A 104450-nucleotide genomic window follows, 5' to 3' on the forward strand; every position below is an offset into this window, starting at 1 on the left:
TCCGTGCCGTCCACGGCGGTGAGCCGCACCCCTCCCGCGAGGTCGCGCATCCGCTCCAGGTCCAGCGGGTAGTTCTCGACGACGACCGCCGTGTCGAACAGGGTGCCGAGCCCGGCCGCGTGCTGGATGTCCGCGAGTCCCAGGTGCTGGTGGTCCATCAGCGGCGCCTGCTCGTCCTGGAAGCGGGCCAGGGCGTCGAGCAGGGTCTCCTCGTCCCGCACCCGGAAGCGCACCGGCAGCGTGTTGATCAGCAGCCCCACCATGTCCTCGACGCCCGCGACCGGCGCGGTGCGCCCGGAGACCGTGCCGCCGAAGACCACGTCCGTACGGGCGGTCAGGCGGGCCAGCAAGATCGCCCACAGGCCCTGGACGACGCTGTTGAGGGTGATGCCCGCCGAGCGGGCCCGCCCGGTGAGCCGGGCCGTCGCCTCCGCGGACAGCTCCACCGTGGTCCGCTCGGGCAGCGCGCCGAGCTTGTTCGGGTCCGCCGAGCCCAGCAGCGTGGGCTCGTCCAGGCCCGCCAGCGCCTCCCGCCAGGCCGCCGTCGCCGCTTCGCGGTCCTGCCCGGCCAGCCGGGCCAGGTGGTCCCGGTAGGGCACCGCAGGCGCGGCGACCGTGCGGGGCGCGGTACCGGTCGACTCGGCGTAATCGGTGAGGAGTTCGCGCAGCAGAATGGCGGAGGACCAGCCGTCCCACAGGATGTGGTGGTTGGTCATGAGGAGCCGGTGCCGGTCCTCGTCCGTGCGGACCAGGGTGAAGCGCACCAGCGGCGGCCGCTCCAGGTCGAAACGGCGGGCCCGGTCGTCGGCGAGGAGCCGGTCGAAGGCGGCGTCGCGTTCCCCCGCCGGGCGCGCGGTGAGGTCGACCGAGGCCCACGGGACCTCGACGGCTCCGGTGACCACCTGCACGGGCCGGTCGAGCCCCCGGTCGGTGAAGGCCGCCCGCAGGGCCTCGTGCCGGTCCAGGAGGGCGCCGCAGGCCCGCCGCAGGGCGTCCGCGTCGAGCGGACCGTCCAGGGTGAGCACGAGCTGCCCGGTGTACGCGTCCGTGCCCTCGGTGTCGAAGGCCGCGTGGAAGAACAGGCCCTCCTGGAGCGGCGACAGGGGCAGCACGTCGCTCAGCCCCGGGTGGTGGCCGGCGAGGGCGTCCACGTCCGCGCGGGACAGACCAGCCGGCGCGAGGTCCGTCCGGACGGGAGCGGACGCGCGGACCCGGGACGCGGCCAGCAGGCACAGGGCCTCCCGCCAGGCGTCGGCCAGCGCGTCGGCCTCGTCCCGTGCCAGCAGGCCCTCCGGCCAGGTCAGCACGGCGGTGAGCGCCGGACCGGCGGGCCCCTCCACGGCCAGCGCGTCGATCTGGAGGCAGTGGTCGACGGGCATGGCCGGGTCGGCGTGGGCGGCCAGCCCGCCGGCGCCGGGCGCCGGGGACCAGGGCGCGTCGCCCGCCCCGTCGAACCGGCCCAGGTAGTTGAAGAGCACGCGGGGCCGGGGGAGTCCGGCCAGCTCGCCCGCGGTCGCCGGGTTCAGCCGGCTCAGCAGGCCGTACCCGGTGCCGTGGTCGGGGACCGCGGCGAGGCATCCGTGCACCCGCGCCGCGAGGGCGGCCAGCGCGTCCCCGTCGCCCTCCCGGGCCGCGGCCGCGTCGAGGCCGCGCAGGTCGAGGCGTACCGGGTACTGGGTGGTGAACCAGCCCACCGTGCGCGACAGGTCGTGCCGTCCCGTGCGGTCGGCCCGGCCGTGGCCCTCCAGGTCCAGGAGCAGCGAGTCCGGACCGCGGTGCGGGGCGACGCGGGGGTGGTGGACGGCCAGGGCGAGCGCCGTCAGGAGCACCTCGGCGGGCCCGGTGCCCAGGGCCGCCGGCACCGACGTCAGCAACGGCCCGGCCGTCTCCGCCGGAAGGGTCAGCGTGCGGGTGCGGGTGGTGCCGACGGTGTCCCGCACCGGGTCGGGCACCCGGTCCCAGGGCGCGGGCACTCCGGCGCGTTCCGCCCGCGGGGCGTCGTCCCCGGACGCCGTGTCGTCTGCTCCGGGCGCGGCGGACCCGTCCTCCGGGGCCAGGGTCCGGCGCCAGTACGGCAGTTCGGCCAGTACCCCGGGGGAGACGGCCAGCTCCTCCAGGTGGGCGGTCCAGGCGCGGAACGAGGTGCCCGTGCCGTACGGGAGCGGCGCCGGGTCCCGGTCGTCGGCCGCCGCGTCCCAGGCGGTGGCGAGGTCCTCGATCAGGACGCGCCAGGACACGCCGTCCACGGCCAGGTGGTGGACGCACAGCAGCAGGTCCGGCGCCCCGTCGTGTCCCTCCCACCGCACGGCCCGCACCAGCACGCCCCGCGACGGGTCCAGCTCCGCCGCCGCGTCCTCGCCCGCGGTCCGCGCGTCGTAGGGCCCGGCGCCCCGGCGCAGCACCTGCGCGGCGTCGACCGAACCGGGTTCGCCGACCACCAGCGCGGGCCGGCCGTCGGAGCCCTCCACCACCCGCGTCCGCAGCGCCGCGTGGCGGTCGAGGAGCGTCCGCAGGGCGCGGACCAGCCGGGCGTCGTCCGCTCCGGCGGGCAGGGTGAGGGTCATCGACTGGCCGAACCGGCCGATCGGCCCCGGCCCGTCGAGCAGCCACCGCATCACGGGCGTCGCCGCCGACTCCCCGCAGGCCTCGGCCGGCTCCGGCGCGGCGACCGGCGCGCCGGACCCGGTGAGGGGGGCGAGGGCGGCCGGGGTCTTGTGCCGGAAGACGTCGCCCAGGGTGAAGGCGAAACCCTTCCCCCGGGCACGGCTGACCAGGGTGAGGGCGGCGATGCTGTCGCCGCCGAGGGAGAAGAAGTTGTCGTCGGGCGCGACCTCCCGGCCCAGCACCTCGGCGAACAGCCCGCACAGCACCCCTTCGGGGCCGTCGGCCGCCTCCCGCGCCGCTCCCGCCGGTGCCGTCTCCCGCTCCGGGGCCGGCGCGGGCAGCGCCCTGCGGTCGACCTTCCCGCTGGCCGTCAGGGGCAGGGCCTCCAGGGCGACGAAGGTGTGCGGCACCATGTAGGGCGGCAGGAACCGCCCCAGGTGGGCGGTGAGCTCCGCCGGGGCGGCGACCGCGCCGCCGGGCTCCGGCGCGACGAAGGCGACCAGGCGCCGCCCGCCGCCCGGCGCGGGCCGCACGTCGACGGCCGCCTGCCGCACCGAGGGGTGCCGGCCGAGGACGGCCTCGATCTCGCCGAGCTCCACGCGGTAGCCGTTCACCTTGACCTGCCGGTCGATGCGGCCCAGGTACTCCAGGTCGCCCTCCTCCGACCAGCGCACCAGGTCGCCCGTGCGGTACATCCGCGTCCCGGGGACGTCCGAGAACGGGTCGGGCACGAAGCTCCCGGCGGTGAGGCCGGGACGTCCGAAGTACCCGTGCGCCAGACCGGGGCCCGCCACGCACAGCTCGCCCGCCGCGCCGGGCGGCAGCAGCCGCAGCCGGGAGTCCACGACGTAGGCGCGGTGGTTGGCCATCGGCCGCCCGATCGGCGGCACCCGGCCGTCGGAACCGGGCGCGCACCGGTGCATCGTCACCTCGACGGTGGCCTCGGTCGGACCGTAGCCGTTCCACACCTCACGGCCCCCGGCCGCCCACCGCGCCACCGCGTCGGCCGACGGCGCCTCGCCGCCGGTGGACAGGAAGCGCAGCGAGGGCACCGCGCCGGGGTCCAGCAGCGGCAGCAGCGCGGACGGCAGGTCGGCGACGGTCACCCCCCGGTCGGCCATCAGCGACTGCAGCCGGTCCAGGTCCGTCCGCTCCCCGTCGGTGGCGAGCACGAGCGTGCCGCCGCTCAGCAGCGCGCCGAACACGTCGAGCACGGACACGTCGAAGGACAGCGCCGCGAAGCCCAGGAACCGCTCGCCCGCCCCCTGCCCGGCGCGGACGCCGGCCACGGCCAGGTGGGCGTGCACGAAGTCGACCGCGGCCGCGTGCGGCACGACGACGCCCTTCGGCTCGCCGGTGCTGCCCGAGGTGAACAGCAGGTACGCGGCGGAGAGCGCCGGCACCACGGCCCGGCCCGGCCCGTGCGGGGCGTCCACCTCCCGTACCGCCGCCTCGCGCACCGGCACCACGGCGACGTGCTCCGGCAGCGCCCCGGCGGCGTCCGCACCGGCGACGACCGCGCCGATCCCGGCCCTGTCCACCACGTACGCCACGCGCGCCGCGGGCAGCGCCGGGTCCAGGGGCACGTAGCAGCCGCCCGCCTTGAGGACGCCGAGCAGCGCGGCGACCATCGCGGGCGAGCGGTGCGCCCGTACGCCGACCGGGCGGCCCGGCCCCGTCAGCGGGCGCAGCCGCCGCGCCACGTCCTCGGCCCAGGCGTCGAGGGCGCCGTAGGTCACCTCCTCGCCGTCGCAGACGACGGCGACGGCGTCGGGGGTCCGCGCGGCCTGCTCCTCGAACAGCTCGTGCAGACAGCGGTCCGCCGGCACGTCGGCGGTCCCGCCGTCCGCGAAGGCGGCGAGGCGCCGCTCGTCGTCGGGGGTGAGGAGCTCCAGGGAGTCGACGCGGGCCTCCGGCCCGGCCGCGGCCAGGGCGGCGAGGAACCGCGTGAACCGGGCCCGGTGGCGGTGGGCCTCCGCCTCGTCCACCTCGGCCGCGGCCCCCTCGACCTGCACGGTCAGCGGGCCGTCGCCGCCCCGGTCGTAGACGTTGACGGTGAGGTGGTCCACCGGGCCGACCGACAGGTTGTGCGCGGTGGCCGGGGCCCCGGCGAAGTCCAGGCCGTAGTCGAAGGACATCAGGTTGACCGTGGCGCCCCACAGCGGCGCCCCCGCGTGCGCCTCCTCGATGCGGTACCGCTGGTGCCGCAGCACCTCCTTGATGCCGGCCGAGGTGCGGCGCACCAGGTCGCCGAGCGGCGTCGCCCCGGTCACGGACAGGCGCAGCGGCAGGACCCGCGAGAACATGCCGGGCGTGCGGCGGGCCGCGGCCGTGGCCCGCCCGGTCACCGGCAGCCCGAGCACGACGTCCTCCGTGCCGTTCACCCGGTGCAGATAGGCGGCCGCCGCCGCCATGACGAGCGCCGACCAGAGCGTCCCGTACGCCCGGGCCGCCCCGCGCAGCAGCCGCGCGTCGTCGGCGGGCAGGTCGCCCCGCACCCGTACGACCCCGCTCGTCGGCGCGGCGGGACCGCCCTCGGCGGGCCGTCCGGCGAAACCGACGGGTTCGGGCGCGTCCGCGAGCACGTCCCGCCAGAACGCCCGGTCGGCCTCCCGGGTCCCGGAGGCGAGGTACGCCTCCTCCTCCGCCACGACCTCCCGCCACGGCGCCGCGTCCGACGGCGGCGCGGACTCCCCGGCGGCCAGCGCCGAGTAGTGCGCGGCGACCCGGCGGGCGAGGAGGGGACCGCTCACGCCGTCGGCGACGATGTGGTGGTAGCCCTGCATCCAGCAGGAGGACGCGGGCCCGGTGCGCACCAGCAGCTGCCGGTGCACGTCGCCGGCGGCCGGGTCCATCGGCCTGTCCAGCTCGGCCCGCATGCGCGCCTCGGCCGCGGCCGGGGGATCGGCCTCGCCGCTCACGTCGACGGTCTCGAGCACGAACGGCCGCCGCCCGGCCGGCCGCTGCCGCACCGCCCCGTCCGCCTCCTCGAAGCGCATGCCGAGCACCTCGGTCTCCGCCAGCATCCGGCGCAGCGCCTCCTGGAAGAGGCCGGGGTCCACGGCCCCGTGGATCTCCAGGTACTCGCCGATGGCGAAGTCACGGCGCAGGGGGTCCAGCCGCTGGGCGAACCAGACACCGGCCTGCGCCGAGGTCAGGGGCAGCGACCCGTGGTCATCAGTGGACATGGGGCGGGGTCTCCTCGGTTTCGTTCGACGACGACGCGAGGACCACCTTCCGTGAGGATCGACCGCCCTGAAAGTCCCAGGAAACCGCCTCTTGACAGGCCTCCCGAGGGTCGCGTCCGTTCCCGGTCACGCGAATCCGTGACACCGCGTGAACCGCGCCCTGCGTCGGAACCGGCAGGGCGGGTAGCCGTGTCGTCCGGACGGGAGAGAGGACGGACACAGTGGAAACCCATGCCGAAGGCCGTGACGGGAGCCGGGTCGTACCGGACGGACTGCTGATGTGCGCCGGTTACGGACTCGACAGGGACGGCAGTTGCATCGCGGACGCCCGCCGCCGTGCCTCCGTCTTCCTGGAGGAGGCGCGCACCGAGCACCGCGTGCCGGTCTCCGAGCGCGCGAGGGACCTGACCGAGCTGGTGGTCAGCGAACTGGTCACCAACGCCTACAAGTACGCCCCCGGCATGGTCCTGGTGGAGGTGCGCGTCACCCCCGGCAGCGTCGACGTCGTGGTGTGGGACAGCGACCCGGCCGTCCCCACGATCGGGGCCGCCGATCCGGGCCGGATCGGCCACCACGGGGTGGAGATCATCGAGGCCGTCACCCAGGACCTGTTCGTCGAGCGGGGGACGGCCGGCAAGTGCGTCACGGCCCGCGTCCCCCTGGCCGACGGCGTCGGCGCGGTGTAGGAGGAGGGCCCCCGTCCCTCCTCCCGGGGAGGGACGGGGATCAGGCGTTCAGCGCCTGCCGGGTGGTGGGGTGGCAGGGGATGAAGGTGTCGACGCCGACGAGGGTCAGGACCCGCAGGACGGCCTCGTTGGCGGCGGCGATGTGCAGCCGGCCGCCGGCGGCGTCGATCTGCCGGTGGGCGGTGATGAAGACGTTGATGCCGCTGGAGTCCATGAAGCTCACGCCCCCGAGGTCCGCCACGACCCGCGTCACCGCCGCGTCCCCGGGCAGCAGGGCTTCGCCGAGGACGTCCCTGGAGGTGTGGTCGATCTCGCCCCGCAGGCTGACGATCCGCACGCCGTCGACGGTGTGGTGCGTGACGGACAGCCTGCCGGGGCTGGCGGTGTAGTCGTGGTCGCTCATGGTCTCCTCATCGGCACGTGAACCCGTCCCGGGCCGGGACGGGCGGGGACGGCCCCGTCCCCGCACCATCATGCCGGGCCCGCCCGCCCGGCGGTACCGGGCGGCGGTGCGGTGCGCGACCTCCCCGCGCGGGGAGGTGCGGGCGACCTCCCCGTACGGCCGGCTCCCCGCGCCCCGGCTCAGCGCGGCGACGGAACGTCCGGGCCCGTCTCCACCCCGGCCAGGCGCAGGAGCAGTGCCTTCACGTCGGTGGCCTCGACCCGGCCGTCCACGGCGCCGGGGACGGAGCACACCAGGAGCGGACCCTCCTCCTCGCGCGCGGGGAGGAGACCGTGGCTGCCGCGGAGGGGGGAGGGGTCGAGGGGGACGACCGCGAGCCGGTAGCGCATGCCGAGCTTCTTCCGGGCGACCTCCCGGGCCGTCCTGATCCTCACGTACGGGTCGAACGGGTCCATGAGGAGTTCGGCGGGGTCGTAGCCGGGCTTGCGGTGGATCTCGACGAGCCGCGCGAAGTCGGGGGCGCGGGCGTCGTCGAGCCAGTAGTAGTACGTGAACCAGGCGTCGGGCTCGGCGAGGGCGACCAGCTCCCCCGAGCGCGGGTGGTCGAGGCCGTACTCCTTCTTGCCCTCGTCGTCGAGGAGCCGCGCGAGCCCGGGGAGGTCCGCGAGCGCCTCCCGGACCGCCGGGAGGTCGGCGGGGCGCCGGACGTAGACGTGGGCGACTTGGTGGTCGGCCACGGCGAAGGCCCGGGAGGTCATGGGGTCCAGGTACTCCATGCCGTCCTGGGTGTGGACCTCCAGGAGACCGGCCCGGCGCAGGGCGCGGTTGACGTCGACGGGCCGCTCCACCCGGGTGATGCCGTACTCGGAGAGGGCCACGACCGTGCGGCCCTCCGAGCGGGCGTCCGCGAGCAGCGGGCCGAGGACGGCGTCGAGCTCGGCGGCGGCCCGGTGGGACCGCGGGTCGTCGGGGCCGTAGCGCTGGAGGTCGTAGTCGAGGTGCGGCAGGTAGCAGAGGGTCAGGTCGGGACGGCGGGTGCGCATGACGTGCCGGGTGGCCTCGGCGATCCACCGGCTGGAGGTGAGGTCGGCCCCCGGACCCCAGAAGCGGAAGAGGGGGAAGGTGCCGAACCTCTCGGTGAGCTCGTCGTGCAGGGCCGGCGGGCGGGTGTAGCAGTCGGGTTCCTTGCGGCCGTCGGCGTAGTAGACGGGGCGGGGCGTGACGACGACGTCGGTGTCGGCGCCCATGGCGTACCACCAGCAGATGTTGGCGACGGTGTAGCCGGGGTGGACCCGGCGGGCGGCGTCCCAGATCCGGTCGCCCGAGACGAGGCCGTTGTGCTGGCGCCACAGCAGGACCTCGCCGAGGTCCCGGAAGTACCAGCCGTTGCCGACGACGCCGTGCTCCGACGGGAGGGTGCCGGTCAGGAAGGTCGTCTGGGCGGTGCAGGTGACGGCCGGCAGGACGGTGGCGAGCGGCGCCCGGGAACCGGCGGCGGCGAGCGCCCTCAGGTGCGGCATGTGCTCCAGGAGCCGCGGGGTGAGGCCGACGACGTCCAGGACGAGGAGCGGAGTGGGACGCGGGGGGACGGCGGTCGTGTCGGTCATGGCAGTTCCTTGAGGCCGAGGTCGGTCAGGAGGTCGCGTGCCAGGGAGAGTTCGGCGGCGATGCCGTCGGCGAGCCGGGCGCGGGTGACGGGCCGCAGCTCGGGCGGCAGCGCCTGCCAGGTGTACGTCTCCACCTCCAGGTGGCGGGTACGGGGGACGGGGCCGCCCACGAGCAGGGCCAGGGCGTCCTCGACCACCGGAAGCGTGGAGGCCAGCGGCGGCGCGGGCCGCGCGTGCAGGGGGACGTGGAAGTGGGAGCGCCAAGGACCGGTGCGCGGGAGGGTCCCTTCCGCGAGGGCCTCGTCGAGGTCGTCGGTGCCGCGCAGCCCGCCGGCCGTGACGGTGCGGGTCTGGTGGAGGAAGCGGGGCTCGGCGAAGGCGGCCAGCGCCTCGCGCACGGCGGGCAGGTGCGGGCGGTCGGCGTGCAGGGCGGCGGAGAGCTGGGCCTTGGGGACGGTGACGCCCGCCGCGTCCAGGGCGGCCAGAGCCCCGGCCGGGTCCTCGAAGGAGGTCGCGAGGTGGCAGGTGTCGACGCAGACGCCGACGCGGTGCGGCGCGCCGACGGCGGTGAGGGGGCCGATGGCGTCTGCGGTGGTCTCGACGGCGCAGCCGGGCTCGGGTTCGAGGGCCACCCGGATCGACTTGCCCGTCAGCTCCTCCAGGACGTCGAGGCGTTCGGCGAGGACCGCGAGCGCCTCCCGCGCGGCGGAGCTCCCGGACGGACCGAACCCCCGGCGCCACGCGAGCGGCAGGGTGGAGATCGTCCCCTCGCCGACGTCGGCGGGCAGCAGGACGGCGAGGAGCCGGGCGAGGTCGGTCGTGTACGCCAGGCGCTCGGGCTCGGTCCAGTCCGGCCGGTACACCCGGTGCTTGACCTCGTCCCCGCCGAAGCCCTCGTACGGGAAGCCGTTGAGGGTGACGACCTCCAGGCCGCGGCGGTCCAGCTCGGTCCGCAGGCCGCGCAGCGCCGCCGGGTCGTCCGTCAGGGTGCGGGACGCCGCCCTCGCCAGCCACAGGCCGATGCCGAGCCGGTCGCGCCCCAGCCGCCGGCGGACCGGCTCGCAGTGGTCGCGGAGCTGGGCGAGGACGCCGTCGAGGGTCTCGGCGGGGTGGACGTTGGTGCAGTAGGACAGATGGACGACGGACCCGTCGGGGTGGCGGAAGCGCATCGGGCCCCCTCACTCCCCGCCGCGGAGCACGGAGTTCCCCTCGTGCAGCCCCCGTGGCACCGGGACGTCGAGCCGGAGGCGGCCGCCGATCCCGTAGAAGGCGACCGGATTGCGCCACAGCACCCGGTCGACGTCGTCCTCGCCGAACCCGGCGGCGAGCATCGCCTCGCCGACCCGGCGGGTCTTCAGCGGATCGCTCTTCCCCCAGTCCGCCGCCGAGTTGACCAGGACCTTCTCGGTGCCGTGGGCCTTCAGGACCGCGACCGTCCGGTCCTCGTCCATCTTGGTGTCCGGATAGACGGAGAAGCCGAGCCAGCAGCCGCTCTCCCGGGCCTCCCGGACCGTCGTCTCGTTGAGGTGGTCGAGCAGGACGCGTTCGGGAGGGAGGGCGGACTCGCGCACCACGTCGATCGTGCGGCGCAGCCCGGCGAGCTTGTCCCGGTGGGGCGTGTGGACCAGCGCCGGAAGGCCGTGGTCGGCGGCGAGCTGGAGCTGCGCGGCCAGGGCGGTGTCCTCGGCGGGCGTCATCGAGTCGTAGCCGATCTCGCCGACGGCGACGACGCCGTCCTTGGCGAGGTAGCGGGGCAGGAGGTCGAGCACGGGGACGCAGCGGGGATCGTTGGCCTCCTTGGGGTTGAGCGCCAGGGCGCAGTGGTGGGCGATGCCGTACTGGGCGGCCCGGTGGGGCTCCCAGCCCAGGAGGGCGTCGAAGTAGTCGAGGAAGCTCGCCGGGGAGGTCCGCGGCTGGCCGAGCCAGAAGGACGGTTCGACGAGGGCGCGGACGCCGGCGGCGCCCATGGCCTCGTAGTCGTCGGTGGTGCGGGAGGTCATGTGGACGTGCGGGTCGAAGATGCGCATCGGGACTCCTCGGGCTGCGGGGGGCTGGGGCCTGTCCGGCACGATCGACGGGACACCCCCCTAGGGACGCGCCTCGGCCGTCAGGGCGAGGACGCGGCGCAGGTCGTGGGGGACGTCGCGGCCGGCGGCGGTGCGCTCGGCGGCGTGGTCGGCGAGCATGCGGGCGAGCACGGCGTCGCCGCGGGCGCGGTGCCGCAGCCCCGCGACCGCGTCGACGGGGACTCCGGTGAAGAGGCACTTGAGGACGGCGTGCCGCCAGGCCGGCCGGTCGAGGTGGGCGGCCGCGTAGGGGCCGACGGCCGCGGCGACGAGCGTGGTGTCGTGGGTGCGCAGCGCGTCGGCGACGAGGGGGAGCGCCTCGGGGCCGCCGACCAGGTGGGGCAGGGCGTGGAGCACGGCGCGGCGCTCGGCGGCGCTGCCCCGGTGGTAGAGGAGGGCGAGGGTCTCCGGGCCGGGGCGGGCCGCGGTGAGGAGCAGGACCCGGACGGCGTCGGCGTGCTCGTGGCCGCAGTGACGGCCCGCGGCGGCGAAGCGCGGCTCCCAGACGGGGTCGGTGTCGGCAGAGGCGGTGTCCGGGGCCGTACGGGCGGCTTCGGCCAGCGCGTCGTCCAGCCACGCGCGGGCGGTGGCGGTGAGGCGCGCGTCGAGGGCTGCGCGCGAGACGGCCGGGGCGCCGGGGGAGGGGGTGGTGGTCACGCGGTCGGGTCTCCTTCCGGGGTCGGGGATCCTTCCGGGGTCCGGGAGCGGAGGAAGGCGAGGGAGGCGCGGGCAAGTTCGGGGCCCGCGTGGGAGTGGCGCGGAAGCTCGACCACGGTGAGCCCCCGGTAGCCGGTGGCGGCGAGGGCGTCGAGGACCGGCGGGAAGTCGATCTCGCCGTCCCCGAACGGCAGGTGCTCGTGGACGCCGCGCCGCATGTCCTCGATCTGGACGTGGCGCAGCCAGGGCGCGGCGGCGCGGACGCAGGCCGCGGGCGGCAGCGGTTCCAGGCACTGGCAGTGGCCGATGTCGAGGGTGAGGCCGAGGGGCGCGGGGTCCCCCGTGGCGGCCCGCAGGCGGTGGAAGTCGTCGAGCGTGGCGAGGAGGTGGCCCGGCTCGGGTTCGATCGCCAGGGGGACCCCCGCGGCCCCGGCGGCCTCGACGACCGGCCCGAGCGCTTCCGCGAGGCGCTTCCAGGCCGTGTCCGGGTCGGTGCCGGGCGGAGCGGCGCCGCTGAAGCAGTGCACGGCGTGGGCGCCGAGGTCCGCGGCGACGCGCACCGCGGTGACGAGCAGCCGGACGCGGACGGCACGGTCGTCCGGGTCGGGGTCGAGCAGGGAGGGGCCGTGTTTGCGGCCCGGGTCGAGGACGTAGCGGGCGCCGGTCTCGACGGTGACGGCGAGGCCGAGCGCACCGAGCCGGCGCGCCACGCGCGCGGTGCGGGCGGCCAGGCCGGGGGCGAGGGGGTCGAGGTGCATGTGGTCGAGGGTGAGCCCGACGCCGTCGTAGCCGAGGTCGGCGAGGAGCGCGAGGGCGTCGTCGAGCCGGAGGTCGGTCAGCCCGTTGGTCCCGTATCCGTAGCGGAGGGGGGCCGGGACGGGGGCCGTGGGGAGTCCGTTCACGTGGGGCTGACCTTTCGCGCGAGACGGCGGGCCGAGGGGACGAGGCCCAGGAGGGCGAGACCGCCGACGGGCGCCCCGGAGCGGGCCATGAGGGCGGCCTGCAGGGGGACCATCGCCCGGATGCCGCCCCCCACGGCGTGCCGGGTGAGGTGCGGGGACGGGTTCAGGGCCGCGTGGAGGAGGGGGCGGGCGGCGGTGCGGACGTAGACGGCGGCCAGGACCGGGGCGACGCGCTCGGCCGTGGAACGGCCCGGGAGACGGCGCGGTGCGGCCGGCGGCCTCCCCCGCGCGCCGGAACGGTACGGCGCCGGGCGGGGCGAGGCGGTGAGGGCGCCGAGGACCGCGGCGGCGGCGAGCGCGCCCAGGGGCGCGGTCGTGGAACCGCCGTGGACCTCGTGCCGGGACACCGCGGTGACGGCGTAGGTGTGCGCGGCGAGCACCGCTGCCGAGGGGAGGGCGGGCAGCGGGAAGACGGTGGGCGACGGGACGGCCTGATGGCGGAGCCCTGCCCCTCCCCGGGCGGCCGACACCGTGGCCGTGGCGCCGAGGAGGAGGTCGAGGCCGCGGGCCGCGCCCATGACGGCCGGACCGGCGGCCGTGTGCTTGAGACGCAGGTCGTACGCCCAGACCGTCGCGGCCAGGACCGTGGCGACCGCCAGAGGGGGCCGCCCCGCGCGGGCCGCGAGGATGAGACCGGCGGCGGTGAGCGCACCGGCCGCGCCCAGGGCCGCCCCGGGGCTCACCCGGCCGGAGGGGACGGGGCGGTGGGGGCGCTCGGCGGCGTCCTCGTACCGGTCCGCCCAGTCGTTGAGCGCCATGCCCGCCTCGTAGAGGCACAGCGAGGAGCCGACGGCCCAGGCGGTGCCCCTGCCGGGCCGCGTCCCCGCGGCCGCGGCCCCGGCGAGGGCGTCGCCGGGAACGCTGGGCAGGGCCGAGACGCGCAGCAGCTCGCTCCACGCCCGCAGCCCCTCCCGGGCGGACGCGCCCCCGCGCGGGGAGGCGCCCGCGTCCGAGGGGGTGGGCCGGAGGAACGGGGGGCGGATCATCCGGCTTCCCGGAGCCGGTCGGCGAAGGAGAGGAGCGCGCCGAACTGCTCGGACAGGCCCGCCGGGCCGCCGTCGGGATCCTTGAAGTAGAAGCCGAGTTCGGGGCGGGGCCCGGCGAGGCCCGCCTCGTGGGCTCGGGCGACGAGCCGCGCCAGGTCCAGGACCAGGGGAGCGGCGAGCGCCGAGTCGCACCCCTGCCAGATCGTCTGGAGGACCGTCTGGGAGCCGAGGAAGCCGTCGAAGGCGACGTGGTCCCAGGCGGTCTTCCACTCGCCGAGCGCGGGGACGTCGTCGATGTGGACGCCGCCCTCGACGCCGGGGCCGAGCGTCTCGGCGAGGACGCGTTCCTTCCCGGCGTTCTTGGCCGCGGCCGCCGCCGGATCGGCCAGGGCCGCCCCGTCCCCGCCCCCCAGCAGGTTGGTGCCGGACCACGCCCGCACGGTCAGGGCCCGCTGGACGAACATCGGGGCGAGGACGGACCGCAGGAGCGTCTGGCCGGTCTTGCCGTCGCGGCCCGCGTGGGGGAGGCCGCTCGCCTCGGCGGCGGCCGCGAGCGCGGGGGCGCGCAGTCCGGTCGAGGGCGTGAAGTTGACGTACGGGCAGCCGGCGCGCAGTGCGGCGGCGGCGTACAGGGAGCTGGGCGGCAGGCGCGTGGCGTCCGGCTCCGGCAGCGGCTCGGTGGAGGAGACGTTGACGACGACGACCCGCGCCGGCGCGTGACGCGCGCGGAAGGCGGTCAGGTCGTCGGCGAAACCGGCGATCAGCTCCTCGTCGGTGCGGGCGTCCCCAGGGAGCGGGCCGCCCGGCCGTATCTCCCTGTCGGCCGCGGCCAGTTCGGCGTGGACGGCCCGGGCGAGACCGACGGGCAGCACACCGGCCCCGGTGAGGTCCTCGGCGCGTTTCGGCAGGGGACAGTCGGCGACGTCGTGACCGCCGAAGACCAGCGAGGCCAGCGGAGGCAGCCCCGCCCCCGCGAACGGCGGCGTCTCGGTGACCATGCCGGTCGGCGGGTACAGCCCCGCGGCGACGGCCGCGCACCCGGCGACGGCGGTGGTCGCCACCGATCCGCGCGCCCCCACGAACCAGACCCCGGTGCGCGCCCCCGGTTCGCGGGCCCCTCTCCTCCTCGCGTTCCCGTGCTGCACTGGCTGCCTCCCCGTCGCGTTCCCGTGGCGCACTGACTGCCTCCCTGCCGTGTCGGTGGTGCGGGTGTCGGTGTGGGTGGGGAAGACGGCGGGCGGGGGGTACGACGCCTCCCCGCCCGCCGCCGGCTCATGGGCGGCCCCTCCGTGCGGGCGCGTCCCTGGGGGGTGTCTCGTCGATCGGGCCGGAGAAGGCGGCGTCGAAGGAGGCGGCCGGGGGGTCGAAGTCGTACCGCCTGAGGAAGGAGAGCGCCTCGGGGGCGCCGGTGAGCCGGTCCATGCCCGCGTCCTCCCACTCCACGGAGACCGGTCCGGCGTAGCCGATCGAGCGGAGCATCCGGAAGACGTCCTCCCAGGGGACGTCGCCGTGCCCGGCGGAGACGAAGTCCCAGCCGCGCCGGGGATCGCCCCAGGGAAGGTGGGAGCCGAGCCGCCCGTTGCGCCCGTCGAGCCGCTTGCGGGCCTCCTTGCAGTCCACGTGGTAGATCCGGTCGCGGAAGTCCCACAGGAAGCCGACCGGGTCGAGGTCCTGCCACACGAAGTGGCTCGGGTCGAAGTTCAGGCCGAAGGCGGGACGCCGGCCGATCGCCTCCAGGGCCCGCTGGGTGGTCCAGTAGTCGTAGGCGATCTCGCTGGGATGCACCTCGTGGGCGAATCGCACGCCCTCGGCGTCGAAGACGTCGAGGATCGGGTTCCAGCGCTCCGCGAAGTCCTCGAAGCCGCGCTCGACCATGCGCTCGGGGACCGGCGGGAACATCGCCACCAGGTGCCAGATGGAGGAGCCGGTGAAGCCGACGACGGTGTCGACGCCGAGCGCCGCCGCGGCCCGCGCGGTGTCCGCGAGCTCGCGGGCCGCCCGCCGCCGCACCCCTTCGGCGTCGCCGTCGCCCCAGATCCGGGCGGGCACGATCGCCCGGTGGCGCTCGTCGATGGGGTCGTCGCAGACGGCCTGCCCCACCAGGTGGTTGGAGACCGCCCAGCACTTCAGGCCGTACGCGTCGAGCAGCTCGCGCCTGCCCTTGACGTACGCGGGGTCGGCGAGGGCCCGGTCCACCTCGAAGTGGTCGCCCCAGCAGGCGAGTTCGAGGCCGTCGTAGCCGAAGTCGCGGGCGAGCCGGCAGACCTCCTCCAGGGGCAGGTCGGCCCACTGGCCGGTGAAGAGCGTGAAGGGTCGTGGCACGGTCCGGGCCTCCTAGCGGGACACGCGGGATGCGGGCGATGCGGGTGATGAGGGCGATGCGGGAGATGCGGGAGATGCGGGGAGGGGGAGTACGGGGGTGTAGACGGCGGCGTTCCGGGCGCTCTCCTCCACCGCGGCCAGGACCCGCTGGACCTGGAGGCCGTCGGCGAAGGAGGGCGCGGGGGCGGTGCCGGTCGCGACGGCGTGGACCAGGTCGCGGGCCTGGTGGGCGAAGGTGTGCTCGTAGCCGAGCGTGTGGCCGGGCGGCCACCAGCCCTCCAGGTAGGGGTGGCCGGGCTCGGTGACGAGGATGCGGCGGAAGCCGGCCGTGACGGCGGGCTCGGTGTGGTCGTGGAAGGACAGTTCGTTGAGCCGCTCCAGGTCGAAGGCGAGGGAGCCGTGCTCCCCGTCGATCTCCAGGCGCAGCGCGTTCTTGCGGCCGGGCGCCATCCGGCTCGCCTCGAACGTCGCGAGCGCCCCGGAGGCGAGCCGCCCGGTGAAGACGGCCGCGTCGTCGACCGTGACGGCCCCGTGCCCCGGGCCGCCGGACGCGCGAAGCCCGGCCGACGCCCCGGCGAGGAGGGGACGCTCCCTGACGAACGTCTCCAGCTGCGCCGAGACGCCGACCAGCGGCTCTCCCGCCAGGTACTGGGCGAGGTCCACGATGTGCGCCCCCAGGTCCCCGAGCGCCCCCGACCCGGCGCGCTCGCGCTCCAGGCGCCAGGTCAGCGGGAAGCCGGGGTCGACGAGCCAGTCCTGGAGGTACGTGACGCGCACGTGCCGCAGGGCGCCGAGCCGGCCCTCCGCGACGAGCCGGCGGGCGTGCGCGAGCGCCGGAACCCGGCGGTAGTTGAAGCCGACCATCGCGATCTGACCGCGTTCCGCCGCCCGGTCGGCCGCCGCCGCCATCTCCTCGGCCTCGGCCACCGAGTTGGCGAGCGGCTTCTCGCACAGCACGTGCTTGCCGGCCTCCAGGGCGGCGACGGCGATCTCCGCGTGGCTGTCGCCCGGGGTGCAGACGTCGACGAGCTGCACGTCGTCGCGGGCGATCAGGGCGCGCCAGTCCGTCTCGGCGGCCGCCCACCCGTGCCTCCCGGCCGCCGCGCGCACGGCCCCGGGGTCCCGGCCGGCCACCGCGGCGAGCACCGGCCGCAGCGGCAGGTCGAAGACGCGGCCGACCGTGCGCCAGCCCTGGGAGTGGGCGGCGCCCATGAAGGCGTAACCGATCAGGCCGATGCCGAGCGTCGGCGGGACCCTCTCGCTCTGTTCCATTGGTGTCCTCTCGCAGGCACCGGCCACGGCCGGTGGAGACGTCGGTTCCGCGGCGCGCCGGAAACGGGGCCCCGCCCGGACGGGAGCGAAGGGCCGACGGACCGCCGGGGATCCGCCCGGGCGGCGCCCGTGCCGGTCAGTTGAAGCCGGTGGGCAGGTACTCGTCGACGTTCTCCTTGGTGACGACGGCCGAGTAGAGGGTGATCGAGGCGGGGATCTCCAGCTCGGACATGCCGCCGATGCCCTTCTTCTGGCCGAGGGCACGGGCCAGGTCGATCGCGGAGGCGGCCATGGTCGGCGGGTAGAGGACGGTGGCCTTGAGGACGCCCGCGTCGGCCTTGATGGCGTCCATGGCGGACTTGGCCCCGGCGCCGCCGACCATGAGGAAGTCCTTGCGGCCGGCCTGGGCGATGGCGCGCAGCGCCCCGACCCCCTGGTCGTCGTCGTGGTTCCAGAGGGCGTCGAACTTCTGCTGGGCCTGGAGCAGCTGGGCCATCTTGGCCTGGCCGGACTCGACGGTGAAGTCGGCGGCCTGGCGGGCGACCTTGCGGATGTTGGGATAGTTCTTCAGGGCGTCGTCGAAGCCCTGGGTGCGCTGCTTGGTGAGCTCCAGGCTGTCCATGCCGGCGAGTTCGACGACGGTGGCGTTCGGCTTGTCCTTGAGCTTCTCGCCGATGAAGCGGCCGGCGTTGAGGCCCATGCCGTAGTTGTCGCCGCCGATCCAGCAGCGGTAGGCCTGCGGGGAGGCGAAGACCCGGTCGAGGTTGACGACGGGGATGCCCGCCCGCATGGCCTGGAGGCCGACCTGGGTGAGGGCCTTGCCGTCGGCGGGGAGGACGACGAGGACGTCGACCTTCTTGTTGATGAGGGTCTGGACCTGGCCGATCTGGGCGGCGGTGTCGTTGGAGCCCTCGGTGATCTCCAGGGTGACGTCGGAGTACGTCGCGGCGCGCCGCTTGGCGTTCTCGTTGATGGCGTTGAGCCAGCCGTGGTCGGCCTGCGGGCCGGCGAAGCCGATGGTGACGGGGGCGCCGGGCTTGTCGCCGGCGGCGGGGGCGGCGCTCCCGGCGGGGACCTGCTCCTTGGGCTCGTTGCTGGTACAGGCGGTGAGCAGGGCTCCGGCGGAGACGGCGGCGCCGCCGAGGAGGAGGTGTCTGCGGCTGGTTTCGGGCATGGCGGTGGATCCCTTCGGGCGGGGCGGGGGGTGCCGGAGCGTCAGGAGTCGTGGACGGCGCGGCGCTGGACGAGGACGGCAACGACGATGATCGCGCCCTTGGCGATCTGCTGGACCGCGCTCTCCAGGTTGTTGAGGGCGAAGATGTTGGTGATCGTGGTGAAGACGAGGACGCCGAGGACGGAGCCGACGATGGTGCCCCGGCCGCCGCTGAGGAGGGTGCCGCCGATGATGGCGGCGGCGATGGCGTCGAGCTCGTACAGGTTGCCGTTGGTGTTCTGGCCGGAACCGGCGAGCACGATCAGGAGGAAGGCCGCGACGCCGCAGCACAGTCCGGAGAGCAGGTAGAGCTGGAGGCGCTGGCGGCGCACGTCGATGCCGGCGAGCCGGGCGGCCTCCGCGTTGCCGCCCACGGCCACCGTCCGGCGGCCGAAGGTGGTGCGGTCGAACAGGAACCAGCCCGCGAGGGTGACGGCCGCGAAGACCAGGACCAGCGGGGGGATCCCGAGGACGTAGGCGTCCTTGACGCCCAGGTCGAGCACGGACTCGACGGTCACCATCTGGGTCCTGCCCTCGGTGATCTGGAGGGCGAGGCCGCGGGCGGAGGCGAACATCGCGAGGGTGGCGATGAAGGGCACCATCCCGCCGTACGCGACGAGGAGGCCGTTCACCAGGCCGCAGCCGAGGCCGACGACCACCGCCGTGAAGAGGATGCCGGCGAAGCCGAACTCCTGGGTCGCCACCGTCGTGGCCCAGACGGACGCCAGGGCCACGATCGCCCCGACCGACAGGTCGATGCCGCCGCCGGTGATGACGAAGGTCATCCCGACGGTGACGACGCCGATGACCGAGGCCTGGGTCAGGACGAGTTGCAGATTGCTCGCGGCCAGGAACTCGTCGGGCCGGGTGAGGCCGCCGACGACCACCAGGGCGGCCAGGACGCCGAGCAGGGACAGGTTGCGCACGTCCGGGCGCAGGCCCAGGGGCCGGCGCGCGGCGGTCTTCCCGCCCGGCGGGGGAGCGAGGGGTGTGACCGGCGCGTCGTGTCCCGCCGGAGTGGTCGACTGCGTCATGCCGTCGGGCTTCCTTCCATCACGAGGTCGAGTACGCGGTGCTCGTCGAGCTCCCGGGCGTCCGCGGTGTGGACGACGTCCCCTTCGCGCAGGACCAGGACGCGGTCGGCGAGGCCGAGGACCTCGGGCAGTTCGCTGGAGACGAGGAGGACGGCGAGGCCCTCGTCGGCGAGCCGCCGCACGACCGCGTACAGCTCGGCGCGGGCACCGACGTCGACCCCCCGGGTCGGCTCGTCGAGGAGCAGGACCTTGCAGCCGCGCAGGAGCCAGCGGGCGAGCACCGCCTTCTGCTGGTTGCCGCCGGACAGGGTCCGGATCCGGGCGTCGGGGTCGTCGGGCCGCAGGGACAGGTCGCGGGTGACCCGCCGGGCGGCCTCCCGTTCCCGCCGCCGGTCGAGCCGGCCGGCGCGGGAGAAGCGGGAGAGGGTGGAGAGGGTGACGTTGCGGGTGACGGACTCCATCGGCAGCAGCGCCTGCGCCTTGCGCTCCTCGGGGGCGAGGCCGATCCCGGCGCGGACGGCCGCGGGGACGCTGCCCGGCCGCAGCGGGACCCCCTCGACGAGGACGCGCCCACCGGTCGGCCTGCGCGCGCCGTAGACCGTCTCCAGGATCTCGGAGCGTCCCGAGCCGACGAGCCCGGCGAGCCCGACGATCTCGCCGGGGCGGAGCTCCAGGTCGAGCGGGGCGAACTCCCCCTTCCGGGCGAGGCGTTCGACGCGCAGGACGGGTTCGGCCGCGGAGGGATCCGGTCGCCGGGGGCGCTCGGGGAAGACGTACGCGACGCTGCGGCCGGTCATCAGCGTGACGACCTCGTCGGTCGAGGTGGTCTTCGCGGGCAGCCCGCCCGCGACGGTCCGGCCGTCCTTGATGACGGTGACCCGGTCGCCGATCCGGCGGATCTCCTCCAGGCGGTGGGAGATGTACACGACGGCGACCCCGGCGGCGGTCAGGTCGCCGACCGTCCGGAACAGGTTGTCGACCTCCTCCGGGTCGAGGGCGGCGGACGGCTCGTCCATGACGATGAGGCGGACGTCGTGGGAGAGCGCGCGGGCCATGGAGACGATCTGCCGCTGGGCGGCGGAGAGTTCGCCGGCCGGGCGCGCGGGGTCGATCTCGCCGTGCCCGAGACGCTCCAGCAACCGCGCGGCGGCGGTGCGGGCGGCACGGGCGCGGACGACGAAGCCCGCGGAGGTGGGCTCGTGGCCGAGGAAGACGTTCTCGGCGACGGACAGACCCTCGACCAGGTCGAGCTCCTGGTAGATGGTGGCGATGCCGAGGCGCATGGCCGCGATCGGGGAGCCCGGCGCCACCTCCCGTCCGCACCAGGTGACGGTGCCCTCGTCCGGCCGGTGGGCGCCGGCGAGCACCTTGATCAGGGTGGACTTGCCGGCACCGTTCTGGCCGAGGACGCAGTGGACCTCTCCGGCCCGGACCTCCAGGTCGACGCCGTCGAGGGCGCGGACTCCGGGAAACGACTTCGTGATGCCGGACATGGTGAGCAGGGGCGGTTCTGGTGCCATGACGATTCCTCGGCTGGTGCGGGCCGTGAGCGGACAGGGCGGACGCGAGAACGGGGGCGTGGCCGGGTGCTCCGGCGGCGGTGCGGCGCCGCGGCTTCGCGCGGGCGGCACGGCCCCGGAGACGGGGGACGTACGGGCGTACGGGGTACGGGTGGTGCGAGCGGTACGGGACGTGCGTGCGGCAGGTCGTACGGGTGTCCCCGGTGCGCGGCACCTCGCGGCGCTCACGCACGGGAGGCCGCGCGGTGCTCACGTACGGGGCACCGCGCGGTGCTCACGTGCTGGGCACCTCACGGCGCCGGTGTACTGGGCGCCTCGCGGTACCGGTGTGCTGGGCATCTGGCGATGCCGACGTGCTGGGCCTCGCGCGGTGCCGGTGTGTTCGGCATCCGGCGGTGCCGGTGTACTGGGCGCCTCGCGGCACCGACGTGCTGGGCACCTCGCGGTGCCGGTGTGCGTGGCACCTCGCGGTGCCCGCCGGCCCGGATCAGGCCGGCGAGAACAGGTGGTCGCTGATGAGCCGGGCCGCGCCGGTCACGCCGGCGGTCGAGCCGAGCTCGCCCAGGACGATGGGCAGGTTCCTGGTCGCGAGGGGGAGGGAGCGCCGGTACACCTGGGTCCGCACGCTCGCGAGGAGCGTGTGCCCGAGTCCCGTCACCCCGCCTCCGATCACGACCATCCCCGGGTTGAAGAAGCTCACGAGCCCGGCGACGACCTGGCCGACCCGGTCACCGCCCGCCCGGATCAGGTCCAGGGCCGTGGCGTCCCCCGCCGCGGCGGCCGCGGAGACGTCCGCCGCGGTCAGCGCGCCGGCGGTCTCGAGCCGGGCGGCGAGGGCGACCGAGCGTCCCTCGCGCGCCGCGTCCTCGGCGTCGCGGGCGAGCGCGGCGCCGCCGAAGTGGGCCTCCAGGCATCCCCGGTTGCCGCAGCCGCAGGCCCGGCCCTCCGGATCGACCTGGATGTGCCCGATGTCGCCGGCGCTGCCCGTCGTGCCGCGGTGGACCTCTCCGCCGACGACGATGCCGCAGCCGATGCCGGTGCCGATCTTGACGTACAGGAAGTCGTTCACGGACCGGGCGACGCCCGCGTGCTGCTCGCCCATGGCCATCAGGTTGGCGTCGTTGTCGACCATCACCGGGCACCCCAGGTCCTGGCTGAGCGCCTCCCGGACGGGGAACCCGTCCCAGCCGGGCATGATCGGCGGGGCCACCGGGACGCCCTCGGGGAAGCGGACGGGGCCCGGCACGCCGATGCCCGCGCCGTCGAGTCCGTCCGTGAGCCCCGACGCCTTGAGCTTCCCGACCATCGACAGGACCTGCTCGAAGACCGCGACGGGGCCCTCGCGCACGTCCATGGAGTGGTTGAGGTGTCCCAGGACCTCCAGCTCGGCGTTGGTCACCGCGACGTCGATCGAGGTCGCGCCGATGTCGACGCCGAGGAAGCGGAGGCCGGGCGCGAGCCGGATGTTGTGCGAGCGGCGTCCGCCCCGGGAGGCGGCGAGCCCGTCCGCGACGACGAGGCCGGTCTCCAGGAGCCGGTCCACCTCGACCGCGAGCTTGGAGCGGGAGAGGTCGACCTGATCGCCGAGCTGGGCCCGCGAGTTGGGGCCTCCGTCGCGCAACAGCCGGAGCAGGCGGGCCTGATGGGCGTTCGCGGGCCGGGCCGTCATGCGTCGCATGTCCCTCCTCTCCTCTTCCGTGCCTCGTCCGTGCTTCGCTTTCGAGGGGAACGTAGCAGCGCTTCACCCGGAGGGGAAGAACTTGCGCACAGTTCCGCTTCGACTTCTTCCACACGCAGGACAAAGGGGGAGCGCGTGCGGGCCGCACACCACGGCGCACGGCCCGCACGCGTTCCCGTCGTTACGTCAACTCACCTCAGGGAAGGGCCCACTTCTGGGCGCTCGTCCCGTTGCACGTCCACAGCTGGACCTTCGTGCCGTCCGCCGTGGCGCCGCCCGCGACGTCCAGGCACTTGGCGGACTGCGGGTTGCGCAGACTGCCGTCGGCCTGCGCCTGCCAGGTCTGGGCGCCCGATCCGTTGCAGGTCCACAGCTGCACCTTCGTGCCGTCCGCCGAGCCGCCGTTGGAGACGTCCAGGCACTTGCCGAGCACCTTCAGCGCGCCGTCCCCGGCCACGGTCCACTGCTGGGCGGCGGTGCTGTTGCACCCCCAGACCTGGATCTTCGTGCCGTCCGCGGTCTGGGAGTCGTCGACGTCCAGGCACTTGTTGCCGAGGCCCCGCACCTCTCCCGTGGGCACCCCGCCGGGGATCCGGTTGAGCGTGTACCAGGCCTCGGTGCTCCACAGGGACTCGCCGGTGGACGAGCTGAAGGGGCGCGGCGAGCGGACGTGCACCACCCGGTCGGCCTTGAGGCCGGGGATGGCCAGGGTGACGGTTTTGCGGTCGGCGGAGAGGGTGGCCGACTCCGCGGTGAGCGTCTCCTCTCCGATCTTCGGGCCGCCGTAGTCGGCGGTCGGCGCGTACCGCCACTGCTTGATCCTGTAGCGCTTGGCCAGGTCGGTGGCCGTCTGCGTCGACAGCGGCTGGGTGTACTCCAGGGCGAAGCCGCCCGGCACGGCGCGCATGGCGCGGATGTCGAAGGTGTTGGCGCCGTTCGGTGTCAGCTTCTGCAGGCCGAAGGCGAGCTTGCCCTCCTGGCCCCAGTTGCCGCCCGCGCCGAGCCCGCCCGCGTACAGCGCGCCGTCCGGACCGACGCTGATCCGGGTCACGCCCGCCTCCAGGCCCTGGGTGAGCCGGAAGACCGCGCCCTGGTACTCGCCGCCGACCTTCTCCAGGAAACCGCGCTGCACGCCGCCGTACGTCACGTCGCCGAACAGCATCTGGCCGGCGAACGGGCCGACGGTCAACTGCAGCGGCGTGCTGGGCGAGTTGGCTATCTCGTTCTGCGGCAGCCAGAGCACCGGTTTGGTCACCGGCCGGGAGTCGAAGGGGCCGGCCGGGTTCATGTAGTGGTTGAAGAACCGGTCCTGCTTGATGTGCACCAGCTTCGACGAGGGCAGCCAGCCGCCCTGGTTGTCGGTGGCGAAGATGCCGCCCTCGGGGCCCCAGCCGATGCCGTTCGGGGTGCGCAGGCCTCCGGCCACGTACGAGACCTCGCCGGTCTGCCGGTTCACCTTGATCGTGGTCCCGCGGTTCGGCGCCGGCTGCGGGTTCGTGGTCGCCCCGCCGTAGTTGATGGAGACCGACAGGTTCAGGTAGAAGAACCCGTCCTTGTGGAGGAGGCCGAAGGCGAACTCGTGGAAGTTGCCGCCGAAGGGCCAGGTCGCGACCCGCCGGTACTGGTCGGTGACCTCGTCCCCGTCGGTGTCGTTCAGCTCGGTCAGCTCGTGCTTCTGGGAGACGTAGAGCTTGCCGTCGACGTACGCGATGCCCATGGGCTCCTTCAGGCCCGAGGCCACCTTCTTCACCGTCACCTTGTCCGGGCCGGTGTTCCCCGTGACGTTGCCGAGCAGGTAGACCTCGCCCGTGGTGTTGTTGCTGCCGCCCCAGGTGGTCACGGCCAACCGGCCGTCGGGCAGCCAGTCCATCGCGGAGACCTGCGGCTCGAAGCCCTTGGGCCGCAGGCCGGTGAGGGTGTAGTTCGGGTGGACGCCGGTGAGCGGCAGACCGTCGCCGGGCGTGTCCGCGATGCCCTCGCACTCCTTGCGGCCCGGCGCGGTCACGCGGACGACGTCGGCGTCCGTGCTCAGGGCCGAGTTCGGCACGACGGCGAAGCCGGTGGCGCCCGGCGGCTTCCAGGACAGCGTGATCTGCTGGCCGCCGTCGCGCTCGAAGTGCTCGATGCGCAGCGCGTGGGCGCCCGCCGTCAGGTTCACGGTCGCGTCCTTGGGGTCCGGACCGTGCAGGCCGTCGTGGTCGATCACCACCTGGTCGTCGATCAGGAGGCGGGAGCCGTCGTCGCTGGCGAGGCGGAGGGTGTGGCTGCCCGCCTGCGGGACGACGAGGTTGCCGACGACGTGGGTGACGAAGTGGGTCTCCAGGCCGAAGTCGGCGGACGTGGACCAGTCGACGATCGGCATCAGCTTGTCGATGTTGGGGGTCTGCCCCGGCTTCAGCACGCAGAGGTTGTTCAGCGGGACCTGCACGTCGAAGACGCGGAGCGTGACCCCGGGCGTCTGCGGGGGGAGCGCCGCGGCGGAGCGGCCCGTGAGGGTGGTGCCGGCCGCGACGGCACGGCCCTTCACCCGGACGGGCCTGTTGGCCGCGTCGGCGGAATCGCGCGCGGAATCCGGGAGGGCCGGAGAGGTCGGGGAAGGGGGAGAGGTCGGGGAAGGGGGAGAGGTCGGGGAGGGAGGAGAGGCCGGAGAGGCCGGGGAGACCGACAGGACGGCGGTCAGGAACGAGGCGATGAGCGTTCCGGCCAGACGTCCGGCCGGTCGGTGGGGGTACAGCCGTGGATGCACGTGACCTCCTGACGGCCCTTCAGGACATGAAGGACTCGATCGGGCAAGTGAGGGATCCACCGCTGCCGGGACGCGTCGTCGGCCCGGACACGGAGGTGCTGCGGGCGGAACGGGACCGGGTCCGCGTCACCGCGTCGGACACAGTAGGGACTTCTCCCGGCGCCGTCCACGCTTTGTCTCCACCGTGAATAAAGTGGCGAAAACTCGCGCGCACCGGGTTACGGACTTCGACAAAGCCCGCTAACTTCCTTGAAATGAACCGGTCATGAGCTGCGGACCGGTCCCTACGGCGTGACGGCGCACGCCCGTAGCCCTCCCTCGGCAGCACGCTGAGGCCACCACCACCCCCACTTCCGTCGGGAGACCTCTGTGCGCATGAGAACGCCCGGGCGCGGACGCGCCCGCTTCTTGCTGACCGCCGTGGCCTGCACCCTCGGCTGTCTCCTGCCGGTGTCCCCGGCCACCTCCGCGCCCGCGCACCGGGACCACGGCACCGCGACCGAGGCCGCGGCCACAGCCGCGGCCGCCCCGGAGTTCCAACAGGTCACGCTGGCCAAGGGCGTGGCCGAGACCGGCGAGCCCATGACCCTGGCCGTACTCCCGGACCGCTCGGTCCTGCACACCTCCCGCGACGGCACGCTCCGGCGCACCGACGCCGCGGGCACCACCACCGTGGCCGGCAGACTCGACGTCTACAGCCACGACGAGGAGGGCCTGCAGGGCGTCGCGGCGGACCCCGGCTTCTCGTCCAACCGGCAGATCTACCTCTACTACGCCCCCAAGCTGACCACTCCGGCCGGTGACGCCCCCGCGGACGGCACGGCCGCCGACTTCACCCCGTACGACGGGGTCAACCGCCTTTCCCGGTTCGTCCTGAGGACCGACGGCACCCTCGACCTCGGCAGCGAGAAGAAGATCCTGGACGTCCCCGCCTCCCGCGGCCTGTGCTGCCACGTCGGCGGCGACATCGACTTCGACGCGGCCGGCAACCTCTACCTGTCGACCGGCGACGACAGCAACCCCTTCGCCTCGGACGGCTTCACCCCGATCGACGAGCGGGCCGGCCGCAACCCCGCCTACGACGCCCAGCGCTCGGCCGGCAACACCAACGACCTGCGCGGCAAGGTCCTGCGGATCAAGGTGAACGCCGATGGCTCCTACACGATCCCCGGCGGCAACCTCTTCGCGCCCGGCACGGCGAGGACCCGCCCCGAGATCTACGCGATGGGCTTCCGCAACCCCTTCCGGATGAGCGTCGACAAGGCCACCGGCACCGTCTACCTGGGCGACTACGGCCCCGACTCCGGCACCGCGTCCCCCGACCGGGGACCGGAGGGACAGGTCGAGTTCAACCGCATCACCAAGGCGGGCAACTTCGGCTGGCCCTACTGCACGGGCAAGAACGACGCCTACACGGACTACGACTTCGCCACCGGCACCTCGGGAGCGATCTTCACCTGCGCGGCCCCGAAGAACACCTCCCCGCGCAACACCGGCCTCACCGACCTGCCGCCCGCCCAGCCCGCCTGGATCCCCTACAACGGCGGCTCCGTCCCCGAGTTCGGCGGCGGCTCCGAATCGCCCATGGCCGGCCCCGTCTACCGCTACGACGCCGCCTCGACCTCCGACGTGAGGTTCCCCCAGGAGTACGACGGCGACTTCTTCGCCGGCGAGTTCGGCCGTCGCTGGATCAAGCGGATCGAGGCCGCCGGGGACGGCACCGTGCAGTCGATCAACCCCTTCCCCTGGACCGGCACCCAGGTGATGGACTCGGCCTTCGGACCGGACGGCGCCCTGTACGTCCTCGACTACGGCACCGGGTACTTCAACGGCGACGAGAACTCCGCCCTCTACCGGATCGAACACGTCACGGGCGGCCGCGCCCCGATCGCCCAGGCCCGCGCGAACACCACCTCCGGCAAGGCGCCGCTCACCGTCTCCTTCTCGTCGTCCGGCAGCTCCGACCCCGACGGCGACGCCCTCTCCTACGCCTGGACCTTCGGCGACGGCTCCACCTCCACCGCCGCCAACCCCTCCCGCACCTACTCCGCCAACGGCCAGTACACGGCCACGCTCAAGGTCACCGACTCCACCGGCAGGTCGGCGACCGCCTCGGTCCTGATCACCGTCGGGAACACGGCCCCCACGGTCCGCCTCGACCTGCCCGCCGACGGAAGCGTCTACGACTTCGGCGCGGCGATCCCCTTCAAGGTGACGGTGACCGACCCCGAGGACGGCACGATCGACTGCTCCAGGGTGAAGGTCACCTTCATCGTCGGGCACGACAGCCACGGACACCCGCAGACCTCGGCCACCGGCTGCACGGGCACCCTGCGGACCCTCGCCGACGGGGAGCACGACCCCAACGCCAACATCTTCGGCGTCGTCGACGCCGAGTACACCGACAAGGGCGCGAACGGCCAGCCCGCGCTGACCGCGCACGACCAGCACGTCACCCAGCCCGGCCACCGCCAGGCCGAGCACTACGGCGAGTCCTCCGGGGTCGAGGTCGTCAGCCACGCCTCCGCACACGGCGGCAAGACCGTCGGCTACATCGAGAACGGCGACTGGATCGCCTTCCGGCCGTACGCCCTGGCGAACGCGGACCGGTTCACCGCCCGGATCTCCTCGGCGGGAACGGGCGGCACGATCGAGGTGCGCGCAGGCTCCCCGACCGGCACCCTGCTCGGCACGGTCGCCGCACCGGTCACCGGCGGCTGGGAGACCTTCCAGGACGTGACCACCGCGCTCGGCAACCGCCCGTCCGGCTCCACGACCCTGTACCTCGTCTTCAAGGGCGGCGCCGGTTCGCTGTTCGACGTGGACGAGTTCTCCTTCACGACCTCCGGCGGCGGCGCCCGCTCCGGCCCGGTGAAGGGCGTGAACGCCAAGTGCCTGGACGTCGACAACGCCGGCACCGCGGACGGTACGAGGATCCAGCTCTGGACCTGCAACGACAGCACCGCCCAGAACTGGACGCTCCCCGGCGACGGCACCCTGCGGGCCCTCGGCAAGTGCCTGGACGTCTCGGGCGGCGGCACGGCCGACGGGACGAGGATCCAGCTCTGGACCTGCAACGGCACCGCCGCCCAGAACTGGGCGGCCCAGGCCGACGGCACCGTCCGCAACCCGCAGTCCGGCAAGTGCCTGGACGCCTCGGGCGGCGTCTGGAACGACGGGACGGCCGTCCACCTGTGGACCTGCCACACCGGAACCAACCAGAAGTGGACCCTGCCGTAGCCCCGCGACATCCCAGCCCCGCAGACTCACAGACAAGGAGGCGACCGTTCCATGCGCACCCCTCTGAAAGCGGTCCTCGGCCTGCTGGCCGGTGCCGCGCTCTGCCTGACCCCCCAGGCGGCGGCCCAGGCCGCGCCGCCGGGACACTCCACGACCGCGACCGCCGAGGCCGCCGAGGCGCGCGCCGCCGCGGACCCGGCCTACAAGGTCCTCGTCTTCTCCAAGACGGCCGGCTTCCGGCACTCCTCGATCACCCCCGGCATCGCGGCCCTGCGCGCCCTGGGCACGGCGAACAACTTCACCGTCGACGCCACCGAGGACGCCCGGGCCTTCACGACCGGCAACCTCGGCCAGTACGAGGCGGTCGTCTTCCTGTCGACCACCGGCGACGTCCTGGACGCCGCCCAGCAGACCGCGTTCGAGCAGTACGTACGGGGCGGCGGCGGATACGTCGGCATCCACGCCGCCGCCGACACCGAGTACGACTGGCCCTTCTACGAAGGCCTGGCCGGGGCCCTCTTCCACTCCCACCCGGCCGTCCAGTCCGCCACCGTCAAGGTCGAGGACCGGGCGCACGACGCCACCGCCCACCTGGGCGCCACCTGGCAGCGCACCGACGAGTGGTACAACTACCGCGCCAATCCGCGCTCCACCGCCCACGTCCTGGCCTCCCTCGACGAGACCAGCTACGCGGGCGGGAACATGTCCGGCGACCACCCGATCGCCTGGTGCAAGGGGTACGAGGGGGGCCGGGCCTTCTACACCGGAGGCGGCCACACCGACGAGTCGTACGCCGACCCCGCCTTCCGCCGGCACCTCCTGGGCGGAATCCGCTGGGCCGCCGGCACGACCGAGGCCGACTGCCGCCCGGAGACCGGCTACACGTCCCTCTTCGACGGCTCGTCCACCACCGGCTGGAAGCAGGCCGGCCCGGGCGGATTCGCCCTCGCGGACGGCACGCTCACCTCCCAGGGCGGCATGGGCCTGCTGTGGCACTCCGCCAAGGAGTTCACCGGCGACTACTCCCTCAAGCTCGACTGGAAGGCCGCGGACGACGACAACTCCGGCGTCTTCCTCGGGTTCCCGGCCTCCGACGACCCGTGGACCGCGGTGAACAACGGCTACGAGATCCAGATCGACGCCACCGACGCGGCCGACCGCACCACCGGAGCCGTCTACGGCTTCAAGTCCGCCGACGTCGCCGCGCGCGACGCCGCGCTGAACCCGCCCGGCGAGTGGAACACGTACGAACTCCGGGTCACCGGCGAACGCCTGGAGATCTTCCTGAACGGCGCGAAGATCAACGACTTCACCAACACCGACCCGGCCCGGAGCCTGCGCCAGGGGCACATCGGCCTCCAGAACCACGGGACCGGCGACGACGTGTCCTTCCGCAACATCCGGATCAAGCAGAGCGGCGGACAGCCCGGCCCCCGCACCGGCGAGGTCAAGGGCGTCAACGGCAAGTGCCTGGACGTCGACAACTCCCTGACCGCGGACGGCACGAAGATCCAGCTGTGGACCTGCAACGGCACGGCCGCCCAGAAGTGGACGGTCGCGGCCGACGGCACGGTGAAGGCCCTCGGCAAGTGCCTGGACGTGTCGGGCGGCGGCAGCGCGGACGGTACGAAGGTGCAGCTGTGGACCTGCAACGGCACGGGCGCGCAGAAGTGGACGCCCCAGGCCGACGGCACGGTCCGCAACCCGCAGTCGGCCAAGTGCCTGGACGCCTCGGGCGGCGTGTGGAACGACGGGACGGCCGTCCACCTGTGGACCTGCCACACCGGAACCAACCAGAAGTGGACCCTGCCCTGACGGGAAGCGAGGTCCTGAGGTGATCGCGGCCCCCGGTGACGTGTGCCTCTCCCACGTCACCGGGGGCCGCGGCCCGCCGTACCGCCGCACGCGGGTGCGTGCGGCCTCGGCGCCGCCGGGAAACTTCGGGGAGCCGGTCACATCCGTGCGGCCCGGTCCGTCAGAGCGGTGGAGACGTTGACCACGCGACGACGGAGGAACCACCATGAACAGCTCCCCGACCGGCGGACGGCCGGTGCTCACCCGCCACACCGAGGCCGAGACCTGCGCCGACCCCAGCAGCGTGATGACGCTGCTCGCCGACTCGGACGAGACCCCCGGCGGGTTCACCGGCTACCGCTCCACCTTCGCCGAGGGCGCGGTGGGAGCGCCCGCCCACTTCCACACCAGGGCGACGGAGCTGTTCTTCGTGATCGGCGGGTCCCTCCGGGTCCTGGTGGGCGAGGAGGTCACCGTCCTGGAGGCGGGCGACTTCCTGGCCGTGCCGCCCGGCACCCCGCACGCCTTCGCCGCGGCGCCGGGCCGCGAGGCGGACGTGCTGTTCGTGTTCACGCCGGGCATGGGCCGGTTCGACTACCTGCGCCTGCTCGGCCGGGTGACGCGCGGCGAGGCGGACGCCGGGGAGATCGCCGCCTCCGCGGAGCGGTTCGACAACCACTACGTCGACAGCCCCGCCTGGCGGGCCGCCCTGGAAGCCTCGGCGTGACCGCGGCTCACTGCGCGGCGCCGCGTTCCCGTTCGGCGAAGCGGCGTCGCGCGGCCTCGATCTCACCCAGATGGCGGCGCGTCCAGACGCACATGCCGTTGACCGTGTCGCGCAGCGCCCCGCCCGCCTCGGTGAGGCGGTAGTCCACGCGGGGCGGAACCGTCGCGTACACGGTCCTGTGCACCACCCCGTCCCGTTCCAGCCCGCGCAGGGTCTGCGTGAGCATCTTGTGGCTGATGCCCTCCACCTCGCTCCTCAGCTCGGTGAACCGCAGCGTCCGCGACCCCAGGACGTCGATGATCAGCAGGGCCCATTCGTCAGCCACCCCCGAGAAGATCTCGCGTGCCAGGGAATCGGCGCGCGTCACGTCCCCGTCCCCGTCCCCGACCTGCTCGGTTTCCATCAGGTGCCCCTCTCACCGGAAAGTGCGTTCTCCCCTGTCGGAACAGACTCTCCTACCGTTGCCGAACAACCGGAAACGACCTGGGGGAGCGAGCACATGACCATTCTGAAGACCTACGCGCGCCTGTGGGCGGACGACCTCGACCGCGCCCTGCCGCTCCTGGAGCAGCTCACGGGCGAGCGGCCCCACCTGCGGCTGACGTTCCACGAGGTCACCCTCGGGGCCATCGGCGACTTCCTGGTCATCGCGGGACCGGCCGGGGAACGCGCGAAGTACGAGCACGCCTCCGCCACCGTCGTCGTCGACGACCTCGACGCCCTCCAGGAGACCTTGAGGGCCGCCGGCGCCACCCTCACCACTCCCGCGACCGACGGCCCGACCGGGCGGTTCCTCTACGCCCGCCACGCGGACGGAGCGGGCGTCGAGTACGTCGAATGGGACGCGGAACTGCTCCGCGGGCTCACCCGCGCGTCGGAACTCCCGGCGGAGTGACCCCCACCCCGACTCCGTCCTAGAGGTGGGCCAGGGCGAACGCCGACAAGAAGCCGACCACGGTGACCAGGCCCGTCATCAGGTGCACCCTGCTGTACGCCTCGGGGATCATCGTGTCCGCGATCATCGCCAGGATCGCCCCGCCCGCCACCGCCGTGATCGTCGCCATCACCGCCGCGGACGCGCCGCCCAGCAGGGCGTACCCGGCCAGCGCCGCCAGACCGCTGACCACCGCGATGCCTCCCCACAGGGCGAACACGTAGCCGCGACCGCGCCCGGCCGCGCGCATCCCGGCGGCGCTCGCGAGCCCCTCGGGCAGGTTGCTGATGAAGACCGCCCCCACCGTGGCCACTCCCAGGTGCCCGCCTCCCAGCAGGCTGGTGCCGATGACGACGGATTCCGGGACCCCGTCCAGCAGCGCCCCCAGGGCTATGGCGTTGCCCGACCCCGGCGCCTCGTCCTCGGAGGGCTGCTGCTCCCCGGAGCGCTTCCGGTGCCGCGCGCCGCGCCGTGCCAGGAGGGCATTGGCCCCCGAGTACACGACGGCACCGCCGACGGCACCGGTGACCACGGGCACCATGCCGGAGCGTTCGTACGCCTCGGCGATGAGCTCGAACGACACCGCGGCCATCAGGACGCCGCTGCCGAAGGCCATGACCAGGGCGATCAGCCGGGGCGGAACCCGTACCAGCGTGCCGACGGCCGCCCCCACCAGCAGGGCCGCCCCCGCGAACAGGCCCCATCCGCCCGCAACCAACGCTCCCGCCACAACCGGCCCCTCTCACCATCGTCGACAGACGCGCCCCTCCTACCCGCCGAACAAACAACAGAACAACGAACCTCCATGCGGTTCCGGTCGGCACCCGGCAGGTATGGGCGGGACGCGTCCGGGCATCCGGGGAAGGAACCGGCCGCATTCCCGGGCCGGCCCATCGACGTCGAAGAACCCCGAGGAGCAAGAAGGTGAAAGGATTCCGCAGCTTCATCCTGCGCGGAAACGTGGTCGACCTGGCCGTGGGCATCGTCATCGGGGCAGCGTTCACCGCCGTCGTCAACGGTTTCGTGAGCGCCTTCCTGACGCCCCTGGTCGGGCTGGCCGCCGGCGCCACCGGCGACATGAACCACAAGACCTTCGCCGTGGGCGCCACCCAGTTCCCCTACGGCGCCTTCATCACCGCGGTGATCAGCTTCCTGCTTCTCGCCAGCGCCCTGTACTTCCTCGTGGTGCTGCCGATCAACAAGCTGCACGAGCGCCTCGCGCCGCACCAGGACGTCCAGGCGCCCAAGCGCGACTGCCCCGAATGCCTCAGCCCCGTCCCGGCCCGGGCCCGCCGCTGCGCGTCGTGCACCGCCCCCCTGCCCGCCGTACCCGTCCAGCCGGGGGACAGGACCCAGCGCGTCGAGTGAGCGGGGTCGCGCCGCCGCGACGTCCTCCACGGGCGAGCGATGAGTTCCGGGGACGGATCCGGTCCATCCTGACATGACTCGCATCATCGCCGACATCTCGGTCTCCCTCGACGGCTTCGTCACGGGCCCCGACCCCGGTCCGGACAACGGGCTGGGCACCGGAGGCGAGGCGCTGCACACCTGGGCGTTCTCCGACGACCCCGAGGACCGCCGCCTCCTGCGGGAGGGGACCGCCCGCTCGGGCGCCGTCGTCCTCGGGCGCCGTCTCTTCGACCTGGTCGACGGACCCGGCGGGTGGGACGACGAGGTCGGCTACGGCGCCGGCGAGGTCGGCAGGCCCGCGTTCGTCGTCGTGACGGGCTCGGTGCCGGAGTCGGTACGGCTCGCCGACCTCGACTGGACGTTCGTCACCACCGGTCTGCCCGACGCCGTCGCCGCCGCACGCGCGCGTGCCGGGGCGGCGTCGGCACGCACCGGCGTGGACCTCGATGTCGTCCTCATGGGCGGCGGCGCCACGATCGGCTCGGCACTCGAAGCCGGGCTCGTCGACGTCCTGACGCTGCACCTCGCGCCCGTCGTGCTGGGCGCCGGAACCCCGCTGTTCACCGGGGGAGCGCCGTACGCGCTCGTACGGACCGGCGTGCTCCCGACGTCGACCGCGACGCACCTGACCTACGACGTCCGGAGGTGATCCGATGACCACGGTCCACGCCAACGGGATCGCCCTGGGCGTCGAGTCGTTCGGTGACGACGCCGCGCCGCTCGTCCTGCTCGCGGGCGGGACGACGATGCTCTCCTGGCCCGACGCACTGTGCGAGCGCCTCGCCGCCGGCGGCCGGCGCGCGGTGCGCTACGACCTGCGCGACAGCGGGGAGTCGACGACGACGGACCCGGGGGCACCCGCCTACACCCTGCGGGACCTCGCCGCCGACGCGGCGGCCCTCGTCGACGCGCTCGGCGGGGGACCCGCGCACCTCGCGGGCATCGGCGTCGGCGGGACGGTCGCCCAGGTGGCCGCGCTCGACCGTCCGGGCGCCTTCTCGGCGCTCACCCTGGTCGGCACCCGCGCGGTCGCCCCCGGCCCGCCCGACGACGACCTCCCCGACCACGACCGGGCCGCGATGACCCGGCTGTTCGCGCTCCCGATGCCCGACTGGGCCGACCGCGAGGCGGTCGCGGAGTTCGCCGCCGCCGGCGCGGGGATCCTCGGCGACGATCCCGCCGCCGCGCGCGCGGTCGCCGCGCGCGTCTGGGACCGCACGCCCGGCACCGCGCCCCCGGTCCAGATGGCCAACCAGATGGGCATGGTGTTCTCCGCGCTCGACTGCGCGCCCCGCTGGCGCGAGCGCCTGCCCGGGATCGAGGTCCCCACGCTCGTCGTCCACGGCCGCCACGACCGGTTCTTCCCCCTCGGCAACGGCGAGGCGCTCGCACGCGAGATCCCCGGGGCACGGCTCCTCGTCCTGGAGGAGGCCGCCACCGCGATCCCCGACGCGGCGGTCGAGGAGGTCGCTGCGGCGATGCTCGCCCTCGGGTAGGGGATCCGCTCGCGGCGCGGGTCAGCCGACCTTCTCCCCGGGCGCCGTCGGATGCGCTTCCAGTTCCGGAGCGGCCAGCAGGTCGGCGACGAGTTCCCGTGACCCGCCGATGTAGGTGCTGACCAGGTCCACGTCACCGCCCAGGCACCAGGCACGGTCCTGCGGCCACCACAGGTCGGGCAGTTGGGCGAACGCGTCCAGGGACACCGGCGAGGCGGCCTCGGCCAGCGTCCCGGTGAGCAGCACTTCGTCCCGTCCGGGCGTCTCGAAGGAGGGGAACCGGTCGAAGTCCCACCGCCCGTAGCCGTTCCACAGACCGAACCAGCACTGTTCGGGGGTCCGGGTGTGCCGGGCCAGGACGGGGATCAGGGCCCGGGCGACGTCCGGCGGAGTCGGGCCTTCCTCCGGATGCTCGTCCCAGACGCCGGGCAGGCCGTACTCGGAGGCGTTGTGGTAGGAGGGGTCCGCCCCGATCAGCTCGTGCCAGTCCGTGCCCGGGGTCATCTCGCGCCCGTGGGCGGCGGCCACCGCCGCCCAGCGCACCGGCCGCTCGTCCAGGGAAGCCGGGTGCAGGATCCGGGCGTAGGCGGCGAATCCGGGCGCGGCGACGCTCGCCACCGTCCCGAGGCCGCCGTCCCCCGGGGCACGCTCGGTGAGCCAACGGGCCGGGCCGAGATCGACGGTCTCCACGCGCAGGCGTCCGTACCACTCCGGGGCGAGATCCCGGTCCACCGGTCGATAGTCGTCCATCCCGCACAGTCTGCCCGACCCGACCCGACCCGACCCGACCCGACCCGACCCGACCCGACCCGGCCCGGCCCGGCCCGGCCCGGCCCGACCCGATCCGTCCCGAGACCCGATCTCGCTTGCCTCGCCCTGGCCCGGCCCGACCCGATCCGTCCCGAGACCCGATCTCGCTTGCCTCGCCCTGGCCCGGCCCGGCCTGACCCGGCCGGTCGGGAGCGGCGCGTGCGTTCCGGCGTGGCCTCAGACCGCCTCCGCCAGTATCCCGGCGGCCTCGGCCTCCGCCACGGCCCGGTCCTCGGCCACGAGCCCGATGCGGGTCCGGCGGTCGAGGAGGTCGGAGGTGTCCAGGGCGCCCTCGTGGCGGACCGCCCACACCAGTTCGGCGCGCGTGACGGGGTGTCCGGGTACGACGGGGAGCGCGAGCTCCGGTCGTTCGAGGCCGAGCTCGTGCACGGCGACGGCTTCGGTTCCGTAGCGGCGTACGAGGTGCGACGGGGCGTCGAGACCGGCCAGGGTCCGCGGCGCGGCCGCGCCCACGAGGGGCACCGAAGCGGTGCGGCAGGGACCGGCGTCCAGGGCGCGGGCGGTCACGGCGGCGTCCAGGGCGTCCTGCGCCATCCGCCGGTAGGTCGTCAGCTTGCCGCCGACCACGGTCACGACGCCGTCGGGGGAGTGGAGGACCGCGTGCTTGCGCGAGATGTCGGCGGTGCGGCCCTCTTCGCCGCGCGTGTCCAGGAGGGGGCGCAGACCCGCGAAGGCCCCGACGACGTCCCCGCGCCGGAGGGTGACGTCGAGGGCGGAGCCGAGGACGTCGAGGAGGAAGCCGATGTCGGTCTCGGGCACGTCCGGGACGTCCGGGACCTCGCCGTCGACGGGTTCGTCGGTGAGCCCGACGTACACCCGGCCGTCGCCCTGGGGGAGGACCAGGACGAAGCGGTTGGTCTCGCCCGGGATCGGGATGTGCAGCCCCGTGGCGAGCCCGCCGAGGTCCCGGTCGCGCAGGACCAGGTGGGTGCCGCGGGAGGGGCGCAGCCGGACGTCGCCGACGAGGCCGCCCGCCCACACCCCGGCCGCGTTGACGACCGCGCGGGCGCGGATGCGCAGCTCCTCGCCGGTCGTCTCGTCGCGGACCCGCGCGCCGCCGCCGTCGAGTGCGAGCGCGCGGGTGCGGGTGAGGATCCGCGCGCCGTGCGCCGCCGCGGTGCGGGCGATCGCGGTGACCAGGCGCGCGTCGTCGGTGAGCCGGCCGTCCCAGGAGAGCAGGCCGCCGCGCAGTCCGGTGGACCGCAGGACGGGGGCGAGGTGGCGCGTCTCGACGGCGGACAGGGTGCGCGGCGCGGGCAGCGTGCGGCGCGACGTGCGGGCGGAGACCCGGAGCGCGTCACCGGCGAGGAAGCCGGCCCGCGCCAGCGCGGCCTGGCCGCGGCCGACGAGCGGGGTGAGGGGGAGGACGAACGGCTGGGCGCGGACCAGGTGGGGCGCCGTCCGCTCCATCAGGATCCCGCGTTCGACGGCGCTCTCGTGGGCCACGTCGAGCTGCCCGGTGGCGAGGTAGCGCAGTCCGCCGTGGATCAGCTTCGAGCTCCACCGCGACGTTCCGAACGCGAGGTCGTGGGCGTCGATCGCGGCCACCCGCAGTCCGCGCGTGGCCGCGTCCAGCGCGACGCCGGCACCGGTCGCGCCGAGTCCCACGACGAGGACGTCGACCTCCTCGCCGCCGGCGAGCCGGGCGAGCTCGCGCGTGCGGCGCCCGGCGTTCAGCGAGGAGGCGGTCGGGAAGGGGCTGCCCGTGGGGGTCATGGGGTGAGGGTCCTCTCCAGCAGGGTGCGCAGCTCGCCCAGGAAGGCGGCTTCGCTCAGGTCGGGATCGGTCTCGTCGGCCATGGTGCGCAGCGAGAGCGTGAACGACTGCACGACGAGCAGCAGGGACCGGGCCTGGAGGTCCACCGGTGCCCGGCGCACGGACCCGTCCTCGTGGCCCGCGCCGATCGCGGTGACGAGGAGCTCCAGGAAGGCCTCCTGGCTGGCCCCCCTGCGGTCGAGGACGTACGGCAGGAGCAGCTCGGGATCCACGTCGAGGATCTTGTGGAAGAGCGGGTGGGACCTGAGCGCCGTGGCGGCCGCGACGAGCCCGTCCACGAGCCGCGTCCGGACGGGCCGGCCGTCCGCACCGGCCGGCATCGCCCCGGCGGCGGCCGCGATCCACTCACGGGTCATCAGGTCGCCGACCAGGCTGCGGACGTCGGGCCACCGGCGGTACAGCGTCATCCGGGACACGCCCGCGCGCCGGGCGACGTCGGTCAGCGTCGTCCGGCGTACGCCGACGGCGAGCACGCAGTCGCGTGCCGCGTCCAGGAGGAGGTCGGTGTCCGAGCGGTTGCGATCGGACCGGTCCGGTTCCGTCCGGTCGGAATGGTTGTGACGAATGGGCGTCATCTGTCACAGTGTAATGCCAGTGCGGCCCGAACGGCAGCACCGACCGTGGAACAGACCGAGAGGAACGCCTCGAAGTGGACATGTTGTGGAGCGGCTGGGGAGACCCGGCCAAGGCGGCCCCCCTGCCCGACACGGTCATCGGTCTGCTGCGCGACCTGCTCGGCGTCACCCCGCGCTCGAGCGGACCGGCGACCCTCGACGCCGTCGACGTACCGCCCTCGTCCCTGACCGGCGAGGCGCGCGCCGCGCTCGCCGGGGCGCTCGCCGCCGAGGACGCCCTGCGCGAAGACGCCGAGAGTCGCGTCCGGCACACCCGGGGCAAGTCCACCCCCGACCTGCTGCGCATCCGCGCGGGCGAGGTCGCCGACGTACCGGCCGCCGTCGTCCTCCCGGGCAGCCACGACGAAGTGGTGGCCGTCCTGCGCGCCTGCGCCGAACACGGCCTGTCGGCCGTACCGTTCGGCGGCGGCACCTCCGTCGTCGGCGGCCTGGCGCCCGAGACGAAGCGGCCGTTCGTCGCCCTCGACCTGCGCCGCCTCGACCGGCTGGTGGCGATCGACGAGGTCTCCCGCACCGCCACCCTCGAACCCGGACTGCGCGGCCCGCGGGTCGAGGCGCTCCTGAACGACAAGGGCTGGACCCTCGGCCACTTCCCGCAGTCCTTCGAGTGGGCGTCCGTCGGCGGCTTCGCCGCCGCCCGCTCCAGCGGCCAGGCATCGGCCGGGTACGGCCGCTTCGACGAGATGGTCCTCGCGCTCACCCTCGCCACCCCCGAGGGCACCCTCGACACGGGACGCGCGCCCCGCTCGGCCGCCGGCCCCGACCTGCGCCAGCTGGTCCTCGGCTCCGAAGGCGCCCTCGGCGTCATCACGGCCGTGACCGTGCGCATCCGTCCGCTGCCCCGCCGCCGCGTCTACGAGGGCTGGCGCTTCTCCTCCTTCGAGGCGGGCACCGCGGCCCTCCGCCGCCTCGCCCAGGACGGCCCGCGCCCCACGGTGCTGCGGCTCTCCGACGAGACGGAGACCTTCGTCGGGCTCGCGCAGCCGGACGCGATCGGCGCCTCCGACACCCCGCCGAGCGGGGGCTGCGTGGCCATCGCCGGGTACGAGGGGACCGAGATCGACACCGCGACCCGCCGCGCCGCCGCCCGCGAGGTCCTGCTCGACGCCGGCGGCGAGTACATCGGCGAGGAACCCGGCGACCGGTGGGCACACGGCCGCTACAACGCGCCGTACCTGCGCGACGCGCTGCTCGACGCCGGCGCCTTCGCCGAGACCCTGGAGACCGCGGCGTTCTGGTCCGCGCTGCCCCGGTTGTACGCCGACGTGCGCGAGGCGCTGACGACGGCCCTGACCGGGGCCGGCACCCCGCCGCTGGTCATGTGCCACGTCTCCCACGTCTACGAGAACGGCGCCTCGCTGTACTTCACCGTCGTCTCGGCGCAGGGCGAGGACCCGGTCGCCCACTGGGAGCCCGCGAAGCGCGCCGCGAACGACGCGATCCTCGCGGCGGGCGGCACGATCAGCCACCACCACGGCGTCGGCACGGACCACCGCGACTGGTACGTCCGGGAGATCGGCCCCCTCGGCGTCCGCCTCCTCCAGGCCGTCAAGGCCGAGGTCGACCCGTCCGGCGTCCTCAACCCCGGCGTCCTCGTCCCCGTCCGCTGAACCCGAGCCCCCGCCGGTCCGCGGATCCCACCCCCCTCCGCGGGCCGACGGGCCGGCCGCCTGCCCCGACGGGCCACCGAATTCCAGCCGTCACCGCTCCCCACCCCCCCACCCGCCGATCCCTCTCTCCCGTCCGGAGGCCCGACCCATGCGACAGTTCACCGCCGTCGTCAACCCCACCGCAGGCGGTTCCAGCGGCGTGGCGGCCCTGCTCCCCCTGGCCCGGTCGCTGCGGCAGGAGGGCGCACGGCTCGACACCGTGTACAGCCGGAGCCTGGAGCACGCGCGCGAACTCGCCCACCGGGCGGGCGGGCGAGGAGACGTCGTGCTCGCGGTCGGCGGTGACGGGATGGCCGGCTGCGTCGGCGGCGCGCTCAGCGGGACGGACACGCTCTTCGGCCTGGTCCCCGCCGGGAGGGGCAACGACTTCGCCCGTGCGCTCGGCCTGCCCGCCGACGCCCCGGCCCTCGCACGGCTACTGCTCGACGGCGAGCCGCGCCCGGTGGACACGATCGAGGTGGAGTCCGCCGCGCACGCGCGGACCTCCGTCCTGGGCAGCGTGTACGCGGGCATCGACGCGATCGCCAACCGCCACGCGAACGCGTCGCGCCTCCTGCGGGGAGCGGCGTCGTACTACGCGGGCGGCCTGCGGGCCGTCCTCGCGTGGAAGCCCGCGGCCTACCGCGTCACCGTCGACGGGGTCGTGCACGAGCGCACCGGCTACACGGTCGTGGCCGCGAACTCCGGCTTCTACGGCTTCGGCAGGAACATCGCTCCCGACGCCAGGCTCGACGACGGCCTCCTGGACGTCGTCGTCATCGCCGACACCTCGAAGCGCCACTTCTTCGCGGTGATGAACGAGCTGAAGACCGGCGCGCACGTGCGACGCCCCCAGGTGGAGATCCTGCGCGGGAAGGAGATCCGCATCGAGGCGGACCGGCCGCTTCCCTACGGCGCGGACGGCGAGGTCGACTCGGTCCTGCCGGTGACGGTCCGGGTGCAGCCGAAGGCCCTCCGGGTCCTGGCCTGACCCGCCCGGCGGCGCACCGGGAGCGCTCGCGGACGCCCCGGTCGCGCGGCCCGGCCCGGTCACGACCGGTGGCGTCCCCGGCCCGGACGCCGACGTCCGCCCCGTGCGGCGCGTACAGTACGGGTGGCGCGGCGAGATCACGAGGAGTCCGTCTTGACCGCGGCCAGTCTTGAACACGCCACCGTCCCCGCCGACACCGGCGAGGTCACCCTCCTGATAGCCCGCCGGGTCGACCCCGGTCACGAAGCGGCCTTCGAGCGGTGGGCGAAGGGCATCCTCGACACCGCGGCCGCCTTCCCCGGCCACCTCGGGTACGGGTTCTTCCGTTCCTCCGGCGGCGACGCCCCCTGGTTCCTCGTCCACCGCTTCCGGGACGCCGGGGCGTGCCGGACCTGGCAGGAGTCGCCCGAGCGCGCGGCCTGGTTCGCGGACTGCGACGGGCACCACCACACCGAGATCGCCCGGCGGGAACTCACCGGCATGGAGACCTGGTTCGCCGAGCCGGGCTCCACCCGGCCCGCGCCGCCCCGGTGGAAGATGGCGGTGAGCGCGACCCTCGCCGTCTACCCGATCTCCGTCCTCGGCAGCCTCTTCCTCCTGCCGCACCTGACCGCGCTCCCCCTCCTCCTCGGCAACGCCGTCTCGGCCTGCGTCTTCAACGTGCTCATGACGTACGTGGCGATGCCGGCCGTCAGCAGGCTCCTGCGCGACTGGCTCACCCCGTAGGCGCCGCCCGCGCCCTCGGCACCCGGGCCCGCCGCGCCGCCCGCGCCCTCGGCGCCCGGGCCCGCCGCGCCGGGACGGCCGGGACCATCGGGCGCGGGCGCGTACGTGTCCTGGCAGGAGGTGAATCCTTTCGTGCCCGCCCCGGCTCTTATGCGTGTGCGGACGACCCCGTCCGCCCCGCGACCCCTCAGGAGGACCCCATGACCACCGTCGTCATCGCCGCGGCCGCCGCGCTGCTGCTGTGCGCGTGCACCGTCACGGTGCTGCGCCGCCGGAGGCGCCGGCGTGGCTGATCACACCTGGCCCGGCGAGGCCCTGGTCGCCGCGGCGCAGCGCGGCGACACGGAGGCGCTCACCGATCTGGTGCACGGTTCGTATCCCCACGTGCACCGGTTCGCCCGCACGCTGTGCGCCACCCCGCAGGACGCCGAGGACGCCGCTCAGGAAGCTCTGATCATCCTCTACCGCAAGGTCGGCATGCTGCGGGCCTCCGGGGCGCTGGCGTCGTGGATGTTCCGGATCGTCCGCAACGAGTGCCTGCGCCGCACCCGCGTCGTGCTCTCCCACGGCCCGGCCGCCCCGGGCCGCGGCCCGGGGCGGCGCCGTGGCGGCCCGGGTCACCACGAACCGGCGGACGGGGACCACGCGTCCGTCGCCACCGCGCGGTCCGCCGAGGAGGACGTCCTGCTGCGCCTGGAGGCCGAGCGCGTCGCCGCCGCGGTCGCCGCCCTGCCCGCCGACCAGAGGCGGGTGCTGGTCATGCGGGACGTCCAGGGCCTGCCCGGTCGCACCGTCGCGAGCCGCCTCGGCCTGAGCACCGCCGCGATGAAGTCCCGTCTGCACCGGGCCCGTACGGCGGTGCGCGAGGCGCTGCGCGAGGAGCCGGCGCGGACGGAAGGAGAAGGCGATGACACCTGACCCCACCACGACGGGCACCGCCCCGCCCGGTGCTCCCGCCAATGACGGCGCACGGGGGCGCAGCGGCTTCGCCGGCTCCACCGTCCCGCGCCATCTGGCCCGCGGTGCGATCGGGTTCGGGGCGCTCGTCGGATCACTGGTCCTGCTGCCGGCCGTCGGTCCCGCGAGCCTCCTGCTCGTCCCGGTCGGTCTGGTCGCCCTGCGCGGCTGCCCGATGTGCTGGACGATCGGCCTCGTGGAGGCCGTCTCGGCCGGGCGGCTGCGCCGTTCCTGCACCGGGGGGAGCTGCGCCCTGCGACGCACCTGACGGTGGTCACCGCGCGGACGCGCCCGCGCGGTGACCACCGGTCCGGCCGGGTCCCCGTCCGGTCAGAGCCAGCCCTCCTTCACCGCGCGGACGCCCGCCTCGAAGCGGCTGCGGGCGCCGAGCCGGGACATCAGCTCCGAGCTCATCCGGCGGACCGTGCGCAGCGAGACGCCGAGCCGGCGGGCGGCGATGTCGTCCGTGCAGCCGATGCCGAGGAGCATGACGAGTTCGCGCTCCTGGGGGGAGAGGTCGTGGGCGTCGCGCCGGGGCGCCTCGCCGAAGGGGGTGCCGGACTCCCAGAGGCGTTCGAAGAGGACGGTGAGGGCGTGGACCAGGCCGGGGCTGCGCACTTCGAGGGCGCCGGCGCGACCGTCGAGCGGGTCGACGGGGACGAGGGCGGCCTCCCGGTCGACGACGACCATGAGGAGCGGGACCACGGGCACGGTCCGCGCCTCGCCGCCGAGTTCGCAGTACCAGCGGACGTAGTCGACGGTGGGCTGGTCGTTGCGGAAGCTCTCCTGGTAGATGGAGCGGATCTTGACGCCGCGCTCCAGGGCGAGCTGGTCGAGGGGCTGGCTGGCGTCCATGGTGTCGGGCAGCTGGGCCCCGCCCACCAGGAGGGAGAGGCACTCCTCGCGGGCCCCCACGGCGAGCGCTTCGAGCCGCCGGCGCACGGCGTCCAGGCCCACCACCCGCTCCACGACGTCGTGGGCGGGACCGGAGCCGGGGCCGGTGGCGTACCGGGCGAGGATGTCGGCCACCGCCCGCTCGGCCTGCTCGACGTCCCGGCGGCGGCGGTTCAACTCGGCTTCGGCGCGGGCGAGCAGGAAGGAGAAGCTGACCTCGGGATTGAACGGGACGGGGTCGCCGGAAGCGTCCTCCATGGCGACGAGACGGGCCTCGGTGAGCCGGCCGAGGGCTTCGCGGACCCGCTCCTGCGGCCAGTCGAGGCGGGCGGCCAGCTCGGCCACGCCCTCCTCGGGATGGTCGAGCATGAGTCTGTAGACGGTCTCCGCCGACCGCTGAATTCCCAGCGCCTCCAACAAGGCGTATCCCCCCGGTAAGGCCATGTGTCCGTAGCGCGTGCGCGGTGATCATATGCCGCTACTCGGCCGTAGGTCTGGACCAATCAAGATGTGGACGAAGTTCGTCAGGTCGACGGGAGAGGGATCAAGAAAGCGCTGCGGGAGGGGAGTTCGTGCTCCAGGATGGAGGCGGGTTGGTCTAGTCCAACCCGCTCGCCGTCTTCCACCGCTCCATCGAAAAGGACCACACCCCCATGGCGATCCCGCAGCGCACCGTCGTCCTCGGTGCCCTCCCCTTCGGCACCGGCGTCGACGAGGCCACCTCCTTCGCGATCCTCGACCGCTTCACCGAGCTCGGCGGCACCGTCGTCGACACCGCCAACAACTACGCGTACTGGCTCGACGGCGCCACCGGCGACGAGTCCGAGGTCACCGTCGGCCGCTGGCTCGCCGCCCGCGGCAACCGCGACTCCGTCGTCCTGTCCACCAAGTGCGGCGCCCGCCCCCGCCCCGGCACGGACGAGTGGGAGGGCCTCTCCGAGAAGGTCGTCAAGACCGCCCTCGACGACAGCCTCGCCCGCCTCGGCACCGACCGCGTCGACGTCTTCTGGGCCCACGTCGAGGACCGCGCCGTTCCGCTGGAGGAGACCGTCGGCGCCCTCGCCGACCTCGTCGACGACGGCAAGGCCGGTGAACTCGGCGCCAGCAACCACGCCGCCTGGCGCGTCGAGCGCGCCCGCGCCCTGGCCGGCGAGCGCCCCCGCTACACCCACCTGCAGAACCGCCACTCCTACCTGCTGCCCCGCTTCGACAAGGCCCTGCCCTCCACGGCGCACGTCCACGTCACCCGCGAGCACCTCGACTACGCCCGCTCCGAGCAGCTGCCCGTCTGGGCCTACAGCTCCCTGCTCTCCGGCGGCTACACCCGGCCCGAGATCGGCATCCCCGACGCGTACGACCACCCCGGCACCCCGCCCCGGCTCGCCGCGCTCGACGAGACCGCCCGCGAACTCGGCGCCACCGTCAACCAGGTCGTGCTGGCCTGGCTGCTCGGCGGCGAGCAGCGGATCCTGCCGATCGTCGGCGCCAGCCGCGTCGAGCAGATCGAGGAGGTCATGGGCGCGCTGACGCTGACCCTCGACCCCGAGCAGCGCCGCCGCCTCGACGAGGCCGGCGCCTGACGGTCAGCCCCCGCCCGCCGCCGGGGCCGGAGAGACCAGCAGCTCCTGGCCCCGGTGGTCGGACAGGTCCCCGGGATCGGTCAGCGCGTACCGGTGCACGCGAAGGCCCCCGCCCGTGAACGTCCAGTCCAGCCGCCACAGCGGCAGCGGCCCGGGGCCCCAGCTCACCGGCAGCGCCGAGGAGGACGCCGTCGCCGCGTCCGCGAACGCGCCCCGCAACCCGTCGAGATCGCCCATCGCCGGGGTCGTGTTGAAGTCCCCCGAGACCAGCAGCGGATGCGGATTCGCGCGGGCGTCCGCGAGCAGCGCCGCGTAGTGGGCCTTGCGCACGGCGTCGGTGTCCCGCACCACCCGGTAGAAGCCCCGGCTCAGCGGCGACCGCTCGATGTCCAGCTGCACCGGGACGTGCACGTTGTAGAACGACACCACCCGGCCCGCCACGTCGACGTCGGTGCGCAGCACCTTGTTCCGCTCGAACCGCTCCCGCCACGGCACCGACCGGTCGTCCGTCGCCTGCCCCGGCCCGACCGGGGGAGTGGCCACCACCGGGAAGCGCGAGAGCGTCACCAGCTCGCCCCGCACCACCACCCGGTAGCCGGGGAAGGCGGCGCGCAGCGCGGCCAGCCGGTCGATCTCCGTGTGCGTCCCCTCCTCCCATGCCAGGTACTCCTGGAGCAGGTACACGTCGGCGTCCCGCGCGCGCAGGAAGCGGTGGAAGGCGGCCGGGTCGTCGGTGGTGTCCCAGTACAGGGTGTTCCAGGAGAAGACCCGCAGCGCGCCCGCCGGGGCCGGCCCCGGCCCGCCCCCCGGCACCAGGGCGCCCCAGTGCACCCCCGCCCGCCCGGCCCCGGCGAGCAGCAGCACCACCAGCGCCCCGGTCTGCCACCGGCGCCGCACCCGGTCCCCCACGGCCGCGCAGAGCGCGAGCAGCACCAGCGGCACCGCGAGGAAGGCGAGCGGGGGAACGAGGTCGGGCAGCAGCCACGGCCACCACGTCCCACTGAGGAACAGGCCCGGCAGGGCGAACAGCGCCCACCCCGCCACGGCCCACGCGAGCATGCGCGGAAAGGTCGTCCGAAGATTCACGACCGGGAACGCTAGCAGGGCCCAAGTCCTCTTTGCAGTAAGCGAGTTGACCGTCTCGAACTGCGAGAACGGGCGATACGGGAACGATACGCGTCCCATACGCCGACCCGGTGTGCTCTTCCCATGACGCAAACCGTGTCGGTCGTCATACCGGCCCACAACTCCGCACGCACCCTCGACGCCTGCCTCAGATCCGTGTACGCCCAGACCCACCCCGTCCACGAGGTCATCGTCGTCGACGACGGCTCCACCGACGCCACCGCCGAGATCGCCCGCCGCCACCCCTGCACCCTCCTCGGCGACGGCGTCAACCGGGGCGTCTCCGCCGCCCGCAACACCGGCATCGCCGCCGCGACCGGGGACGTCCTCTTCTTCCTCGACTCCGACGAGGCCCTCACCCCCGGCTCCGTAGAGGCCGCCCTGGAGATCCTCCGCGCCGACCCGGCCTGCGGCTGCGTGCACGGCGTCATCGCCCCCGAGCCGCTCGTCGACGACGGCCCCGTCGAGTGGTACAAGACCCTCCACGCCCACTGGTGGCGGGCCCGCGGCGCCGGAGTCGTCCAGACCGCCTTCTTCGCCCAGGCGGCCGTGCCCCGCGAGGTCTTCGCCCGGATCGGAGGCTTCGACGAGTCGCTGCGGGACTCCGAGGACCTGGAGCTCAGCGACCGGCTCGCCCCCCACTACCGGATCGTCCTCACCGAGCGGGTGGCCGCCCACCACGACGAGGAGCACCGGCTCGGCCCGCTCCTCGCCGAGACCTACCGGCGCGCCCTCCTCCTCGTCCCCGCCCTGCGCTCCGCGCGGGCCGGCGGCCGCTCCCACCTCACCGCCAACACCCCCGCCTCCGTCCTGGCCGCCGCCTTCCTCCTCCTCGGTTCCCCGGTCCTCGCCGTACTGCTCCCGCTCCTCGGCGCGCCCGGTGCGTGGGCCGCCCTGCCGGCCGCCGCCGGCCTGCTCGCCTTCTGCCTCGCCAACGCCGGTCTCATCGGCTTCGCCGCCCGCCGCCGGGGCGCCGCCTTCGCGCCCTTCTTCACCGCCGTCCACCTCGCCTGCCACGCGGCCCTGCTGGCCGGGGCGGCGGTGGGAGCCCTGAGGCCCCCGGCCCCGGGACGGCGCACGAAGACGCCGGCGCCGCCCGCCCCCGCGAAGGCGGGCGCCCGATGACGGACCGACTCCGCCGCTGGCTCACACCCGTCGTGGTGCTCGCCGCCCTCGTCGGCGTCCTCCTCCTCGTCCGGGACCAGGGAGCCGAGGCCGCCCGCGCCTTCGCCCGCGCCGACGCCGTCCCGCTGCTCGCCGCCTCCGTCCTCGCCAACGTCGCCGGCCTCGTCCTCGCCGTCCACGCCTGGCGGGTCCTCATCCCCGGCGACCACCCCGTCCGGGGCCTGCTCGCCGCGAAGATCTACTTCCTCGGCCAGCTCAGCAAGTACGTGCCCGGCCGCGTCTGGGGCGTCCTCACCCACATCGCCCACGGCCGCGCGGCCGGCGTGCCCGGGGCCCGGATGACCTCCGCGTACGTGCTCAGCCTCGCCCTCACCCTGCTCACCGGCGCCGCCGTCGGCCTCGCCGCCGCGCCCGCCGCCCTGCCCGGCCACTGGTACTGGCTCTGCCCCCCGGTCCTGGTCTTCCTCGCCGGAGTCGTCCGGCCCGCGATCATCACCCGGCCGGTCACCTGGCTCACCGCCCTGGCCCGCAGGCCCGTCGACCCGCCGCCGGACAGCGCCGTCCGCCGGGCCGTGCTCCTCGCGCTCGCCTCCTGGGCCGCCTCCGGACTGCACCTGTGGTTCCTGCTGCTCGCGATCGGCGCGCCCCCGTGGTCCGGCCTCGGCGCGGCGGTCGGCGGCTTCGCCCTGGCCACCGTGGTCAGCAGCCTCGCCGTGATCGTGCCCGACGGCTGGGGCGTACGGGAGCTCACCCTCACCGCGGCCCTCGCCACCGTCCTGCCCGGCGGGCTCGCCGCCGCGGCCGCCCTCGCCAGCCGCCTGGTCTGCGTCCTCGCCGAACTCGGCAGCTCGGCGGCGGTCCTGACCTGGTCCCGGGTCCGCGACGCCCGCGACGGCACGCCACCGGTCCGCACGAACGGGACCACCAGCACCACCGGAAGACCCGGCACCCCCGCCCACGAATTTGCCGGCACCCCCCACGCCCACCCGCACGCCCTCATCCTCCCGATCGGAGAGAACGCCCGTGTACACCCTTGACGAAGCCGAACGGTTCGACGTCGACCAGGTCCACGACCTCTACCGCCGCTACGTGAACAAGAGCCAGGTCTCCCTCATGACCTCCTTCGGCTTCGGCCGCGAGCTGGTCAGGAGCGCGGAGGGGGCCCACCTCACCCTCACCGACGGCCGCCGCGTCCTGGACCTCACCGGCGGCGTCGGCGTCCTCAACCACGGCCACAACCACCCCCGCATCCTCGCCGCCCGCGAGCGCTTTGCCCGCGACAAGCGCATGGAGGTGCACAAGACCTACTTCTCGCCCTATCTCGCCGCCCTCGGCCACAACCTCGCCGAGATCCTCCCCGGCGACCTGAACATGGCCTTCCTGCCCAACTCCGGCGCCGAGGCCGTCGAAGGCGCGGTCAAGCTCGCGTACAAGTTCCACAACGGCAAGCGGAACACCGTCCTGCGCGCCGACTGCGCCTTCCACGGCAAGCTCCTCGGCTCCGGAGGGCTCACCGGCCAGGCCCAGTTCGGCTTCCCCACCATCCCCGGCGTCGACACCTTCCGCTACGACGACCTCGACTCCGTCCGCCGCGCCGTCGCCGCCCACAAGGGCGACGTCTACGCCCTGCTCATCGAGCCGTTCAGCGCCTCCACCATCCAGGAGTGCTCCGAGGAGTTCCTGCGCGGCCTGCGCGAGATCTGCGACCGGGAGAAGATCGTCCTGATCTTCGACGAGATCTACACCGGCTGGGGCAAGACCGGCTCCCTCTTCCACTTCATGCGCTACCCCGGCCTGATCCCGGACGTCCTCACCACGTCCAAGTCCTTCGGCGGCGGCAAGTCCTCCATCTCCGCCTACGTCGCCCGCGAGCCGGTCTTCCGCAAGGCGTACGACAACCTCGGCGACGCCCTGATGAACTCCACCTCCACCACCTACTACGGCTTCGGCGAGGAGTGCGCCACCGCCCTCGAAGCCGTCAACATCGCGGTCGAGGACGACTACCCGGCCCGGGCCCGCGCCCTGGGCGCCGTCCTCCAGCCCGGCCTGGAGCGGCTCGCCAAGCAGTACCCCGACGAGATCGGCCGGATCGCCGGCGCCGGCGCGCTCTGGGGCGTCTTCATCGAGGGCGGGCCCAGGATCCTCGACCTGGTCGCCAAGCTCGCCCCCGGCGGCATGGCCCGCGATCCCCGCTTCAAGACCAAGCTCGTGACCTGCGCCGTCATCAACGCGCTCTACCAGGACCACGACATCTACACCTACTACACGCTCAACGGGAACAACCCGCTGATCATCGGCCCCTCCCTCGTCACCGAACCCGAGGAGGCCGAGCGCGTGATCGACGCCCTCGACGACGTCCTCTCCCGCGGCCTCACCGGCCTCGTCGCCCGTTTCATCAAGCAGAAGGTGAGCTCCCAGTGGTGATCACGATCACCGGCGCGGCCGGCATGCTCGGCTCCCGCCTCGCCGAACGGCTCCTCGCCGAGGGCCACGAGGTCCGCGGGGTCGACCTGCGCCCCGGTCCCGGCGTCGTCCTCACCGGCGACATCCGCGACCGCGCCCTGATGGACAGGGCCCTCGACGGCGCCGACGTCCTCGTCCACGCGGCCGCCGCCCTGCCCAGCTACCCCGACGAGCAGATCCGTTCGATCATCGTCGGCGGCACCCGCAACGTCTTCGCCGCCGCCGCGGCCGCCGGCACCCCCCGGGTCGTCCACATCTCCTCGACCGCCGTCTACGGCCTGCCGACCGTCGTGCCGACCCCCGAGGAGTACCCGCGCGAGCCGGTCGACACCTACAGCCGCGCCAAGGCCGCCGCCGAGGAGATCGCCGAGCGGTACCGCGCCGAGGGCATGTGCGTGCCCATCCTCCGCCCCAAGACCTTCGTCGGCCCCGGCCGCATGGGCCTCTTCTCCATGCTCTTCGAATGGGCCGAGGAGGGCCGCAACTTCCCCGTCCTCGGCAAGGGGAACGTCAGGATCCAGATGTTCGCCGTCGACGACCTCGTCGACGCCGTCACCACCGTCATCCACGCCGAGGACGACGTCGCCAACGACACCTACAACCTCGCCGCCACCGAGTTCGGCACCCTGCGCGAGGACTTCCAGGCCGTCCTCGACGCCGCCGGCCACGGCAAGCGGGTCGTCGGCCTGCCCGCCCGGCCCGCCCTCGCCCTGCTCAGCGTCCTCCAGCGGCTCAAGCTCTCCCCGGTGTACGGGCGCCTGCTGCACAAGCTGATGGACGACTCCTACGTCAGCACCGACAAGGCCAAGGCCCGCCTCGGCTTCGCCCCGCGCCTGTCCAACGCCGAGGCCGTCCTGCGCACCTACGAGTGGTGGCGGACCGCCCGGCACACCACCCCGGCCGCGGGCACGACCGGACGCACCAGCCGGGACCCGTGGAAGCAGGGCCTGCTGTCCACCGCGAAGATCTTCTTCTGAGGGGCTGTGCCATGACCCAACTCACCCACGACACGACGACGGCCACGACGACCGCGCCGCCCACGACGCCCGCGCCGGCCCCCGAGGCCGCCGCCCCTCCGGAGGCCGAGGCGCCGAAGACCGCACCCGCGCCCGCCCCCTCCCCGCCCGATCCGGAAGTCCGCGGACGACGCGCCCTCCCGGCCCCGCTCGCCCTGCTCCGCCCCGGCCAGTGGCCCAAGAACCTGCTGGTCGTCCCGCTCGCGCTGCTCGACGGCGGCTGGAGCGGGGGCGGCGCGGCCCGCGTCGCCCTGGCCCTCGGCGCCTTCGTCCTCGCCTCCTCGCTCGTCTACGTCCTCAACGACATCGCGGACGTCGAACGGGACAAGCGGCACCCCGTCAAAAGGCACCGGCCGCTCGCCTCCGGCCGGATGGGCCTCCCGGCGGCCTGGGCGACGGCCGCCGCCCTCGGCGCCCTGCTCGGCCCCGCCCTCCTCGCCCTCGGCCCCGGCGGCGCGCTCGTCGTCGGCCTCTACCTCGCCGTGAACGGCGCCTACAGCTGGAAGCTGAAGCACCTGCCGCTCGTCGACGTCTTCGTCGTCGCCACCGGCTTCGTGCTCCGCCTGCTCGGCGGCTACGAGGCCACCGGCCGGCCCGCCGAGATGTGGCTGGTCCTCACCGTCCTCGCCTTCTGCCTGGTCCTCATCCTCGGCAAACGCCGCCACGAGCTCAGCGTCTCCGGCACCGGCCACCGCCCCGCCCTCGTCGGCTACTCGGCGCACTTCCTCGACCTCGTCCTGGTCCTGTGCTCCGCCCTCGCCGTCGTCGGCTACCTGCTCTACCTGCGCACCGAGTCCGGCTTCGGCCCCTACGCCCTGCTCACCGTCGTCTGCGCGCTGCTCGCCCTCTTCCGCTACCTCCAGGTCGTGGTCGTCGACGGGGGAGGGGGCGAGCCGGTGAAGACCCTGCTGCGGGACCGCGTCATGCTCGTCAACTCGGCCGCCTGGGGACTCCTGCTCCTCCCGCACCTCGCCGCCTGATCCCCGCGGCTTCCCGCCCCGTCCGCGTCCGCACCGAACCGAACCGTCGAGGAACCCCGATGTCCGCACCCCTCGTGTCCGTCGTCGTCCCCATGTACAACGACCGCCGCACGGTCGACCTCTGCCTGCGCTCCGTCCTCACCCAGACGCACCCGAACATCGAGGTGATCGTCGTCGACGACGCCAGCACCGACGGCTGCGCCGACGCCGCCGCCGCCCATCCCGTCCAGCTCGTCCGCGTCACCGAGAACGGCGGCCCCGGCGCCTCCCGCAACGAGGGCGTCCGCCGCGCCCGCGGCGAGATCGTCTTCTTCCTGGACGCCGACCTCGCCATGCACCCGGAGGCGGTCGCCGAGGCGGTCGCCCTCTTCGAGGAACACCCCGAGTACGGGGCGGTGTTCGGCGTCCCCGACAAGGAACCGCTCTTCCCCGAGCCGCTCGTCGGGCAGTACCGCATCCTGCAGTACCACTACTGGCGCAAGAGCGCCGAGGGCGACGTCAGCGGCGGCTTCTACGCGCTCGGCGCGGTCCGCAGAGCGGCGTTCCTGGAGGCCGGCTGGTTCAACACGGCCCTGCGCCAGACCGAGGAGATCGACCACGCGGAGCGGCTCGCCGCCCGGTGGCCCATGCTCCTGACCTCGCGGATACGGGGGCGGCTCTCCGACGAGAGCCGGATGCGCCCGCTGCTGCGCAAGGCGTTCGTCCGCAGCCGGCTGCGGGTGCCGTTCTACTTCGACCGCGGCCGGGCCATGCAGGGCATGGAGACCGGCGGCCGGGCCGCCGCCTCCGCCCTCGGCGGGCTCGCCGTCGCCGCCCTGCCGTTCGCGGCCGTCCGGCCCGCCGCCGCCCTGTCGGTCTCGGCCCTGGCCCTCGCGGGCTCCGTACTGGCCGACTTCGGGCAGTACCGCTTCGTCCGAAGGGAGCGCGGCCTCGCCTTCACCGCCTTCTTCACCGGCGCCCACCTGCTGGTGAACACCGCCGTGGTCGCCGGACTGGCCACCGGCCTCGCCCAGTACGCCGCCAGCGGCCGCTTCCGCCGCATGTACCAGCCGGGGGAGGCGCTGGCATGAGCATCGCCCCCACCCCGGTCCGTACGTCCTCCGAACCGGCGGCGGCCCCGCCGGGGGCACCCGCCCCCGGCCGGGCCCGGCGGATCGCCCGCGGGCTGCGCCTCTCGTACGGGCGCGCCGTCGTGGCCGCCGCCGCGCTGTGGCTGGTCTACGCCGTGGTGCGGTGGCTGGTCAGCGGGCGCTGGCACTGGTCGCTCGTCCTCGACGTCGTGCCGCCGCTCTTCCTCCTCGGCGCCCCGCTCGTGCTGCTCGCGGCCTCCGCCGCCGCCTGCGGCCGTCGCCGGCCGGTCGCCGCCGCGCTCTCCGGCACGGCCCTCGCGCTGGCCCTCGCCACCGGCTCCGGGCTCAACTGGCCCGCGCTCTGGCGCGAGCCGGGCCCGGTGCCGGCCGGCGCCCTGCGGGTGGTCTCCCTCAACACCCAGTACTGGGCGATGGCCACCGACTCCGACCGGCTGCTCGCCCTCCTCCGGGCCCGCGACGCCGACGTGTACCTGCTCCAGGAACACGTGGGCTGGACCCCCGGCCTCGGCGAGGACGGCTACTGGAGGCTCGACGACGACGCCGCACTGCGCCGCGCCTTCCCCGGCTACCACCTCGCCCGCCGGGGCGAGCTGCTCACGGTCTCCCGCTTCCCGATCGTCGCCCAGTACCCGGTGGGACCGGGACCGGCGCTCACCTTCGGCGAGAAGCCCGACTTCGGACAGGAGTTCGCGCGGGAGAAGGTGCTCCGCACCGACCTCGAGGTCGGCGGCCGGGTGCTGAGCACGTACAACGTCCACATCACCGTGCCGCTCGCGCTCGACAACCTCAACCCCCTCTCGGACTTCGACCACGACAGTTACCTGCGGCGCAAGCACGCCTGGCGGCAGGCGGAGTTCGCCGGCCTGGAGAAGGACGTGGCCGCCAACGACCACCCGGTGCTGATCGCCGGGGACTTCAACGCCACGGCCTCCATGCGCTCGCTCGACGGGCTGCGGGACGTGGCCGAGGACGCCACCCCGGCGAACCCCGCCTTCCTGCCGCTGAGCTGGAAGTTCGCCTCCCTCGGGGAGTTCGGGGAGGACGCCCTGTTCAACCGGGACCTGCCGTTCTTCCGGATGGACTGGGCCTTCACCGGGGGCGGCACGACCGTGCACCGCTACGACTTCCTGCCCACCGACGGGATCTCGGAGCACCGGATGCAGGAGCTGCGCCTCACCCTGTGAGGGGTACGGGCCGGGGCCGGGCGCCCGGGGTCACGCCGAGAGGGACTCCGGCCGCTCGCCCAGCAGGATCGACCGCTCCAGGCCGCTGAGCCCCGGACCCGGCTCGATGCCCAGTTCGTCGACGAGCGTCAGGCGGATCCGCCGGTAGGCGGCCAGCGCCTCGGCGGTCCGCCCGGCCCGGTGCAGGGCGAGCATGAGCTGGCCGTGGAGCTGCTCCCGGAAGGGGTGGGCGGCGGTCAGCGCCATCAGCTCCCCGATGACGTCGGAGTGCCGGCCGAGCGCCAGCTCCAGACGGAGCTTCTCCTCGGTGGCCCGCATCCGGAGCTCCTCCAGGCGCAGCACGCCCGGTTCGAGTGCGGGGCCGTTCTCGCCGGCGAAGGCGGGGCCGGCCCACAGGGCGAGCGCGCTGCGCAGCTCCAGGACGGCTTCGGCCTGGCGGCCGTGCTCGGCGAGCTCGCGGGCGCGGTGGACGCGGGACTCGAAGACGGCGGAGTCGAGCTGGTCGGGGCCGATCCGCAGGCGGTAGCCGTACGACAGGGTCTCGATCACCTCGGGCGCCCCGGCCGAGGCGAAGGCGCGGCGCAGCGCGGAGACGCAGATGCGGATCTGGGTACGGGCACTGGCCGGGGAGTGCGGTCCCCAGACGGCCTCCACCAGGCTCTCGACGGAGACGGCCCAATCGGGTTCCAGGGCGAGGGCGGCCAGGACGGTCCGGGCCCGCCGGCCGCCGAGGGGCACCGGTCGGGTGTCGACGGTGGCCCGCAGCGGGCCGAGGACGTGGAGGAACACGGTGGAGTCTCCCCGTTCGCTTCTCGGAGGGGTGGTGGGAGGGGGTGGTGGGGCAACCGGTGCTCAGAGGCGGCGGCAGTCGGCCACCGCGTAGCCGCGGAGCTCGGGCGGGTCGGCGGCGAGCATCCGCCGGCAGATGCCGAGGGCCCGCCCGACGGCGTCGAGTTCGTCCGGGCAGTCGACGCAGAGCGCGATCCGGACGGAGCCGCCGCTGACGAGGGCACGGGCGGTCTCGACGGAGTCCGTGGGATGTACGGCCCGGCGCAGGGCGCGCAGGACGCCGCTGGAGGTGGGGCGTGTGGTGTCCGCCGCGGCGGATGCGGACAGCGAGACGCCGATGAGGTAGATGGCCGGATCCGGGTGGTGCGGGCCGGTCAGCCCCAGGAGAAGCCGTCGGTGGAGGCGGTGGGGGTGGGCGCGGGGACGACGGCGGCCGGGGCCGGGGGAGTGGTGTCGGCGTCGGCGGCGGCGGGCGGGGCGACGAGGAGGGCGCCGGCGAGGGCGAGCGGGGCGAGGGCGACGGCCAGGGCGCGGCGGGCGGAAGAGCGCATGACGGGAAGACCTCCGGTGGGAGCGGTTCGTGGGATTCGTGTCGCATCGCCCCTCGGCGGGGCCCTTTCGACGAGTTCAAGCTTGCTCGACCGCGCCGGGCCTGTCAGCGCCTCCGGGGTGGCATCAACCGTCCGGGCGGTTGACGCCAGCCCCGGCCCACCGCTCTCGTACGGCTCCGACCTGCGGCTCCACGGGTGGTGTCACGTTCCTGCCGGACGGAAGGTGCAAGGCGACGGCGGACAGGCCCGACACGGCGGAGGGGCGGCCGTCCGGAGGGATCCGGACGGCCGCCCCTCCACCGGTGCCGGTGAGGCGCGTACGGGTCAGAAGTCGATGCAGACCGGGCCCTGGTTGACGTTGATCAGGCCGACCTGGGTGACGGCGGCGTTACAGGCGAAGCCCATGTCGTCGTCGCCGCCCTTGCTCTCGCCCGCCTCCTCGAGGGAACCGAAGTCGATGCAGACCGGGCCCTGGTTGACGTTCACCGCGCCGATCTGCGTGGTGAGGTCGTTGCACACCCCGTAGGACGCCGACTCATCGCCCCGCTCGAGGTGGTGGTCGGCCGAGGCGACGCCGGAACCGGCCAGCACCGCGGCGGCGGCAAGGGCGACGGACGCGAGGGTCTTGCGGAAGGACAGCATGATTTCTCCGGGAATGTGGAGGTCAGGGACACAGCAGACTCCACCAGCGTTCGCCCGCGCTCGCATGTCGGAGTACTCCGCTTGGGCCGCCGGGTGCCGTGATGCACTCTCATGGCCCGCCCGGACGCGGACCGGTACCTCCCGGCGAACGAGGGCCCGCCCCCGAAGAGCAGGGCCCTCGTCCCCCCCGGCCCACAGCCTGCCGGGACCCGACGACCCCGGCCCTACTTCAGGTGCCGGGTGAAGAACCGGGCCGCCGCGTCCCCCGCGAACCGGGGGACGCCGGTGTGCCCGCCCATGTTGGCGTGCAGCGTCTTCTCCTCGGAGCCGAAGGCGTCGAACAGGTCCAGGGCCGCCTGCCGGTCGTTTCCTTCGTCGTCCCACTGCAGCAGGACGTGCAGCGGAATGGTGACCCGGCGCGCCTCCTCGAACATGACGGCGGGCACCAGGCTCCCGGCGAACAGAACGGCGGCCGAGACGCGCGGTTCGACCACCGCGAGCCGGACGCCGACGGAGATCACGCCCCCCGAGTACCCGACCGGACCGCCGATCCCGGGCAGCGACAGGAGGGCGTCCAGGGCGGCCTGCCACTCGGGGACCGACTTCTCGACGAGCGGGAGGACGAGGGCGTCGACGATCCCGCCGTCGACCGGCCCGCCGGCCTCCAGGGCCCGGCGCAGGTCGGCGCGGGCCTGCTCGATCTCGGGCCGACGGGGCCGGTCACCGCTCCCGGGGAGCTCGATGGTGGCCGCGGCGAAACCGTCCGCCACGGCCTGCCGGGCCCGCTCCACCAGCCGGGGATACATCCGGGGCAGCCCGAGCGGCGGGTGGCCGAGCAGGATCAGCGGTACCGGTGCGGAGGGCGACGCGGGCGTCCACAGGAGGCCCGGGATCTCGCCGAGGGTGAATGCGCGTTCGAGGACGCCGTCGTCGAGGCGTCGTTCGGAAGTGAAGTGCACGGTCGTGCCTTTCGGGAGTGCGCTGGAACGGCGCTCCCGGACGACCTATCGCCCGACCGTGACCCCGGAGGAGAGCACCCATGTCGATACTGCGTTCACGGGTACCACCTCCTCGTTCTCTCGCACGGCTCCCGGAAACGTAGCAGCGGTCGTGGCGGTCCGCCAAACGGGTTTCCACCCGGACCGGCACCGGGACCGCGCACTCGGCGATACCGTGGTGGGGAAGACCCGTCCGCCCCTTCACGGAGGCCTCGATGAGCGAACAGCCGGCCACCGCAGGCCCCTCCGCCCGGCAGCGCCTGGACCCGGCGGCCGCCGAAGCGGTCCGCGCCTACGCCGCCCGTACCCGTGCCACCGCCGACCGGTTCGCCGCCGTCCTCGAGGACCTCGCCGCCGACGGCCTGCCCGACGTCGACGAGTGCACCCCGTGGGAAGAGCTGCGGGAGAAGCACCTCGCCCGCCTCGCCGCCCGGCGCCCGGCCGTCGCCTGATGCCGCGGCACGACCGCCGGCGCGCGCGGATCACGTTCTCCGACGCCGCCGCCAAACAGCTCGAAGCCCTCACCGACGAGGCCGGACTCCACGCCCTCGACCGCGCCCTGGTCGTCATCTCCGTCGATCCCGCCATCGGCGAACCGATCCCCGGCAGCACCACCGGCCCCCAACTCCTCCAGTACGCCGACGAGGTCGAACGCGTACGCGTCCTGTACTTCGTCACCGCGCTGAAGACCGTGGTCGTCGTCGCCTACATCGAGGTCTGACCCGCCCCGGCCGGGCCCCGCGCCCTTCCCGCTGCGTAAAGATCCACCCCTTGACCTCCGGGGCGCCGACCACTACTTTGCCGTGAACGTCGTCCCACAGCTCCCGGAAGGAGGCGATCCGCGGATGTCCACCCCCTCCGATCCCGGTCGCCTCGCCGAGCGCACCGCCTGGGTTCCGGGCCAGATCGCGCACGGCTGCTGAGCGCCCCCTTTTCCTCCCGTGCCCGTCCACGGCACGTCGCGGGTTCCGTGGTTCCCCGCCTCCCCTTCACCAGCACCTCGCTGACGCATGCCTTCTCGCGCCTGCCCCTCTCGCGCGGCGCGTCTGCGTTCTGAGTACAGAAAGCCGCCTGAACATTGACGAACACGACGAACACGACGAACCGTTCGACCGCGCGCCGGAACGCAGGCCTGTCATGACGGCGGCGCGCATCACGATCAACGGCGACGAAGCACCGATCTCCCCGGCCGCACCCCACACCACGGTCCTCGACTTCCTGCGCGAGCGCGGCCTCACCGGCACCAAGGAGGGCTGCGCCGAGGGCGAGTGCGGGGCCTGCGCGGTCCTGGTCGCCCGACCCGGGACGCACGAGCCCACCGACTGGGTGGCGGTCAACGCCTGCCTGCTCCCGGTCGCGGCGCTCGACGGTCAGGAGGTCGTCACCTCGGAGGGGCTCGCCACCGCCGGTGAGGCCGGTGCCCCGGCCACCCTGCACCCGGTGCAGGAGGAGCTGGCGGTCCGCGGCGGCTCCCAATGCGGTTACTGCACACCGGGATTCGTCTGCAGCATGGCCGCCGAGTACTACCGGCCCGACCGCCGGGCGCACGCGGACCCGGTCGGCTGCACCGACCCCGAGCACGGTCCGAACGGCTTCGACCTGCACGCACTGAGCGGCAACCTGTGCCGCTGCACCGGCTACCGCCCCATCCGCGACGCCGCGTTCGCCGTCGGCACGCCCGCCGAGGAGGACCCCCTGGCCCGGCGCCGCGGGCAGTCCCCGCCGGAACCGGTGGCCACCGAGTACACCCGGGGCGACAGCACCTTCCTGCGGAAGAACACCCTGGAGGAGACGCTGCGGCTGCTGCGCGAGCGTCCCGACGCGGTGGTGGTCGCCGGCTCCACCGACTGGGGCGTGGAGGTCAACATCCGCTCCCGAAGGGCGGATTGCGTCGTCGCCGTCGACCGGCTGCCCGAACTGCGCGAGCTGCGGACCACGTCCGACCACGTCGAGATCGGGGCGGCGCTCACGCTCAGCGAGATCGAACGCCGCCTCGACGGCGGCGTGCCCCTCCTCGCCGAACTCTTCCCGCAGTTCGCGTCCCGCCTCATCCGCAATGGAGCGACCCTCGGCGGCAACCTGGGCACCGGATCCCCCATCGGGGACAGCCCGCCGGTCCTGCTCGCGCTCGACGCGTCGGTGGTGCTCGCCGACGCCGACGGCGAGCGCGAGGTCCCGCTGGCGGACTACTTCACCGGCTACCGGCAGAGCGTGCGCCGTCCCGGCGAGCTGATCCGTGCGGTCCGCGTCCCGCTGCCCCTGTCACCGGTCACCTCCTTCCACAAGATCGCCAAGCGGCGCTTCGACGACATCTCCAGCGTGGCGGTCGCCTTCGCGCTCGACATCCAGGACGGGACGGTCCGCAAGGCGCGGATCGGCCTGGGCGGCGTGGCCGCCACCCCGATCCGCGCCCTCGCCACCGAGGCGGCCCTCGAAGGCCGGCCGTGGACCGTGGAGACCGTCGAGGCCGCGGCCCGGGTGCTGCGGGCCCAGGGCACCCCCATGGACGACCACCGGGCCAGTGCCGCCTACCGCGCCGAGATGCTCGGCCAGAGCCTGAGGAAGCTGTACGTGCGAACCACCGCGGCGGTGTCGTCATGAGCCACCTGTCCGAGCGCCCCGAGAAGCCCGTCGTCGGCGTCTCGATGCCCCACGAGAGCGCCTACCTGCACGTCACGGGCAGCGCCCTCTACACCGACGACCTGGTCCACCGCACCAAGGACGTGCTGCACGCCCACCCGGTCCAGGTCATGAAGGCCCACGGCCGCGTCACCGCGCTGCACACCGGGCCCGCGCTCGCCGTGCCCGGCGTGGTCCGCGTGCTGACCGGGGCCGACGTGCCCGGGGTCAACGACGCCGGGATGAAGCACGACGAACCGCTCTTCCCCGACGAGGTCATGTTCCACGGCCAGGCGGTCGCCTGGGTGCTCGGCGAGACCGCGGAGGCGGCGCGCCTCGGCGCCGCGGCCGTCGAAGTGGAACTCGACGAACTGCCCTCCCTCATCTCGCTGCAGGACGCGATCGCCGCCGAGAGCTTCCACGGCGCCCGGCCCGTGATGCTCACCGGCGACGTCGACGCCGGGTTCGCCGACTCCGCGCACGTCTTCTCGGGCGAGTTCCAGTTCTCCGACCAGGAGCACTTCTACCTGGAGACGCACGCGGCACTGGCCCTGGTCGACGAGAACGGGCAGATGTTCGTCCAGAGCAGCACCCAGCACCCCTCGGAGACGCAGGAGATCATCGCGCACGTGCTCGGACTGCCCAGTCACGAGGTGACCGTGCAGTGCCTCCGCATGGGCGGCGGCTTCGGCGGCAAGGAGATGCAGCCGCACGGATTCGCGGCCGTCGCCGCGCTCGGCGCCAGGCTCACCGGCCGGCCGGTCCGGGTCCGGCTCAACAGGACCCAGGACCTGACCATGTCCGGCAAGCGCCACGGCTTCCACGCCGCGTGGCGGATCGGCTTCGACGCCGACGGCCGCGTCCAGGCCCTGGACGCCACCCTGACCGCGGACGGCGGCTGGAGCCTGGACCTGTCCGAGCCGGTGGTTGCCCGCGCGCTCTGCCACATCGACAACACCTACTGGATCCCGAACGCGCGCGTCGCCGGCCGCATCGCCAGGACCAACAAGGTCTCCAACACCGCCTTCCGCGGCTTCGGCGGACCGCAGGGCATGCTAGTGATCGAGGACATCATGGGCAGGTGCGCGCCCCTGCTCGGCCTCGACCCCACGGAGCTGCGGGAACGCAACTTCTACCGGCCCGGACAGGGCCAGACGACACCGTACGGACAGCCGGTCACCCACGCCGAACGGATCTCCACCGTCTGGCGGCAGGTCCAGGCCGACGGCGACGTCGCCCACCGCCGGCGCGAGATCGCGGCGTTCAACGCCGCGCACCCGCACACCAAGCGGGGACTCGCCGTCACCGGCGTCAAGTTCGGCATCTCGTTCAACCTCACCGCCTTCAACCAGGGCGGCGCGCTGGTGCTGATCTACAAGGACGGCTCGGTCCTGATCAACCACGGCGGCACCGAGATGGGCCAGGGCCTGCACACCAAGATGCTGCAGGTGGCCGCGACCACCCTGGGCATCCCGCTCCACAAGGTGCGCCTCGCCCCCACGAGGACCGACAAGGTGCCCAACACCTCCGCCACCGCCGCCAGCGCCGGGGCGGACCTCAACGGCGGGGCGGTGAAGAACGCCTGCGAGCAGCTGCGCGAACGGCTGACGCGGGTGGCCGCCACCCGGCTGGGAGCGAACGCCTCGGACGTGCGCATCGTCGAGGGCGTCGCCCGCGCCCTCGGCCGCGACGGGGAACTGGACTGGGACGACCTGGTGCGCACCGCGTACCTCCAGCGGGTCCAGCTGTCGGCGGCCGGCTTCTACCGCACCGAGGGCCTGCACTGGGACGCGAAGACGTTCCGGGGCTCGCCGTTCAAGTACTTCTCCTACGGCGCCGCGGCGGCCGAGGTCGAGGTGGACGGCTTCACCGGCGCGTACCGCATCCGGCGGGTGGACATCGTGCACGACGTCGGCGACAGCCTCTCCCCGATGATCGACGTCGGCCAGGTCGAGGGCGGCTTCGTGCAGGGCGCGGGCTGGCTGACGCTCGAGGACCTGCGCTGGGACACCGGCGACGGGCCGCACCGCGGCCGGCTGCTGACCCGGGCGGCCAGCACGTACAAGCTGCCCAGCTTCTCGGAGATGCCCGAGGAGTTCCACGTACGCCTCCTGGAGAACGCCACCGAGGAGGGCGCGGTCTACGGGTCCAAGGCCGTGGGCGAACCCCCGCTGATGCTGGCCTTCTCGGTGCGCGAGGCGCTGCGGCAGGCCGCCGCGGCGTTCGGCCCCGCCGGAACCGGCGTGGAACTCGCCTCGCCCGCCACGCCGGAAGCGGTGTACTGGGCGGTCCGGGCGGCCAGCCGGGCCGGCGACGCCCGGACCGGGGCAGAAGCGTCGCACCGTGCCTGACATGACCTGGGTCACCGCGGTCGCGCGGTTGCGGGCACGCCGGGAGCCCGGCGTGCTCGTGACCGTCGCGACCGTGCGCGGCCACGCCCCCCGCAACGCCGGCGCGAAACTCGTCGTGGGACGGACCGAGACGTGGGGCTCGATCGGCGGCGGCAACGTCGAGGCGGTCGCGATCGACCGGGCCCGGGAGCTGATCGCCGCGCCCGCGCCCGAACCGGAGCTGATCGACTTCGCCCTGAACGACAAGGTGACCAACCGGCACGGCGTGCAGTGCTGCGGGGGAACGGTCTCGATCCTGCTCGAACCCCTCCCCGTGGTACGGACGGTGGCGATCTTCGGCGTCGGACACGTCGGGATGGAACTGGCACGCGTCCTGGCCCGCCAGGACCTGGACCTCCACCTGATCGACAGCCGCTCCGCCGTCCTGGCCGAGGACCGGCTCGCCGTCCTCGCCGACGCGGTGGCGGCGGTACGGGTGCACCACACGCCCCTGCTGCCCGAGGAGGTCCTCGAACAGCTGCCGCGCGGCACCCACGTCCTGATCATGACCCATGACCACGCCGAGGACGCCGCCCTGTGCGACGCGGCCCTGCGCACGCCCCACCTGGGCTCCATCGGGCTGATCGGCTCGGCGGCCAAATGGGGCCGCTTCCGCAAGCGCCTCCTCACGGAAGGCGGCCACGACGAGACCGCCGTCGCCCGGATCAAGACCCCGATCGGACTGGCCGACATCACCGGAAAGGAACCCGCGACCATCGCCGTGAGCGTCGCCGCCGACCTGCTGCGCACCTTCGAGACCGAAGGGAGCTGACCCCCGGGGCCGCGCCCCTCACCAGCCCCGGGTCCCCGGCCCGCCCTGGAAGGGCCCTTCGATCTCGCGCATGATCCACCCGCCGTAGAAGTCGCCCTCCTGCGCGGCCACCGCCTCGCCGTCGACCGCGTCCTCGTACGACGCCGCGCCTTTCCGTTCGCAGTGGGTCCGGCCCGCCCCGGGGCGCAGGAACTCCGTGGGTAGTCCCACACGGACTCCTTCGGCACGGCCGGTACGTCGTTCACGAGGCCCCTCTCCCGGACGCGTCCCTCCCGCTCCCCGCTTCGCCCCCCGGCCCGGATCCCGGATGCGGAAGGCTTCTGGCGCGGTTCGCCGCGTCCGGTCGTTCAGGGGCGGGGCGGGGTGGGCAGAGCGGTGGGGTCCACTCCGGACAGCTCCACGATGCGGTGCGCCGGTATGCCGGCGGCCAGGGCCTTGTGCAGCAGGTCGTCGCGGCCCTCCTTGCTGTCGCGGTAGGCCAGCAGCTCCTCCTCGACGGCCGCCACCGGATCGGTGGCACCGGCCCGGCGCACCCGCTCCAGTTCCTCCCCGTCCAGCGGCACCGGCAGCCGCTCGGCGTCCTCGGGGATCATCCCGGTCTGCTCGGGCGGCACGATGCGCAGCGCGGGGGAGGCCGCGTCGGTCTCGTGGGCGTCGAGCCAGGCCCGTACGGCCGGGGTCTCCAGGCACTCCAGCTCCCCGACGAGGGAGACGGGCGTGCCCTGCCACCCCGATCCGGGGGCACTGTCGGCGAGGAAGAGGTAGGCGTCGTCGGTCATGTCGATTCACTTCCCAAGGGGTATGTCGTGGCGTCGTTGCGGGTCTGCCTACCCGCTTCCGGCGCCGCCATGATCCCCGGTACGACGGAGTCCTCACCGACAGGGAATTTGCCTAAACCTATTAGGCGGGTTCATTCTGGCTGTAGGTTGAGAGGAGGAAGGTCATGGTCCGAGCAGGACTGACCCCGGAGCGCCTGACGCGGGCGGGGGCGGAGCTCGCCGACGAGGTCGGCTTCGACCGGGTGACCGTCGCCGCGCTCGCCCGGCGCTTCGACGTGAAGACCGCGAGTCTGTACTCGCACGTGAAGAGCTCGCAGGACCTCAAGACGCGGATCGCCCTGTTCGCCCTGGAGGAGCTCGCCGAGCGGGCCTCCGACGCGCTGGCCGGCCGGGCGGGCAAGGACGCCCTGATCGCCTTCGCGGACGCCTACCGCGACTACGCGCGCGAGCACCCCGGGCGCTACGACGCCACCCGGCTCAGGCTCGACTCCGAGACGGCCGCCGCCAGTGCAGGCGTCCGCCACGCCCGGATGACGCGCGCCCTCCTGCGCGCCTACCACCTGGAGGAACCGGACCAGACGCACGCGGTCCGGATGCTGGGAAGCGTCTTCCACGGCTACATCAGCCTGGAACTCGCCGGAGGGTTCAGCCACACCGCCCTCGACTCCCAGGCGTCCTGGCTCTGGACGCTGGACTCCCTCGACGCGCTGCTGCGCCGGCACGGCACCCCCTGAACCGAACGGGGCCGCGCCGCGCGCGGGCGCGTCCGGACGACCCGTACCCCTCGACCGACAGGCTGGAGACCATGAACACCGACCGCCCCCGGACCACCACCCCCCTCACCCCGGACATCCTGCGCGGCTTCCTCGACCTGGAGCAGACCCCGCGCGGCCTGCTCCCGCACCGGCTGCCCGCGGCCGCCCGCCGGCAGATCCCCGACGAACAGCTCGCCCTGATGGAGGCCCAGCCGTCCGGCGTGCGGCTCGTCTTCCGCACCGCGGCGACCGTCGTCGAACTGGACACCCTGCCCACCAAGCGCGCCTACAAGGGCTTCCCGGCCCCCGCCGACGGCGTCTACGACCTGCTGGTCGACGGCCGCCTCACGGCCCGGGCCACCGTGCCCGGCGGCAACGTCCTGATGATCACCGACATGGTCGCCCAGACCTCCGAGCTGCACGAGGGGCCCGTCGGCACCGCCCGCTTCACCGGCCTGCCGGCACACGACAAGGACGTCGAGATCTGGCTCCCGCACAACGAGATCACCGAACTGGTCGCCCTGCGCACCGACGCCCCCGTCGCACCCGTACCGGACCGCGGACGCAGGGTGTGGCTGCACCACGGCAGCTCCATCAGCCACGGCTCCAACGCCACCCACCCGACCGCCACCTGGCCGGCCCTGGCCGCGGCCCGGGGCGACGTGGAGCTGGTCAACCTGGGCTTCGGCGGCAGCGCGCTGCTCGACCCGTTCACCGCCCGCGCCCTGCGGGACGCCCCCGCCGACCTGATCAGCCTGAAGATCGGCATCAACATCGTCAACACCGACGCGATGCGCCTGCGCGCCTTCGGCCCCGCCGTCCACGGCTTCCTCGACACCGTCCGCGAAGGCCACCCGACCACACCGCTCCTGGTCGTCTCGGCCGTCCTGTGCCCGGTCCAGGAGGACACCCCCGGCCCCCTCGTGCCCGACTTCGCCGACGGCACCCTGAAGTTCAGGGCGACGGGCGACCCCGCCGAACGCGCCGCGGGACGCCTGACGCTCACCGTCATCCGCGAAGAACTCGCCCGGATCGTCGCGGCGCGAGCGGCCGAGGACCCGAACCTGCACCACCTCGACGGCCGCGACCTCTACGGGGAGGAGGACTACGCCGAGTTCCCCCTGCCCGACGAGGTCCACCCCGACCCGGCGGGACACCACCGCATCGCCGAGAACTTCGCGCGCCTCGCCTTCGGCGACGGGGGCCCGTTCGCCACCGGCACCACCTGACCCGCGAACTGCCGTGCACCGGGGGAGCACCAGGTCGGAGCGCCCGCGTACGTACCGTCAGCTCGCCACCCCCACGCAGCGGGTCAACACTCCCGCGCGTACTCGACCTGCGCCAGCGGCTTGCCGTCACCGAAGTCGTGCGACCGCGAGGCGCCGGTCGGGACGTACCCGTTCTTCTCGTAGAAGCGGCGCGAGCGCGGTGTGTCCCGCAGGGTCCACAGGTGAACGCGCTCGTGGCCCTCGGCGCGCAGCCGGACCAGGGTCCGCGCCATGAGCGCGGGGGCGATGCCGCTTCCCCAGCCGTCGGGGTGGCCGTAGAAGCCGTACACCTCGGCCCAGCCGGGCCGCCGGGGGGAGGCGCCGGACCAGGAAAGGGCGAGCGGGCGCCCCTCGAAGGAGGCGAGGAGAAGGATCCCCTCACCGATACGCGCATGCCACCGGGTGCGCCGGTCGCTGACGCCCAGCGCCGCGAACTCGGGGGAGAAGAAGGGCGCGTAGGCCGCCTCCCAGCCGGCGGCGTGTACGTCGCCGAGCGCCTCGGCGTCGTCCGGACCCGCGATCCTGATGTCGAACATCCGTCGAGGGTAGCGGGACGAGCGCGAAGGCCGTTCGTCCTTCCCGCAGGAGCGGCACGGCGGCGTCCGACGTAAACGATCTTGTGCTGGATCGGTCACGGCCCGGCCGCCCCGCGGCGGACCGAACGCGTGGCATTTCCCTGGAGCGGATGAATCGTTTACCCACTTCTCCCGCGACCCGCAGCCTGAAGGCCCGTCGACGCGTTAGGTGCGAAAAGAACAAGCCACTGATCCCGCCCGGTCGCCTCCGCGTCCCCACCGGGCGGTGCTCGGCGTGCGCCCCGTTACGGAGATTCCCATGACCACCGCCCCGGCTCCCGCCCTGACCCGTCTCGCGGCTCCCTGCCGCACCCTGATCGAGACCCCCCTTTTCTCACTCGCCGTCCTGGCCGCGATCCTGCTCAACGCCGCCCTGCTCGGCGCCGAGACCTACCAGGGCTTCGCCGCCGCCCACGCCGACCGGCTCCGGTGGGCCGAGCACGGCTGCCTCGCCTTCTTCACCCTGGAGATGCTGCTGCGCCTGGCCGCCCATGCCGACCGGCCGAAAGACTTCTGGCGCGACGGATGGAACGTCTTCGACCTGGTCGTCGTCGCCTGCGCCTACATCCCCTTCGTGCGGGAGAACGCCACCGTGCTGCGGCTGCTGCGCATGGTCAGGGTGCTGCGCACCGCCCGGTTCCTGCCCCAGCTGCGCATCCTGTTCATCGCCGTCTCCCGCAGCCTCCCCGGCACCATCAGCTTCCTCTTCGTCGGAGCCGTCGTCCTCTACGTCTACGCCATGGTCGGCTGGGTCTGCTTCGGCTCCCACGACCCGGCCCACTTCGGGTCCCTGGGACGCGCTCTGCTCACCCTGTTCCTGCTGATGACCCTGGAAGGCCTGCAGGACGCCATCTACAACGGGCTCTCCGTCTCGCGCCTGAGCCTGCTCTACTACGGCTCCTACGTCCTGCTCGCCTCGTTCGTCCTGGTCAACGTCCTCATCGGCGTCGTCCTCAACAGCCTGGACGAGGCGCGCGAACTCGACAACGCCGCACTCGAAGCGGCCCGCCGCACTCCTCACGAGAAGGGGGCCGTGGCCGGCGCCCCGGTCGCGCGGATCTCCCCGGAGGCACCACCCGCGGAGCTCGCCGCACACATCGCCGACGTGCGGCGGGCCCTGGACGGCCTCGAACAGTCCCTCGCCGCACACCCGGCCGTCCCTCACGACCGGGACCGGATGGTGACCACCGCCTGACCGCTCGCCTTCGCCCGGCGGTGCTCCCGGCACCCGTTCGCTCTTCCTCTACAGTGATGTAGAAGCCCGTGCGCTTCCCCGACCGTCGATTCCGCCGGAGCACGGCAAGGAGCGAGCGACCCGCGACGGACGAGCCTTCCGGCGGAGCCCGAGCCCGCGACGCCCTGGTCGCCCGCGCCCGCGGCCGTACCCTCACCGCCCGCGACCTCACCCGCCCCGTACCCGAACCGACCACCGCCACCACGGTCGCCGAGGCCGTCGAGCAACTGCGCCGCCGCCGTTCCTCCCTCGCCGTCGTACGGGACGGACAGGGCACCCTCACCGGCCTCGTGCCTCGACGACCTGCTGGTCCGGCTGACGGGCCCGCAGACGGCCTGAGACCCGCGCGGGACGACCGGCCCCTCGCCTGCGCACACGGAGGGCCGGGACCGGCGGCGGCGCCACCGGTCCCGGCCCTCACGGGCACCGGCCCGTCACATCGGCTCGGGGAAGATGTCGCTGATGCTCCAGGCGACGCTGAAGCAGGGGACGAAGGCGTCGAGGGCCTCCTGCTCGGTGTCCAGGGTCTGGAGCGCGAGGATCTGGCTCATGGGTGATCTCCTCTTTCCTGTCGGGGTCGTACCGGTTGATCACTGCACACCTCGGCACGAAGGCGTTCGCCGCCGTACCGAGGGGGTCGTGGGGGGCTCGTACGGTGGCGTCAGGCGGCCACCGGGAGCCGGGGGCGCGAGGAACGGGGCGCCGCCGGGAGCGGGCCGGCAAGCAGGCGGTTCAGGACCAGCAGGACACCGGCCCCGCCACTGGACAGGTCGGCGGTGAACCGCTGCGAACCCGCCCCGAGGAAGCGGACGCCGCGCCGGTACGGAACGGCGTACTTCAGCAGGCCGGTCGCGGCCCGCACGGCGTCCTCGCGGGCGGCGTCCGTGCCGGTGAGTTCGGCGTGCCCGGTCAGGAACCAGACCAGTCCGGCCAGCCCCCGGTACAGGCCCGCCTCCTTCGTGGCGCGGGAGACCCGGATGCCGGTGACCAGCCGCGGCAGTGCCGCGGCGCAGCGCTCGTCCGGCGCGGTGGCCACGTAGCGGGTGAGCACCGCCGCGAGACCGGCCGCGCCCGTGGCCAGGTACGGCATGGCGCGGGTGAACCGCGCGTCGTCGGAGAGGGACAGGGAGCCGTCGTCCAGCGGAAAGGTCCGGTCCAGCTCCTGGTGGAGCAGCAGGCGCCCCGCCTCCAGGAAGCGGACCTCGCCGGTGGCACGGGCCAGGCGGTGGAGGAAGAGGGCGAGCCCCGAGCGGCCGTGCAGCAGACCGCGGGCGTCGTGCTCGCCGAGGACGGCCCGCGGGTCCGAGGTGCGCAGCAGGCCCTCTCCCGCCGCGGCGGCCCGCTCCAGGTGGCCGTTCTCCCCGGTCAGCCGGTGCAGGGCGAGCCAGCCCAGACCGACCCCGGCCCGCCCGCCGGCCAGCGTGGCACAGGAGGCGGTGAGCGGGTGGCCGTCGGCGTCCCGAAGCAGGTCGACGGCCTCGTCCGGCTTGCCGAGATCCGCCAGCACCGGGGCGACGCCGGCCGAGCCGACGAGCAGTCCGGGAGGCAGCGCGCCGCGCAGCGCCAGCGCGTCGCGGCGCAGCCGTTCGAGGATCTCCTCCGGCACCGCGGTCCCGGCGCGGTGCAGGGCGTGCACCACCCCGGCCGTGCCGTAGGCCAGGCACACGTTGTTGGTCCGGAACGCCTCGGGCGAGGGCGGGAACGCCCACTCCGGCCGGTCGGCGTCGGCCGTCTCCAGCAGCCCCGCGGCCACCTCCCGGGCCAGCCGGGTGAGGCAACCGCGCGGATCGGCGTCCACCTCGGCGGGAGAAGGAGGGCGGCCGGGGCCGTCCCGTTCCTCCGCCGGGTGGAACGCGGTCGCCCGCCGCCACAGGTCCTGCGGCGGAGCCACGTCCGCCAGGTCGCGCCGCAACAGCGCGAGGTTGGCGGGCGCGTGCTCGGCGATCTCGTGGCACGGCGCCAGCAGGGCGAGCGCGACCGCCGACGCGCCGTACCGGTCCTGCAGCAGCGGATCGGTGTCGGTCCGGCGCAGGCCGGGCGGCGGCGTGAACCCCGGGGTGCCCATCCCGGACGGGGCTGCGGACAGCGCCGAGGCCGCCTCGAAGTCCACCAACCGGATCCCGCCCGACGGCGTGACCAGGACGTTGCCCGGGCTGACGTCACCGAACCGGTGGCCGGCGGCGTGCAGCCGCTCCAGCGAGGCGTCCAGCCCGGCCAGCAGCCGCCGGCACGCCTCGTAGTACGCGGCGACGGACCCGGCCGTGCGGTCGGCGCGGGCCAGCGGGGTGGACCGGCTCAGCCAGCCCGTCAGCGGCTGCCCCGCGACGTACTCGGTGACGAGGAAGTCGTGCTCCCACTCCGTGAAGTGCTCCAGCGGCTCCGGGGCCACCCCGGGGGCCGTCGCGTGCAGTTCGCGCAGCACGTCGTACTCGTGCCGCAGCCGTTGCCGCGCGTCGGTCCCGTCGAAGACCAGGCCGTTGTGGGCGCGGGCCTCCTTGAGGAAGACGGTGCGGCCGGTCCGCCGGTCGCGGGCCCGGTAGGCGCCCCCGGCGTTGCTCAGGCGCACCGCACCGGTCACCTCGTAGTCGCGGACCAGGATCGGGCCCGCGTGCGGCTCGTCCTCCCGCTCGACGAAGGGGTCCGTGATCCCCGCGGGCAGGTGGAAGGCGGGCAGTCGCGAGTCCGCGACCTCGCGGCCGGAACCGTCGAGGACCGTCCCCTCCCGGGTGCCGTCGGCCCGGAGTCGGCTGCGGGCGCCGTCGAAGGAGCCGTAGCGGTAGTGGACCGTCCGCGAGTCGCGAAAGCGCCGGTCGGTGAGGACGTACGGACCCTCCTCCCCGTCGAGCGCGTCGCGCAGGCGTTCCAGCAGCCGGCGGGCGGTCGCCGTGTCCGGCGGGTAGACGGCGCAGAACTTGCCCGACTGGGCCCGCGCGGCGTGCTTGTGATGGAGGAACAGGAAGAAGAGCCGGGCGCTCAGGTGCTTGAACGGCACGCCCTCGGAGAAGCAGATCCCGGCGACCGTGTCGAGCACGTGCTGCGCCCGGTCCAGCCGCGCCGACACGTGGATCTTCCACCCCTGCCCGGCGAGCCCGGCCCGCCGGCCGCCCCAGACCGTCCAGATGCCCTGGGCGGAGCCGCGCAGACCCGGCGGCACCTCACCGGGGGTGAAGCACGGTCCGGGGTCGGCCACGCCGGTCAGCGGGAGGTAGTACTCCCCGTCCGCGAGCGCCTCGCCGAAGCCTTCGAGCACGGGATCTCCTCACAGAGCGGATGGTGGGCCGCCACCACGGTCCCGCGCGCCGGACGCCGGGACCGGCAGACGGGGCGGCGGTTCGGGCGGCGGTCACGGCCGGCCTCGCCCGCGGACGGATCGGACCGCTCCGGCCGCCGCTCCGGCTCGGACACGAGTGCCAGGGGTGAAGTAGCGGCACGCACGGCACGCACAGGACCGAGCACTGCCAGGCTGCCGTTGGTGATCGCTGCACGGAGGACGCCCCACGAGGCGGGGCCTCCTACGACGCGGGACGGCGTCCGCCCCGGACGCTGAAAGGACGGGCGTGACAACAGGACAGTCCATGAACGAGGCACCCGCCTCCCCTCTGGCCGCTCCCCGGGGCGTCGGGCCGCCCGGGGAGCGCGGTGAGGTGCCGCGCCACGTCGCGTGCGTGATGGACGGGAACGGCCGGTGGGCGGCCCAGCGGTCCCTGCCGCGCACGTCCGGACACCGCGCCGCGGAGACGACGGTCATCGACGTCATCGAGGCGGCGCGTGCGGCCGGGGTGGGCTGGCTGAGCCTCTTCGCGTTCTCCACCGAGAACTGGCGCCGCCCGGACACCGAGATCGACTTCCTGATGCACCTGGTGCGCCGGGTGGTGCGCAAGCACGCCCCGCTGTTGCACGCGCGGGGCATCCGCTGCCGCTTCCTCGGCATGACCGACCCCCGCATCCCACCCGGACTGGCCCGTGACATCGCCGACCTGACGACGCTGACCGACCGGAACCGGCAGATGACGCTGACCGTCGCCTTCGACCACGGCGGCCGCAGGGACATCGTCGAGGCCGCACGGTCGCTGATCCGCAGCGGTGTTCCGGCCGGATCCGTGACGGAGGAGAGCTTCGCCGCGCACCTGCCCTTCCCCGACACCCCGGACGTGGACCTGGTCATCCGCACCTCCGGTGAACAGCGCATCTCCAACTTCATGCTCTGGCAGGTCGCCTACGCCGAATGGGTCTTCCCACCCGCGCTGTGGCCCGACTTCCGCGCACCCGACTTCCTGCAGTGCCTGCACGCCTACCGGCAGCGCGAACGCCGCTTCGGCGCCGTGCCGCCGCCCCAGAACGGAGAACCCGCATCGTGACCACCCCGGACGACCAGCACTCCACGACGCCTCCCGGCGCCGCCGCCGCCGATCACGGCAGCGGGAACGGCGACGCCGAAGAAGAGTCCCTCTTCGGCCCCGGCTCGCAGTTCCACGGCTTCTTCAACGACCCGCGCTGGGCCCTGGCCGTGATCCGGGCCACCGTCCTGGAGGCCGCGCACCCCCAGGTCGGCGCCGCCCTGATCGACAACTCCACCTTCGTCACCCACCCCTGGCGGCGGCTCCGGAACACCCTCACGAGCCTGCAGCGCATGTTCGGGGCCGACGACCACACCCGGCAGAGGGAAGCGGCGCGCCTCAACCGGATGCACGCACGACTGCACGGCACCGACCCGCGGAACCGGCCCTACGACGCCATGGACCCCGAGGTGCGCGCCTGGGTGGTGGCGACCCTGTTCGAGAGCACCGTCACCATGTGCCGGCTCAGCGGACAGCCCCTTGAACAGAAGACCATGGAGCGGCTGTACGCCGAGTTCCAGGCCTTCCAGACCGCCCTGGGGGACCCGGCCCGCCACCTGCCGTCCACCCTCGACGAGTTCTGGCCCTACTACGACCGGGTGGTCGCCGAGGAGCTGGAGAACACCGAGGCGATGCGCATCATCCTCTACAAGCTCTTCGACCACCTTCCCGCTCCGCCGGTGCTGAACGGTTTTCCCGCCCTGTGGGCGACCGGCCGGGCCGTCGCCGGCCCGGTCGTCGGAGCGATCACCGTGGCGTCCCTGCCGGAACCGTTCCGCCGACGGGCCGGCCTCCCCGAGATCGCGGGAGTGCAGACCCTGATGCAGGGCGTCTACCTGGCCGCCGGCCTGACCCGGTTCCTGCCCGAGGGCTGGATCAAGGCCGACAACATCCTCGACCTGCTGACGCTCTCCCCGGACAGCGACGACCCCCGCGCACGGACGGTCAACGCCCTGCGCGACCAGATGAAGCGGGCCGGCGCCCTCATCCGGCTCATCACCCCCATGCCCACGGAACCCGAGCCCGCTCCCGCTCCTGCCGACGAGACGCAGCGCGGCGCGCAGAGGTTCTTCGCCGAAGTCCTCGACCAGACCGGCGACGGATACCTGGACTGGCCCGACCTCGCCGCCATGGCACGCGAGCTCTCCAGCCGCCTCGACCTGGACGAACCCGAGGAGACCAGGCTCTACACGGCCTACGCCGACTGGTGGCGCGAACTCCAGAGCGCCCTCGACGCCGACGGCGACGGCCGCGTCAGCGCCCAGGAGTACGCCGCCGCCGTGCCCTCCCTGGCGGGGCCCGCGCTGATCAGGGTCGCCGAGGTCCTCTTCGACGTCACCGACAAGGACGGCAACCACACCATCGACGCGGACGAATACCGGGCCCTGTTCCGGACCGCCTTCCGCCGTGACACCGCCGGCGCCGACGGAACCTACAGCCGCAGCGCCTTCATCAACGATTTCCTGTCCTTCATGTCCGGCCGTCGGCGCACCACCCCCTACGACCCCCTCCTCGCCGACGCGTAACCGCCCGGGCGCCGACCGAAGACGGCGCCCTTGTACGGGGTACGGCTGCTGCACGAGCGGCCGTACCCCACGACCGGCCCGCCCGTTCGGACGGCGCGCACAGAACCGAAGCCGACCGCCCGGTCCGCCACGAACTCGTACGCGTGCTGTTCGGGCGGGGTCACGCCACTGGTTCAATGCTCACGGCGACGGACCGGCGGCGGAGACGGACCGCCAGGACCTCCCTCCCGACGAGCGTGCCGACCGGACCGCTCCCGGCACGCTGTGCGGCCTGCGCCCGTGCCGCGGCAAGGGGTCGAGGAAGTCTGCGCGATGTGCGCCCCCCACATTCGCCACGCCCGGATCCTGGCCCGCGCCGCGGCCCCCACCAGACGTACCGCCGCCAAGCCGGTCACCCGTGCCCGGACGCTTCCGCGCCCGGGCGTACCGAACCTGTTCTCCTCGGCGGGCGCCGCCGTCGACGCGGACACGGTTCGGCGCCCGCGCAAGCCGCGCCGCCGCCCTCACCGTCAGGGCTGACGCACACGCTGCCGCAGCAGGGAGCGGTGGACGAGCAGGAGATCTGCTCTCCGGGTGCGGGTGGGGCCGGGTGCTCTCGGCCGGGCGATCCCCATAAGGCGCCTCCAGGGCCCTCTCGCCGGCCCCGTTCGCCCGCTCGACCCGAGGTCCAGGTCAGCGGGGCGCGGGAAGGACGAGGTTTCCGGCCCGCCGAACCTTTTCGACGCAGGCGTCGTCGAAGGCGTCGAGGGTGAGCGTGCGGTTGTCGCCGAACAGTCGGTACTCCATCACCAGGGTCCAGCCGCGCTTCTTGAACGTCGCCTCGACCACATCGACCGTGCCGTCCGGCGCCGTCCGTTCCTCACGCTTCTTACGCTCCGTCCACCCCCGCCCGATCAGCGCGTTCGCCACGGCATCGGTACGGGCCACGTCCAGCGTGGGAGCGGCCGTGCCGAATCCCCTGTAGGTGACAAAGCACGCCGGCAGCGTGCCGGGCTCAGGATCGGCCGGGGTGCGTGCCCGGTCCGGATCGTTCGGCGGGGCCCCGGTGTCGGCCGTCACGCTGTCGATCAGCAGACGTATCTTCGCCCTGGTCAACGGCCCGGAGTCCTCCGCCCGCGGCGACGCCGCGGCCGCGGCCTTGACCGCCTGCTCCTTCTCCCGCCCACTGTCCTGGCTCTGGCAGCCACTGACCCCCGACAGCACCGCCAGCATGCCGACGACCGCCCACCCCGCCCTGCTCACGCGCATCTCCCTTCAGGAACACACGAGCCGTGTGCCCCTGCGACCAGGGGATTGTGCCACGCAGCTCCGACGCCCTCCTTCCCGGCGTCGGCGGCGGGTTCGCATCAGTCGCGTCCCGCAGGGCGGAACGCTTTCCCGGTCGCCTCCGCGCCCTGTCCCGCCCGGCGGCGCTGGAGGCCGCCGGGGGAGAGGCCCTCTCACCTCCAGGTCCGGGACCTCACCGACGTGGCCATCGTCGTTCTCGTGCACGGCTCCGACGTCCTCCTCCTCGGCGCGGACGACTTCAAGACCCTCGTGACCACGCTCTGCCCGGAGACGGACCGCGCCGACGACGACGGCGTGCCCCCGGTCGGCGTAATCCACCGTCCCGGTCCCGGCGGGGACCAAGGTGTCGGGGTGGACAACGCCAACCTCCCGGCACCGCGCACGGAGCGTCTGATCACTCTCTCCGACGGCATCTTCGCGATCGCGATGACGCTCCTCGCCCTCGACGTGAGGGTCCCGCCGGACCTGGGTACCGAGCAGTTCCACGAGGCGCTGCGCGCGTCCCTGCCGTCGCTCGCCGCGTACGGGCTGTCCTTCCTCATCTGCTGCGTCTTCTGGCGGGACCAGCGGCAGATCCTGTCGATGGCCGCCACCGTCGGCGGCATCCCGCAGTACCTCGCGCTGGCGGTCCTCGCCGTCATCGCCATCGTGCCCTTCCCGACGTCGATGCTGGCCGAGTACGGGGCCCGCGAACCGGTCGCCGTCGCCGCCTACGCCGCCACCATCTGCCTGGTCGACCTGCTGCAGTTCGCGATGTTCGCCACGCTGCGTACGCGCCACGGGGTCCGGGCGGTGGGGGAGTGGGGGGACACCGCCGTCGATCTCGGTGCGACGATCCTCGTCTTCGGACTTTCCGTGCCGCTCGCCTTCGTCGCCCCGCACGCGGCGCTCTGGTTCTGGCTGGCGCTCTTCCCGGTGAAGGTGTTCCTCGGGCGGCGCGAACAGCGCAGGGCGGCCGCCGCGCACAAGGACGGCACCGCGACCGGAGGCACGGGCACCGAGGGACCGGAGGGCGACGAGAAGCGCGGATGACACCGGATGCGTCCGCCGCATGCGGACGCGCCCCTCCCATGACGGCCCTCTCGGTCTACGGACCGTAGACGCTGCGGGTGACGGCGAGCGGCTGTGCGATCCGCTTGTACGCGGCGAACCCGGCCGGGTCGAACACGTCGGCCGTTCCGGGCCATGAGGTTCGGACAGCCGGCCGCGATCCGACCTGCTGCCCGCGTGGCGATCCGCGCGTCGCCGCCGTTCGGGGCAGGCCCGTCACAAGGTGGTGGCGGCACGGACCAGCCCCGCGACCGCCGTCGAGCGGCTGTGCGGGGGCCAGGCGATGACCGTGGTGACGCGGGGGGCGTCGGGGACGGGGACGGCGACGAGGCCCTCGTGGAGGCCGGTGCGGATCGTTTCCGGGACGATCGCGCAGGCACGGCCCAGGGCGATGAGCTGGGTGAGCTGCGTGTGGTCGCGCACCTGCGGTCCCGGGCCGTCGGGGAAGGTTCCGTCGGGACGCGGCCAGCGGGGGAGGGGCAGGTCGGGAAGGTCGGTGACCTCGGCGAGCCGCAGGTGGGGACGGACGCCGAGGGGATGGCCCGCCGGGAGGACCGCGACCTGTCCCTCGGTGTGCAGGTCCTCGGTGTCGAAGCCGGCCGTGTCGTCGAACGGCCGGTGCAGCAGGGCCACGTCGGCCCGGCCGTCGCGCAGCACCCTCGCCTGCTCGCCCGGTCCGCACAGTACGACGTCCACGGCGACGGCGCCGGGTTCGGCGGCGTAGGCGTCGAGGAGTTTGGCCAGCAGCTCGCCGGAGGCGCCCGCCTTCGCGGCGAGGACCACGGAGGGCCGGCCGGCCACGGTGAGGGCGGCCCGGCGGGTACGCCGCTCGGCGGCCTCGACGGCGTCCAGCGCCACCCGCGCCTCCCGCAGCAGCACCGCCCCGGCCTCGGTCAGGGCGACGCCCCGGCTGCCGCGCTCCAGAAGGAGCGCGCCCAGGCGCCGTTCGAGCCCGCCGATCGCCCGCGACAGCGGGGGCTGGGCGATCCCGAGCCGTTGCGCGGCCCGGCCGAAGTGCAACTCCTCGGCGACCGCGACGAAGTACCGCAGCTCACGTGTCTCCACCCCGCCAGCGTAACCGCCCCCACCGGCGGTGATACCCGGGCGGTATCGCCGCCCACCCGATCGGTCTTGGACGCCCCACCGTGCGCGGGAGCAGCATCGGGACCATGAGCGAGAACAACACCGTGAACCGAAGGAAAGTCGCCCTGGTGACCGGGGCCAACAAGGGCATCGGATACGAGATCGCCGCCGGGCTCGGCGACCTCGGCTGGTCCGTCGGGGTCGGCGCGCGCGACGAGGAACGGCGCGAAGCCGCCGTGGAGAAGCTGCGCGCGGCCGGAACCGACGCGTTCGGCGTACCACTGGACGTGACCGACGACGCGAGCGTGACGGCGGCGGCCCGGTTGCTGGAGGAACGGGCCGGACGGCTCGACGTACTCGTCAACAACGCGGGCATCACCGGCGGCGGACCCCAGGAACCCACCACCGTCGACGTGAACCGGGTGCGGGCGGCCGTGGAGACCAACGTGATCGGGGTCATCCGCGTCACCAACGCCCTGCTGCCCCTCCTGCGCCGCTCGCCCTCACCCCGGATCGTGAACGTCTCCAGCAGCGTCGGCTCCCTCACGCTCCAGACCACTCCGGGCGTCGAAACGGGCCCGATCTCCGTCGCCTACTCACCGTCGAAGACGTTCCTCAACGCCGTCACCGTGCAGTACGCCAAGGAGCTGGCCGACACGAACGTCCTGATCAACGCGGTCTGCCCCGGCTACACCGCGACCGACCTCAACGACTTCCGGGGAGTGCGCACCCCACGGGAGGGCGCGGCCTCCGCCATCCGGCTGGCGACCGTACCGGACGACGGGCCGACGGGCCGCTTCTTCGACGACGGTGGCGAGGTGCCCTGGTAAGGGCGATCGGCTCACCGGACCATCCCGTACGGGGCACGCTCCGGATGGGCCGGAATCATCCACGGGGTGACCACCGGACGAATGTGCAGCCACCGTCTGCCACGAGCAGGCCGGTCATCCGCCCGGCCGACGAACGCGCATCGACGCGAACGGCGATGTCACGCTCAACGGCAACAACCACCCGCACATGAAAATGAGCGGTGACTTACGGCCCGTCCTTCTCCCGCCCCGTACCGATCTGGGAGCAGCACCGGCCCTTTGCGGTTGCGCGTCTTCACCCGTGCGTGCGGGAGCATGGGCGAAGACGCGCGCCTCTGCGGATCGAGGAACACGAACCGCCACTATCGGTGCATGACGACGAGAGACGAAACGGGCGCCTCCGGCCGGCGGGACACGCTGCCGCCGCTTCCGGAGGACTGGGAGCGATGTCTGGCCGTGGCGGCGCATCCGGACGACATCGAGTACGGTGCGGCCTCGGCCGTCGCCCGCTGGACCGCTCAGGGCAAGCGGGTGACGTATCTGCTCGCCACGCGTGGTGAAGCGGGCATCGACGGTCTGCACCCCGCCGAGGCCGGACCGCTGCGCGAGGCCGAGGAGCGGTCCGGAGCCCGCGAGGTCGGCGTGGACACGGTGGAGTTCCTCGACCATCGCGACGGCGTGGTGGAGTACGGCCTCGATCTGCGCCGCGACATCGTGCGCGCGATGCGCCGGCACCGGCCCGAGGTGGTGGTGACGGGCGCGTTCACCGTGCGGATGATCGCCGGTGTCACCAACCAGGCCGATCACCGCGCGGTCGGCCTCGCGGCCCTGGACGCCGCGAGGGACGCGGGCAACCGCTGGATCTTCCCGGAGCTGGCCGACGAGGGCCTCGAACCCTGGGGCGGTGTCCGCCTCGTGTGCGTGGCGGGCCCCGAACACCCCACCCACGCCGTGGACGTCACCGGAGAACCCCTGGAACGCGGCATCGCCTCGCTGTCCGCCCACGTGGAGTACACCAGAGGGCTGGGGGAGCAGAGCTTCGCACCCCGCCCGTTCCTGACGTGGGCGGCGCGGATGGGCGGCCCCGCGCTCGGCGTCGAGGCGGCGGTCCTCTTCGACGTGCACCACCTGGCGTTCGAGGGGAAGCCGCCCTGGGAGGAGTAGGCACGCCGCGCGCAGCCCGTCGGGCGGCGAACCGCACGAAGACGTCCGACCCCGTCGTCCGACTGGCCGCGTCCGTCGAGGCCGGCACGTTGTCGACGGCGGTGGCCGCGAGCCCGGCGCGGATCGCGGTGAGGGGAAGGGCGGGACGGCGGCCCTTCCCCTTCCTCGTGGGCGTGTCCGGGCGGCCCCGCCCCGCGTGGTTCAGTCGAAGCGGACGGAGGGCGTGCTGTCCGGCGCGGTGGCGAAGGCGAGCAGTTCCTCACCCTCCAGGACGAGCGCGTCGCGCTCCTTCCTCGTCAGCGGCGCGAACGGCTCCAGCACCAGGACGGCTTCCTTCCGCCGCTGCTCGATCCGCCAGATGCCGCGGACGAAACCGTCCACGAGGAAGGTCGCCCGGACCAGACCGTTGCGGGTGAAGACCAGTCGGCGCTGCTCCTCGGTGAGGATGCGGCCGCGGTCGGCGTGGGAGAGCAGGATGTTGTCGAACTCGGGCAGGTACCGCACGGGGACCGGGAGGTCGGGGCCGGGCAGGGGCGCGTCCAGCACGTCCAGGAGCTCTACGCCGTTCTCGTCGCGGAAGCTGCGCAGCCGCGGGCGCAGTCGGCGCAGGGATTCGGCGATCCTCGTCATCCCCGACCAGGTCTGCACGTCCTTTACGGACGCCGGTCCGAACGCCGCCAGATAGCGCTCGACCATCGCGTCCGGGGACGGATCTGCCGCGAGAGGGCGGCCGAGCCAGGACTCGGCCGTGGTGTGCGCCGCCTGCCCGCTCTCACCCCAGAGCCCGCGCGGTGGCACCTGCACGAGCGGTGTCAGGTTGCGTACGGCATTGGCCAGGGCGAACGGGTCGCGCCCGGGCCGGCGTTCCGCGAGCCGGATGCCGAGCCCGCTCAGCGTGAGGGGTTCCTCCTCGACCAGCTTCCGGCCCAGCTCCGCCACCTCCGCCAGGTCGAGCCCTTCGAGCTTGCGGCCGAAGGTGCCCTGGAGACCCTGGGCGAGAGCACCGGCGAGGACCGGCCGCAGGGCCAGGCAGTCGTCCGCGGTGACGAGATGGATGGTGCCGCGCATCAAGGCGACCCGCACCACCTCGCGGCTCCGCACGAGTCCGGCGAGGTCCTCGATGCCGAAACCGGACAGCCGTGTCCACAGCCCGATGTAGGGCGGGCCGGGGGCCTGGGCCTGCATGCCGACCAGGCGTGCGATCGCCGTGGCGGGCGTCGCGTCCACCCGCTCGGTCAGCATCTGACGGGCCAGCAGGCTCCTGTTGAGTGCCCGGCGGTCCAACACGTTCGGGTCCCCTGCAGCCATGGTGGCGGATCCTCTCACGCGGGCCCCCACAGCGAAAGCGAGGCAATGCGGACCGGACGGATTCCCCCTCGGCCGGCCCTCACCGTGCTCCCTGCCGCTGCGCAGCGATCAGCGTCCATTGACAGGGGCCTCCTCCGGGATGGTCTCGTCGCCTGAAGGCTGTCCCACAGTGTTGGACACCGGCAGGGACGGTGGTCACCGCGCCGGGAATGGGACGCCCCAGGTCTCCTCCTCCAGAAGGAGCCCGTTGGCCAGGTAGCTGATGGTTCGGTACCAGCCGGCCAGCACGAGGAACTCCAGGAGTTGGGCGTCCTCGTAATGGGCGCACAGGGCGTCCCAGACGGGCTGCGGGAGTTGCGCCGTGTCGTGCAGTGCGTCGACCGCGTCGATCAGTGCCGCATGGTGCGGCAGCCACGGAAAACTGGTTGCGGTGTCGATGCGGGTGGTCGCCCGGATTTGTTCCACGCCGAGTCCGGCTTGCCGGGCGAGGGTCGCGGCATGGGCGCCCCATTCGTACGCACAGCCCGAGCGTGCGGTCACTCGCGCGATGACGATCTCGCGATCGAGGGCGGGGAGAAGCCCGTGCCCCAGTAGACCGGCTCCCAGCACGAACATCCGTGAGGCCAGTTCCGGGTTGCGATGCAGTACCCGGAACAACGCGAGCGGCTCGTGCGGTACGCCGGGGGGCATCCATCGGCGGAGCGCCTGGTCGATGGACGCGGGGTACGGCGGGGTGAGCGGTTCGATGCGCGGCATGGCACACCTCCTGCTTCGGTTTTCGCATCAGTATGATGCTTCTAAAATAGAAGCACAAGGAGTGGGAATGGAAGCCAGAACGCCCCGGCCGGGCGTACCGGTACGAGGATCCGAGTCGGGTCGTCCGGTCATGGCCGCACTCGACCTGCTCGGGCGGCGTTGGACGCTGCGCATCCTGTGGGAACTGAGCCAAGCCCCGGCAGGCTTTCGTGAGCTGCAGCGCCGTTGTGAGCGCATGTCCTCCAGTGTGCTCAGCACCCGGCTCAACGAACTGACCGGCGCCCGCCTCCTCGCTCTGCACGGCGACGCGTATCACCTCACCCGGCTCGGCGAGGGTCTCGTCGAAGCGCTCAGCCCACTGAACGCCTGGAGCCGACAGTGGGCAGAGGAAACGGCCACCGGCACGACAGAAAGCCCCGAGGGGTAACAGCGGGCGACACCAGGCCGGGAGGGGCGGTGGTCGACGGCACGACCGCGCTGAGCGGTGGCCCGGCCGGTCTGACGCAGCAAACCGACAGCGACCACGCGCACGCCCTCGTCCCAGCCGCCCTCGAAGCGCGCTCCTCGACTCCGTCGGAGGCACTGCTCTCCACGACCCAGCGTGGACTGACGGCGAGACGGCGGCCACCCCGCAGCGTAGATCCCGCGCGTTCACACGGTGGGCCGGCATGCCGCCGGGCACTGGCAAGCGGTCCGGGCCTGCTCCTCGGACCGGGCCGGACCGGACCGCTCACTGCGTGTTACTCCTCGTTAGGCCGCTTGGCCCGCCGGATGGAAGTTGATGCGTTCACGGATGACGGGGAAACCGGCCTTGGCGAAGTTCGCGGCCATGGGGAAGTTGGCCTGGTCCGTCGCTCCGCCGATGAACTCCGCGCCCTGCTCGACGAGGAAGTGGGTGCACTCCGCGAGGAGGTCGTAGGCGTAGCCACGACCGCGCTGTTCCGGGACGACTCCGATGAAGCCGATGGTCGGGCCGGAGGGGTTGTGGGCCGGGATGTGGATGCCGGCCAGGTCGCCCTCCGGCGTGTGTGCGGTCTGCCACCATTCCCGTGGGGAGGGGCACCAGTGGAAGAAGTCGAGTTCCTCCTGGGCGGCCCGGTCGAGGCCGTTCTCCTCGATGGTCCTGAGCGCGTGGGCGTCCAGGGTGACGGAGTGGATGCGGCGCAACGCGTCGAAGAACACGGTGTCGTCGGGTTCGGCGCTGAAGCGCAGGCGTCCGGGGCGCTCGGGCAGACCTCGCTCCGGGGTCCAGCGGTACAGGAAGCGTTCCACCAGGAGTTCGTACCCCGCGGCTCGTGCGGCGGCGAAGCGCGCCTCGGCACCGGCGCGCAGGTCGGTCTTCTCCCGCCAGCCGCCGGGGAGGTTGATCTCGAGTTCGACCTGCCAGGGAGCGGAGCGCAGGAGTTCGGCCCCGGCCTCCTCCTCGCCCTCGGCCACGTCGAACCAGTTGATGTTGACGGGCTCCGAGTCGTCGGGGCCGCCCCACCACGCGCCGCGTGCGACGACCTCGCCGTCGCGCAGGGCGACGCGCTTCCAGTCGGGGCGGAACCGGGTACGCCGGTGGCCTTCACGGGCGCCCAGGGGGTCGGGGAGTGCGTCGAAGAGATGGGCGTCGCTCGCGGAGAGCGCGCGGATGACCGGATCGGTCATGGATTCCTCCGGGATACAGGCTGCTTGGAGCGCTCCCGGTCAGAACTGACGAACCACGCCGGGATAGCGGAAGAGGGAGCGCTGGAAAGGTGTGAACTGCACGGCACTCGCCTCCTTCCGTCCGTTTCAGGGCGTGAAGCCACACGGTACGTGATCTTCTGCGGGACCGTCCACGGATTTTCGCGCCCCTTGAAGGAGGGGTTCGCGGGACGACGCAGAGCACCCTCAAGGGCCCCGGGGACCTGAGCGGACCGCAGTGCTCCAGCTGTGTGGATCGTGCTCTTGCCGGTGGGGCCGGTACGAGAACATGTGCGGTCGCTGTCGCGCCCGACGGTACCGTCGCCGCCGGCATCGACAACTCCTACGGCCCCGACGTCCACCTCTTCGCCCCGAGTGCTGCCGCGCCCTCCCGGGTCGTCGACCTGGACCCGGGCACCGCTCCGGGCCTGCGTCCGCACGGGTTGGCCTGGTCCCCGGACGGCAGCCGACTGTTCGCCTTGACCGGGGAGTACGGCGCCGCGCTCATCCTGCACGTGATTCACGTCTGACCGCACCAGACCGGGCCGGGCCGGGCCGGCCCGGTCGAGGCGGGCGGTGCACACCCCGCCCGCCTCGCGCGCGGCGCCCCGTTGACGCAGGACGCTCACCGGACCCACCGGTCGCAACGGTCCCGCCGGCCCGAACGCCGCAGGCAGGACCACCTTGACGACCGCCCCCGACGGCCGGGGAAGCCCGGAAGGCTGCCGTCCTCCTCCCCCCCGCCCGAGCCCGGTCCCGGTGCCGGCGCTTCTGTGGGCGGGGTCAGTCCGTGTCGTCGCTCTTGCAGACGGCGACGTTGTCGCTGGTGCCGGGCACCGCGGCGGACTTGACGGCCTGGAAGTTCGCCTCGAAGGCGTCGTACACGGAAGGCGTGGTGACCCGCAGCAGCGCCTCGTCGTTGTTGCGCAGGGCCGGCCCGCTCCAGTTGTGGCTGCCGGTCCACATCACCTTCTGGACCTCGCCCGCGTACATGCCGTCGACCATCCAGTTCTTGGAGTGCACGATCCGCCGCGGCGTCGTCGCGTCCGCGTCGTCGTCGTGCTGGTAGCAGCGGTTGGTCAGACCGGAGACGCCGTGCAGGGCGTTCCACGTACCGGCGTCCGTCTCGCTGTAGACCAGGTCGACCAGGCACCCGGACCTGGCCAGCGCGGCCAGCTTGTCGGCGACGGCCTGACGGGTGATCTTGAGCATCGCGGCGCGGACGGTGGTGCGGTGGGCACCGGAAGAGTCGGTCCAGCGGCACGTGACGTTGTCGAGGGCGTTGACGACGGTGTCGGTGCTCTCGTCGCTGCCAGCGCGGGGGAAGAAGTAGTACTTGTAGTCGCCCGCGTTGCCGTACGTGTACGACCAGGCCGCGCGGTTCTGGGCCGGGAGCTTGGTGAAGTACGCGACGTAGCCGGCGTAGAGCTCGTCGTTCCCGGCAACGGTGAGCGAACTGTTCCAGTAGCGGCTGTAGTTGGACGGGGTCAGGTTCGACGTCAACTGGACGGTGACGTTCTTCTGGGTGCCGCCCGCGACGCTGCTCGCCAGCAGGAACTTGTTGTGGTTGATGCCGGTTCCGGCCGGGCCCAGGCACGAGGAGCCGGAGGCGCACAGGGCCACCCACGACGCGGCGGAGGTGCTCGTGCCGAGCGCCGCCCGGAGCGTGTCGTAGGAGGAGGGGTAGTCGAGGGTGGTGCGGTCCAGGACGACCCGGACGTTCACGCCGCGGTTCTTGGCGGCGACGAGATCGGCGGCGATCGTGTCGTCCCAGAGGTGGTACATGGCGAGCCGGACGACCGAGCCGCTGTCCGCGTTGGCGATGACGGACCTCACCTGGGAACGGATCGCCTGCTGGGCGGCGGTGTCACCGGTGGGGCGGTTGAAGACCGGCCCGGTGGCGACGGTCGCGGCGTCGGCGCTGCGCGCGGGTATGAACAGCGCGGCGAGGACGGCGAAGACGAGCAGGACACCGGCCCCACCACGGCCCGTGACGCTTCTGACGTGCGGTGCTCTCATGCTGTGTTCTCCCTGGTCGCGAATCGGTCATCTCCCGGTTGCACATGCGCACGCGCACGTGTACATGACAGACGGAAGGCGAGGGTAGCGGACCGCGGACACGGCCCCCAGGGTGCGATCGCCGTCCCGCCCGAGTGCCTCACCCCGACCTGCGGGACGGTCACGGCAACCGTGCGCGACCGACCGGACGGGGAAGCGCGCGAGAGTGTCACGGCCCGTCAGGACTGCCCCGGACACCGGGGTCGAGGGGCCCCGGCGGCGCGAGTGGAGGCGGTGGTGGCGGCGCGCGGGCTCGCGGACGTCGCGACCAGATCCAGCCGGAGCGCGGCGGCCGTAAGCGCAAGGTGGTCTCGCATGCGGCTGTCGTGCCTGTTCGAAACACGAACGTTGCTCCTCACCCCCTCTTCGCCTCTCTGGTTGCCGCACAACGAACTTCCGATTCACCTGGTGCCGCAAAATGCACGATGTTTGAACGCTCTTCGGGCGCTGGATGTGCGCGAAAAGTGAGCTTCGCGAGATAGGCTGCGTCCAGGAGGTCTTCGCATGTCCGAGCTGTTCGACGCGGTCGACGCCTTGCTCACGTCCCGCGCGGTTCTACCGCCGCCCGAGGAGCGCAAGCGTCTGCGCCAAGCCCACGCCCTGACGATCGACGAGGTCGCGTCCGCACTGAAGGTGCGCCGGGCCACGGTCACCAGTTGGGAAGCCGGCAGGACCGAACCGCGTCCGCCGGAGCGTGACGCGTACGCGCGGCTCCTCGACGGGCTCGCCAAGCTCTACCCTGCGCCCGCACCCGCACCCGCACCCGTCTCGGCCGACGGCTCCGCCCCGGCCGATGGCCCCACCCCGGCCGGAACCGTGGCGATCGAGACCGCTCCGGCGCCCGCCGAAGCCGCCCCGGCGCCCGAGGCACCCACCGCCACCGTCACCCCGGCAGAAGCGCGGACCGAGACCGCGGCCGTGTCGGCGTCCGAGCACCCCCAGACCCCTCCTCCCACCGCACAGGTGCCTGCCGCTCGTCCGGCGCGCGCCACCGGGCCGGCATCGACGTCGCACCGTCCCGGCACGCGGAAGGAAGCCCCGGCCGCCACTCCGGCGCCCAGTACCGATCCGCGGTTCGCGAACGGCCCGCTGGCGGTCGCCGACGTCGACGAGGACGGGCGGGTGCTGGCGTACTGCACCGGCGGCCTGGTCCTGGACGTGCCCGCCAAGTCCCTGCCGTCGCTGGTGGACTGGACGCTGAAGGAGGCCGGGCTCGGCCAGCCGCGGCTGTCCGGGCCCGGCAAGGACGCCGACCCGCTGCTCGTGCTCACCGAGTCCGCGTGCGAGCGCTACGGCCTCCCGGCCGCCCTCACCGACGAGGAGCGGATCGCCGGGCGCCTGCCCGAGGGCCACAAGGTCGTCAGGCAGCTGGTGCGTGCGGAGTGGAAGCTGACCAAGCGCGGCTTCGGCCCCTGGGCGCGGATCTACCGCCCCGCCACCGGTTCGGAGCGGGCCTGCGTGCAGCTGTGCGTCCCGTCGTGGAACGCGCTCGACACCCGCCACTGGGGCGGGGCGGGACACCTTCCGCCGGCGGAACTCGCCCGCGTCCTGGGCGTGTACGCCTCCCGCGTGATGACCCCGCGCGGGTCGACCGCGGTGACCGGCCTGGAGCTGATGACCGCGCTGCACCCCCCGACCCGCGCCTCCGCGCCGGACGAGAACGGCGAGCGGCACTCCGAACACAACCCCGGCTCCCTGGGCAAGGACCCCGTCGACCCCGCGCCGTGCGAGGCTCCCGACGGCCACCCCGTCCTCAAGGACCTGCCGCGCTTCCACGTCCGCGGCCCCGGCGAGCAGCTCTTTGAGGAGGCGTACGACTGGGCCCGGCCGATGACGGACGCCGAGTGCACCCTGCGCCACCTCGTCGGCATCGACGTCAACCTCGCCTTCGGCGCCGGCGCCAACGGCCTGATCGTCGGCCTGGGCGCGCCCACGCACGTGAAGAACCCGGTGTTCGACCCGAAGCTGCCCGGGTCCTGGCTGGTCGACCTCTCCCACGTCGACCTGTCGAAGGTGAAGGTCGGCAAGGACAGGTGGGCCGAGCTGGACGGCGACCTGCTGCCCTCCCCGTTCACGCCGAAGGGCGACCGCCCGACGGGTCCGGCCTGGTACGCGACCCCGACGGTGGCGTACGCGGTCGAGCTCGGCTACGAGGTGCGCCCGTTCGAAGCGTACGTGCGGTACGACAACGGCCGCTACCTCGACGGCTGGTACAACCGGCTGCGCGACGCCTACCTCGCCACCATGGCCGACCTCGGCGTCCACGCCGACACCGCCCCGGAGGACTTCCTGGCGGCGATGGAGGGCTGGAAGGACCGCGACCCCGACCTCGCGATCGTCGTCGCGGCCGTCAAGGCGACCGTCAAGGGGGGCTTGGGCAAGCTGCGCGAGCGGCCCCGGGCCGAGGGCTGGCGGCCGGGCGAGCCGTGGCGCGCCCTGTCCCGCCCGACGTGGCGCCCGGACATCCGCGCGGCCGTCATCTCCCGCACCCGGATCAACCTGCACCGCAAGATCGTCAAGCACGCGTCGTTCACCGGGCAGTACCCCATCGCGATCCTGTCCGACTGCGTCGTCTACGCCGCCGCCGGTCCCTCGCCGCTGGACTTCCTTCCCTACCGGGAGGGCAAGCCGCTCCCGGGCGGGTTCAAGCTCGGCGTCAACCCCGGCCTGGTCAAGCACGAAGGCACCCAGAGCGTCCTGTGGGGCGAGGAGGTCCGCGAGCGGTTCGACGCCCCGGAGCTCAACGTGGCCCGGTACATCAAGGACGGCACCGTCACCGACACCGACAACGGCGAGTAGGAGAGGCCCACGATGACCCTGTTCGGCGACGGTCTCGACAAGGCGGTGCAGAAGGCGTTCACGCGTCCGGCGCCCAAGACCGCGGGCGCGCAGATGCGTTACCTGGTCAGGAAGCTCGGCGGTACGAAGGCGGCCGCCGATCTCCTGGGAATGTCCCGGCGGCAGGTGGAGCGGTACGTGGCGGGCAAGGCCACGAATCCCCGCCCCGCCCTCGCCGCCCGCCTCGAGCGCGAGGTGAAGAAGCGGTGGCAGCCGCGGATCCGGGCCAGGGCCCGGCGGAAGGCCGCCTCCACGGACGGCATCGTCATCGACGCCCGCGCCCGCATGGGCTACACCGCGCCGATCGGCTCCACCGACCAGGACCGCGTCCGCCACCTGACCATCGCCCTGCCCCCCGTCTACGCCGCCCGCCTCTTCGACGCCCAGGACGACGGGGCCGGCGAGGCCCGGCTCCAGCAGATCGCGGCCGAAGCCCTCAAGGAGGTCTACTTCCAGGACGGCGGCCGCCGCGCCGGATCGCTGGAAGAGGTCTGCTTCACGGACGTGGAGCACCTGGAGTTCGAGTTGTGAGAGCCGGGACGGCGGGTGGACCCGACGTCGTCGTGCGGCCGGACGGCACGTCGTCCTCATCGGCCGGGAGACCGGCGTGCGCCCGGGGCGCTCCTCCCGGGGGCCGACCCCGCGTCGCTCTCCCGCCCGGACAGGGCCCGGCGACGACGCCCGTCGCGCGGTTTCCGGCCCGGTCGGGTAATCAGGAACGGTGAACAAGGACGCGAGTGACCCCTTCGTGCACGTCCGGGGCGCCAAGGAGAACAACCTGCGGAACATCGACGTCGACATTCCGCGGGACGCGACGGTCGCGTTCACCGGCGTCTCGGGTTCGGGCAAGTCCTCGCTCGCCTTCGGCACGCTCTACGCGGAAGCCCAGCGGCGCTACTTCGAGTCCGTGGCACCGTACGCCCGAAGACTGTTGCAACAGGTCGGCGCGCCGCACGTACAGGAGATCACCGGACTGCCGCCCGCCGTGGCCCTGCAACAGCGACGCGGGTCGCCCGGCTCGCGCTCGACGGTCGGCACCATCACCACGCTGTCCAATCTCCTGCGCGTGCTCTACTCCCGCGCCGGTACCTATCCGCCCGGGGCCGCGAGGCTGGAAGCCGAGTCCTTCTCACCCAACACCGCGGCCGGCGCCTGTCCGGAGTGCCACGGACTGGGCGTCGTGCACGACGTCGCCGAGGACCTGCTCGTCCCGGACCCCTCGCTGAGCATCCGCGAGGGGGCGATCGCCGCCTGGCCCGGAGCCTGGCAGGGCGCCAACCTGCGCAGCGTCGTGAACGGCCTGGGAATCGACATCGACCGGCCGTGGCGCAGGCTCAGGAAGAAGGACCGGGACTGGCTGCTGTACACGGACGAGCAGCCCTCCGTCCACGTCGAACCGGAGGAGGGCCGTGTCGACCACGGCTACCGAGGAAAGTTCTGGAGCGCTCGCAAGCACGTCATGCACGTCCTCGCCGACTCCAAGAGCGAGAAGATGCGCGAACGGGCGCTCCGGTTCGTCAGGAGTGTGCCCTGCCCCGCATGCCACGGCAGCGGGCTGCGGCCCGAGGCACTCGCCGTGACCTTCGCCGGACGTTCCCTCGCCGAGATCAACGCGATGCCGCTCACCCGGGTCGCGACCCTGTTGCGCCCCGTCGCGGAGAGGCCCGAGGCCGACGCCACCACGTCGACCGCACGAACCGGGGAGACGACCGAGGCCGCGGTCCGGATCTGCGGTGATCTGGTCGCGCGGATCGACGTCCTGCTCGGCCTGGGCCTCGGATACCTCGGCCTCGGGCGCCGCTCGACGACCCTGTCGCCCGGTGAAGCGCAGCGCCTGCGGATCGCCACCCAGTTGCGCTCGGGGCTGTTCGGCGTCGTCTACGTCCTCGACGAGCCCTCCGCGGGCCTGCATCCGGCCGACGCGGAACCACTGCTGGAGGTGCTGGACCGCCTCAAGGCGGCGGGCAACTCCCTGTTCGTCGTGGAACACGACATGGACGTCGTACGGCGGGCGGACTGGGTGGTCGACATCGGCCCCGGCGCGGGCGAGAACGGCGGACGCGTGCTGTACAGCGGGCCGGTCGCCGGTCTCGAGCGGGTCGGGGATTCGGCCACGAGCCAGTACCTGTTCGGGCGCGCCCGACAGCCCGGTCGCCGTCCGCGCGCACCGCACGGCTGGCTGCGTCTGCGCGGCGTCTCCCGTCACAATCTGCACGACGTGTCCGTCGACGTGCCGCTCCGCGTACTGACCGCGGTGACGGGCGTGTCCGGTTCCGGGAAGTCGACGCTGGTGACCCAGGTCCTCGCCGAGGTCGTTCGCGGCCACCTCGGGCTCGTACCCGAGGAGCCCGACGAGGCGCAGTGGGAGGTCGAGGTCCAGGACACGTCGGGGGCCGAGTCGTTCGACCGGCTGGTACGGGTCGACCAACGGCCCATCGGCCGGACTCCCCGGTCCAACCTGGCCACGTACACGGGAATGTTCGACGCGGTGCGCAAGCTGTACGCGGCGACGGAGGAGGCCTGGAAGCGCGGCTACACAGCCGGGCGGTTCTCCTTCAACGTGCCCGAAGGACGGTGCGAAACCTGCCGGGGCGAAGGATTCGTCACGGTGGAACTGCTGTTCCTTCCCGGCACCTACGCGCCGTGCCCGGCGTGCCGGGGCGCCCGGTACAACGCCGACACGCTGGAAGTCACCTACCGCGGCAAGAACATCGCGGAAGTGCTGGCACTGTCCGTCGACGCGGCCGCGGAGTTCCTGTCCGCCGTCCCGGCCGCCTCCCGCAGCCTGGAGACGTTGCGCGAGGTGGGGCTGGGGTACCTGCGCCTCGGCCAACCCGCGACGGAACTCAGTGGGGGCGAGGCGCAACGCATCAAACTGGCGACCGAACTGCAGCGGGCCCGCCGCGGGCACGCGCTCTACCTCCTCGACGAGCCGACGGCCGGTCTGCACCCCTCGGACATCGCTCTGCTGCTGCGACAGCTGCACCGGCTCGTCGACGTCGGCAACACGGTCGTCCTCGTCGAGCACGACCTGGACACCATCGCCACCGCCGACTGGGTCATCGACCTCGGGCCGGGTGGCGGCGAGCAGGGCGGACGGGTGATCGCGGCGGGCCCGCCCGCCAAGGTGGCGAGAGCCCGCCGCAGCGTCACCGCGCCCTATCTCGCGGCCCGGCTCGCGCGCTCCTGAGGGCGGTGCGAGGGGCCGAGGGCCGGTCGACCGGGTTCAGGACGCAAGGGCCGTGCGCACCGCCGACACGACGGCTCCGTCGTCCCCCCTCCGTGGCGGCCTCACCGAAGCCCGCCCGCCCCTTCGACGTCCGGGCGAGGGACCGGGCACGGACCCGTTCCCACCACGGAAACGGACCCGCCTGCCGCACCGGGACTCGGACGCCGGCCGTGGTGCACCCCAGGGCGTACAGCGCCTGGCACACCCAGCCACCGGTCAGGTCGTCACGACTCCGCCCGCCGATCCGACCGGTGCGCACGAAGTGCGGTATTCGCCCGACCCGGCTGCCGCAGATCACTGTGACGCCGGAGGGTCGCCCTGCTTGCGAAACGAGTCACGGGGGAAGAAAACCTGCGACCCCGGCACCCCGCGGACACCGCACAGCGGACCCGGCCCGTGATCGACCCTCTACCGAACGGACCTCCTCGCATGACGACCGCTCCCCTCGAAGCCCCGACCGCGCGTGTGCCCGGGCGGGCTTGGACCGTCCGGCTCACCGGTCACAGCGACCGCACCGCGAGCGTCACCTGCACCTCGCCGTGCACGATGCCCGCCCGCTCCCGCGACCTGGCCTCCTTGCGCGCCTTCGCCGCCCGGCACGCCGCCGCCCACGCCAAGGCCGCCACCGTCCGCCCCGACGCCGCCTGTCACTGCCGCACCGAACGCTGCGAGGCACACCCCGGAGACAAGACGCCGTGCGCGGGCGAGGTGGTGATGATCCTGCGCCACGACCCGGTCGTCGGCCAGGTGTGGATCGTCGAGGAAGTCTGCGCGATGTGCGCGCCCCACATTCCCCACGCCCGGATCCTGGCCCGCGCCGCGGCCCCCACCAGACCCGCCGTCGTCGAGCGGACCGGCCAGACCCGGACGCTTCCGCGCCCGAGTGTGCCCAGCCTGTTCTCCTCCGCCGGCGCCGCCGAGACGGGCGCGGACACGATCCGGCGCCCGCGCAAGCCGCACCGCCGCCCCCGTCAGGGCTGACACGCACCCCGCCGCGGCACGGGGGAGCGGATGGGGAATCCGCCCTCCACCAGAGTTCGCCCCCGCTGCTCGGGAGCGGCTCCGACCTACCTCCTCGCATTCCCCGCGCAGGAACGGATCCGAGACCGACCGTGTCGACCGGACGAGCGGCAGGCCCGGTCCCAGGGGCGCGTGATCCGGTGTCAGCGCACGCGGACGCCGAGGATGGCGAAGTCGTCGGTGGGCGCCCTGGGGTCGTGCGCGGCCATCTCTTCCTCCAGGAGGCGTACGGTCGCTTCGGCCGAGGCGCCCGCGGTGCGCGTGAGGACCGCGTGCAGGCCCGCCTCGCCGAGCATGACGCCGTCGTTCGAGCGGTGCTCGGTGACGCCGTCGGTGTAGAAGAGCAGCAGGTCGCCGGGGACCAGCGTGTGGTGGACGGTCCGCAGGCGGGGCTCGTTCACCACTCCGAGGAGGGTGCCCGGGTGGCCGACCGGGACGACGGTCCCGTCGCTCCGGCGCAGCAGCGGGTGCGGATGGCCCCCCAGGGCCAGGGTGAGGCGCATCCCGGAGCCTTCCGGGCGCAGGGTCGCGCAGGCCGTCGTGCAGAAGCGGCGAGCGGGCGACGGCTCGTCGAGGAGGGCGGTGTTGACGGCGCGCAGGAGGACGGCGGGGTCGGCGGTGCTCCGCCCCACCGCGCGGACGGTGTGGCGGACGAGGCCGGTGAGCGCCGCGGCCCGCGGACCCTTGCCGGCGACGTCGCCGACGGTCACCGTCCAGTCCTGGGGGCCGCTGGGGAACACGTCGTAGAAGTCCCCGCCCATCAGGGTGCCCTTCTCGCCGGGATGGTGGCGGGCGGACAGTTCGAGGCCCGGCACGTCGGGCAGGGCGCGGGGCAGCAGGCTCTCCTGAAGCCTGCGCGCCACCTCTGTCTGCTCGGCATGACGGCGGGCGTTCTCGATCGCCGGGGCCGCGCGGCGGGAGAGTTCCCGGGCGAGGACGACGTCCTCCTCGGTGAAGGCGGAGGACCCGGACGCGGCCCTCACCAGGAGCATGGCTCCGACCACGGCGCCGGACCGGCCCACGGGAACGGCCAGCCAAGAGTCCGCGGGCGACGGGCGGTGCGGGGCCCGGCGGTCCTCGCCGGCGTGCGGGGAGGGGGCCAGGGCGCGGGCTACGTCGGTCCCCCGCGCGTGGCGTCCGGTGCGGATGACGGCGCCGACCCCGTCCTCGGAGTCCGGGTGCGGGGGAGACGCCTCGGCCAGGTCGCGCAGTTCCCGCTGCCGGCGCGGGTCGCGGTGGACCAGGGCGGCCAGGGCCGGCAGGCCGGTGTCGTCGACGAGGTAGAGGAGACAGCCGTCGGCGAGGTCCGGCACGACGGAGTCCGTGACCGCGTCCAGGGTCGCCCCGCGGTCGAGCGAGGCCCCCAGCACGGCTCCCGCGTCGGCCAGGATCCGGAGCCGCTCCCGGTCGTTCCCGCCGCTGCCCGCGTCCCCGCCGTCGGGCCGCGCCTCCGCGCGCTCCGGGGCCCGTGTCCACCGGTCGGTGCACAGCACGAGCAGCAGGCGGTCCTTCCCCAGCCGTAAGGCCCGGTACTCGCGATTCGTCGTGCGGTGGGCGCCCTTCCCGGCGGGGATGAACACGCCGTGCTCCGGCGGGCCGGTGTTCAGCACGTCCAGGCAGGCCGCGAGGACGCCGTCGCCGGCCGTCCGGGACCACAGACCGCCGCGCGGACTCCCGGCGGGCGCCGCGCCGGCCGCGCGACCGGCGCGGGCAGCCGCGTTCGCGTACTCGAGACAGAGGTCGACGGCCCGGCCGTCGGCGTCCCGTACCGCCGTCGAGATCGAGACGGCGTCCGGCAGGAGCTCGAACGCCTCGGCCAGGAGGCCGTCGGCGGGCCTGTCCTCGGAGGCGGCCGCACGGCCGTCCTCGGCTCCGGGCACTGCCGTCGTCACGCTTTCGCCCCTCTTCTCGCCGGCGGACCGCCAAGCAATAGTTGTCGTGCGGCAAGTATTTCACGGGGCGGAGCGAAGCAGGGCGGAAAGGGGCGGTGTTCGTCCACTTCCCGGATCCGCCCCGCCCCCCCCCGCGACCGGAACCGGCCGTGTGCCCACCGCGACGGACGTCACGTCGATCGAGGTGCTTCCCGGCAGGCATGAAGGGGGTCGCGCGGGGAAAGCGGAGGGGAATCGTCCTCGATCCCGCACCCGCCTATGAATGACGCTCCGGACCAGGCCTCTTCCTCTTCGGCTGACGAAGAGGCGGTCGCCGCGATGCTGGAGTTGTGGGAGGACCTGGAACTGCGCCGGGAGCCCTCGGGCCTCGCCTATCGGATACTGGTCCTGCTGGAGCACTTCGGCCGGCTGGCCCCCGGGAGGCTGGCGCACCTGCTTTCCGTGCCGACCACCTCCTTGAGCCGCGTGACCGCCAAGCTCGCCCAGACCGGGCTGGTGGCCAGCGCTCCGACGCCGGGCGACGGACGCGGCAGGATCGTCACCGCCACGCGTGCCGGTCGGCGGTTGCTCGCCGAGATGCGGGCCGAACGGCTGACCGAGCCGTCCCCCCTCCTGCCGGACCACGCCGAGGACGAAGCCGTACGGGCCGGACTCGCCGGCCTGCTCGCCGCCCTGCAGAGGTCACTGCGCGACCGCGACGGGGGCCGCTGACCCCGTGGGGACCGGGCTCCGCCCTCCCCGCGCACCTCTCGCCGCACACCCGTCGGCCCGCCACCGGTTACACGGCCGCAATACTTGTCATTTGACAAGTATCTGCCCGAGGAACGAATCTGTCGCAGCATCACGAGGCGCGCAGACGGCCTCCGGCATTTCCTCGGAAGGGAGGAACCGTGCACCGATCGGCGCAGTCGTCGGGCTCAGGCCGATTCCGTGACGCTGGCGTCCGTCTCCTCGCGAGAGGCCCCGGCACCGGCGACGGTCCGGATCCCGGACAGTCCCCGCACCAGCATGGCCTGCTCGGTCGGGGTCATCTTCCCCAACAACTCGCGCAGGACCTGCTCGCGGCGGGCACGGAACGCCCTGAGGTAGCTCGCGCCCCTGCGTGACAGGCGCAGCTCCAGCTCGCGGCGGTCGGAGGGGTTGTGACCGCGGTCGATGAAGCCCACCGCCTGCAGGCGGTCGCACATCCGGCTGACCGACGACGGCATGGAGTCCAGCTTCTCGGCCAGGGTGCGCAGGTTTACCACTCCCTCGCGCTCCAGCACGTACAGCACGCGCACCTGGGAGGAGGACAGCGGAGCCGTCGACACCGTCTCCCCCTGGGACCACAGCACTTCGAGCAGTTCCAGGACCTCGAGCGCCACGCCGGCGGCGGAACCCTCCGCACCGTTCCGCCGCGATGCTTCCTCCGGTCGCCGAGACATGAGAGAAGCCCCCCTTTCGCACGCGTTCTGAGACTAGGCGGTAACCGGACAATGGACAGATTCATCGCGGTCGAGCGCGCCCTGCGTGCCGCCACGCCCGACGCTCTTCTCCCGTCCCTGGAGGAAGGGCTGGTCACGCGTTACGGGGCCGTGGACGTCACCCTGCTCATGGCCGACTACGCGACGACCATACTGCAACCGGTCACGGCTCTCCCTTATACGAGGGAACCCGTCCCCGTCCACGACAGCGCCCCGGGCCGGGCCTTCAACTGGCAGTCGCCCCACGTCGAGGGAGCCGGGGAGGACGGCCCGGTCACCGTGCACCTGCCGGTGAGCGTGCGCGGAGACCGCATCGGGGTCCTGAGCCTGCGCCTGCCCGACTGGCAGGAGGACTCCGGAACCGCCCGGGAACTGACCGAGATCGCCGAGGTGCTCGGACACGAGATCGTCGTCGGCGAACGCGACACCGACCTCTACCTCCAGGCCCGGCGGGCCGACCGCCTCACGCTCGCCGCCGAGATGCAGTGGCAGCTCCTTCCCGGGCGTTCGTGCACCCGTCCGGAGTACGACATCGGCGCGCAGCTCGAACCCGCCTACGCGATCTACGGGGACAACTTCGACTGGTCGACGTCGACCCACGACCTCACCCTGACCGTGACCAACGGAATGGGCGAGGGCATCGACGCGGCCCTGCTGACCAACCTCGCGGTCAACGCCCTGCGCAACGCCCGGCGGGCCGGCCTGTCCCTGGCCGACCAGGCCTACCTCGCCGACCAGGCGGTCTACGGCCAGCACCGGGGGGCCCAGCACCTGGCGGCCCTGTTGCTGCGCTTCGACCTGGCCACCGGGGCGACGGAGATCGTGGACGCCGGATCACCGAAGATGTGGCGCGTGAGACGCGGCAAGGTCGAGCAGATCGAGCTGAGCGCCCAGCTGCCCCTGGGCATGTTCGAGGACACCGTCTACACGGCCGAAGACTTCCGGACCGAACCGGGCGACCGCCTCGTCTTCGTCAGCGACGGCGTCTACGACGTCGCCTCCCCGTCCGGGGAGCGGTACAGCGAGCGGGCCCTGGCCCGGGCCCTGACCAGCACCCGGCTCCTGCCCGCTTCCCAGGTCCCCCGTGCCGTCCTCCAGGAACTCGCCGGCCACCGTGGCGTGATCGACCCCGACGACGACGCCATGGTCGTCTGCCTCGACTGGCGCGGGCGGCCGTCGGCCTGAGGCCCATGAGACGGGCGGACGGTCCATGTGACACGGTCGCGCCCGGGACACCGGGAACGGCGGACACGGCCTGCCCGACCGCCCATCGTCCGGCAGGGGGAGAGGTGCCGCCCCCGTCTCGTCCTTCGCGGTGCGCCGAGGGTCAGGCGTCCAGGAGGGCCTGCTCGAGGGTGGGGTGGCACGGGATGACGGTGTCGACTCCGACGAGGGTCAGGACGCGCCGGACGGCTTCGCCGGCGCCGGCGATGTGCAGCCGACCGCCGATCTCGCAGATCCGGCGGTGGGCGGTGATGAAGACGTTGATGCCGCTGGAGTCCATGAAACTCACACCCGTGAGGTCGGCCACGACCCGTGGCGCCGGTGCTCGTTCTTCGGGGATCAGGGCTTGACCGAGGACTTCCCGGGAGGTGTGGTCGATCTCGCCCTGCAGGGTGACGACGCGGACGTCGTCGACCGTGCGGACCGTCGCGGACAGCCGGCTGGGCTGCTCCACTTCTCTGTTGCCGCTCATCGTCTCCTCGCCTGCGTTTACGCTTACCCCCGGGGCGGGGGCACGTGCGAACAATTGTGCCCCACCCGTCCGGGGCCAGGTGCTCCGGGCGGCGGCCCGGCCCACCCCCGCCGGGCAAGGGCCATCCGGGCGGGCAGCCGCGCCGCGTGAACGGGAACGAGGACGACAGTGGAAGCCCATGCCGATGATCACGCCGACGACGGGTCCGAGGCGTTTCTGATGCGCGTGGGCTTCACCCTGGACGGCGGCGGTTCCTGCATCGCCGAGGCCCGCCACCACGCCACCGCCTTCCTCGAGACGGCCCGTACCGATCACCGTCTGCCTGTTTCCGCACGCGCGAGGGACTTGACGGAGCTGGTCGTCAGCGAGCTGGTCACCAACGCCGTCAAATACGCCCCGGGGCCGGTCCTCATGGAGCTGCGCGTCACCGCCGACGTGGTGGACGTGGTCATACGGGACAGCGAACCCGGCATTCCCGTGGCCCGTACCGCGGATCCGGGGCGGGTGGGCCAGCACGGTCTGGAGATCATCAAGGCGGTCGCCGAGAAGCTGTTCATCGAGCAGGAGGCGGCCGGCAAGCGGATCACCGCCCGCATCGCTCTGGCCGACACCCTCAGCCCGGCGTAGAACCCTGCCCGGCGTAGAACTCTGCCCGGCGTCGGACCCCGAGAACGGGGCCCGCGTGCTGTTTCCCGCTGCTCAGCAGGTGAGGAGGGCGGTGAGGGCGGCGCGTGGATCACGCTTCGGAGATCCTGCTGTGCCGTCCATGACCCCGGGCTCCCGGACCCCGGATCCTTCGGAGCCGGCGCGATCAGGACGGTGGGGGAACGCGCAGGGCGAGCAGGGCGGTGTCGTCGCTGGCCCAGCCGCCGTGGTGGGCGTCGAGAACGGCGGTGAGATGGGCGATGGTCGCGGCGGCGTCCAGGGCGTGGCTGGCGGCCAGGGCGGCGGCGAGGTCTTCTTCGTCGAAGATCGCCTGGGCTTCTTCGGGACTGGTGCCGGGGCGGGGGCGGGCTTCGGTGGCGCCGTCGGTGTAGAGCAGCAGCAGGTCGCCGGGAGTGAGCTCGAAGGACACATCGGTCAGGTGGACCGTGTCCATCACGCCCAGCAGGGTGCCCGGCGTGCCGAGGAGCTCGACGCTCCCGTCGGCGCGGCGGACCAGTGCCGGCGGATGTCCGGCCAGCGCGATGACGCCCGACAGCCCGCCGGGGGCGGGCTCGAAGACGGTGCAGGCGGCGGTGAGGAAGCGGGAGGTGCTCTGCGCGAGCAGGGCGGTGTTGAGACGTCCCAGCAGATCGGCCGGCGAGTCCGCCTCACCCGCGTCCGCGCGCACGGTGTAGCGGGCCATGGAGCTGACCTGGGCGGCCTGGATCCCCTTGCCGCACACGTCGCCCAGGACGGCGGCGTAGTGCGTACCGCGGGTGTGGAAGAGGTCGTAGAAGTCGCCGCCGACCTCGATGTCGGTGCGGTGCCGGTTCGAGGCCGGAAGGTAGGAGGCCGCGGCCTCCACACCGGGGACCTTCCGCAGCCGCGGAGGAAGCAGGGCGGCCTGCAGGCTGTGCGCGAGGTCGGCCGAGCGCTGGTGGGCGGCCCGCGCCGCGGTCAGGCTCTGGCGCAGGTGTATCTCCGACGCCACCGACCGGGCCAGGGTCTCCAGCGTCGCCAGGTCGGCCGCGGACCAGGCACGCGGGGAGTCGTCGATCACGCAGAAGCTACCCAGTACGTGCCCCTCGGGGGCGAGCAGGGGATAGCCGGCCCAGGCACCGATGCTCATCGGGCCCACCGAGGGGTGACCTTCTGTGCGCGGGTCGGCGGCGGCGTCGTCGACGATGAACGGCTGCCCCTCCAGTCCGACCAGGAAGTAGCAGAAGCTCTGCTCCACCGGATTCTGCCGGTCTTCGAGCGCGTCGGCGTCCACGCCGACGCACGCCTTCCAGAACGAGCGCTCCGCGTCGACCAGGGTCACGAACGCCCGCCCGGACCCGGTGATCCGGGCCGCGAGGGAGGCGAGGTCCTCGAAGACCTCCTCGGGCCCGGTGTCCAGCAGGGCGGTGGCCTCCACCGCGGCCAGGCGCTCGGGATCCGACAGCGCGGCCGGCAGGCCGTCCGCCCGCAGCCCACCGGGGAAGTCCATACTCGCCACCCGTCCGGCCGTCCTTTCCTTGCACACCGAGGCATCCGTACCAACAAGCGAAGCACACCGGATACTCCGGCCCCGCCCACCGATCCTCCACAGCGGTGCGATCCCCACCGGCCAGGGCCCGCCCTCTTCGCCCGCACAGCCGGAACCCGCCATGGTGAGACGTGGTGAGGAGTGCCGGCCCCGCTTGCCATCCGCGTCCGTCGTGAGCCCCGTCCGCGAGGCTCACAAGTCGTCACTCGGCGTCACCCCCAAGACCTTCCGCACCCGGTTACGGGAGCCGACGCCCCCGCCGTTCCCTCCGCGGCCACGGCGCCGAACTGCCGGGGCGCCCTGAGAGCGGACGCCCGCCCGGCGGCCGCTTCTCCCACGAGGAGCGGCGGAACCTCCCGTATTCCGCCCCCGGGCTCCCGCCCCGGATCACCGGGGACGACGAGGCACGGCGCACGTCGGCGTCCCACCCGGCAGCCGGTGCCGATGGATCGCCATGAACCGGTAGACCCGCCGGGCTACCCACCGCACGCCGGGCAACAAGAGCGCCCGCCCCGACAGCGCCCAGACTCCCCCCGCGCTCACCAGTGCCTTCGCGACGGCTCGCGAGCCACCGTCCACCCCTCCGGCCGGCGTCACCCACAACACCTCGTACGCGGCACGCTCCCGCGTGACGCCGAGGGCGCCGAGGTCCGCGAACTGCCACGGGACGACATCGCAGCGGGGTCGCACGCGCCGTTCGGTGAAGCGTGCAGCCGTCGTGCAGAAGCCGCAGTCTCCGTCATAGACGAGCACAGGCCGAGAACGCATGCCTCCATCATCGCGCGCCGTGCCCCGCCGACCTGAGTCACACGCCGCCCGCCCCGCTGCGCTCCCGCCTCGTCGCCGGGACGCGCGAGGAGCCCGGTCCGGCGTCGAAGCCCCGTACGGTCGGAACGGGACGCCGGCCGGTCCGTGGACGGACGGGCCCGGCCGCCGAGCCCGCGGACGCGGAAGCGACGACAAGGGGCCGCCCCCGGGGAAGGAGGGGCGGTCCGCAGGCGTGCGGAGGGGGTCTGCTTGGGGCAGGTCTCCTGGGTGACCGGCCCGCCGGCTTGGAGCTGTCGAACTCCGGTCCCCGCACCATGCAGCGGCTATACGGGCCACTGACGTACGTCATGTCGTCGTCGACCAGCCGGATCGTTCGGTTGCCGCCCTCGACGCTGGTGGGCGTCAGCAGCGCCGCGCCCAGCGCGACGCAGACCGTCGTCGAACGGGCCAGAGGGCGGGACCGCCGGTGGGATCCGGCGCCGACGGCGCGATGGGCGGTGCGAGACACGGGACTCCTGTGCGAGTGCGAAACGGGGCACGGCCCAGTCCGGACACCACCGCTTTCGTTCCGCTTGCGTCCCGCCCACGCGGCGGAGGCGACCGTCCCGGTGAGGACTTCGGCACGCACCCCCTCCCGACCGAAGCCGGAAGCGAGCGGCGTCAGATGCCGGTGGGCGCTGCAACGGGGACCGTGGTCTCCCAGGAGAAGCCGTCGGGGTCGGTGAAGGGGCCGGTGGTGGTGCCGAGGACGACGCGGTGCGAGCCGGAGCCGTCGGCGGGGACGCCGAGGTCCTTGGCCAGGCCGCGCCGCTTGTAGAGGGCGAGCTTGACGGGGCTGGAGGCGTCGGCGATGAACTCGGCGTACTTGCCGCCGAAGCTCTTGCCCACGCCCAGGCCCCGCTCGACGTAGAACCGCTTGCTCGCCCTCACGTCCTCGACGCCGAGGAGGAGCACGATCTCGTCGATCCTCCGGACGGCAGGACCGCCGTCCTTCTTGGAGGAGGTGGCGATCTTCCAGATGGTTCCGTCCGGGGCCCGCAGGACGCCGCCGTAGCCCCACAGGGACCTGTCGGCGGGCTTGAGCGTGGTGGCGCCCGCGGCGAGCGCGGACTCGACGAAGCTGTCGACGTCGGCCGGCCGGGAGACGGTCAGGGCCAGGGTGAACCCGCGGAAACCCTCGGTCGGGGTCTCGCAGGCCCGCAGCCGCAGCGCGGCGGGGCCGAGTCCGAAAGCATCTTCGTGGAACCGGGCGGCGGTCGCGGGGTCGGCCACCTCGAGGGTGACGGATGTGAGGAAGGTCATGCCGCTCACGCTAGGTCCGGCGTGCCCGCCGGGGCTTCTCCGTTCCTGATCGATCCCGCCCCGCCGACGGGACCCGCAAGCGACGCCGCGCTCCAGGGCTGCCGGGGCACTGCTGCCGCACGGACCGGGCGACTGGCTGACGCTGCTGTGGGTCGCCGTACCCGGTCTGCTCGCCGTCGTACCGCTCGGCGCGGCCGCAGACGCCGTACTGCCCAACCCTCACGAGGCCTTGGTGGTGGCCATGCCGCCTACGAGGGGACTGCTGCTTGCCTCGGGGCGCTGTTCCCGATCACCGCACTGCCCGTGCCGGTCCAACAGGCGGCCGAGGTCCTCCGCTCAAGTGGAGGGCCCAGGGGCGACGCCCGGAAGCAGAGGCCACCGGCGTGATCGATACCGTTTCGGGTAGCGGGTGGACATGTTCGAACATCGACGTGTACGGGTCGCGTGCGTGCTGCTGGTCGGGTGGGTGGCGCTGACCGTCGTGGAATGGCGGGCGGAACAGGCACCCTGGCGCACGGCTGTGGTCAGCGGCTTCCTGATGGCGTGCGTGGTGGCGGGCACCTGGTGGTTCGTCGAGATGACGCAGGGCCTGTCCTCACGAACGGGCAGGAAGCACCGAACGGTCGGTCCCGCCGCCGACGACCGTCCTGACGAAGGAACGACGGAGTAACAAGGCAGATGCGTCTGACCGGGGTGCCTGCCAGCGGTGCCGAGGGCGACTCTTGGTCACTCCTCCCCGGAGAAGCGTTCCCAGGCCGACTGGCGGGTGATGCCCAGTGCCTGGCCGACCCTGGCCCAGGTCACGCCACGACGCCGGAGTTCCGTGACCCACATGCGCAGGTCGGCCTCGACCTGGTCGGCGAGTGCCGCGACCCGGGGCAGCCGCTCCAGCATCTCGGCATCGGTCAGCTCGCCCCACATCGGCATCCGCAGCTCGGTCGGGCCCGGGCGGTACTCGGCGACGATGGAGGCGGCCAGGTCCACGCAGTCGGTGCAGATGTTCACTCCGGGACCGGCGACCAGCTTGGTCACCTCGGCCTCGGGCTTGGCGAGAACGAGCACACCCGGCCGTCGCGGTCCCTCGTTTCGGCGAGCATCGCGAACCCTCCTCCGCCGGTGGCCGTTCGTCAGGCCGATCCTGACGCGCAGGATAGGGGTGTCAGGGGCATCCTGACAAGGAGGGGTCGTTCCAGTCGAACCGAACCGGACTGAACCGTTCCTCCCCGACCCCAGGGACTCCCTGTCGAGCAGGGGACGTCGTCATCCGGCATCGGCCTGGGCGCCGGCGTTCACGCCCCGAGAACTCTCGGTGGCCCGCCCCGTTCACCGATGTCACCGGCCCATGCGTTCAGCAGGCCTGCGCGACCATACGAGGAAACGGCTCGGTCTGCGCCACCCGGGTTCGGTGCGCCAGTCGGCGGGCGGCGTGCACGCTGCGACGCGTCAGACAGAGTTCGCCCGCCGGGACGTGGCATGTCGGACAGGGCTCGGCGAAAGCGCCGTGCCGGAACCTGCGGTGCGTCTCGTAGGCGGCGTCCAGCATCGCGTCGAGCGCCGAAGACGGAAGAGCGGCGGAAGCACGGGTGGCTGTGCGCACCGGCCGGTGGGGGAGGGGCAGGACCGTGGTGGAGCTCATGACGGACATCTCCTCGTACGGCACGGGGGCGAGACCGTAAGTTCTCGCACCCGTGTGTTGAAAGGGCGGCGATTCTCCCTGCCTACCCGCATTGCCGCAGCTCAGACGAGATCAGTACGATTTTCGGGGCGGGTCGGTTGTCTGGTGATCACTGCGGTTCTCAGGTCGTTGTTCGGCAGCGACGGTTCGTGGGCGGCAGCCACCCGGTTCGACGAACTCACCGTCCGCTTCGAGGCCGCCATTCTGATCGCCGCGATCGCCGCGATCGGCGCATGGACGCGACGGATCCGAGCGGCCGGTTCCTGCGCCGGTACGAGAACGAGGAAGCCCCGGCTCGACCCAGACCGGGACGGGGCACCGCTGTGTTCAAGGTCGCGCAGCGGCTTCCCGGGCGGCAGTGACACACCCTTCTTCCCGGTGCCACCACTCCTTCGCCTCGCCGTGCTCCGACAGCTCACGGATCTTCGGCACGTCCGCCTGCGGCGGGACGTCCGGGGCCACCGTCCCGAACCGCTCGATGCCCTCGCCCGTCGTCCCGAGGCGGCGGAAGGCCTCCAGCACGCTCTGCCGGGCGGCGGCAGAGCCGTCGTCCTTCAGCACGACGAGCCGGATGGTGTAGTTCTGCGAAGGCTCCACCGTTTCCCCGGCCCGGAGAACGCCATCGTCATCCGGTCGAATCCTGATGACGTCTCCGCGGGCGACTCCGCGGACGAACCAGGGCGTGCTGCCCAGCCGTACCGTGTCGTCACCGGGGTCCACGGCCCACGGGCTCTCGACGCTCGCCGGCAGCCGGCCGCCTCCGTTCACGTCCCTGCGGAAACGGACCTTCACGTGGTCGTTGCCGATGTTCGTCACCGCACCGTCACCCACTTCGCATCCACCGGACCGGCCCGCGGAGCAGGAAGGCGCCCCCGGCCCCGGCCGGCAGCCCGCTTCGATCGTCGATCGCCACCGGGCGGGCCGACATCTCCCGGACCGGATCGGACCCGCCCCCTCCCCTCCCATCGATTCCCCGTGATGTGGCTTCAGGCAGGTTCCAGGCCGGCTTCGGCCCGGCGGCGGCCGGCCGCCGCCAGGGCGTCCTTCACCTCGCGCACGACGCGGGCCGCGTCCGCGCGATCGTTCACCACGTCCGTACGGTTCATGTCGACGACGAGGACGTCGCTGGCCGAGTAGTGGAGGTGGACCCAGTCGTCGTAGCCGGACCACAGCGTCCGGTAGTACTCGACGAGGCCCGCGTCCTGCTCGAAGTCGCGCCCCCTGAGCCCGATGCGGCGCAGCACCGTCTCGAAGTCGGCCCGGAGGTAGACCATGAGGTCGGGCGCCTTGCGGTAGGGCAGGCCGTCGATCTCGCGCATCATCTCGTCGAGCAGCCCCTCGTACACCCGCATCTCCAGGGCGCTGATGCGACCGAGGTCGTGGTTGACCTTGGCGAAGTACCAGTCCTCGTAGATCGAGCGGTCCAGGACGTTGTTCCCCTGCCTGTACGCCTGCTTGATCGAGGCGAACCTCGTCTGCAGGAAGTGGAGCTGGAGCAGGAACGGGTAGCGCTTCGCCTGGATCTCCTCGGGCGTCGCCGTGTAGAAGAGCGGGAGGATCGGGTTGTCGTCCACGCTCTCGTAGAAGACCTCGCTCCCCAGTTCCCTGGCGAGCAGCTCGGCGACGCTCGTCTTGCCGATACCGATCATGCCGCCGACGCAGATCACTGCCATTCCTCACTTCTTCCCTGGCCTCCCGCACTCCGCGGGCGCACGAGTGGCCGGTACACCACCAGCCTCGCCGACACTACATCTGGGCAGGTGGTGCTCTCGCCCTCCCACATGTGGGAGGGTAGGGAGGGAGTCTGGGAAGCGAGCCGGACGAGGGCCCGGGCGGTGAAGCGGCCGGGCGAAGCGCTCGGCCGTACGTCGTCTTCGACGACCGGCAGGCCGCCGACCGTGGTCTCGCCGCTCTCGACGGCCGCCGCCGCGTACTCGGTGATCTGCACCTACACCGGGGTCTCGGCTCGGTAGCCAACCTTGCGTCCGCCCGTGCCCCGCAGTGGTATGGGTTTTCTCGTCGTTCCACAGCACGGTTCTCCTGGCATGGAGGGCACGGCTGAAGTCGGTTGCCGGGTGGACGAGTGGGAGGTGGTGTTCACCCGGATGGCGGGCCGGTTCGCTCGGGCGGATCTGCGCTGGCGGATGCGGGACTACGCCCGTGGTCCGCTGGGCCAGGCTGCAAGGAAGAACGGCCGACAGCTCGGCATCGGCTGTGTGGCGGCGGTGCCCAAGTAGCAGCGGATCAAGTCCCCGGCAGGCGTCTGGCGCATCGACCGACTCACCGAACAAGCACCCGGTGATGCCTGGCAGAGAGCCTCCGCCAACTTGAAGACGCAGGTCAAAGGGCTGGTGTGACCGCTCCCCGGGGTACTCGTGCTGGCCGTGGGCGGAAGTCCGCTGAGAAGA

General features: G+C 73.5%; 92 protein-coding genes and 1 pseudogene (1 of these 93 running past the window's edge). 46 read left to right on the forward strand and 47 right to left on the reverse strand.

Annotated features, from left to right (window positions below):
- On the reverse strand, window positions 1–5792 hold the 5' portion of the coding sequence (locus ACIP5O_RS26160) for an amino acid adenylation domain-containing protein (RefSeq protein WP_401297210.1). It extends 2092 nt beyond the left edge of the window; the window shows 5792 of its 7884 coding nt (coding positions 1–5792); its start codon is at window positions 5790–5792; its stop codon lies off the left edge, out of view.
- Window positions 5793–6013: 221 nt separating this feature from the next.
- Between ACIP5O_RS26160 and ACIP5O_RS26165 the strand changes: the two genes are divergently transcribed.
- Window positions 6014–6478 carry an ATP-binding protein gene (locus ACIP5O_RS26165; protein WP_401297212.1) on the forward strand — a complete coding sequence of 155 codons (465 nt, stop codon included), beginning with the start codon at window positions 6014–6016 and terminating at the stop codon, window positions 6476–6478.
- A gap of 40 nt (window positions 6479–6518) precedes the next feature.
- Here the strand turns inward: ACIP5O_RS26165 and ACIP5O_RS26170 are convergent, their stop codons facing one another.
- The 15 genes from ACIP5O_RS26170 to ACIP5O_RS26240 form a co-directional block, all read right to left on the reverse strand.
- Window positions 6519–6881 (reverse strand): STAS domain-containing protein, encoded by a 363-nt coding sequence (locus ACIP5O_RS26170; RefSeq protein ID WP_401297214.1) that lies wholly within the window; start codon window positions 6879–6881, stop codon window positions 6519–6521.
- 179 nt (window positions 6882–7060) lie between these two features.
- Window positions 7061–8488, reverse strand: a complete 1428-nt coding sequence (locus ACIP5O_RS26175) for an alkaline phosphatase family protein (protein WP_401297215.1) — start codon at window positions 8486–8488, stop codon at window positions 7061–7063.
- Window positions 8485–9657 (reverse strand): metabolite traffic protein EboE, encoded by a 1173-nt coding sequence (eboE, locus tag ACIP5O_RS26180; protein WP_401297217.1) that lies wholly within the window; start codon window positions 9655–9657, stop codon window positions 8485–8487. Before eboE ends, ACIP5O_RS26175 begins: the two co-directional genes overlap by 4 nt.
- A 9-nt stretch (window positions 9658–9666) precedes the next feature.
- On the reverse strand, window positions 9667–10515 hold the full coding sequence (locus tag ACIP5O_RS26185; protein ID WP_401297219.1) for a TatD family hydrolase: 849 nt from the start codon (window positions 10513–10515) through the stop codon (window positions 9667–9669).
- Window positions 10516–10575: 60 nt separating this feature from the next.
- Window positions 10576–11211: an EboA domain-containing protein gene (locus tag ACIP5O_RS26190; RefSeq protein ID WP_401297221.1), complete on the reverse strand. Its 636-nt coding sequence runs from the start codon at window positions 11209–11211 to the stop codon at window positions 10576–10578.
- Window positions 11208–12113 carry a sugar phosphate isomerase/epimerase family protein gene (locus ACIP5O_RS26195; RefSeq protein ID WP_401297223.1) on the reverse strand — a complete coding sequence of 302 codons (906 nt, stop codon included), beginning with the start codon at window positions 12111–12113 and terminating at the stop codon, window positions 11208–11210. Before ACIP5O_RS26195 ends, ACIP5O_RS26190 begins: the two co-directional genes overlap by 4 nt.
- On the reverse strand, window positions 12110–13159 hold the full coding sequence (locus tag ACIP5O_RS26200) for an SCO3242 family prenyltransferase (RefSeq protein ID WP_401297225.1): 1050 nt from the start codon (window positions 13157–13159) through the stop codon (window positions 12110–12112). Before ACIP5O_RS26200 ends, ACIP5O_RS26195 begins: the two co-directional genes overlap by 4 nt.
- Entirely contained in the window at window positions 13156–14304 is a 1149-nt protein-coding gene (locus tag ACIP5O_RS26205) for an inositol-3-phosphate synthase (protein WP_401297227.1), read from the reverse strand. Before ACIP5O_RS26205 ends, ACIP5O_RS26200 begins: the two co-directional genes overlap by 4 nt.
- 127 nt (window positions 14305–14431) lie before the next feature.
- Complete coding sequence (locus tag ACIP5O_RS26210) at window positions 14432–15481, reverse strand: sugar phosphate isomerase/epimerase family protein (protein WP_401297229.1); 1050 nt, start codon at window positions 15479–15481, stop codon at window positions 14432–14434.
- A 12-nt stretch (window positions 15482–15493) separates the two neighbouring features.
- Window positions 15494–16753 carry a Gfo/Idh/MocA family protein gene (locus ACIP5O_RS26215; protein WP_401297231.1) on the reverse strand — a complete coding sequence of 420 codons (1260 nt, stop codon included), beginning with the start codon at window positions 16751–16753 and terminating at the stop codon, window positions 15494–15496.
- Window positions 16754–16889: 136 nt separating this feature from the next.
- Window positions 16890–17927, reverse strand: a complete 1038-nt coding sequence (locus tag ACIP5O_RS26220; protein ID WP_401297232.1) for a substrate-binding domain-containing protein — start codon at window positions 17925–17927, stop codon at window positions 16890–16892.
- A 41-nt stretch (window positions 17928–17968) separates the two neighbouring features.
- On the reverse strand, window positions 17969–19000 hold the full coding sequence (locus ACIP5O_RS26225) for an ABC transporter permease (RefSeq protein WP_401297234.1): 1032 nt from the start codon (window positions 18998–19000) through the stop codon (window positions 17969–17971).
- Window positions 18997–20520 carry a sugar ABC transporter ATP-binding protein gene (locus tag ACIP5O_RS26230; protein ID WP_401297235.1) on the reverse strand — a complete coding sequence of 508 codons (1524 nt, stop codon included), beginning with the start codon at window positions 20518–20520 and terminating at the stop codon, window positions 18997–18999. The genes ACIP5O_RS26225 and ACIP5O_RS26230 overlap by 4 nt, the downstream gene beginning before the upstream one ends.
- 487 nt (window positions 20521–21007) lie before the next feature.
- Window positions 21008–22189 carry an ROK family protein gene (locus tag ACIP5O_RS26235; RefSeq protein WP_401297376.1) on the reverse strand — a complete coding sequence of 394 codons (1182 nt, stop codon included), beginning with the start codon at window positions 22187–22189 and terminating at the stop codon, window positions 21008–21010.
- Window positions 22190–22394: 205 nt separating this feature from the next.
- On the reverse strand, window positions 22395–24725 hold the full coding sequence (locus tag ACIP5O_RS26240; RefSeq protein ID WP_401297237.1) for a ricin-type beta-trefoil lectin domain protein: 2331 nt from the start codon (window positions 24723–24725) through the stop codon (window positions 22395–22397).
- Between the two features lie 594 nt (window positions 24726–25319).
- Here ACIP5O_RS26240 and ACIP5O_RS26245 point away from each other — a divergent pair.
- From ACIP5O_RS26245 to ACIP5O_RS26255, 3 genes are all read left to right on the forward strand, one after another.
- Window positions 25320–28184, forward strand: a complete 2865-nt coding sequence (locus tag ACIP5O_RS26245; protein WP_401297239.1) for a PQQ-dependent sugar dehydrogenase — start codon at window positions 25320–25322, stop codon at window positions 28182–28184.
- Window positions 28185–28235: 51 nt separating this feature from the next.
- A complete protein-coding gene (locus ACIP5O_RS26250) occupies window positions 28236–29999 on the forward strand; it encodes a ThuA domain-containing protein (protein WP_401297241.1) in 1764 nt (587 codons plus the stop codon).
- Window positions 30000–30204: 205 nt separating this feature from the next.
- Window positions 30205–30705: a cupin domain-containing protein gene (locus ACIP5O_RS26255; protein WP_401297243.1), complete on the forward strand. Its 501-nt coding sequence runs from the start codon at window positions 30205–30207 to the stop codon at window positions 30703–30705.
- 7 nt (window positions 30706–30712) lie between these two features.
- Here ACIP5O_RS26255 and ACIP5O_RS26260 read toward each other — a convergent pair whose 3' ends face one another.
- On the reverse strand, window positions 30713–31108 hold the full coding sequence (locus ACIP5O_RS26260; RefSeq protein WP_401297245.1) for a winged helix-turn-helix transcriptional regulator: 396 nt from the start codon (window positions 31106–31108) through the stop codon (window positions 30713–30715).
- Window positions 31109–31204: 96 nt separating this feature from the next.
- Here ACIP5O_RS26260 and ACIP5O_RS26265 point away from each other — a divergent pair, with 96 nt between their 5' ends.
- Entirely contained in the window at window positions 31205–31600 is a 396-nt protein-coding gene (locus tag ACIP5O_RS26265; protein WP_401297247.1) for a VOC family protein, read from the forward strand.
- 19 nt (window positions 31601–31619) lie between these two features.
- On the opposite strand, the gene ACIP5O_RS26270 is transcribed toward ACIP5O_RS26265, so the two are convergent.
- Entirely contained in the window at window positions 31620–32369 is a 750-nt protein-coding gene (locus ACIP5O_RS26270; protein ID WP_401297248.1) for a ZIP family metal transporter, read from the reverse strand.
- A 194-nt stretch (window positions 32370–32563) separates the two neighbouring features.
- On the opposite strand from ACIP5O_RS26270, the gene mscL reads away from it, so the two are divergent.
- From mscL to ACIP5O_RS26285, 3 genes are all read left to right on the forward strand, one after another.
- Complete coding sequence (gene mscL, locus ACIP5O_RS26275; RefSeq protein ID WP_401297250.1) at window positions 32564–33007, forward strand: large conductance mechanosensitive channel protein MscL; 444 nt, start codon at window positions 32564–32566, stop codon at window positions 33005–33007.
- 73 nt (window positions 33008–33080) lie between these two features.
- The gene (locus ACIP5O_RS26280) at window positions 33081–33698 is read left to right on the forward strand and encodes a dihydrofolate reductase family protein (protein ID WP_401297251.1); all 618 of its coding nucleotides are present in this window, start codon (window positions 33081–33083) and stop codon (window positions 33696–33698) included.
- 4 nt (window positions 33699–33702) lie between these two features.
- Window positions 33703–34545, forward strand: a complete 843-nt coding sequence (locus tag ACIP5O_RS26285) for an alpha/beta fold hydrolase (protein ID WP_401297253.1) — start codon at window positions 33703–33705, stop codon at window positions 34543–34545.
- 21 nt (window positions 34546–34566) lie between these two features.
- Here ACIP5O_RS26285 and ACIP5O_RS26290 read toward each other — a convergent pair whose 3' ends face one another.
- From ACIP5O_RS26290 to ACIP5O_RS26300, 3 genes are all read right to left on the reverse strand, one after another.
- Window positions 34567–35295, reverse strand: coding sequence for a hypothetical protein (locus ACIP5O_RS26290; RefSeq protein WP_401297255.1), 729 nt, complete (start codon window positions 35293–35295; stop codon window positions 34567–34569).
- A gap of 237 nt (window positions 35296–35532) precedes the next feature.
- Window positions 35533–37092 (reverse strand): glycerol-3-phosphate dehydrogenase/oxidase, encoded by a 1560-nt coding sequence (locus ACIP5O_RS26295; RefSeq protein WP_401297257.1) that lies wholly within the window; start codon window positions 37090–37092, stop codon window positions 35533–35535.
- On the reverse strand, window positions 37089–37727 hold the full coding sequence (locus ACIP5O_RS26300) for a TetR/AcrR family transcriptional regulator (RefSeq protein ID WP_125666928.1): 639 nt from the start codon (window positions 37725–37727) through the stop codon (window positions 37089–37091). Before ACIP5O_RS26300 ends, ACIP5O_RS26295 begins: the two co-directional genes overlap by 4 nt.
- 74 nt (window positions 37728–37801) lie before the next feature.
- On the opposite strand from ACIP5O_RS26300, the gene ACIP5O_RS26305 reads away from it, so the two are divergent.
- The 5 genes from ACIP5O_RS26305 (at window position 37802) to ACIP5O_RS26325 (ending at window position 42378) form a co-directional block, all read left to right on the forward strand.
- Entirely contained in the window at window positions 37802–39397 is a 1596-nt protein-coding gene (locus ACIP5O_RS26305; protein WP_401297259.1) for an FAD-binding oxidoreductase, read from the forward strand.
- Window positions 39398–39545: 148 nt separating this feature from the next.
- Entirely contained in the window at window positions 39546–40427 is an 882-nt protein-coding gene (locus tag ACIP5O_RS26310; RefSeq protein ID WP_401297261.1) for a diacylglycerol/lipid kinase family protein, read from the forward strand.
- A 153-nt stretch (window positions 40428–40580) separates the two neighbouring features.
- Window positions 40581–41153: an antibiotic biosynthesis monooxygenase gene (locus tag ACIP5O_RS26315; RefSeq protein WP_356540106.1), complete on the forward strand. Its 573-nt coding sequence runs from the start codon at window positions 40581–40583 to the stop codon at window positions 41151–41153.
- A gap of 285 nt (window positions 41154–41438) precedes the next feature.
- On the forward strand, window positions 41439–42071 hold the full coding sequence (locus ACIP5O_RS26320) for an RNA polymerase sigma factor (RefSeq protein ID WP_401297263.1): 633 nt from the start codon (window positions 41439–41441) through the stop codon (window positions 42069–42071).
- Window positions 42061–42378 carry a hypothetical protein gene (locus tag ACIP5O_RS26325; RefSeq protein WP_401297265.1) on the forward strand — a complete coding sequence of 106 codons (318 nt, stop codon included), beginning with the start codon at window positions 42061–42063 and terminating at the stop codon, window positions 42376–42378. Before ACIP5O_RS26320 ends, ACIP5O_RS26325 begins: the two co-directional genes overlap by 11 nt.
- A 62-nt stretch (window positions 42379–42440) precedes the next feature.
- Here the strand turns inward: ACIP5O_RS26325 and ACIP5O_RS26330 are convergent, their stop codons facing one another.
- Window positions 42441–43424 carry a LuxR family transcriptional regulator gene (locus tag ACIP5O_RS26330; protein WP_401297267.1) on the reverse strand — a complete coding sequence of 328 codons (984 nt, stop codon included), beginning with the start codon at window positions 43422–43424 and terminating at the stop codon, window positions 42441–42443.
- 233 nt (window positions 43425–43657) lie between these two features.
- Between ACIP5O_RS26330 and ACIP5O_RS26335 the strand changes: the two genes are divergently transcribed.
- Complete coding sequence (locus ACIP5O_RS26335; protein WP_401297269.1) at window positions 43658–44584, forward strand: aldo/keto reductase; 927 nt, start codon at window positions 43658–43660, stop codon at window positions 44582–44584.
- Window positions 44585–44587: 3 nt separating this feature from the next.
- Here the strand turns inward: ACIP5O_RS26335 and ACIP5O_RS26340 are convergent, their stop codons facing one another.
- Window positions 44588–45643 carry an endonuclease/exonuclease/phosphatase family protein gene (locus ACIP5O_RS26340; RefSeq protein WP_401297271.1) on the reverse strand — a complete coding sequence of 352 codons (1056 nt, stop codon included), beginning with the start codon at window positions 45641–45643 and terminating at the stop codon, window positions 44588–44590.
- A 150-nt stretch (window positions 45644–45793) separates the two neighbouring features.
- Here ACIP5O_RS26340 and ACIP5O_RS26345 point away from each other — a divergent pair, with 150 nt between their 5' ends.
- The 7 genes from ACIP5O_RS26345 to ACIP5O_RS26375 are packed head-to-tail and all read left to right on the forward strand — an operon-like array spanning window position 45794 to window position 53568.
- Window positions 45794–46834: a glycosyltransferase family 2 protein gene (locus ACIP5O_RS26345; protein ID WP_401297273.1), complete on the forward strand. Its 1041-nt coding sequence runs from the start codon at window positions 45794–45796 to the stop codon at window positions 46832–46834.
- Window positions 46831–47871, forward strand: coding sequence for a lysylphosphatidylglycerol synthase domain-containing protein (locus tag ACIP5O_RS26350; RefSeq protein ID WP_401297275.1), 1041 nt, complete (start codon window positions 46831–46833; stop codon window positions 47869–47871). Before ACIP5O_RS26345 ends, ACIP5O_RS26350 begins: the two co-directional genes overlap by 4 nt.
- Window positions 47858–49258 carry an aspartate aminotransferase family protein gene (locus ACIP5O_RS26355; RefSeq protein ID WP_401297277.1) on the forward strand — a complete coding sequence of 467 codons (1401 nt, stop codon included), beginning with the start codon at window positions 47858–47860 and terminating at the stop codon, window positions 49256–49258. The genes ACIP5O_RS26350 and ACIP5O_RS26355 overlap by 14 nt, the downstream gene beginning before the upstream one ends.
- Entirely contained in the window at window positions 49252–50274 is a 1023-nt protein-coding gene (locus ACIP5O_RS26360; RefSeq protein ID WP_356540119.1) for an NAD-dependent epimerase/dehydratase family protein, read from the forward strand. Before ACIP5O_RS26355 ends, ACIP5O_RS26360 begins: the two co-directional genes overlap by 7 nt.
- 11 nt (window positions 50275–50285) lie before the next feature.
- Window positions 50286–51293: a UbiA prenyltransferase family protein gene (locus ACIP5O_RS26365; protein ID WP_401297279.1), complete on the forward strand. Its 1008-nt coding sequence runs from the start codon at window positions 50286–50288 to the stop codon at window positions 51291–51293.
- Window positions 51294–51352: 59 nt separating this feature from the next.
- Window positions 51353–52363 (forward strand): glycosyltransferase family 2 protein, encoded by a 1011-nt coding sequence (locus ACIP5O_RS26370; RefSeq protein WP_401297281.1) that lies wholly within the window; start codon window positions 51353–51355, stop codon window positions 52361–52363.
- Window positions 52360–53568, forward strand: a complete 1209-nt coding sequence (locus ACIP5O_RS26375) for an endonuclease/exonuclease/phosphatase family protein (protein WP_401297283.1) — start codon at window positions 52360–52362, stop codon at window positions 53566–53568. The genes ACIP5O_RS26370 and ACIP5O_RS26375 overlap by 4 nt, the downstream gene beginning before the upstream one ends.
- Before the next feature lie 30 nt (window positions 53569–53598).
- Here the strand turns inward: ACIP5O_RS26375 and ACIP5O_RS26380 are convergent, their stop codons facing one another.
- The 4 genes from ACIP5O_RS26380 to ACIP5O_RS26395 all read right to left on the reverse strand — a co-directional run bounded on the left by ACIP5O_RS26380 (window position 53599) and on the right by ACIP5O_RS26395 (window position 56509).
- Window positions 53599–54357 carry a BTAD domain-containing putative transcriptional regulator gene (locus ACIP5O_RS26380; RefSeq protein ID WP_401297285.1) on the reverse strand — a complete coding sequence of 253 codons (759 nt, stop codon included), beginning with the start codon at window positions 54355–54357 and terminating at the stop codon, window positions 53599–53601.
- Window positions 54358–54731: 374 nt separating this feature from the next.
- The gene (locus tag ACIP5O_RS26385) at window positions 54732–54908 is read right to left on the reverse strand and encodes a hypothetical protein (RefSeq protein WP_401297287.1); all 177 of its coding nucleotides are present in this window, start codon (window positions 54906–54908) and stop codon (window positions 54732–54734) included.
- Between the two features lie 324 nt (window positions 54909–55232).
- Window positions 55233–55550 (reverse strand): hypothetical protein, encoded by a 318-nt coding sequence (locus ACIP5O_RS26390; RefSeq protein ID WP_401297289.1) that lies wholly within the window; start codon window positions 55548–55550, stop codon window positions 55233–55235.
- Window positions 55551–55774: 224 nt separating this feature from the next.
- Complete coding sequence (locus ACIP5O_RS26395) at window positions 55775–56509, reverse strand: dienelactone hydrolase family protein (protein WP_401297290.1); 735 nt, start codon at window positions 56507–56509, stop codon at window positions 55775–55777.
- Between the two features lie 254 nt (window positions 56510–56763).
- Between ACIP5O_RS26395 and ACIP5O_RS26400 the strand changes: the two genes are divergently transcribed.
- From ACIP5O_RS26400 to xdhC, 5 genes are all read left to right on the forward strand, one after another.
- Window positions 56764–57000: a hypothetical protein gene (locus ACIP5O_RS26400; protein ID WP_401297292.1), complete on the forward strand. Its 237-nt coding sequence runs from the start codon at window positions 56764–56766 to the stop codon at window positions 56998–57000.
- Window positions 57000–57269: a hypothetical protein gene (locus tag ACIP5O_RS26405; protein WP_401297294.1), complete on the forward strand. Its 270-nt coding sequence runs from the start codon at window positions 57000–57002 to the stop codon at window positions 57267–57269. Before ACIP5O_RS26400 ends, ACIP5O_RS26405 begins: the two co-directional genes overlap by 1 nt.
- A gap of 416 nt (window positions 57270–57685) precedes the next feature.
- Complete coding sequence (locus ACIP5O_RS26410; RefSeq protein WP_401297296.1) at window positions 57686–59149, forward strand: xanthine dehydrogenase small subunit; 1464 nt, start codon at window positions 57686–57688, stop codon at window positions 59147–59149.
- The gene (xdhB, locus tag ACIP5O_RS26415) at window positions 59146–61518 is read left to right on the forward strand and encodes a xanthine dehydrogenase molybdopterin binding subunit (protein WP_401297298.1); all 2373 of its coding nucleotides are present in this window, start codon (window positions 59146–59148) and stop codon (window positions 61516–61518) included. The genes ACIP5O_RS26410 and xdhB overlap by 4 nt, the downstream gene beginning before the upstream one ends.
- Before the next feature lies 1 nt (window position 61519).
- Window positions 61520–62329 carry a xanthine dehydrogenase accessory protein XdhC gene (gene xdhC, locus ACIP5O_RS26420; RefSeq protein ID WP_401297300.1) on the forward strand — a complete coding sequence of 270 codons (810 nt, stop codon included), beginning with the start codon at window positions 61520–61522 and terminating at the stop codon, window positions 62327–62329.
- Window positions 62330–62347: 18 nt separating this feature from the next.
- Here the strand turns inward: xdhC and ACIP5O_RS26425 are convergent, their stop codons facing one another.
- Window positions 62348–62539: a hypothetical protein gene (locus ACIP5O_RS26425; RefSeq protein ID WP_401297302.1), complete on the reverse strand. Its 192-nt coding sequence runs from the start codon at window positions 62537–62539 to the stop codon at window positions 62348–62350.
- Between the two features lie 137 nt (window positions 62540–62676).
- On the reverse strand, window positions 62677–63108 hold the full coding sequence (locus ACIP5O_RS26430) for a DUF6003 family protein (RefSeq protein ID WP_401297304.1): 432 nt from the start codon (window positions 63106–63108) through the stop codon (window positions 62677–62679).
- A gap of 164 nt (window positions 63109–63272) precedes the next feature.
- Here ACIP5O_RS26430 and ACIP5O_RS26435 point away from each other — a divergent pair, with 164 nt between their 5' ends.
- Entirely contained in the window at window positions 63273–63842 is a 570-nt protein-coding gene (locus ACIP5O_RS26435) for a TetR/AcrR family transcriptional regulator (protein ID WP_401297306.1), read from the forward strand.
- 71 nt (window positions 63843–63913) lie between these two features.
- Window positions 63914–65092, forward strand: coding sequence for a GDSL-type esterase/lipase family protein (locus ACIP5O_RS26440; protein WP_401297308.1), 1179 nt, complete (start codon window positions 63914–63916; stop codon window positions 65090–65092).
- Between the two features lie 83 nt (window positions 65093–65175).
- Here ACIP5O_RS26440 and ACIP5O_RS26445 read toward each other — a convergent pair whose 3' ends face one another.
- Entirely contained in the window at window positions 65176–65667 is a 492-nt protein-coding gene (locus ACIP5O_RS26445) for a GNAT family N-acetyltransferase (RefSeq protein WP_401297310.1), read from the reverse strand.
- Between the two features lie 298 nt (window positions 65668–65965).
- Here ACIP5O_RS26445 and ACIP5O_RS26450 point away from each other — a divergent pair, with 298 nt between their 5' ends.
- Both ACIP5O_RS26450 and ACIP5O_RS26455 read left to right on the forward strand, forming a co-directional pair.
- On the forward strand, window positions 65966–66901 hold the full coding sequence (locus ACIP5O_RS26450; protein ID WP_401297312.1) for an ion transporter: 936 nt from the start codon (window positions 65966–65968) through the stop codon (window positions 66899–66901).
- Between the two features lie 140 nt (window positions 66902–67041).
- Window positions 67042–67279: pseudogene (locus ACIP5O_RS26455) on the forward strand (CBS domain-containing protein); the annotation flags it as partial.
- 322 nt (window positions 67280–67601) lie between these two features.
- Here ACIP5O_RS26455 and lanKC read toward each other — a convergent pair.
- On the reverse strand, window positions 67602–70190 hold the full coding sequence (gene lanKC / locus ACIP5O_RS26460; protein ID WP_401297314.1) for a class III lanthionine synthetase LanKC: 2589 nt from the start codon (window positions 70188–70190) through the stop codon (window positions 67602–67604).
- A gap of 325 nt (window positions 70191–70515) precedes the next feature.
- Between lanKC and uppS the strand changes: the two genes are divergently transcribed.
- Together uppS and ACIP5O_RS26470 are read left to right on the forward strand one after the other, a co-directional pair.
- On the forward strand, window positions 70516–71298 hold the full coding sequence (gene uppS, locus ACIP5O_RS26465; protein ID WP_401297316.1) for a polyprenyl diphosphate synthase: 783 nt from the start codon (window positions 70516–70518) through the stop codon (window positions 71296–71298).
- Window positions 71295–72803: an oxygenase MpaB family protein gene (locus tag ACIP5O_RS26470; RefSeq protein ID WP_401297318.1), complete on the forward strand. Its 1509-nt coding sequence runs from the start codon at window positions 71295–71297 to the stop codon at window positions 72801–72803. The genes uppS and ACIP5O_RS26470 overlap by 4 nt, the downstream gene beginning before the upstream one ends.
- Before the next feature lie 672 nt (window positions 72804–73475).
- Here the strand turns inward: ACIP5O_RS26470 and ACIP5O_RS26475 are convergent.
- Entirely contained in the window at window positions 73476–74045 is a 570-nt protein-coding gene (locus tag ACIP5O_RS26475) for a hypothetical protein (protein ID WP_401297320.1), read from the reverse strand.
- A 225-nt stretch (window positions 74046–74270) separates the two neighbouring features.
- On the opposite strand from ACIP5O_RS26475, the gene ACIP5O_RS26480 reads away from it, so the two are divergent.
- On the forward strand, window positions 74271–75122 hold the full coding sequence (locus ACIP5O_RS26480; RefSeq protein WP_401297322.1) for a TMEM175 family protein: 852 nt from the start codon (window positions 74271–74273) through the stop codon (window positions 75120–75122).
- A 234-nt stretch (window positions 75123–75356) separates the two neighbouring features.
- On the opposite strand, the gene ACIP5O_RS26485 is transcribed toward ACIP5O_RS26480, so the two are convergent.
- Window positions 75357–76205 carry a LysR family transcriptional regulator gene (locus tag ACIP5O_RS26485; RefSeq protein ID WP_401297324.1) on the reverse strand — a complete coding sequence of 283 codons (849 nt, stop codon included), beginning with the start codon at window positions 76203–76205 and terminating at the stop codon, window positions 75357–75359.
- A 104-nt stretch (window positions 76206–76309) separates the two neighbouring features.
- Here ACIP5O_RS26485 and ACIP5O_RS26490 point away from each other — a divergent pair, with 104 nt between their 5' ends.
- Both ACIP5O_RS26490 and ACIP5O_RS26495 read left to right on the forward strand, forming a co-directional pair.
- Entirely contained in the window at window positions 76310–77053 is a 744-nt protein-coding gene (locus tag ACIP5O_RS26490; protein WP_401297325.1) for an SDR family oxidoreductase, read from the forward strand.
- Between the two features lie 351 nt (window positions 77054–77404).
- Window positions 77405–78196 carry a PIG-L deacetylase family protein gene (locus ACIP5O_RS26495; RefSeq protein WP_401297327.1) on the forward strand — a complete coding sequence of 264 codons (792 nt, stop codon included), beginning with the start codon at window positions 77405–77407 and terminating at the stop codon, window positions 78194–78196.
- Between the two features lie 201 nt (window positions 78197–78397).
- Here the strand turns inward: ACIP5O_RS26495 and ACIP5O_RS26500 are convergent, their stop codons facing one another.
- Window positions 78398–79504 (reverse strand): winged helix DNA-binding domain-containing protein, encoded by a 1107-nt coding sequence (locus ACIP5O_RS26500; protein WP_401297329.1) that lies wholly within the window; start codon window positions 79502–79504, stop codon window positions 78398–78400.
- Between the two features lie 195 nt (window positions 79505–79699).
- Window positions 79700–80260 (reverse strand): carboxymuconolactone decarboxylase family protein, encoded by a 561-nt coding sequence (locus ACIP5O_RS26505; protein ID WP_401297331.1) that lies wholly within the window; start codon window positions 80258–80260, stop codon window positions 79700–79702.
- Window positions 80261–80327: 67 nt separating this feature from the next.
- Here ACIP5O_RS26505 and ACIP5O_RS26510 point away from each other — a divergent pair, with 67 nt between their 5' ends.
- Window positions 80328–80687, forward strand: coding sequence for a winged helix-turn-helix transcriptional regulator (locus ACIP5O_RS26510; RefSeq protein WP_401297332.1), 360 nt, complete (start codon window positions 80328–80330; stop codon window positions 80685–80687).
- Between the two features lie 323 nt (window positions 80688–81010).
- On the opposite strand, the gene ACIP5O_RS26515 is transcribed toward ACIP5O_RS26510, so the two are convergent.
- On the reverse strand, window positions 81011–81910 hold the full coding sequence (locus ACIP5O_RS26515) for a GNAT family N-acetyltransferase (protein WP_401297334.1): 900 nt from the start codon (window positions 81908–81910) through the stop codon (window positions 81011–81013).
- A 269-nt stretch (window positions 81911–82179) separates the two neighbouring features.
- Between ACIP5O_RS26515 and ACIP5O_RS26520 the strand changes: the two genes are divergently transcribed.
- A complete protein-coding gene (locus ACIP5O_RS26520; RefSeq protein WP_401297335.1) occupies window positions 82180–82458 on the forward strand; it encodes a hypothetical protein in 279 nt (92 codons plus the stop codon).
- A 253-nt stretch (window positions 82459–82711) separates the two neighbouring features.
- Here the strand turns inward: ACIP5O_RS26520 and ACIP5O_RS26525 are convergent, their stop codons facing one another.
- A complete protein-coding gene (locus ACIP5O_RS26525; protein ID WP_401297336.1) occupies window positions 82712–83947 on the reverse strand; it encodes a phospholipase D-like domain-containing protein in 1236 nt (411 codons plus the stop codon).
- Between the two features lie 543 nt (window positions 83948–84490).
- Here ACIP5O_RS26525 and tap point away from each other — a divergent pair.
- The 4 genes from tap (at window position 84491) to ACIP5O_RS26545 (ending at window position 91034) form a co-directional block, all read left to right on the forward strand.
- Window positions 84491–86785 (forward strand): telomere-associated protein Tap, encoded by a 2295-nt coding sequence (tap, locus tag ACIP5O_RS26530; RefSeq protein ID WP_401297338.1) that lies wholly within the window; start codon window positions 84491–84493, stop codon window positions 86783–86785.
- Window positions 86786–86797: 12 nt separating this feature from the next.
- Window positions 86798–87355 (forward strand): telomere-protecting terminal protein Tpg, encoded by a 558-nt coding sequence (gene tpg, locus ACIP5O_RS26535; protein ID WP_401297340.1) that lies wholly within the window; start codon window positions 86798–86800, stop codon window positions 87353–87355.
- Window positions 87356–87545: 190 nt separating this feature from the next.
- Window positions 87546–90014, forward strand: a complete 2469-nt coding sequence (uvrA, locus tag ACIP5O_RS26540; RefSeq protein WP_401297341.1) for an excinuclease ABC subunit UvrA — start codon at window positions 87546–87548, stop codon at window positions 90012–90014.
- Window positions 90015–90482: 468 nt separating this feature from the next.
- A complete protein-coding gene (locus tag ACIP5O_RS26545) occupies window positions 90483–91034 on the forward strand; it encodes a hypothetical protein (protein WP_401297343.1) in 552 nt (183 codons plus the stop codon).
- A gap of 182 nt (window positions 91035–91216) precedes the next feature.
- Here the strand turns inward: ACIP5O_RS26545 and ACIP5O_RS26550 are convergent, their stop codons facing one another.
- Window positions 91217–92965: a PP2C family protein-serine/threonine phosphatase gene (locus ACIP5O_RS26550; protein WP_401297345.1), complete on the reverse strand. Its 1749-nt coding sequence runs from the start codon at window positions 92963–92965 to the stop codon at window positions 91217–91219.
- Window positions 92966–93283: 318 nt separating this feature from the next.
- On the opposite strand from ACIP5O_RS26550, the gene ACIP5O_RS26555 reads away from it, so the two are divergent.
- Window positions 93284–93676, forward strand: a complete 393-nt coding sequence (locus tag ACIP5O_RS26555; RefSeq protein ID WP_401297346.1) for a MarR family transcriptional regulator — start codon at window positions 93284–93286, stop codon at window positions 93674–93676.
- A 206-nt stretch (window positions 93677–93882) separates the two neighbouring features.
- Here the strand turns inward: ACIP5O_RS26555 and ACIP5O_RS26560 are convergent, their stop codons facing one another.
- Window positions 93883–94329 carry a MarR family winged helix-turn-helix transcriptional regulator gene (locus tag ACIP5O_RS26560; protein ID WP_401297348.1) on the reverse strand — a complete coding sequence of 149 codons (447 nt, stop codon included), beginning with the start codon at window positions 94327–94329 and terminating at the stop codon, window positions 93883–93885.
- A 111-nt stretch (window positions 94330–94440) separates the two neighbouring features.
- Here ACIP5O_RS26560 and ACIP5O_RS26565 point away from each other — a divergent pair, with 111 nt between their 5' ends.
- On the forward strand, window positions 94441–95613 hold the full coding sequence (locus tag ACIP5O_RS26565; RefSeq protein ID WP_401297350.1) for a PP2C family protein-serine/threonine phosphatase: 1173 nt from the start codon (window positions 94441–94443) through the stop codon (window positions 95611–95613).
- A gap of 142 nt (window positions 95614–95755) precedes the next feature.
- On the opposite strand, the gene ACIP5O_RS26570 is transcribed toward ACIP5O_RS26565, so the two are convergent.
- A complete protein-coding gene (locus ACIP5O_RS26570; RefSeq protein WP_401297352.1) occupies window positions 95756–96124 on the reverse strand; it encodes an STAS domain-containing protein in 369 nt (122 codons plus the stop codon).
- A gap of 219 nt (window positions 96125–96343) precedes the next feature.
- Between ACIP5O_RS26570 and ACIP5O_RS26575 the strand changes: the two genes are divergently transcribed.
- The gene (locus ACIP5O_RS26575) at window positions 96344–96751 is read left to right on the forward strand and encodes an ATP-binding protein (RefSeq protein WP_401297354.1); all 408 of its coding nucleotides are present in this window, start codon (window positions 96344–96346) and stop codon (window positions 96749–96751) included.
- 184 nt (window positions 96752–96935) lie between these two features.
- On the opposite strand, the gene ACIP5O_RS26580 is transcribed toward ACIP5O_RS26575, so the two are convergent.
- From ACIP5O_RS26580 to ACIP5O_RS26590, 3 genes are all read right to left on the reverse strand, one after another.
- Window positions 96936–98258, reverse strand: a complete 1323-nt coding sequence (locus ACIP5O_RS26580) for a PP2C family protein-serine/threonine phosphatase (RefSeq protein ID WP_401297377.1) — start codon at window positions 98256–98258, stop codon at window positions 96936–96938.
- 426 nt (window positions 98259–98684) lie between these two features.
- A complete protein-coding gene (locus tag ACIP5O_RS26585; RefSeq protein ID WP_401297355.1) occupies window positions 98685–99065 on the reverse strand; it encodes a thiol-disulfide oxidoreductase DCC family protein in 381 nt (126 codons plus the stop codon).
- A 660-nt stretch (window positions 99066–99725) separates the two neighbouring features.
- On the reverse strand, window positions 99726–100367 hold the full coding sequence (locus tag ACIP5O_RS26590; protein ID WP_401297357.1) for a glyoxalase: 642 nt from the start codon (window positions 100365–100367) through the stop codon (window positions 99726–99728).
- Window positions 100368–100776: 409 nt separating this feature from the next.
- On the opposite strand from ACIP5O_RS26590, the gene ACIP5O_RS26595 reads away from it, so the two are divergent.
- The gene (locus ACIP5O_RS26595; protein WP_401297359.1) at window positions 100777–101037 is read left to right on the forward strand and encodes a hypothetical protein; all 261 of its coding nucleotides are present in this window, start codon (window positions 100777–100779) and stop codon (window positions 101035–101037) included.
- Window positions 101038–101093: 56 nt separating this feature from the next.
- On the opposite strand, the gene ACIP5O_RS26600 is transcribed toward ACIP5O_RS26595, so the two are convergent.
- The 4 genes from ACIP5O_RS26600 to ACIP5O_RS26615 all read right to left on the reverse strand — a co-directional run bounded on the left by ACIP5O_RS26600 (window position 101094) and on the right by ACIP5O_RS26615 (window position 103715).
- Complete coding sequence (locus ACIP5O_RS26600; protein WP_401297360.1) at window positions 101094–101429, reverse strand: ClpX C4-type zinc finger protein; 336 nt, start codon at window positions 101427–101429, stop codon at window positions 101094–101096.
- 286 nt (window positions 101430–101715) lie between these two features.
- Window positions 101716–102003 carry a hypothetical protein gene (locus ACIP5O_RS26605; protein WP_401297362.1) on the reverse strand — a complete coding sequence of 96 codons (288 nt, stop codon included), beginning with the start codon at window positions 102001–102003 and terminating at the stop codon, window positions 101716–101718.
- A gap of 366 nt (window positions 102004–102369) precedes the next feature.
- Entirely contained in the window at window positions 102370–102873 is a 504-nt protein-coding gene (locus ACIP5O_RS26610; RefSeq protein WP_401297364.1) for a DUF4265 domain-containing protein, read from the reverse strand.
- Between the two features lie 155 nt (window positions 102874–103028).
- Window positions 103029–103715 (reverse strand): deoxynucleoside kinase, encoded by a 687-nt coding sequence (locus ACIP5O_RS26615; protein WP_401297366.1) that lies wholly within the window; start codon window positions 103713–103715, stop codon window positions 103029–103031.
- A 372-nt stretch (window positions 103716–104087) separates the two neighbouring features.
- On the opposite strand from ACIP5O_RS26615, the gene ACIP5O_RS26620 reads away from it, so the two are divergent.
- Complete coding sequence (locus ACIP5O_RS26620) at window positions 104088–104279, forward strand: hypothetical protein (protein WP_401297368.1); 192 nt, start codon at window positions 104088–104090, stop codon at window positions 104277–104279.
- Window positions 104280–104450 lie beyond the last annotated feature (171 nt).

The organism is Streptomyces sp. NPDC088915 (genome assembly GCF_044749825.1).
GTDB lineage: Bacteria > Actinomycetota > Actinomycetes > Streptomycetales > Streptomycetaceae > Streptomyces.

Bases quoted from the DNA above. Each gene is read 5' to 3' on its own strand.
- ACIP5O_RS26225 (WP_401297234.1), bottom strand. From the start codon at position 19,000: ATGACGCAGTCGACCACTCCGGCGGGACACGACGCGCCGGTCACACCC.
- ACIP5O_RS26510 (WP_401297332.1), top strand. From the start codon at position 80,328: ATGGAAGCCAGAACGCCCCGGCCGGGCGTACCGGTACGAGGATCCGAG.
- tpg (WP_401297340.1), top strand. From the start codon at position 86,798: ATGACCCTGTTCGGCGACGGTCTCGACAAGGCGGTGCAGAAGGCGTTC.
- ACIP5O_RS26445 (WP_401297310.1), bottom strand. From the start codon at position 65,667: ATGTTCGACATCAGGATCGCGGGTCCGGACGACGCCGAGGCGCTCGGC.
- ACIP5O_RS26390 (WP_401297289.1), bottom strand. From the start codon at position 55,550: ATGCTGTCCTTCCGCAAGACCCTCGCGTCCGTCGCCCTTGCCGCCGCC.
- ACIP5O_RS26265 (WP_401297247.1), top strand. From the start codon at position 31,205: ATGACCATTCTGAAGACCTACGCGCGCCTGTGGGCGGACGACCTCGAC.
- uppS (WP_401297316.1), top strand. From the start codon at position 70,516: ATGAACGAGGCACCCGCCTCCCCTCTGGCCGCTCCCCGGGGCGTCGGG.
- ACIP5O_RS26290 (WP_401297255.1), bottom strand. From the start codon at position 35,295: ATGGACGACTATCGACCGGTGGACCGGGATCTCGCCCCGGAGTGGTAC.
- ACIP5O_RS26335 (WP_401297269.1), top strand. From the start codon at position 43,658: ATGGCGATCCCGCAGCGCACCGTCGTCCTCGGTGCCCTCCCCTTCGGC.
- ACIP5O_RS26340 (WP_401297271.1), bottom strand. From the start codon at position 45,643: ATGCTCGCGTGGGCCGTGGCGGGGTGGGCGCTGTTCGCCCTGCCGGGC.
- ACIP5O_RS26495 (WP_401297327.1), top strand. From the start codon at position 77,405: ATGACGACGAGAGACGAAACGGGCGCCTCCGGCCGGCGGGACACGCTG.
- tap (WP_401297338.1), top strand. From the start codon at position 84,491: ATGTCCGAGCTGTTCGACGCGGTCGACGCCTTGCTCACGTCCCGCGCG.
- ACIP5O_RS26255 (WP_401297243.1), top strand. From the start codon at position 30,205: ATGAACAGCTCCCCGACCGGCGGACGGCCGGTGCTCACCCGCCACACC.
- ACIP5O_RS26215 (WP_401297231.1), bottom strand. From the start codon at position 16,753: ATGGAACAGAGCGAGAGGGTCCCGCCGACGCTCGGCATCGGCCTGATC.
- ACIP5O_RS26515 (WP_401297334.1), bottom strand. From the start codon at position 81,910: ATGACCGATCCGGTCATCCGCGCGCTCTCCGCGAGCGACGCCCATCTC.
- ACIP5O_RS26545 (WP_401297343.1), top strand. From the start codon at position 90,483: ATGACGACCGCTCCCCTCGAAGCCCCGACCGCGCGTGTGCCCGGGCGG.
- xdhB (WP_401297298.1), top strand. From the start codon at position 59,146: ATGAGCCACCTGTCCGAGCGCCCCGAGAAGCCCGTCGTCGGCGTCTCG.
- ACIP5O_RS26435 (WP_401297306.1), top strand. From the start codon at position 63,273: ATGGTCCGAGCAGGACTGACCCCGGAGCGCCTGACGCGGGCGGGGGCG.
- ACIP5O_RS26430 (WP_401297304.1), bottom strand. From the start codon at position 63,108: ATGACCGACGACGCCTACCTCTTCCTCGCCGACAGTGCCCCCGGATCG.
- ACIP5O_RS26310 (WP_401297261.1), top strand. From the start codon at position 39,546: ATGCGACAGTTCACCGCCGTCGTCAACCCCACCGCAGGCGGTTCCAGC.
- ACIP5O_RS26350 (WP_401297275.1), top strand. From the start codon at position 46,831: ATGACGGACCGACTCCGCCGCTGGCTCACACCCGTCGTGGTGCTCGCC.
- ACIP5O_RS26250 (WP_401297241.1), top strand. From the start codon at position 28,236: ATGCGCACCCCTCTGAAAGCGGTCCTCGGCCTGCTGGCCGGTGCCGCG.
- ACIP5O_RS26370 (WP_401297281.1), top strand. From the start codon at position 51,353: ATGTCCGCACCCCTCGTGTCCGTCGTCGTCCCCATGTACAACGACCGC.
- ACIP5O_RS26200 (WP_401297225.1), bottom strand. From the start codon at position 13,159: ATGATCCGCCCCCCGTTCCTCCGGCCCACCCCCTCGGACGCGGGCGCC.
- ACIP5O_RS26295 (WP_401297257.1), bottom strand. From the start codon at position 37,092: ATGACCCCCACGGGCAGCCCCTTCCCGACCGCCTCCTCGCTGAACGCC.
- ACIP5O_RS26555 (WP_401297346.1), top strand. From the start codon at position 93,284: ATGCTGGAGTTGTGGGAGGACCTGGAACTGCGCCGGGAGCCCTCGGGC.
- ACIP5O_RS26505 (WP_401297331.1), bottom strand. From the start codon at position 80,260: ATGCCGCGCATCGAACCGCTCACCCCGCCGTACCCCGCGTCCATCGAC.
- ACIP5O_RS26500 (WP_401297329.1), bottom strand. From the start codon at position 79,504: ATGGCTGCAGGGGACCCGAACGTGTTGGACCGCCGGGCACTCAACAGG.
- ACIP5O_RS26235 (WP_401297376.1), bottom strand. From the start codon at position 22,189: ATGACGGCCCGGCCCGCGAACGCCCATCAGGCCCGCCTGCTCCGGCTG.
- ACIP5O_RS26365 (WP_401297279.1), top strand. From the start codon at position 50,286: ATGACCCAACTCACCCACGACACGACGACGGCCACGACGACCGCGCCG.
- ACIP5O_RS26590 (WP_401297357.1), bottom strand. From the start codon at position 100,367: ATGACCTTCCTCACATCCGTCACCCTCGAGGTGGCCGACCCCGCGACC.
- ACIP5O_RS26580 (WP_401297377.1), bottom strand. From the start codon at position 98,258: ATGGACTTCCCCGGTGGGCTGCGGGCGGACGGCCTGCCGGCCGCGCTG.
- ACIP5O_RS26490 (WP_401297325.1), top strand. From the start codon at position 76,310: ATGAGCGAGAACAACACCGTGAACCGAAGGAAAGTCGCCCTGGTGACC.
- ACIP5O_RS26620 (WP_401297368.1), top strand. From the start codon at position 104,088: ATGGAGGGCACGGCTGAAGTCGGTTGCCGGGTGGACGAGTGGGAGGTG.
- ACIP5O_RS26410 (WP_401297296.1), top strand. From the start codon at position 57,686: ATGACGGCGGCGCGCATCACGATCAACGGCGACGAAGCACCGATCTCC.
- ACIP5O_RS26175 (WP_401297215.1), bottom strand. From the start codon at position 8,488: ATGACCGACACGACCGCCGTCCCCCCGCGTCCCACTCCGCTCCTCGTC.
- ACIP5O_RS26570 (WP_401297352.1), bottom strand. From the start codon at position 96,124: ATGAGCGGCAACAGAGAAGTGGAGCAGCCCAGCCGGCTGTCCGCGACG.
- ACIP5O_RS26345 (WP_401297273.1), top strand. From the start codon at position 45,794: ATGACGCAAACCGTGTCGGTCGTCATACCGGCCCACAACTCCGCACGC.
- ACIP5O_RS26405 (WP_401297294.1), top strand. From the start codon at position 57,000: ATGCCGCGGCACGACCGCCGGCGCGCGCGGATCACGTTCTCCGACGCC.
- ACIP5O_RS26400 (WP_401297292.1), top strand. From the start codon at position 56,764: ATGAGCGAACAGCCGGCCACCGCAGGCCCCTCCGCCCGGCAGCGCCTG.
- ACIP5O_RS26450 (WP_401297312.1), top strand. From the start codon at position 65,966: ATGACCACCGCCCCGGCTCCCGCCCTGACCCGTCTCGCGGCTCCCTGC.
- ACIP5O_RS26585 (WP_401297355.1), bottom strand. From the start codon at position 99,065: ATGCGTTCTCGGCCTGTGCTCGTCTATGACGGAGACTGCGGCTTCTGC.
- ACIP5O_RS26525 (WP_401297336.1), bottom strand. From the start codon at position 83,947: ATGAGAGCACCGCACGTCAGAAGCGTCACGGGCCGTGGTGGGGCCGGT.
- ACIP5O_RS26300 (WP_125666928.1), bottom strand. From the start codon at position 37,727: ATGACGCCCATTCGTCACAACCATTCCGACCGGACGGAACCGGACCGG.
- ACIP5O_RS26260 (WP_401297245.1), bottom strand. From the start codon at position 31,108: ATGGAAACCGAGCAGGTCGGGGACGGGGACGGGGACGTGACGCGCGCC.
- ACIP5O_RS26615 (WP_401297366.1), bottom strand. From the start codon at position 103,715: ATGGCAGTGATCTGCGTCGGCGGCATGATCGGTATCGGCAAGACGAGC.
- ACIP5O_RS26245 (WP_401297239.1), top strand. From the start codon at position 25,320: ATGAGAACGCCCGGGCGCGGACGCGCCCGCTTCTTGCTGACCGCCGTG.
- ACIP5O_RS26385 (WP_401297287.1), bottom strand. From the start codon at position 54,908: ATGCGCTCTTCCGCCCGCCGCGCCCTGGCCGTCGCCCTCGCCCCGCTC.
- ACIP5O_RS26440 (WP_401297308.1), top strand. From the start codon at position 63,914: ATGAACACCGACCGCCCCCGGACCACCACCCCCCTCACCCCGGACATC.
- ACIP5O_RS26230 (WP_401297235.1), bottom strand. From the start codon at position 20,520: ATGGCACCAGAACCGCCCCTGCTCACCATGTCCGGCATCACGAAGTCG.
- eboE (WP_401297217.1), bottom strand. From the start codon at position 9,657: ATGCGCTTCCGCCACCCCGACGGGTCCGTCGTCCATCTGTCCTACTGC.
- ACIP5O_RS26575 (WP_401297354.1), top strand. From the start codon at position 96,344: ATGCGCGTGGGCTTCACCCTGGACGGCGGCGGTTCCTGCATCGCCGAG.
- ACIP5O_RS26325 (WP_401297265.1), top strand. From the start codon at position 42,061: ATGACACCTGACCCCACCACGACGGGCACCGCCCCGCCCGGTGCTCCC.
- ACIP5O_RS26170 (WP_401297214.1), bottom strand. From the start codon at position 6,881: ATGAGCGACCACGACTACACCGCCAGCCCCGGCAGGCTGTCCGTCACG.
- ACIP5O_RS26375 (WP_401297283.1), top strand. From the start codon at position 52,360: ATGAGCATCGCCCCCACCCCGGTCCGTACGTCCTCCGAACCGGCGGCG.
- ACIP5O_RS26220 (WP_401297232.1), bottom strand. From the start codon at position 17,927: ATGCCCGAAACCAGCCGCAGACACCTCCTCCTCGGCGGCGCCGCCGTC.
- ACIP5O_RS26185 (WP_401297219.1), bottom strand. From the start codon at position 10,515: ATGCGCATCTTCGACCCGCACGTCCACATGACCTCCCGCACCACCGAC.
- ACIP5O_RS26285 (WP_401297253.1), top strand. From the start codon at position 33,703: ATGACCACGGTCCACGCCAACGGGATCGCCCTGGGCGTCGAGTCGTTC.
- ACIP5O_RS26280 (WP_401297251.1), top strand. From the start codon at position 33,081: ATGACTCGCATCATCGCCGACATCTCGGTCTCCCTCGACGGCTTCGTC.
- ACIP5O_RS26565 (WP_401297350.1), top strand. From the start codon at position 94,441: ATGGACAGATTCATCGCGGTCGAGCGCGCCCTGCGTGCCGCCACGCCC.
- ACIP5O_RS26605 (WP_401297362.1), bottom strand. From the start codon at position 102,003: ATGAGCTCCACCACGGTCCTGCCCCTCCCCCACCGGCCGGTGCGCACA.
- xdhC (WP_401297300.1), top strand. From the start codon at position 61,520: ATGACCTGGGTCACCGCGGTCGCGCGGTTGCGGGCACGCCGGGAGCCC.